The following is a 115,343-nucleotide window of genomic DNA, read 5'->3' on the forward strand; positions in this document are numbered from 1 at the left end:
GGATACTTCCTTATCTTAATGAAGACTATGCACAAATAGGATTACTTATTTTCACTATTTTGTTTTTTGGTATTACTCTTTGGTTTTCTTTATCTCCATCAAAGATTGTAGACAATGTGGGGAAATACTTATCACCTGGTATCTTAATTGGACTTTTAATCCTTTTAGTATTTGTTTTTGTAAAACCGATAGGCGAATTTGCAGAACCACAAGGCAATTATGTGAATAATGCTTTTATGACTGGTTTTACAGAAGGTTATAATACGATGGACGCGCTTGCCTCATTAGTATTTGGGATTATTGTTATTGATGCTATTCGGAAAATGGGAATTACTTCGCTGACGGGTATATTAGGAGCTACAGCTAAATCTGGCGGAATAGCAATTCTATTCTTAGGGGTCATTTACACAGGCATTGGATATCTAGGAGCAACGAGCGTAGATTTGTTTGGTTACTTTGATAATGGCGGTCCAGTACTAAGTAACACGTCTGTACACTACTTTGGTACTTTCGGTAGTGTATTATTATCAATCGTCATTATTTTGGCCTGCTTAACGACAAGTATAGGATTAACTACAGCCTGTGCTGAATATTTTAATACATTGATGCCAAGAATTAGCTATAAAAAGTTTGTTATTATCTTTAGTGTGTTTACATGCATCATAGCGAATTTTGGGTTATCAGATATTATTACCTATTCCGTTCCAGTATTGATGCTACTGTATCCGTTGGCTATTGTACTGATACTATTGACATTCTTATCACCATTGTTCAATCATAGCCGAATGGTGTACGGAACAGTAATGTTCTTCACCTTTTTAATTGGATTAATAGACGGGATTAAAGCACTTTATAATTCTTTAGAAGTTGCTCTTCCAGGATGGCTTGAATCTATTCTTGCATTTTTATCTAATACTCTACCCTTCTATGAAGTTGGTCTAGGTTGGCTGGTTCCATTTATCATTTTAACGATCGTAACAGGACTTATTGCGAGAATAAAGGAATAGAGTAGAGGGATTGAAATCTCTTAAATTAGGAAAAAATAAAGTCGACAGTGAGAGGTGTTAATCACTGTCGACTTCTATTATTTAGAGTAGTTTAGTAATATCAAAATGCTTCTATTGTATACGTCCAATTAGCTCGCATTACTTCCGCTAATTTTTTCGTATCACCTTTTTTAAACAGATTAATAAGTTCGGTATGCTGTTCAATTGATTGCTCTCGTAACTTAATTTTTTCGTAATAATATAAACGCCGTACATGGGCCTGAAGCATTTCTACCATAGAGGTTATGTATGGATTGTTTGCTCTATCCACAATCTCTTGATGGAATTCCTCATCTATTTTAAGTGCTGTATTAAACTCATTCGATTCAAGAGCCCTCGCAAACTCTTTGTTTTTTTCTTCTAAAAATCGAATAGCTTCTTCATCCATGTTAGGGGTAGCTAGTTCTGCTGCTAAAGCCTGTAGGGCGGCCAGAGGTGGTAATAAATTATAAATATCCTGTGGCTCGACAGGGGTAACCTGAGTTGCACGACCTGGCTGCATGGTAACAAACCCTTGGGATTCTAAAAGCTGTAGGGATTCTCGTATAGGAGTACGACTTACACCTAATGCTTGAGCAAGCTCAATGTCATTTAGTTTTTCATGTGGTTGAAGTGTGCCGTCTATGATCCACTGCTGTATCTGATTGAATGCATGCAGCTTTGCTGTCTTGCGAATAGGCTTTGTATGATCAACTGGTATAGGCAAAAAGAATCCCTCCTCAATATTCTTAATAATATAATTATAGTATACACTAAATTATACAATATATCGCTAAAAATATTGAATATTTTTCCTTATTCGACTAAAGCTCGTAGAGTAATGCTTTTAACATCAATCACCGATTCTTCTGCCATCAAATCCTGTAGAATTACTTCCTTAAAATAAGCTACACTATTTGTTAATGGGATGTGTAGTAATTTGCTTAATGCTAATTCATACATTTTAACGAATTCTGGGTCTGTGTTCCCACGTTGCAATTCTGCGAATGCTTCATAGATTTGGTCAAGCTTATCCGCAAGCTCTAATAAACGCCCCTCAATTGTCTCGTCCTTCCCCTCTTTCATACGATCAAAGAAAACTGCCTGAAATTCTGGTGGAATTTCCGATAATATAAATTTCTCCATCATTTTTTCTTCTACATGCGCAAGCATTTGTTTAAGCTCTGGAGAGGCATGCTTTACAGGAGTTTTAATATCACCGATAAAAATTTCTGCAAAGTCATGGTTAATTGTTTTTTCGAACAAGGATTTCCAATTGATAGTTGCTCCATGCTGTTCTTCTATTGTTGCGAAAAACATAGCATATTGTGCAACCTTCCAAGAGTGAGCCGCCACATTATGCTCTTCATATTTAAAACGTCCAGGTGCTCGAATTATTCTTTCTAAATCATTTAAGCTTCTAAAAAATTGATGAATACCCATGAAAATCACTCCTTTTTCTTATGTTATCTTATTATCCAACATTCATGTATGAAAAACACAGATGAAAATAATATACCCTTCCTTCTTTGTTTTATTTTAAAGAATAATGGGTATTCCTATTAATAATTCAAGGAGGAGTTATGATGACTAAATACGATACCATAAAGAGGACATTGAAGAATCGTTTAGATGAAATAGAGAAAAGTAAAGAGGCTGAAGCTATCTTTGAAACAACTGAACTATCCAATTATGATAATCATCCAGCAGATAATGCGAGTGACTTAACTGACCAGCATACTCGCCTAGCACTTATTAGACATTTCGATAATGAAAAGGAAGAGGTACAGCATGCTCTTGAGGCGATAGAAAATGGTACATATGGTACCTGCAGAGTATGCAATAAAACCATCCCTATTGAACGTCTAGAGGCAAAACCAACTGCTCTTACCTGTGTTGAGCATGCTGAGCAGGAGGTTAACGATGCTAGACCAGTGGAGGAGGAAATTTTAAACTCTTCGACGGATCATCCTATTGACCGAGAAAATGATGAAAGAAGAGATTTTGATAACAGTTTTGAGGATGTAGAAGCTTTTGGTTCCTCAGATACTCCTCAAGACAAAGGATAAAAGAGAAAGATGCCATTTATCGGGACGCGATGAGTGAGCATCTTTTTTATTTCTGCTAAACTACAGGTAAGGAGGGGTGAAAATGACAGCGATTGTTATGTTTGACGGAGAATGTAATTTCTGTGATACAAGTGTACAATTTATCATTGCAAGAGATCCCAAGGCTTACTTCCGGTTCGCAGCACTACAGAGTGAGGCTGGAGTTGAATTAAAAAAGAAGTTCCACATACCTGACCAAATTGATAGCTTTATCTTAATAAAGGATGATCAGGTTTATAAGTATTCAGATGGGGCATTAGAGGTATGCAAGCATTTAAAGGGTTTATGGAAAATACTATATATACTTAAAGTAGTTCCAAGACCTATCAGAAATAGTGTATATAGATATATAGCAAAAAATAGATATAAGTGGTTTGGGAAGAAGGAAGAATGTATGATTCCTAGTCCTGAGGTTAGGGAACGATTTCTTTAATGAAAAAGCAAGGGGCTGTTGAATAACATGGAAAAAGAAATAGTGGACGTAACGATAATTGGCGGAGGTCCTGTTGGACTGTTTGCTTCGTTCTATGCTGGTTTAAGAGGCTTGAGTGTAAAAATAATTGATAGCCTTCCTCAGCTAGGAGGTCAACTGATGGAGTTATATCCTGATAAATATATATACGATATTGCCGGTATACCTAAGATCATGGCGAAGGATTTAGTTGCCAATTTGGTGGAGCAGGCAGCATACAGTAAACCTGCTATCCATTTGGAAGAAACAGCAACGTCCATTGATAAACAAGAGGGTTACATTGCTTTAACAACAGATAAAGGAATACATTATACGAAAACCATTTTATTGACATCGGGTGTTGGATCCTTTCAACCTCGTAAGTTAAACGTTCCTGGAGCACAACAATATGAAAATAAGAATTTACATTACAAGGTTAAAAGTTTGCTAGATTTTAAGGATAAGAATGTCCTCGTTCTTGGAGGTGGAGATTCGGCCTTAGACTGGGCGCTCATGTTAGAAAAAATAGCTTCTAAGGTAACGATATGTCATAGAAAAGAGCAATTCACTGCTCATGAGATGACCATCCACCAGCTTCATCATTCAAATGTCCAAATCAAAACCCCTTATGTTGTAAAGGAGCTCGTGGGTGATGGAGAACATATAACAGAAGTGGTTCTAGTGGGGAAAGACAAACAAGAAGAATGTTTACCTGTAGATGAGGTAATCGTGAATTATGGAAATATTGCTTCACTGGGCTCTCTAAAAGAATGGGGATTAGAGATGGACCGTAACTCTATTATAGTGAATGAAAAAATGGAGACCAATATAGAGGGTGTTTATGCAGCAGGGGATGTTTGTACACATGCTGGGAAGGTTAAATTAATAGCAGTGGGCTTCGGAGAGGTTCCAAATGCAATTAGTCATATAAAAGCATTCATAGATCCTAAGGCAAGAGTTCAACCGAAGCATAGTACTAGTATATTTGATGAAAAGAAATAAAAAGCAGGGCAAACCAAATGAGGAGCATGTGTGATTCTAGAATCATACGTGCTTTCTTATTGTGAACCTCTGGTTCTTCGCATCGTCGGACGCTTTCCGGTGAGCCGTAGCCGAACGCTAACGCGCAGTGAAGAACCACACATTTTTAAAGTAAGAAAGCACTTTCGATTCCATCAAAAATATGAAATCGAAAGTGCTGTTCTATTGTTTTGTCTCAGGCTCCTTTTACTAAAGCTTATCGCTTAATAAAAAACCTTGTCGATATTATATTTTGCTCTCAAAGTATTGATTGCATATGTTTCATAAATTTCTCGGTCCATAGGATCTTCTACAATACATACGCTTATTTTGGCTACTTCGTCTCTGTGCTTAAGCATTGGAGAAACATTGTCTTCAAAATGTTTTTTAATACGCTGTCTGATTTTACGGGCTTTTCCTACAAATAACAGTTCATCATTTTTATTGTAAAACATAAAGATTCCGCCCTTATCGCGAGGGATCTGGTGGAAATCAATAAAACCGTAGATGGATGGTATTACAACTTCGCCTTCTTTAGGCTCTTGTTTTCGTTGAGTAATCGTCACATCGGGCTTTGGCAGTTCAATTTTAATCATGTTATTCACGTCCTTTATCTTGTACTCTTTAGTCTAACACATCTACTGTCTAATATCTATTAAGTAAGAGCAGGAGAAACAAACTTATAGCAAGAATAGGAAGGGAAGAGAGAATAAAAGGAGGAGAAGGTATGTACAGAAGAATAGAGGATTTTTTAGTGGATTGGCAAAATGAAAGCGAAGGAACTATTCGAGTACTGAGTAATTTAACAGATGAATCACTTATGCAAAAGTCATACGAGCATGGCATGACACTCGGTAATTTAGCTTGGCACCTAGTCAAGACAATTGGTGAAATGATTGGAAAGGCAGATCTTGCTTTTTCTCCCACTCCTCATGATCAGCCAGAGCCTAAAAGTAAAAAGGAAATATTAGAGGCTTATGAATTTTCAAGTAAAGCCCTTGTAAATGCTGTGAAAGAGCAGTGGAATGATGATACACTTAATGAGAAGAAAGATATGTATGGAGAAAGCTGGAGTGTAGCCACCATATTAAAAGTACTTATCACACATCAAATTCACCACAGAGGACAGATGACAATACTAATGCGTCAAGCTGGACTGAAGGTGCCTGGCCTTTACGGCCCGTCTAGAGAGGAATGGATGGCATTTTCAGAGCTTGGTGAATGAGAATAGGCAAGGAGGATTAAATTGGGCTTTTTACCTGATTGGTTTTTTGGATTGGCCATTGGAATAGTGATATGTTTCGTTATTCTGGCAGAATGGTGGACAAGAAGGGATTAATAGTGTGTTATACTAAAATACTAAAGATAGGAAAGAAAGAGGAATCATATGCTGACATTTGAAGAAAAAGAAGTAATTATACAGGAATTTTCAGAGCTGACTCGTAAAGAAGTTTCCATGAAGCGAGTGAACTACCACTACGAAGACAGCCTATATGAAAAAACAACAGTTGTTTATCACCTACATCCCAATGGTAATGGCTTTGTATATGTTGGAGATCTTCCGCAATATAAGGCGGATGAAAAGGGTTACGTGAATATTCGCGAGGCTTCAGCAGCCGAATTAAAGCAAATTATTAAAGACTCGATAAACTATCTAGCGACTGAAGAAGAAGTAGAAGAAGAAATTGAAGAAGAATGGACAAATAAGGAAAACTCAAAGCTGACTCTTTTGCAAGAAGACACGCTATGGAATATCTATCATGGCTACAATCTGGAGGAAAGCTTTGGTTCCTATGAGGAAGCAAAGACTTATCTGTTGGAAGAGGGCTTTTACCGCTCTAAAAAGAAGTAGGGGGTGGTGTAAATGAAAGGGAAGTCGACCGTTTTTATTTTAATAGCAGTCATACTACTGGCACTTGGGGCTACCTTCTATTTTATCATGAAATTTTTTGATGAAAACCCAACACAGCCGAAACCAACTACTTATACTACAGGTGTGATTGTTGAAATAAAGGATAAGTCTTCTATGCTCGTAATAAGTGATATATCCGTTGAGGAAGCAAAGGCATCCACGGTAGAAGAACTGTTACAACAAGGGAACGAGGCAACCTGGTTTACCTTTTCTTTAGGGCAGGCCAGTGAACTGGAGCTATATGATCAGGTGAAGGTCGGTTACACTACTATCAAGGAGTCATACCCTGCCCAAGGAGCTGCGCAAACTGTAGAGAAAATGGAAGAATAGCTTGAGAGTAGCTTTTTGAATCCCTGGCGAGTAAGTGGACAAATGATTTGTTCTCCTTACTCGCTTTTTAATATCGAAGAATTAAAGCAGGTGACTACAATAATCTTGATATATTTCTCCAATAATCCCCTTCAATTGATGAACTCCTAAATCAGTATTAGTCATAATCACCAAGCCTGCATCTTGATTAGGAAAGGCAACCATCATGCATTGAAATCCAACACCCCAACCAAGAGACGAAATTTCAAAACCATTCTTGGGGTTCTCTAAAAATACACCTAGTCCAACCCATTTATTCGTACCACTAGGGGTAATTATTTCTTTTGCATACTTTGATGAGAGACCTATCGAACTTTGCTCTTTTAGGGAGTTAAATAATTCAATCATCAGGATGGCTAAATCAGAAGGAGTCGTCCACAAGCCAGCTGCTGCACATGGATAAATAGGATATTTTCCAGTCACTACTTTGCTGTTTTTGTGATAACCGCTTGCAATATTTTTATCTATCTGTTCAATCTTAAACTTACTATTGGTCATTTGTAATGGTTTAAAAATTTGTTCCTCAACAACCTCTATAAATGTTTTTTCCATGACATCCTCTATTAGCTGCTGTATTACACAATAGCCTGCATCTGAATACTCGAACCTGCTTTCGGGCTCATATTGTACGGTGACGGGAGTGTTGCAGTAAGGACTCTTACCCTCTAGAAGTTCTCTCATAGTAGGAGCAGAATCTATTGAGCCGAGCTCTGAAAAGCTGCCTTGAGGATCTATCATTCCAGATTGGTGGTTAAGTAAATTTCTTAATGTCACTTCTCTTGTATATTTATTGCTCGGTATTTTCCAAGAGACCAGCCTGTTGTTCACATTGTCATCTAGGTGGAAGTACTGCTGTTCTGCTAATTTAAGTACTAACAGTCCGGTAAGAAATTTACTGATGGAACATGCATGGAAGAGTGTTTGAGTGTTTACTATATCTTTTGTTTCTGCATTCAAATAACCAAAAGTGCCTTTGCTCTCATTTAAACCATCTTCAATTACGACCATACTTAAGCCAACAACATGTAACTCCTTCATACGTTCTTGGATATTAATATTCCTTGTTTTTATAGCCACCAACCTCCGCCATTATTAATCCAATTTTAACGCAATAAAGAATAAGAAACTAAGATTGTCACCTCGTGACAACGTTTACTTGTAATAAACTCCATGCCATTTTGAAGAAATTCCATTCCTATTCCTTTACCAGTTAAGTCTGGTCTTAATCCTAAGGAGATATCAACAGTAAGGTTATTTACTTTATTTGCACTAAAAAAACCGATTAATTCATGATTTTCCATAACGGAATACATAGAGGGCCCTCGTGTCTTCGGGTTAATAAACTCCTCTAAATCATCTTGATCGGCTTCCATATCATAAAAAGAATATTCTCCATCATAGTGCCAGTGAAATGCTATTTCCTCTGCTTGTTCTTGCGTCATCCTATTAAACTTATAAGTCATCATAATCCCCTTATTATATTTTTATTATTACTTTATTATCAGCATGCTACTAATAAGAGAGGCAAGAATTTACTTTTAAAGCTACCAATTTAATTGTTCATAAATTTGTTACACTTTTCTAAAAAATAACATTATTCTGGGGGCCTGTAAAGATATAATAAATGTAAGGAATGGAACGGAAAGGGTGATGAAGATGATTTTACGTAAAACGCGCTTCGCCAAAATAGCTTTATTTTTGCTGCTTCTGGTATTAGTAAGTAACTTTCTTTTATATCGTCCAGAAATATCGAGCATATTCTCCATTCAATTAACGAGCGGCGTAGCACTTGGTTCTTTAATTGACTTAGCAATAATTGCTCCTCTTCTTTTCTTCGGTGCTTTTAAAATTTCCATCAAGCAAACCATTGGATTTATGGTAGCTGGGTTAATCCTTGCAAGGCTTATAGTACCTTATGAACTGTTTGTCCCTTATATAGGCGTGCTATATGCAGGGATTGCAATAGAGATACTATTAATTACAGCAGAAATAGGAATTCTATTTTTAATTCTATGGAAAATCCCTAAAATTAAAGCTGAAATAATGGCGATGAAATCTGGAATACTGTTTGGACTTATCCCAGCTGTGGAAAAGCTCATAACCAAAAATATACTCGTAAATATTATTATGACTGAGATAATAATGTTCTATTATGCTCTTTTTACTTGGAAGAAGAAAGCTCCAAGGGAAGCTGATAGTGTTAGTATGCATAAGAACACTAGTACAATAGCATTTAATATTATGTTGATTCATGCAATTATTATTGAAACTATAGGCCTTCATTGGTGGCTTCATGAAAAGTCTCTTATTCTATCTATCGTGCTATTGATTTTAAATATTTACTCTGTTTTCTTCTTCTTGGCGGAAATCCAAATTACTAGACTTCATCCCATTGAAAAAAGAGATGGGACATTATATATAACACAAGGTTTTACAGCAAGAGCAGCAGTTCCCATTTCGTTAATAAAGGAAGTAGAATGGGGAGGCTCGCTTCCTCAAAAAGATACAATCAAATTTATATACAAGGATTTTGAGGAGTTAGAGCCTCAGGCAATTATTTATCTTAATGAGCCTATTGAAGTTACTCAGTTTATGGGAAGAAAGAAAAATATCACTGAGTTTGCAATAAGAGTAGACGACCCAGCAAAGCTAAAAGAACTGATTAATTGACCAACTTCTCACTTATCGTTATAATTATCTCAAATTCGAGATAATGTAGAAATGAGGTTTTCTCTTGAAGCATGTATATTACAAAGGGGATAACCCTGCCAATAACACCCTTCTATTATTACATGGCACAGGGGGGACCGAGCACGATTTAGTGGGGTTAGGTAGAGAAATAGATTCTAAGGCAAATATTTTAAGTGTTAGAGGAAATGTATTAGAGAATGGGATGCCCCGCTTTTTTAAGCGTCTTGCAGAGGGGATTTTTGATTTTGAGGATTTGGCATATAGAACAGAGGAATTAAAAAAGTTTTTGGATGATTCAGCCAAACAGTATGGATTTAACCGGAATAATGTGATTGCAATTGGCTATTCAAACGGCGCTAATATAGCTGCCAATTTACTGTTCGAGTATGAGCACGCTTTAGCCGGTGCCATTTTACACCACCCAATGGTACCTAGGAGGGGCGTAGAGCTGCCGAATATGAATGGTCTACCGATATTTATAGCAGCAGGAAAAAATGATTTTATGTGTCCGGTAGAAGAATCCGAAGAATTAAAAGGTTTGTTTGAGAGTAAAGGGGCGCAAGTAGAATTGTTCTGGCACTCTTATGGACATCAGCTAACACAGGAAGAAGTAGAAGCTGCGAAAAAATGGTACCAATCAAATTTCTAATCTAAATAAATATGAAAACGCCCATTTTGTTGACTACTCTTACAAAATGGGCGTTTTGAAATTAATTAATGAAGACTCTTTGCTTTATAGGGACCTTTTCTAAAAGGGAGCCACCAATTCCATTTTCCGAAAAGCTTCATAAGACTTGGGACAAGAAGCAGTCGAATGATAGTAGCGTCAATAGCTATTGCTATGGCGATTCCAACACCTATTTGTTTAACAGGCATTACGTCTGTGAAGGCAAAGGCTCCAGTTATAACAATCATGATTAATGCCGCAGATGTAATAATCTTACTAGTAGAGGTTAACCCATCAATAGTTGCTAGAGTATTATCATAATGTTTTACATACTCTTCTTGGATACGAGAAATTAAAAATACCTCGTAATCCATGCTTAGCCCGAAGACCAAGCTGAAGACGATCACTGGGATAATTAAGGCAATGGTTGTTTCTTCTAAACCAAAATGTCCATATTGAAATATATAGACAAGTATCCCAAAGGTAGAGGCTAAGCCAATGACATTCATAAGAATTGCCTTCAACGGAATGAGAATGGATTTAAAAGCAATCATTAAGATGAGTAAGGTCGAACCGATAATTATTCCTAAAAGTAGTCCTACCTTGCTAAAAATCTCATCAAAAATTTCTTGATTAAACTTAGGGTGGCCGCCTAGCTTATAGTCGACGCCGAGATCTTTATCAGCCCATTCTCTTGCCCAATCTTGTGCTTTCTGTGAGGTACCATCTAAACCAAGTGTAATCGGGATGAAGAGCTTGTCATTTTGTATAAAGCTTTCTACTAATGGATCTAATTGATTTTGAACCTCTAGAATTTCCATGCTTTGCTGCCACTGTTCTACCGTTGGAATTTCACTAGCTGTAAATATTGTATCCACTTGCTTTACATCTGGGTCTGCAAGAAGAGCATCCTGTAACTTTTTGATTGCTTGTAGCCCATCTTCTTGCTCCCAGCCATTTGGACGCTCAGCAACCATATACATCGTAGATTCCTCTCCAAAGTTAAATTCCTCTTCCATCAGCTCATAAGCTTCACGGGAATCATAGGAAGGAGGAAGTGAATCCACTTGTGGAATCGTAAGCTCTATATTTATAACAGGAATAATTCCGATTCCAAGTATCACTAATGCTACAAGGACAATCGTGATAGGCCGCTTCATTACGAAAGAGGCAAAGCGATGCCATTTAGTAGAGCCACCTGGCTTTACTTTCAGGATCGTCCATTTGTTGATTCGTTCCTTCAATATCATTAGTAAGGAAGGAAGGAGTGTAATAGATGCTAATACGGCTAAGAAGACAACTAGCATTCCTCCAAGCGCGATATTCTGGAAGATTTGAACGTCCAATACGAACATTGCGCCTAACCCGATAAATACGCATAACGCGGAGAAGATGATAGAGCGACCGGCAGTTTGGATGGCCGTTTTGATAGCATCCTCTATAGGTTGTTTGGTTAACTCTTCTTTATATCGATTAATCAGCAGGAGCGCAAAATCTATACTAAGAGCTAAGCCAAGCATTGGGACAACGTTTAAGATAAAGATTGATAAGTTTACGGACTCTCCGATTATTGTCATGAGTCCAAACGTAGATACAACCGTTACAATACCTACTGCGATAGGGACGAATGCGGACATGACACTTCCGAAAGCGAGTAATAAAACAATCAAGGCGATAGGTAAACCAATAGCCTCTGCGCTTGCAAGGTCTCTTTGGCTAGCTGCATTAATATCCTTGCTTATAGCCGCGCCTCCCGTGAGGGTTACTCCTTTTTCATCCCCTATTGCTTTTCGAATAGGATCTACTACTACCGTTCTATCAGGTATGTCTGTGCTAAAATGTAGCATCGCATATGCAACGTCTTCCTTATAAAGTGTGCGATCCTCCAAAGGGGATTGTATGGACTCTGCAAGGTCTAATTTTTCGATTTTTTTTAATGTATCTTTTATTTCGTTATCTGTTTTCTCTTCAAAAACGACAAATAAAGTTTCAGCGGGCATATCGAAGGTTTTTGATAGTTCATCCATGACCTCCTGATGGTCGCCGTTTGTAAAAAAACCATCACCCTCTAAAACTTCAGGGATTCTAATAGCAAAGAAGGCTAATACCGCAAAAACAACCAACCAAGCTATTAGAGTGAGCTTATAATATTTCGTTACAAAATTGGCAATTAACTTCATGGTGCCCCTCCTTAAGATGAAAAACCTATTTATTATTGTAATAGAAAACGAGTAGAATCAACAACCGGGAGGACCAGTTTCGAAAAAAGAAAAGGAAAACGTAAATCGAAGCCGTAACCATAGAAATGGTTTCTGCCTTATTGAAATATTTCCATGTGGGACTTTAAATTGAATATGCATGATGATTAAGTTTTAAGGGAGCAAGGGTTGAAGAGAAGGAGATTGATATGACGAGGATGTTGGGAATGGAAAAAAGGGAAGTCGAAATCATTGGCATTCTTCATTCATTCTTTTTATATGATACTTAATATGGGCAACACTGACTGTTGTAGAAGGGAGGGAATAAGTAAAAAAGAGGGTAGGACATAACCCTTTCTTTTTAATGGGTTCTATCCCTTCTTGAAATTATGGATTAAATTCATTTGTAGTAAGAAACTCTATCGGTTTGTAGCAGCGTCGGCGACTCCTATGGGAGCAAGGTGGTAGGTAAGCCGGCACAGCCACACGCAAAGCGTTGGGTGCTGGCTTACCACGCCCCCATGGAAAGCGTCCGACGATGCGGAGAACCATAGGTTCAAAAAATAGGAAAGAAAGGGTTAGACAAACATCATTCTTATCTTGATAGATTCTATTCTTTTATTAATTAAAATTTGCTAATAGTAGAAACCACTATTGGTCAGAAGCAGCGGAGAATTGAACCCCAAAATTTAAGAAAGCACTTATGACTCTAATAATATTATAGAATCATAAGTGCTCCTCATTCGATTTGTTCCGTCCCAATTTATTAAATTAAGAAATCTAATTAAAAGAATAAGTTTAATAGTTGGAATATTAACCCTGCTAAAATAGCGGAAATAGGTAATGTAATTACCCAAGTCAAGACAATCTTTTTCGCAACTCCCCACTTTACTCCTTTCACGCGTTGTGCAGCTCCTACTCCCATAATGGCAGAGGAGATAACATGCGTGGTAGAAACGGGAAGGTGGATTGTAGTGGCTCCAAAAATAATCATGGCAGATGATAAGTCAGCTGCAGCCCCATTGATAGGACGTATTTTCATTATTTTTCCGCCAACAGTTTTAATGATCTTATAACCGCCAATAGAAGTACCAAGCCCCATAGCCAAAGCTGCAGAGAAGCGTACCCAGAGCTGGATGTCATCATTTGTTTGCCAGCCAGCTGCGATTAAAGCCATTGTTATAATCCCCATTGCTTTTTGCGCATCATTCGTTCCGTGAGTGAAGGCCTGTAAAGCTGCAGTTCCGATTTGGAAGGTACGGAATCTTCTGTTCGTTCCATACAGACTACCATTTTTAAAGATTACTTTAAATAAAGACATCATTAAAAATCCTACAGCTAATGCGATAAATGGAGAAAGAATTAAAGCTTGTAAAATTTTTATAAAGCCAGTGTAATTTAAAATGGCAAAGCCTGCAGCAGATACTGCTGCTCCAGCAATGGAACCAATTAGGGCATGTGAAGAACTGGATGGTATACCATAATACCAAGTTACTAAGTTCCAAATAATCGCTGATAGAAGAGCGGCAAGAATAATAAGGGTACCCTGCTCTAATGCAAATGGATCTACTATATCCTTTGTTATTGTTTTGGCTACTCCCGTAAACGTTAGAGCTCCAATAAAGTTCATGATAGCAGCCATAAATACAGCTACTCGAGGCTTTAGAGCTCTTGTCGATACTGATGTAGCAATTGCATTGGCGGTATCATGGAACCCATTAATAAAATCGAATGCCAAAGCAAAAAATACGACGGCTAATGTTAATATAATTATAGTATCCATACTTATATCCCCTAAGCGTTACGCATAATAATTGTTTCAAGCGTATTGGCTACGTTTTGACAATAATCAGCTATATCTTCTAATTGTTCGTATATGTCTTTGAATTGGATGATACGAATAGGATCTTTCTCCTTCAAGAATAATTGCTTTATAGAAGAACGTAACACCTCATCACATTTACGCTCGTAGTCCTTAATTAGAATCGAATGGTCTCTCATCTTCAACAATTTTTTTTGGGATAGAAGCTCCATAGCCTTTACGATTTCATCTGTGCTTTTTACGATATAACCTAGAAATGTACGCATCGACTCGTCAATTTCTACTAGAGAGAACATTTCTAAATGAGCTGTAAAGTTATCAATTCCGTCTAAAATATCATCCATACGGACTGCGAGTTCTAAAATATCCTCTCGTTCAATAGGTGTCATGAAGGATTTATTTAGCATAACAATCAACTCGTGAATTAGAGTATCCCCAGCAGTTTCATAATTTTTCATATGTAAGCTGATTTCTTTTAAATCAGAAACCGTATTTATTCGAAAATCATCAGCATAGTGAGCACCTTCGCGCACGTTTTCTGCAATTTTCAAAAGCGACAAGAAAAATGGATCTGGTTTTTTTGAACTAATCATAAAAAGCCTCCTAGACTTCGAAAATTTCTCAATATAATTTACCTCACATAGCATACCAAAAAAAATAGTGAAAAGCCTATTATTTTTACTGGCAACTTATTAAATTTACAAAATTGTAACATTAATCTTTGTTAGTCGGACAAAATACTGTAACAAATGCCAGATGCCATACTATACCCTCAATTTTGAATCTTAAAATATTTTTGAAACTTTTCTTTGTGAATAGCGTAAAATTAATTGAAAGGAAAATAAATGGTAAAGGAGTGAGAAGAATCGAACAAATTTTTTTATATGGTTTATTGGTAATTGGTCTCATAACAGTTTTATATGTGATATTTGCAGATTTTGCTGACGCATTTGAGGGTGTATTTAGCCCGACTACTGTCCTCTCGTTTCTTTTATTTATCTGTGCTTCTGGATTTATTCTGATCAATCTAACCGATTGGTCGGATCAGCTTATTATAGTAGTTTCCTTATTGGTATCCACGGTTTTTACTTTTCTCCTCTATTATTTTGTGCTTATTCCTTTATCATCGGCTGAGGTTTCATTAGCTTACTCAGATGCTGATTTACAAGGTCTAGTTGGTAGAGTAATAGTTCCCATCCCATCAGATGGTTATGGTGAAATTATCATTGAAACAGTGAATGGTATTTTATCCAAGCGTGCAGCTGGCTATGAAAATGAAGAAATCCAGTATGACAAACAGGTTTTAATTATCGAGGTAAAAGAGGGCACATTCTTAGTAAAAGAGTATATGCCTTTATAAAAAAAGGGGGAAAAGAAATGGAATATTTAGTTCCGATAGGTATTGTGGTGTTTGTATTAGCAGTGTTATTGATTGTTTATGTAACGAAGTACAAGACAGTTGGACCAGATGAAGCGTTAATCGTTACAGGAAGCTACTTGGGCTCTAAAAATGTGCATACGGATGATTCTGGCAATCGTATAAAGATTATTCGAGGTGGAGGAACTTTTGTGCTACCTGTTTTCCAACAGTCAGAGCCACTAAGCTTACTTTCTAGTAAATTAGAAGTAACAACTCCTGAAGTGTATACAGAGCAAGGGGTACCGGTTATGGCAGACGGAACTGCAATCATTAAGATTGGTGGTTCTATACCGGAAATTGCCACTGCAGCTGAGCAGTTCTTAGGAAAGTCTAAGGAAGACAGAGAAATTGAGGCAAAAGAAGTATTAGAAGGCCATTTGCGTTCTATTCTTGGATCAATGACGGTTGAAGAGATATATAAAAACAGAGATAAATTTTCTCAAGAGGTACAGCGTGTTGCATCCCAAGACCTTGCAAAAATGGGGCTTATCATCGTGTCCTTTACAATTAAGGATGTTCGAGATAAAAACGGTTATTTAGATTCTCTAGGAAAGCCGCGAATTGCACAAGTAAAAAGAGATGCGGACATAGCAACTGCCGATGCGGAAAAGGAAACACGTATTAAGCGTGCAGAAGCTGATAAAGAAGCACAAAAGGCAGAAATTGAAAGATCAACCGAAATCGCAGAGGCAGAAAAACATAATCAACTAAAAGTAGCTGAATATCGTCGTGAGCAGGACGTAGCAAAAGCCCGTGCTGACCAAGCGTACGAATTAGAAACAGCCAAAGCAAAGCAAGAGGTTACAGAGCAGGAAATGCAAATTCGTATCATTGAAAGACAAAAGCAAATTGAACTAGAAGAAAAGGAAATACTGCGACGCGAGAAGCAATATGATTCTGAGGTAAAGAAAAAAGCGGACGCTGATCGTTATGCGATTGAACAAAGTGCAGCTGCTGCTAAAAATAGAGAAATTGCAGAAGCGGACGCAGAAAAATATCGTATTGAAGCGAAAGCGAAAGCAGATGCTGAAAAAGTGCGTCTTGACGGTATCGCAAAAGCAGATGCTCAACGTGCACAAGGGGAAACAGAGGCAGAGGTAATCCGATTGAAAGGACTTGCTGAAGCGGAAGCAAAACGTAAAATTGCAGAAGCATTTGAGCTATATGGTCAAGCTGCGGTAATGGACATGGTGATTAATATGCTTCCTGAATATGCTAAGCAGATCGCTAGCCCATTATCTAATATTGATAAAATTACAGTTGTCGATACAGGGAGTGGGGAAGGTGGAGGAGCTAACAAAGTAACCTCCTATGCAACGAACCTAATGTCTACCTTACAGGAAACACTTAAGGCTTCCTCGGGCATAGATGTGAAGGATCTACTAGAGAGCTATGCTGGAAAAAATACCATTCGTCCAAGTTTGGAGCAGCTGACGCATGAAGTGAAAAAGTCAAATGAAGAAAAAGAAGAGAAAGAAGTTCAATTAACTTAATGAAACCTCTAAAAGATGGACCAATGCACCTTAGGTTCCATCTTTTTCTTTGTAAAAGATCCCTGTTGGAGGTTTAGAAAGGACAAAACAGCTACTGTCGAATTGAATTTTATTTGAGGGATAACGAGAAATCACGAACAGTTACAGATGGAAGCCGCTTTAATTGTCGAAGAGCATCATGAAAGGTATGATGGAAAGGGATACCCTTATGGACCAGTAGAGGAAGAAATCCCCTTAGAATCGTCTAATGTTCTGCTGTAGATGCCTTATGGCGCCATGATAACTAACAGAGTTTATCGAAGTGGCATGTCCGTTCAAGAGGCTATACAGGAAATAAGAGATGGATTGGGAGCGGAATTCCATCCTGAGGTTCTAGATGAGTTTTTACAAATGCTTCACGAAAAATAATAATTGGTAACAAAGGAGAGAGGAAACATGTCTTATCGTATTGAGCGAGATTCAATGGGAGAAATTAAGGTACCACAAGATCGACTGTGGGGAGCACAAACACAGAGATCAAAGCAGAACTTTAAAATAGGCATAGAGAAAATGCCAATCGGCGTCGTGCACGGACTCGCACTTCTAAAAAAATCTGCAGCAATCGTAAGTCATTCTCTAGGGAACTTATCCGAAGCGAAGCGTAATGCCATCGCACAAGCGGCTGATGAGATATTAGCTGGTAAGCTCGATGACCATTTTCCATTAGTTGTTTGGCAAACAGGAAGCGGTACCCAGACGAATATGAATGTGAATGAAGTTATTGCAAATAGAGGCAATCAGCTATTAGAGGAACAGGGTAGTGAAGAGCGTTTGCACCCAAATGACGATGTAAATAAATCACAAAGCTCTAACGATACTTTCCCTACCGCGCTCCATATTGCAGGAGTACTGGCTGTTCAAAAAGAATTATTGCCTGCAATTGATATATTAAAAGAAACACTAGGAAAGAAATCCGAGCAATTTATGGATATTGTGAAAATTGGTCGAACCCACTTACAGGATGCGACACCACTTTCACTTGGCCAAGAATTTAGTGGCTGGCATAGAATGCTAGAAAAATCCTCTAAAATGATTGCGCAAAGCTTAGAGGATATGAAGGAGCTTGCAGTTGGAGGTACAGCTGTTGGTACCGGGTTGAATGCACCTAAGGGATTTGGAGAGCAAGTGGCAGCAGAAATTTCAAAGGCACTTGGTATTGAATTTACATCTGCAAAAAATAAATTCCATGCGCTTACGAGCTACGATGATGTGGTATACGTTCATGGTGCAATTAAGGGTCTAGCAGCAGACTTAATGAAAATTGCAAATGACGTTCGTTTCTTAGCAAGTGGTCCACGTTCTGGAATCGGGGAATTGATTATCCCAGAGAACGAGCCAGGAAGCTCTATTATGCCCGGGAAAGTAAATCCAACTCAAAGTGAGGCTATGACTATGGTAGTTGCGCAGGTTATGGGAAATGACACTACTATAAGCTTTGCAGCTAGCCAAGGGAATTATCAATTAAATGTATTTAAGCCTGTAATCATTCATAACTTCCTTCAATCTGTACGCCTGTTAAGTGATGCAATTATTAGCTTCAATGATAACTGTGCAGTAGGAATTGAGCCGAATCTTGCTCAAATAGAGCATCATGTGAATAATTCTTTAATGCTTGTAACAGCATTAAATCCATATATCGGCTATGAAAATGCAGCAAAAATAGCGAAGTACGCGCATAAAAATGGCACGACCCTTAAGGAAGCAGCTATTGCTTTAGAGTTATTAACTGCTGAAAAATTTGATGAAATTGTACGCCCAGAAAAAATGATATAAGAGGTAAAAATGAAAAAAATACTATTATTGCTATTCAGTATTTGCCTGGTTTTGGGGGCTTGTGGCCAACAAAAAGAAAAGGTTGAAGAGCAAGGACATGAACATAAACATGAAAACGGAGAAGTGCATGTAGACCATCAGACAAACGGTGACATTCAGGAAATCACTGCTTCAATAGACGCGTTACCAACCTTTCTAGATGCTCAGTCTGATGAGATGAAACTTGTCTATCAAGCTGCAGCCAAGGCGCATGATATATTAAAATGGATGCCTTGCTATTGCGGCTGCGGTGATAGTGTAGGGCATTTAAACAACTTTAATTGTTTTGTCGCTGAGATAAGAGAAAGTGGAGAAGTCGTTTGGGATGATCATGGGACTCGCTGTGCAGCGTGCTTGGAAACTGCTATCACTTCCATAAAGATGGTGCAAGAAGGGAAATCCTTAACTGAAATTAGGCAGGCTATTGATGAAGCGTATAAAGAGGGCTATGCAGAACCAACAAATACACCAATGCCTTCTTAAAAAGAATATTAGATAAAATAAATAAACGAAAGCACTCACTTCATTTAAGGTTGTGAGTGCTTTCGTATTTCTTCTACCATTATTTTATATAGTAATCACTTACAAGTTGGTTTTCTATTATCTCCGTAGGTATTTCAAAGGATACAATACCAGCAGACCCCGGAGCCACCTCGTATTTATCGAAGGATATGGTAAGCTTATGGTTTTCTGTAATAGAAAAATTTTGATCTGGACGAATTTGCTCAAAACCAACTTCTTCCTCACCTGCTATCCAGTAAACTATCTGATTATCCATCTCCATTTGCTTCTGCATTTCTCCTATTAGATAAGCAGAGATCGTTTCTATATAAGAATCATCTTTAAATAAACTTGGTAAAGTTATTAATATTTCATGCTTTTTATCAATGTTATCTGTTCTCATGATAAGCTGAGAAGAACCGTATGCTATAGACTGATAGCGCGTGATAGATAGAATATCTTCCGTATTGGTTAGTACTTTAAAATCTGTAGCGATATTTACATTTCCTTGTGAATCGATACCAGTTTCCTGTATAAATTTATCGTACAATGTTTGATTTTCCGCTATATATTTTTTGTTTAGTGTTTCCTCCAAGTCTTTATTTTCTAAGCCTGAAACGTTTGGAGTGGTTATTTGTATGCTAGAGTTTTCCGTCTCCAGCTTAAGGTCTTGCACGGTGATGACCTCAATTAGTGATTGTAAAGCAGGTACAGCAGCTAAAGATTGAGCAAGAGCTGGACTAATATTCACACTACCTATAAATAAGACGGAGGCTGCCGCTATCCCCATTCCCCAATGCTTGATTCTGTTCTTTCTTATTGGTTTTTGTTTAGCAGTCTGAATGGATTTACGCACCATATCATTAAGCTCCTGAGGAATAGGTGTTTCCTGATATGTTTGTTTTGCTTTATCTAAGCCTTTCATTGTCCTGCCTCCTCTAAAAGTGCTCTAAGTTTTTTGAGTGTAGCGTAGAGCCTAGATTTTACCGTGTTCTTATTTTCTCCTAATAGCTTCGCAATATCGTCAATCTTCATATCTTCAAAGTATCTTAGAATAATTACTGTTTTATCTGGTCCAGACAAGTGGTCAATTGCTTCATAGAGATCGATATCTCGTATCTCATCTTCTTGGACAGGGAGGTGATAATCTAGCACGTTATCCTCTACATAGACTATTTTCTTATCTCTTTGGATTAAATCGAGTGATGTATTGATTAAAATTCGATAAAACCAGGTCTTTAAATATTGAGCCTTGTCAAGTGCGTCAATGGAGCGAAGAGCCTTTATAATACTGTCTTGCAATATATCCATTGCTTGCTCCTTATTTTTCACGTAGCTATAAGCAAATCGATAATGTGCCTGTTGATTTTCGAGAAGGTAGTTCTCAATCAGTAGATACTTCTTTTTTTTATTCATAAAGTTACCCCTTTAACTATTCGCTATTTGCGTATAAAAATTAGACGGATGAGCCCGAGAAAAAGTTTGGAGGAGAAATATACTTCTTTTTCTCTAACTAATGGGACGAGAAGTTTTGGGGAGAGAAGGGGGGCGTAGATAAGAGGGTTTTAATGGGAGCTTTGACGTTAAATTTTGTCTTAGAAGGATAACTAAAAGTGAAGGGACAGAAAGCTGCTAGCTTAACGTCCCTCCGTCATACTTGAGTGGGTGGTCTTACAAATAATCTTGTAATTCATTTTCTAAAAAGGGCTCAGCGTTTAATAGCTGTTTAAATTGCTGGTAGCTTTCTATCTGTTGCTTAGATGGTTTTTTCCCTGTTTTATAGGCCCTAATCAGGATGTTTTTCGGTGTGTTTTCCATATCGATAAATTCAAGCAGCTGAGCTTCATATCCCACCATGCTTAGAATTTCTGCCCGAATGGAATCGGTTGCTAAAGCGGCAAACCTCTCTTTTATCAAACCGTGCTTAAGCATGAGTTCTAGGGAAGGGGCATTAAGCTGTCTATTCAGCTCATGCTGACAGCAAGGAACACTAAGAATGACACTTGCCCCCCATTTTACAGCTCTTCCTAAGGCCATGTCTGTAGCCACGTCACATGCATGAAGCGTAACCACCATATCAACTGCGGTTTCCTCATTGTAGTCGTTGATATCTCCAACTAAAAATTCCAAATGCTCATAGCCAAGCTCATCCGCTATTCTTGAACATTCTTCTATTACTTCCTTTTTCAAATCCAGACCTGTTACTCGTATGTCCAGACCCTTTTCAACCTTTAAATAATGGTATAAAGCAAATGTTAAATAAGATTTACCTGAACCAAAGTCTAAAATTCTTATTTGCTTGTCCTTCGGAAGATACTCAAGGGAGTCGTCAATAAATTCGATGAAACGATTAATTTGTTTAAATTTATCATACTTTTGTTTTTTTACCTTTCCATCGGTACTCTGGACACCAAGGCGAATAAGAAATGGATAAGGAGTATGCTCATCCAATAAGTAATTCTTTTTGCGATTATGAGCTAAATCGACTTTTTTAGTAGTTGCTGTCGCTTCAGACTTCCACATCACCTTATTTTTCTTGGATAGCTGGATATGAACCTTTTCATCAATGAAATCTGCATGTATTTGTCTGAACTGCTCTAATAGTTCTGCGAGCTTTAGAGGGAACTGCTCTAGCGAAATATTCTCATGCTTTAGCACTCGTTCATATTGGTATTCCATTTGCACATAATAGTTGTTTTTTAGTTGAATAGGTTTCCATCTTACTCTTTTTAGCTCATTGGATTTTGTCCTTGGCTGGCTGACGGTTGCGGAAACTAACTGCTGATCCAGTATTTTTTGTTCAAGCATTTCTTTCATTTGTTGAAAATCCAATTAGATCGCCTTCTTTTTCATGTTTTACTATGTGGCTAGTGTATCACAGGAGGAATGAGGATTGGTAGGAAGGATGTCTGGTGTAAATTCCCTAGAAAAAATCCTTCTCATTCTTAATGTATTCAGAATTTTATGATAAAATTATCGGAGAAACAACCAAAAGGGGAGATTGGTATGTTAAACGAAAGAACAATGGCGGTAATAGTAAAGGCAGCTGCGGAAAAGTTTCCAAAACACGAGGCATATGTTTATCCTGATAGTGGAATCAGGGTGACCTATCAAGAGTTTGACCGTGAAACAGATGAGCTTGCAAAAGCTTTTCTTGGGTTAGGAATTAAAAAAGGGGAGCATGTAGCAATTTGGTCGGATAATAAAAGAGAATGGCTACTAAGTCAATTTGCTACCGGTAAAATGGGTGCTATTTTAGTGACAGTCAATACAAACTATCAAGAAAAAGAATTGGAGTACCTCCTGCAACAATCTGATTCAACAACGCTTATATTAACTGAATCATTTAAGGGAACCTCTTACTTGGATATTATTCGGGCAATTTGTCCAGAAATACATGATGCGGAGAAAGGAAATATTCAGTCTGCCAAATTGCCGCATTTTAAAAGAGTGATAGTCATGAGTGAAAACGATTACCCCGGTATATTCAAATGGTCGGAGCTGCTAGATTATGCGGCGGGTGTTTCAGACGAAGCCTTAGAATCAGCGATGAAAGCACTTCGCAACGAGGATGTTATTAATATCCAATATACGTCAGGAACAACCGGTTTTCCTAAGGGTGTAATGCTAACGCATAAAAATATAATAAATAACGGGCAGTTAGTTGGTGACTATATTCATTTAACGGAGAAAGACCGCTTATGTATCCCTGTCCCATTCTTCCACTGCTTCGGATGTGTGATGGGTACAATTGCTTCCGTTACTCACGGAACGACAATGGTGATAGTAGAACAATTTGACCCTGAGAAGGTACTTCAATACGTTCAGGATGAAAAATGTACGGCTTTGCATGGAGTTCCTACCATGTTTATCGCAGAGCTGAACCATCCTGCCTTTAAGCAATATGATCTTTCTTCCCTTCGAACAGGAATCATGGCTGGCTCCATTTGTCCAATGGAGGTAATGAAAAAGGTAATGAACGAGATGGGTGCTTCTGAAATAACCATTGCATACGGGCAGACAGAATCTTCTCCTGTAATTACGCAAACGAAAACGGATGACGATATTGAAAAAAGAGTTTCATCGGTAGGGAAAGCACATCCCGGTGTAGAGGTGAAAATTATTGATCCAGCAACCGGTGAAGATGCACCGGTAGTAGGAGTTCCGGGAGAACTGTGTACTAGAGGTTATTTAGTAATGAAAGGTTATTATAAAAATGATGAAGGGACAAAGGCGGCTATAGACTCAAGTGGGTGGTTACATACAGGGGATATTGCTGTAATGGATGAAGAAGGTTATATCGATATCACTGGGCGCATAAAAGATATGGTAATCCGAGGTGGGGAGAATATTTATCCGAAAGAAGTAGAAGAATTTTTATACGAGCATCCAGCTATACAGGATGTGCAGGTGGTCGGTGTACCGGATGAGAAATATGGGGAAGAACTAATGGCTTGGGTTATTCTGAAAGCAGGAGAAAAGGTTACGGCAGACGAATTAAAGAATTATTGCAAGGGCAAAATATCCTTTCATAAAATCCCGAGATATATAGAATTTATCGATGCTTACCCGATGACAGCATCCGGTAAAATTCAAAAATTCTTACTCAGAGAAATGTCTAAACAAAAAGTAGAAGCATAAAAGGATATATTTCCTGGGAAATCGACAAAAACGAAAAGGCTTTAGAAGAGGCGTCGGCTTTACTCCGATGCTTTTTTATATGCATAATAAGAGATAAACAATAATAGGGGTGAGAGCATGTTATTAGATCATATTGTTCATTTTAGTACAAGAACTCCAAAGAAAGTAGTAGAGGACTGGAAACAAAAAGGTTTCCACGCCGTGGTAGGAGGACAGCACATACAGTGGGGAACACATAATGCTCTATTATATACAAAGAATAGCTATATAGAATGGCTGGCTATAGAAAATAGAGATGTTGCCACAAACTCAAACCATCCCTTAGTAAATTTACTGCTTCACGATTTAGAGGCTGGTCCTGGGTACGGAACTATTTGCATTCGTACGAATAATATGAAAGATGTCGAGAGTAGATTAAAAGGACAAGGTGTAAAAACATCTGGTATTTTACAGGCTGAAAGAAAAACTGCGAATGGTCAAACAAAGAAATGGGAAATGCTGTTTGTTCAGGAAGAAGTAAATGACTCACTTCCCACTCCTTTCTTCATTCAATGGGAGGAAGAAGATGAAAGGAGACTTCAATCACTTCAAGAGGATGGAATGATACAAAGGGAAAACCTTCAACAAAGTATTGTTGAATGTGAGTTTCATGTTCATAATCCAAGGAACATAATGGACAAATGGAAGAGCTATTTTGGTTTAGAAGAGATCGAGGAAGGAATATTATTATTAGGAAAAACAAAGCTGACATTTAAGCAGTCAGGCAACCTACAAAGAGAAAGACTTGTAAGTGTTTATATAGAAGGGCACAATAAAAAAGAAGTGATAAAATATGAGCAAGCTACGTATCGGTTCGTTTAAAAGGAGGATTACACTTGGAACAATTAGTAGAGAAAGCAATATTGGTGGCGGTAAAGCTACAACAAAATGAGCACTTTGAATATGAGCTAGAGGAGTTACATAATCTTGCTGAGGCATTAGACGTGGAAGTTGTAGGAGAAATAACGCAAGCTCTTGATAGGGTCAATTCTTCTCACTACGTAGGTACGGGAAAAGTAGCGGAGATTAAAAGCTTATATGAAGGCTCAGATGCAAACTTAGTAATATTTAATGATGAGTTATCTCCTTCTCAAATAAGAAATTTAGAAAAGGATTTAGAATGTAAGGTAATTGATCGTACCATGCTTATTCTAGATATATTTGGTCGTCGGGCAAAAACAAATGAAGCCCAGATGCAAGTAGAATTGGCTCAGCTTCAATACATGCTGCCGAGGCTTGTGGGACTGCGTGCTTCACTCAGTAGACAAGGCGGAGGTACCGGCGGTGGTTTTAGAAACCGTGGAGCTGGGGAAACAAAGCTCGAGTTAGATAGACGAAAAATAGAGGATCAGATAGCAAAGTTGAAGCGTGAGCTGGAACATGCGAAGGATCAACGAGAAACTCAAAGAAAACTAAGAAGAAAAAATCAGATTCCAGTTGTTTCTCTAGTGGGCTATACGAATGCAGGGAAATCTACCATTATGAATCAATTGCTCCAACATGTAGGACAAGAAGGTAATAAGCAAGTGTTGGAAAAGGATATGTTATTTGCTACGCTAGAGACTTCTGTTCGACAAATTAAACTACCAGACCACAAGGAATTTCTATTAACTGATACCGTTGGGTTTGTTAGCAAGCTTCCTACTCATCTTGTAAAAGCTTTTCGGTCCACGCTAGAAGAAGCAAGGGATGCAAGCTTATTATTGCATGTCGTAGATGTGTCAAATGAGGAGCATCGTTATATGATGGAGGTGACGAATAAGACGCTTCTAGATATTGGAGTAGAGGATGTACCTACCATTTTTGTATACAACAAATCAGATAAGGCTAATTTACGTTATCCATACGTGTCTGGAAAAAATATCTGGCTTTCTGCTAAGGATGGGCAAGGTATTGAGGAACTAATAGAGTTGATTAAAAGCCACATTTTTACAGATTATATCTCTTGTACAATGTTAATTCCATTTGACCGTGGGGATGTTATAAACTATTTGAACGAGCATGCTTCAATAACATCTACCACTTATGAAGAGGAAGGAACTCTACTTCAAGTAGAGTTAAAGCAAGCTGACTATCAACGCTATGAAAAGTACGTATACAAACAATAAAACCAAATGTAAAGAGCTGCCTAAGAAGTTGAGGAAGTCAACGTCTTAGACAGCTCTATTTTATATTACTTAATCTAGCTGCTGATATTGAATATGATGCAAGCGAGCAAATATACCGTTTTGCTCCACTAACTCTGTATAAGTTCCATCTTCTACTATACCGTCCTCTGTTACTACCACAACTCTGTCGGCATCTCGTATAGTTGCAAGACGGTGGGCGATAATGAGGGTAGTACGATTCTCTGCAAGCTCCATTAGAGATTGCTGAATTATTTTCTCCGTTTCGGTATCTAGTGCAGATGTTGCTTCATCTAGAATCAGAATTGGAGGATTCTTTAGGAACATTCGTGCAATAGCCAATCGTTGCTTTTGTCCTCCAGATAACTTTAAACCTCTTTCTCCAATTTGCGTGTCATATCCGTCAGGCAGCGAAGCGATTAGACTTTCTAAATGCGCTTTTCTGGCAGCTTCTCTTATTTCGTCCTCCGTTGCATCCATTTTCCCGTATGCAATATTCTCCCTTATAGTTCCAGTGAATAGGAACACATCTTGCTGTACAATACCTATGTGAGAACGTAGAGATTTTAACTTAATATCCTGAATATTTAGCCCATCAATAGAGATAACTCCTTCATCTATTTCGTAAAAACGAGGAATTAAAGAGCAAATAGTTGTTTTCCCTGCTCCTGAGGGGCCGACGAAAGCAATAGTTTCTCCAGCTTTAATGGATAAGCTTACTTTGTTTAAGACAGGCTTATGGGAGTCATAACGAAAGCTGACATCTTGAATATGTATATTCCCAGCTAAATGCTGTACTTCCAATGCGCCTGGCTTGTCCAAAATTTCTGGTTCTTGTTCTACAAGCTCTAGGAAACGCTTGAATCCAGCCATCCCTTTTGGATAAAGCTCTAGTAATGCGGTAATCTTATCCACCGGTTTAATTAGAACATTCACATATAAAACAAAGCTGACTAATTCCCCGTACGACATGCGTTCTTGGAAGGTGAACCATGCGCCAACTACTAGAACAATTAATGTAACTAAACGAGTCATCATGAAAATACTTGAGTGAGTGCCTGCCATTACCTTGTAGGCTTTCAGCTTAGCTAAGCGAAACTTTCCATTATCTTTTTGAAAGCGATCCATTTCAAATTGTTCGTTCGTAAATGATTGCACAACACGTACGCCGGAGACACTATCTTCCACTCTTGCGTTTACATCTGCAATATTTGCATACATTTGTTTCCATGCTTTATTCATCATAATATTTCCAAAGGAAGCAACAATGGACAGAAATGGAACCATGATAATAGCGATTATTGCAAGTTCTGGGTTTATGTTGAACATTATCATAAAAGCACCAATCAGTGTCATCACTGCTATAAATAGGTCTTCTGGACCATGATGAGCAAGCTCTCCGATATCGAACAAATCATTGGTGATACGGCTCATTATATGCCCAGTTTTCGTATTATCGAAAAAGCGAAAGGATTGTCTTTGGACATGATTAAATAGTTTTTCTCTCATATCTGTTTCAATATTAATCCCTAGCTTATGCCCTAGATAACTGACGATAAATTGGAGAAATGTACTAATGATATATACAAATAAAAGTAGTATACTGACACGTACAATTGTATCCCAATTACCCTCTGGTAATAGTTCATCGATGAACCATTGAACTGCTACTGGAAAAGCCAGTTCTAAAATTGCTACAAACACTGCACTGGAAAAGTCTATGATAAATAGACGCTTATGAGGCTTGTAGAAGGCAAAAAATTTCCTAATCATAGTAAGCACCCTTTTCTGTAGTCATAAAGCATATTATACCGAAAAATTTCACAACTCGAAATATTAAAATGTTTCTATTTCTACAAAAAAGGGGAAATATTATTATATTTTTTGTACAGAAAGAAGGTCTAAACTTGTTATCAAAAGAAGAAATAGTTAAAACTGTACCCCAAAAAGGTTTCTTTGGACATCCAAAAGGGTTATTATCTTTATTTTTTACTGAATTTTGGGAGCGATTCTCCTACTACGGTATGCGAGCGATCCTTATTTACTATATGTACTACGAAGTTACGCAAGGCGGACTGGGACTAGAGCGCTCCACAGCTAACTCCATTATGGCAGTCTATGGTTCTCTAGTTTATATGTCAGGAATTATAGGAGGCTGGATAGCAGACCGACTTTTCGGTACAACGAAAACGGTATTTTATGGTGGAATACTGATTATGATTGGGCATATAGTGTTAGCATTCCCAGGTGGTATAACTACCTTATTTATCTCTATGGGCCTAATTGTAATTGGTACAGGTTTATTGAAACCGAATATTTCCAGTATAGTTGGCGATTTATATTCCAAAGAGGACGTACGTCGAGATGCTGGCTTTAGTATTTTCTATATGGGTATTAATATGGGTGCGTTTATTGCACCGTTAATTGTCGGAACAATTGGATTAGATTATGATTTCCATCTAGGTTTTGGTCTTGCAGCTGTTGGGATGGCTATTGGATTAATTGTTTTCTTAGTAACTAAAAAGAAGTATTTAGGCTTAGCAGGCTCATATGTACCAAATCCACTTACAAAGCAAGAAAGAAAGACTTTGCTGTTACGTTTTGTGATCGGTGTAGTAGTTGTAGGGGCTTTAGGATTCTTCTTAGTTCGAGAAGGAATCATGACAATCGATGTGTTTACTATGACTATTTCTATCCTTGGGATTCTCATTCCTACTATTTACTTTATTGTTATGTATCGAAGTGAGAAATCTACGGAAGATGAAAAATCAAGGCTACTTGCTTATATTCCATTGTTTATTGCTGCCATGATGTTCTGGGCAATTCAAGAGCAAGGATCCAATATTTTAGCTCAATATGCGGATGAACGAGTAAACTTAACTATTGGTTCTATTGAGTTATCACCAGCTTGGTTCCAATCGTTAAATCCACTATTTATCATTACGCTTGCACCTGTATTTGCTTGGGTATGGGTAAAACTAGGGGATAGACAGCCTACTACTTCTCGCAAATTTGCATTCGGTCTATTTTTTGCAGGACTATCCTTCATCGTTATGATGATTCCTGCGTATCTAAATGGAACAGAGTCTTTAGTTAGCCCGTGGTGGTTAGTTCTTAGCTTCTTCCTAGTAGTTTTAGGGGAATTATTACTTTCTCCTGTAGGATTATCCGCTACTACAAAACTAGCACCTGCTGCTTTTGCTGCTCAAACAATGAGTCTTTGGTTTATGACAAATGCATCAGCACAGGCGATTAATGCACAAGTGGTTAAATTTTATAGTCCTGAAAATGAAATTATGTATTTTGGAATTATAGGTGGAATAGCACTGCTAATTGGTTTAGCCCTTTATTTCGCTAGCCCTATTATTCAAAAATATATGCGTGGTATAAATTAACGAAAGTTGAAACCTTTTCCAGTGGGTATCGTAAATACGGTATTACAGGAAAGGGTGGTAAACATATGAAGAAGTGGAAAGTGCTTTTAGCAGCTACAGTGCTCACTCTGGGTTTAGCTGCTTGTAATGAAACAGCAGAACCGAAGGAGTCATCAACAACTGTGAAAAGTGAGATGACATTACAAGAAGTTTATGCAAAATCTATTGAAGTATCAGAACAGCTTACGAGTATGAGCGCTCAAGTGACTTTAAATCAAAAGATGAGCATACCTGGTGAGGGCGATATGACTCTTCTTTCTGATTTAAATATGGATTTTGTAATAGAGCCTATGCAGTTATATCAAAAAGGGACAACCTCTATGAGCATGGGAGAAGGTAACGCAGAATCGATGGATATAGAAGCATATATGACAAACGATGCCTTTTACATGTTTGAGGGTAATTCCAAGCAATGGATGAAAATGCCTTTAGATATGGCAGAGATGATGGGGACAGCAGAACAGACGACTCCTGCTGACCAACTAGAAATGCTAGAGGAATATATCGATGAATTTACTTTTGAGCAGGATGACGAAAGTTATATTCTAACGATGAATGCATCCGGAGAGAAGTTTACTAATTTAATTCGAGAGCAAGTACAGGAAGCAATGCAAGGCATGGCAGAAGATGAAGAGTTAAATATGGATTATAACATTAACTCTCTAAACTATCTGATCCACATTGATAAAGAGTCTTATCAAACTACTAAGGTAGACATGGTTATGGATATGGATTTAACCATGGATGGGGAAAGTGCAAATATGGTTCAAGATATAAAAGCTACTTACTCTAATTTTAATGAAGTAGACAATATTGCAATACCTCAAGAGGTTATCGATAGCGCAATTGAGATATAATAAACTTGAAAAAGCTGCCCAATTTTCCGAAAGGGAAAGGGGGCAGCTTTTTCAAAAGGAAAGAAAGTCTGTATATGCCTATGAGACTGAGAAAAGTTGAATGTGGAGCACGAATGATTCTAGAGGGTTAATAAGAATCATTCGTGCTTTCTTTTTAAAAAATGAAGCTGAGATAAAATCATACCTCTCTTGAAGATGTATATTCCTTTTGTGATTTATCAAGTTTTTGTCTCAAATAAGAAATGTCATACTTTTAAAAGTGACAATTAAACTCCTTTTAGGATCATATTTAAAGAATAGTTTTAATTCGGGATGTTGATTTTACTATATTCGTTGTTTATAATGAAAGACGACTCAATAATGATAATCGTTATCAATAATTTATTGAGAAATATAGATTATGGGGATTTCACATGAGATTATGGATATTAGTATTAGCAACGGTTATCCTGTCCTTTGTCTCGCTATTTATAGGAGCCATTGATATTAGGCCGAGCGATCTACTTGACTGGGAGTCCGATAAGACCCAGATTTTCTTGATTAGTCGTTTGCCGCGCTTACTGGCAATTATCTTAGCTGGTGCTGGTATGGGAATTGCAGGCTTGATTATGCAAAGTTTGAGCCGGAATAAGTTTGTATCACCAACAACGGCTGGAACATTGGATGCAGCAAAGCTTGGTGTTATCGTTTCCATGGTGTTCTTCACGAACATTTCATATATGGGACAAATCATGTTTAGTTTTGCATTTGCACTAATTGGGACCTTTATTTTCATGCATTTACTTGAGCGTATTAAATTTAAAGATGTTATTTTCGTCCCGCTTATTGGTATTATGTACGGTAATATTATTGGTGCCATATCTACTTTTATAGGTTACGAGGCGGATGTTTTACAAAATGTTGATACTTTCTTCTTAGGAAGCTTTACATTAATTGTTTCTGGACGCTATGAATTGCTGTATGTAGCTATTCCAGCAATTATAATCGCCTACATTTATGCAAATAAATTTACCGTAGCAGGTATGGGAGAGGACTTTGCTAAAAATCTTGGTCTGAGCTACCGTACCGTGCTAAATATTGGTTTAATAATTGTAGCTGTTATTTCTACTACAGTTGTTTTAACGGTTGGAATTATCCCATTTTTAGGGTTAATTGTTCCGAACTTAGTTTCCCTATATTTAGGTGACAATTTACGAAAAACTATACCACATACGATCTTTATGGGAGCAGCATTCTTACTGGCGTGTGATATTATCAGTAGAGTTATCGTCCATCCATATGAGATACCGGTTAATACAACAGTCGCAGTAATTGGCAGTGCAATCTTCTTAATAATGTTATTTAGGGGGAAAGCATATGCGAAAAAATAGTACAAAGCTAATTATATTGGCTGTTATTGCATTAATATGTATGGCATTGTTTGCCTTCTATAATATACAAGGTGGCTTCAGCTATGCCTTTCCAAAGCGTTTAGAACGCCTTGCAGCAATGGTTATTACCGGTACCGCGATTGCTTTTGCAACGGTTATATTCCAAACAGTTACACACAATCGCTTGTTAACACCTTCCGTAATGGGTGTAGATTCTATGTATGAGGTAGTACAGACGATTATCTATTTTACAGTAGGCTCAGCTTCTGTTTTTGTTGTAAGTAGGTACTTAAACTTTAGTTTATCTATTATTGCGATGGTAATCTTCGCATTAATTTTATATCGTTTTTTATTCCGAGCTGATAAGTATCCAATTTTTCTTCTGCTATTAGCAGGTATGATTATCGGGACGTTGCTGGGAAGCTTAGTGACATTCATGCAAGTTCTTATAGATCCTGTAGAGTATGAAAGTCTTCAAGCCCGATTGTTTGCTAGCTTTATGAATGTGAAAACAGAGCTGTTGTATATTGCTGCAGCTATTCTAGGATTAGCGTTTGTTTATGGATATCGATTACTGCGAGATTTAGATGTAGTGTCGCTTGGAAGGGATAATGCGATTAACCTAGGTGTTAACTACGATAAGATGGTTCTAAAAGTATTAATATTATCTTCTATATTAATTGCTACCTCCACAGCATTAGTAGGACCTGTTACTTTTTTAGGCTTGATTGTAGCGAATTTAGCATATCAGTATCTATCAACCTATAAGCATTCTGTTCTCATTGTCGGAGCAAGCTTAATAAGCATCATTGCACTCGTCGGTGGGCAATTTCTTGTACAACATGTATTCCATTTAAATACAACTATTAGTGTTATTATTAACTTTGTCGGTGGAATTTACTTTATATACTTATTACTAAGGGAAAGTAGGAAAGCAGGATGATTGAAATTAAAGGGCTTTCTAAAAGCTTTGGGAAAAAACCTGTAGTTGAAAATGTAACCTTAAAAATCCAGCCAAAGACTATTACTTCTTTTATTGGTCCGAATGGGGCGGGTAAGTCTACTTTATTATCGATGGTAAGTCGCCTTTTAGATGCTGATACCGGAGAGGTACTTTTAGACCAAAAAGACGTAAAAAAAATGAAATCTGATTCATTTGCAAAACGTGTAGCCATTTTAAAGCAATCTAATCATTTAAATATCCGTTTGACTGTGCGTGAGCTTGTATCTTTTGGTCGTTACCCGTATTCAAAGGGCAGATTAAATGCGGAAGATGAGAAGCTTGTTGACCAGGCATTAGAATATATGAACTTGATTGATATGCAGGATAAGTTTTTAGATGAACTTTCCGGAGGGCAAAAGCAGCGAGCGTTTATTTCCATGGTTATTGCGCAGGACACGGAATATATTCTATTGGATGAACCATTAAATAATCTCGACATGAAGCACTCTGTACAGATTATGAAAATATTACGTAAGCTGGTGGATGAGCTTGGGAAAACTGTTGTGATTGTTTTGCATGATATTAACTTTGCTTCCGTCTACTCAGATCGAATCGTAGCATTAAAGGATGGACGTCTTGTGAAAGATGGACCAACTCATGAGATTATTAACTCTGAGGCCTTGCGCGAGGTTTATGATATGAATATTCCTGTACAAGTACAAGATGGTTGTCGTATATGTGTGTATTTTAACTCAATCTAATAGTGTAAATTATACGTGCGTGAACGAGAGTCATGCACGTATTTATATGAGATTCAACTGAGAATGAGAATTGTTTTCAAAAAAGTGTTGACAAATTTCGCTCAATTCATTTAAACTGAAAACAGTTGAATGGAAATGATAATCATTTTCAATTAAAGGAATATTGGAGGAATTAAAAGGATGAAAAAGTGGAAATTTTTAACTGCGGTAGCAGCTTTAACTTTAATGTTAGGCGCTTGTAATTCAGACGAAGAGTCGACATCAGGTGATGCTAATAAAGAGCAAGTAGAAACTGGTAATAAAGAGAACAGTGAAGCAACAGAATCTTCTGCTTACCCAATGACTGTACAATCATTATCTGCTAATCGTGAAACAGAAGAAGGAGATACTGTTACATTTGAAGATGTTACATTAGAGAAAATGCCTGAGCGTATTATCACGCTTGACTATGGTTTCTTAGACACACTTGATGCTATGGGTGTAGAAGGAATTGTAGGGATTGCTGCAAATGGTGGTAAAGGGAACATTCCTGCACACCTAAAAGAAAAATACGTAAATGACGATGTTGCTGATGTAGGTACATTAAAGCAAATTGACTACGAAGCAGTAGCAGCTGCTGAGCCAGATGTAATTTTCATTTCTGGTCGTCAATCTCCATTCTATGAAGAATTAAAAGAAATTACACCAAACGTAATCTTTATCGGATCTGATAACTCAAACTATATCGAAGCCGTATATGAAACTGTAGACTTAGCTGCTAAAATCTTTGATAAAGAAGCAGAAGCAGAAGAGTTAAAAGTATCATTACAAGAAAAAGTAGATGCAGTGAAAGAAAAAGCGGCTGGTTATGAAAATGCGTTGGTAGCTATGTACAACGACAAAAAAATCTCTGGTTTCGATAACGGAGAAGATTCTCGTTTCGCATATGTATATAATGATTTCGGGTTTGTTCCAGCAACAACTGATATCGAAGCATCATCTCACGGTTCTGACTTCTCTTATGAGTCCATTCTATCTGTAGACCCAGAGGTTCTTCTAATTGTTGACCGTACAGCATCTGATGTGGAAACTATTAAAGCAGATATCGAAAACGACATTATTAAAAAGACTCGTGCTTACAAAGAAGGAAAGATTGTCTACCTAGACGGAGTTAACTGGTACTTCTCAAGCAATGGTGTAACAACTGAAGCAGAAAAACTTGATGAAATCTTAAATGAACTGAAATAATTTATACTAAACTAGGCTGAAACAAGTCTAATGAGAAGCACTAATGATTTTATCTTTTGATAAGATCGTTAGTGCTTTCTTTTTTGGGGTCATAGATTCTTTGCTGTGTTGGAGGCTTTCCTCGGGCCAACAGGATGTTGGTCAGGAAAACGTTGTCACACGATGTGACGTTCTTAGTTTTCCCTCCCCACAGGTAAGCCATAGCCGAACGCTAACGCGTGCCGTTGCTATGTCTTACCTGTCTCCCTACCCCTGTTGGAGTCGCCGACGCTGCTCCGAACCAATAGTGATCCTACTAATGCTAAGCTTTGATCAATAAATTCCAAAAAGAATAGAACATATCAAGAAAGGACTAGTTTTGTTCAGCTTCTATTTGTGAAATACATCTATAAGACCGAACAAAACAGATGAGAAGCTCTCTTAAAGCCTTAATAAATAATATGATAAGCCAAGAGGATACAAGAAATTGTTGTCCCTTTGGCTTTTTTTACGTTAAAAAGGGAATACTATCCTTAAACATAGGGTGTATAACTTTGGCGCTTATACTCGTAAAGAGAGAGGAGGAATATGGTGAAGAGATTGTTTTATCCGTTAGGACTTGTCACTCTTCTTAGCTTTTTTGTACTTTTAGTTTATTATCCTAGTGATCAAATGAAGATGTTTGATCAGCAAGTTGCTGAATTATTAGGGGGTAATAGCTTTATCGAGAGCTTCCATGTTCTTGCAGATACTGAATTTGTGATTTTTGTAGTAATACTTGTTATTCTTTTTTTATGGTTTAAATTTCACCATTATCGTGCGATGCTTTTTGTTTTATTGACAGTGGCTGCTGGTAACACATTAAATCAGCTATTGAAAAAATGGATTCAGAGGGACCGCCCTGAAATGATAGATCAGCTGAGTACTTATAGTTTCCCGTCAGGACATGCTATGGTAGGTTTATTATATTTGTTTACTTTTGCTTATCTAATGACAGAGAACCTAAAAAAGAAAAATGTGAAGATTTACATTTGGATTACCGCAATTGTTCTATCTGTATTAGTAGGGTTTTCTAGAATAGCAGGAGAACGTCATTATGCATCAGATGTATTAGCTGGGTGGTCTGCTGGTTATACATGGTTTGTAGCAGTGGCATTGTGGTATGAGTATAGAAAGAAAAAGCAGATTTTTCGTGAATAATTTCCCTGCTATGCGAAAATGAAGCCAAAATGTTATAAAAACGAAGCTGCTGAGTAGCGAAAAGTGAGTATGTTGTAAAAATGAGCTCCAATGTTGTAAAAATTATCTATAATGTTGTAAAAATAACGCCTAATGTTGTAAAAACGAAGACGCTGAGTAGTGAAAAGCGAGTATGTTGTAAAAATGAGCTCCAATGTTGTAAAAATTATCGATGGGGTTTTTTTAGAAGGAAAAAGTAGGAAATTTTCCCTGTTCTTCATTTGCTTGACGGGTTAGAACAGGCGCTTATGCTTTTCTTCGTGAAGGAGGAAATTATGTTTGAATTACCTAGTGATTTAGTTGAACTCGGCATAAAAAGAATAGAGGAATTTCCTGTTGAAGGGTTTGTTGTAGGGAGAGGACCGATTGATCCGGTTCTCATGTTAATCGGCGAGGCACCGGGCGAAAATGAAGCTATACAGGGTATACCTTTTATCGGGAGGGCTGGAGAGGAGCTAAAGAAATCCTTGGCTTCTATTTCTTTAACGAGAAGTGATGTTTATATGACGAGTGCCGTGCGCAGCAGACCTTATGTTTGGAAGGAAAAGAGATTAAGAAGTGGAGAGATTGTCCTTAAAAAGTATAATAGGCGTCCATCTAATGGGGAAATACTGGCGCATGCTCCCATTCTGGATTATGAATTAAGGAATATTTCCCCGATGGTAATCGTTACTCTAGGAAATGTTGGGCTACAACGATTGATCGGGCAACGTGCAAAAATCTCTGATTTACATGGAACTCCTCTCTATACGCCGGTGCTTCATTTAAAATCACTCGATTCTCAGGAATATATTTGGTCTGACGAAAAATATACTATAATCCCTACCCTACATCCTGCTTCTGTTTTTTACCGCCCTTCAAATCGTGCAATAGTGGAGGAGGATTGGAATAAAATCGGACAATTCATTCAAAGCATAAAGGTTTAATACTTTCTTTAGCTAAATAAAGTTGTATGTGGGAAACAACTTGCGTATAATTATTTTAACTTAGAGAGAAAGAAGATGGGTCAATGGATGGAAATGTATTATTTGCTTTGTTACTTACTTTGTTTGCAGGCCTAGCAACAGGTATTGGGAGTCTACTGTCTTTATTAACTTCCCGTACGAACACTAAATTTTTGTCAGTGGCCTTAGGGTTTTCAGCTGGAGTCATGATTTACGTTTCATTAGTAGAGATTTTTGTAAAAGCGAAGGACTCTCTTGTGGAGGAATTAGGAAGTAGCCAGGGTTATTGGATGACGTTGGTAGGCTTTTTTGGTGGTATGCTTTTGATTGCTATTATCGACAAACTAATACCTTCACCGGAGAATCCACATGAGGTAAGAAGTGTCGAGGATATGTCAGAAAGGCCGAATATGGAGCAAAATAAACTAATGAAAATGGGTCTATTTACGGCATTAGCTATTGGCATTCATAATTTCCCAGAAGGGATCGCTACATTTGCTTCCGCCTTACAAGACCCTGAGTTGGGGGTTGCAATAGCTATTGCAGTTGCTATTCATAACATTCCAGAGGGGATAGCAGTTGCAGTACCTATTTTTTATGCAACAGGAAGCAGGATGAAAGCATTTAAATTATCTTTTTTATCTGGTCTTGCAGAGCCGATAGGGGCTTTGGTTGCTTTTTTAATTTTAATGCCATTTTTAAATGGAATCATGTTTGGGATAATATTTGCTGCAGTAGCTGGTATCATGGTATTTATCTCCCTAGATGAGCTATTGCCAGCTGCTAAGAAGTATGACGAGACTCATTCTTCGATGTATGGCGTCGTAGCAGGAATGCTAGTGATGGCATTAAGTCTTGTACTAATGTCATAAGGAAAAGCAGTACAGTTTTAAACCGAAACTGTACTGCTTTTTTTTGTCGTTTCTACCATAATACCTGTCTTATTCAGGGAAGCGGGTATAATCTGAAAGCTTGGAAATTTATTTTCTAAATGAGAAATAAAGCTTGTCTCTTCTCCCCGTTTTACTAACGAAATAAGAGTTGGTCCAGCACCACTTATACAAGTTCCATATGCACCAGCCTCTTTTGCGGCTTTTCTAATCTCTAGCCCCATCGGAATTAAGCCTAATCTGTAGGGTTCGTGAAATAGATCCTGCTCCATATAGATACCAGCCTGCTCAAACGATTGAGATAAAAAGGCTGCAGTAAGTAGATTGGCATTAGCGCTTGCTTGCGTAGCGTCACTACGGTTATAGCTATCTGGCAATACCATCCTTGCTTCCTCTGTTTTTAATTCTTCTTGTGGAATAAAAAGGACAAAAGAAGCGTCGATATGATGTGCATGAAATATATGAATCTCTCCATTATTTGCAATGGAGGATATAGTAAATCCTCCATAGATAGATGCAGCCGCATTATCGGGATGTCCCTCAAAGCTCGTTGCAATTTTAAGCTTATCGTGATTGGTTAATTGAAGATTTAGCGCTTGGTTCGCTAATTCAATGCCAGCGACAATTGCAGAAGCACTACTTCCCATTCCTCTCGCTAATGGAATCTCACTAGATAGCTTAAGTGAGTAGGGAGACAGAGGGATGCCATGCTTTTCGGAGACATGATTGGCTACTTTAACAATTAGATGATTCATTGGATTTTTCATAACAGGCAGATTCTCTGTTACATTCTCAATTGACCATACCTCTGCTTTTTCTACTTCTAGGCTTAAGTATTTGTCCAATGCGACACCAATAGAGTCAAACCCCGGCCCCAGGTTGGCAGAGCTGGCAGGTACTAAAATACGCCATGTCATTTTACCAACATCCCTTCGATGAAGGATTGTAGAGCTAATGCGTTACTCTCTATTTTGTGTGGAGGGTTCACCTTCACATCAATTGCAGTCTGGGGATCCTTTAACCCGTTTCCAGTTAGCACTGCAACAACCCTGCCTCCTGGTGAAATCTTTCCTTCACGGACTGCTCTTAGCACACCAGCTATAGAAGCGCATGAGCCAGGCTCGGCAAAGATTCCTTCCTTACTAGCAATAACTTTATAGGCATGGATGATTTCCTCGTCACTTACCGCTTCAATTGCTCCTCTCGATTCATCCCTAGCAGTAACAGCTCCCTGCCAGCTAGCTGGGTTTCCAATACGAATAGCCGTTGCAATTGTTTCAGGGTGCTCAATTGGTTTTCCTTTTACGATAGCTGCAGCTCCCTCTGCCTCGAAACCCAATATTTTAGGTAGTCCTGTTTGCTTCTTCTGATTGTATTCCTTAAAGCCTTTCCAGTATGCCGTAATATTTCCTGCATTCCCTACAGGGATAGCTAAGTAATCAGGAGCAGCTCCCAATACGTCACAAATCTCAAATGCAGCTGTCTTTTGCCCTTCGATTCGATATGGATTAACCGAGTTTACTAGCGTAATAGGGGAAGCCTTACTGATTTCACGAACCATTTCAAGTGCTACATCAAAGTTGCCCTCTATTTGAATGACCTCTGCTCCGTACATATATGCTTGTGCTAATTTGCCTGCTGCAACCTTTCCTTCCGGTATAACAATCACTGCGCGCATTCCAGCTCTTGCAGCATAGGCAGCAGCAGCTGCAGAGGTATTTCCTGTGGAAGCGCATATGATGGCTTTACTGCCCTCTTCCTTGGCTTTGGCAACTGCAAAAACCATCCCCCTATCCTTAAAAGAGCCGGTAGGATTCGCTCCTTCTAATTTTACATATAGCTCAATTCCTAGCTCTCTAGAAAGATTCTCTAATTTTAATAGAGGTGTATTGCCCTCCAATAATGTCAAATTTGGTGTAAGTTCAGTTACGGGTAGAAACTCTTTATATTCTTCTATAAGTCCTTGCCAAGCCATTCTATCTGCCGCCCTTCTGTTCTTCTTGGAAAAACAAGTGTATTTATATAATGGACATTTTACAGGAGGGAGTGAAGAAATACAATATTAAAATTATATTGTAAATTCATAGAAGAATGATTATACTAAACAAGTAAACAAAACATTACAAGTGTAAAGACAGGTGTAAAAAATGACGACAGTAAAAGAGCAAAAACCAATTTCTAAGAAAAAGCTTTTAGGTATTGCAGGCTTTGCCTGGATGTTTGATGCAATGGATGTAGGGATTCTCTCCTTTATCATCGCGGCGCTTGCAGTTGAATGGGAACTCACCTCGGGACAAATGGGGTGGATTGGCAGTGTTAACTCAATAGGTATGGCAGTAGGGGCACTAATTTTTGGCGTATTCGCCGATAAAGTAGGACGCAAAAAAGTATTTATGTTTACACTTGTCCTTTTCTCTGTGGCAAGTGGATTATCTGCATTAACTACTACTCTAGTTGCATTCCTAGTCCTTCGATTTTTTGTAGGGATGGGGTTAGGGGGAGAATTGCCTGTAGCGTCAACCCTTGTATCTGAAAGTGTACCTGCAAAGGATCGAGGACGTACGGTGGTACTTTTGGAAAGCTTTTGGGCTGCTGGTTGGCTTTTATCCGCACTTATCGCATACTTCATCATTCCTGAATATGGCTGGAGATTGGCCTTGATCATTACAGCGCTTCCAGCATTCTATGCAATTTATTTACGTCTAAAGCTACCAGATTCTCCTCAATTCGAAGCGACGAAAAAGGAAGCTAGATCAGTTTTTCAAAACATCAAGGATGTTTGGGCAAAGGATTATGCCAAACGAACTTTGATGCTATGGATAGTATGGTTTATGGTAGTCTTTTCGTATTATGGGATGTTCCTATGGCTTCCTAGTGTGATGGTCATGAAAGGATTTACTTTAATAAAAAGCTTTGAATACGTCCTTATCATGACTTTAGCTCAATTACCAGGTTATTTCTCAGCGGCATGGCTGATTGAGAAGATGGGAAGAAAATTTGTCCTTATCACCTATTTACTTGGAACAGCTGCGAGCGCATTGGTTTTTGGTGCAGCGGAGACGACTACCTTACTAATTGTTTCGGGTATGCTATTGTCCTTCTTTAATTTAGGTGCTTGGGGGGCGCTCTATGCTTATTCTCCAGAGCAATATCCAGCAGTCATTCGTGGAACTGGTTCAGGTATGGCAGCCTCTGTCGGTCGTATAGGAGGAATACTAGGTCCATTGCTAGTAGGTTCGCTTGTTACAGCTAATTATGAGATAGGGTATATATTTGGGATATTTTGTGTTTCTATTGTAATAGGGGTTCTAGCGGTTGTGTTCCTTGGAACGGAGACTAAGCAAACAGAACTGGAATAATAAGTCTTGATGGGTGGGGAGATGCTTCCTCACCCTTTTTATGTTTAAGGCTAACTTACTCGATTGATTGGTTAATAGCTATCTTTCCCATCCCTTTTGTCAAAATGAAAAACATAGTAAAATAGGGTAGGATAAGGGGGATATTATGGAGAAAGAATATAAAAGGGTGATAATAATTGGCAGTCCAGGATCAGGCAAGTCTACCTTAGCTAAAGAGCTGGCTAGTAGTATAAAGTTACCTCTCATACATTTAGATTCTCTTTACTGGAATCCGGGTTGGATTCCGACACCTTCTAAACAATTTCGAGAAGTATTAGAGAAAAAGCTGAATGAGGAAAAATGGATTATGGATGGTAATTTTTCGTCAACTCTATCAATAAGAGCTAAGCGTGCTGACTTAATCATTTTTTTAGATTTTCCTAAACTTCTTTGTACATACCGAATTGTAAAAAGGGTATGGTTATATAAAGGGAAAACTCGTCCAGATATGGGAGAGGACTGTCCTGAAAGAATAGATAAGGAATTCGTTAAATTTGTATGGAATTTTCCTAGAGATGTCCGTCCGGTTATTCAAAATATTTTAAAGGAAGAAGCATCTCATGCTGACATATACGTGCTTCATCAGCCAAAGGAAGTAAAGAGATTCTTAGAGGCAGCTCCATTGTTTCATAAAAGCGGACTGTCATCTCTTTAAAAAAATGAAATTAGGGGCTAGATATATGAATACAAAAAGGTTATCGAGTGACCAAGTTGTTAAATTAATTCCCAAGGATGCAGATATTATTCTTCCACTTACGAACGGTGAGCCGAATAAGTTACTTGATATATTAGAAGAAAATGCGGAACAGCTGACAAATGTAAAAATTCATCAGATGCTCCCGTTAAAAAAGAGAAAGTACATGGAAGGAGCATATCCCGGTAAGTTAAAGCATGTATCCTATTTCTTAAGTGGAGTTAATCGAAAAGCTTTTCAAGAAAACATGGTAGACCTCGTGCCAAACAACTTCCATGAAATGCCGAAGATTCTACGCAATTCAACTAACATGTCCTGTATCATGGCGGTTGCAGCTCCAATGGATGAGTTCGGTTATTTTTCTTTAGGGACTCAAGCGGATATTGTAAGTGAATTTATTGGGTCTGTCCCTTTTATTCTAGAAGTTAATAAACATATGCCACGTACTTTTGGACAAAACCAAATTCATATTAGTCAAATAGTCGGCTTTGTTGAAAATGATCTTCCCTTATTGGAGGATATTGCTGTGCCGATTGGTGAGAAGGATATTAAGATGGCCGAGTATGTAACAGACATGATAAAAAATGGAGATACACTCCAAATTGGCATCGGATCTATTCCTAATGCGGTAGTGAGTTTATTAAAGAATCATAAGCATCTAGGAATTCATACAGAAATGTTTGTAGATGGGATAGTAGATTTGGTAGAAGCAGGAGCAGTGGATGGAACAGAAAAGTTCACCAACAAAGGAAAAATAGTTGCAACCTTCGCACATGGATCAGAAAAGCTCTATCGCTTTCTCCATAACAATCCTTCTGTAGAATTTTTACCTGTAAGTATTGTGAATGATCCTAGAGAAATTGCGAAGGAGGAACGCATGGTTTCTATCAATGCTACGACCGAGGTTGATCTATATGGACAGTGTGCCTCAGAAACAGTTGCGGGAAAATATTATTCTTCATCAGGAGGACAAGCAGACTTCGCAAGAGGTGTTCGCTTTGCAAAAGAGGGGAAGGGCTTCATTTGTATGAGTTCTACAGCTAAAAATGATGAAATCTCTCGTATAAAGCTACAGCTGACAAAAGGTTCTGTAGTCACTACCTCCAAAAATGATGTGGATATGATCGTTACTGAATATGGAGTGGCAAAAATGTTTGGAAAATCGATTTCTCAACGAGCACAGCAGCTAATTTCTATTGCGCATCCTAAATTTCGAGAACAACTCACCTTTGAAGCAAAGAAAATGGGGTTCTTCTAATATGAATCCTATTGATGCAAGCTTTTTTCACCAACCAACGTTGGACTTAGCCAGACAATTACTTGGAAAGCGTATTGTACACGAGCATGAAAGTGGTATTTATATAGGGAAAATTGTGGAGACAGAGGCCTATATGGGAGCAGAGGACCGAGCAGCTCATAGCTTTGGAAATCGAAGAACGAAACGTACGGAAGTAATGTTTGGGGAACCAGGTCTTATCTATACTTATCAAATGCATACCCATACACTTATTAATGTGGTAGGGGCTCCTGCTGGCATCCCCCAAGCGATTCTGATAAGAGCAGTAGAGCCAATTGCAGGCTTGGAACAAATGAAAGAAAATAGAAAGCATTTACCGATGATACAGTGGACAAATGGACCTGGTAAACTTACAAAAGCTATGACGATAGGGATGGAGCATTACGGGTCTCATTGGAGTGAAAAACCTTTATATATAGCAGATGGAGAAGAGGTAGAGACTGTTTCAACAGGTCCGAGGATAGGGATTCATAACAGCGGGGAGGCTGTGCATTATCCTTATCGCTTTTGGGAAACAGACAACCCATTTGTTTCTAAGGTTAGATAGTAGAATGAGGGCTGACATTATAAAGACATCATTTTTCCCGAAGAAAAATGATGTCATCGTTCAGCTTTTTCCTGTCTTATTTAAGAACTTTTCCCATATATAACTCATCAACATACTGACCATGTATATTTAATGAGTTTTTACGAACTCCTTCTTGCTGGAAGCCCATTTTTTTATAAAGTCTCTGAGCTTTTGTGTTAGATGCTAGCACAGTGAGTTCTAGCTTCGTAACACCGACTTGCTTTGCCCATTCTTCTCCATGAGTCATCAGGGAAGTGGCGATACCTTTTTGATAGAACTTCTCTAGGACGCCAATAACTAATGATGCCCGATGTTTGGCTCTAGGGCCTGGACCTCCGATGTATAGAGCAAAGCCAGCAATCTCACCGTTTAATAGTCCTAAAAAGAGAATCGAGTTGGGGGAATTCTTCCAGTCTGTGATTCGCTTTCTCATCCCCTGCACGGTGAAATGAGTGTCATTTCGACCATACAACATAAAATCAGACTCTGAGAAGATACTTTCTTGAAGGGTGATAAAGGCTCGAGCGTCACCTATGTCTGCCTCTCGAACTAATAAAATATCTTGCTTTATTTTATCCTCATCCAGGTTATCTTCAGAAGTTGCAAGTTGAAATACTACTGCTTTCCCTAGTAGGACGTCCTTTACCTGATAGCCACTGTCGGTCCAGGCAAAGTAATGTAGGGCGGGAGCTTTCGTTTTTTTCCACCAGCTGCTACTTAGGTACGCAGCGTTAGGAAGCATATGTCCAATAATATTCTCTATTTGCTCATAGGTTAAGATAATCTCATTTTGATTGCAAGCTTTAAAGTAATTGGCTAAGGGGATATATTTACTTTCAAATGGTTTAGTCATTTGTAATCGATCACTCACTTTTTTAGGTAAAATGCGAATTATAGGATAATTATAACATTTTTTGGGGGCGTGAATACAACTAAAAGTCTACTAATCCGTAAAATAAATCCCAATAAATAGTGGATAATCGAAAAGTAACAGGAACATTTTGTGATTTGTATTCTTCACAAAAGAATATATGATAGAATAAAGGTCTGAAAAAGTTTATAGGAGGACTATCATGGAAAAAGTTTTAGTTTTTGGTCATAAGAATCCTGATACTGACACAATTACTTCCGCTATTGTATATGCTTATTTAAAAAATGCTATTGGCATGGAGGCCGAGGCTGTTCGTTTGGGTGAGGTTAACAATGAAACAAAGTATGCGTTAGAGAAATTTGGATTTGATGAACCACGCTTAATAGAAAATGTTTCAAAAGAAGCAAAAAAAGTGATCCTGGTAGACCATAATGAAAAGCAGCAAAGTGCTGATGGAATTGAGGAAGTTCAGGTTATTGAAGTAATCGATCACCACAGAATCGCTAACTTTGAAACGGCTGAGCCATTATATTATCGTGCAGAGCCTGTCGGATGCACTGCGACAATTTTAAACAAGATTTATAAAGAAAAGGGAATTGAGATTCCAGCAAATATTGCAGGATTAATGCTTTCCGCTATTATTTCAGACTCCTTGCTGTTTAAATCTCCAACATGTACGGAAGAGGATATAGCAGCCGCTCGTGAGCTTGAAAAAATTGCTGGCATAAAGGCAGAGGAATATGGACTAGCTATGTTAAAGGCAGGAGCAGATTTAAGCGATAAAAGCTTAGAGGATCTTCTTTCCTTAGATGCAAAAGAATTTGGTATGGGTGATTATAAAGTAGTAGTGGCACAAGTAAATGCTGTTGACGTGAATGACGTGCTGAATCGTCAGGAAGAGCTAGAAGATTTAATTCATCAGGAAATTCAAGAAAAAGAATTAGATTTGTTTTTCTTTGTTGTAACTGATATTTTAAATAATGATTCTACAGCTTTGGCGCTTGGTAAGGTTGCTTTAAAAGCAGAGACTGCATTTGATGTGAAGTTTGAAAATAACAGGGCTTTGTTAAAGGGCATTGTCTCTCGAAAGAAACAGGTAGTACCAGCTTTAACAGATGCATTAACTACTCTATAGAAATAAGGCTCCCTAAAATTTGCTAGGGAGTTTTTTATTTTCAGACTAAATAAAATAATTTTGCTTTTGTTTCGTTGTTGAAAGACTTTTTTAAAGAGAAACGGGCAAAACTAAAGTTAGGACTCCTATGTTAATTGTTACCCGATTAGGGTATACATGTATAGGATGATAGGAGGAAGGAAAATGGAATGGATTGAAAACTTTGTAAATGTCATAAATGATGCTTTATGGACCTATTTGCTTATTGCTTTACTGGTAGGAGCGGGCTTGTACTTTACGTTCTCTACAAAATTTGTCCAGTTTCGTTTATTTGGTGAAATGTTTCGGTTAATCACGGAGAAAAAAGAAGAAGAGGGGGGAGTATCACCCTTTCAGGCATTCACAATAAGTACTGCATCACGTGTGGGTACTGGAAATATCACAGGTGTAGCCCTTGCCATTGGTGTAGGTGGTCCAGGAGCCGTATTTTGGATGTGGCTTATCGCTCTAATAGGGATGGCTACTGCTTTTATTGAAAGTACACTAGCACAAGTTTATAAAGTAAGAGATGGAGAAGATTTCCGAGGTGGTCCGGCTTACTATATGGAGAAGGCTCTTGGAAACAGAAAATTGGGTATCGTATTTAGTATTTTACTTGTTTTATGCTTTGGATTTATATTCAATGCAGTTCAATCAAATACTATTGCAACCTCAGTAGGCGATGTTTTTGATATTCCAACCTATGTAATAGGTATTGCTCTTGTCATTTTGACTGCCATTATTATTTTTGGTGGAGTACATAGAATTGTCAAAGTAACACAAGTAGTGGTACCAGTTATGGCAGTTTTTTATATTGCGATTGCGATATTTGTAATAATAACAAATATCTCGGAGATTCCTGCAGTGTTTAAGCTGATTGTTACCGAGGCGTTTGGATTACAGGAGGCTGCTGGTGGAGCAATTGGTGTGGCAATCATGCAAGGAGTAAGACGAGGTTTATTCTCCAATGAGGCTGGGATGGGTAGTGTGCCAAATGCTGCGGCTGTGGCAAGTGTCTCACATCCAGCAAAGCAAGGCTTGGTACAAAGCTTAGGAGTGTTCTTTGATACGATAATTATTTGTTCAGCTACAGCGTTTATTATTATACTAGCGGGTCTATATAATACGGGAGAAGCTGATGGGATAATCTTAACTCAAAACTCTCTTGCGGTTCATGTAGGAGATTGGGCAGTTTATTTTGTAGCGATTGCTATTCTTTTCTTTGCATTTAGCTCAGTAATTGGAAATTACTATTACGGGGAAACAAACATAGAATTTATGAATGCAAGCAAAAGCTGGTTGAATGCTTATCGTGTAATTGTGCTTGTCATGGTTATGTTTGGAGCTCTTGCTAAAGTAAGCTTAGTTTGGACTCTTGCAGATTTATTCATGGGTCTAATGGCTATCTTGAATATAATCGTAATAGTACTACTAGGCAAAATAGCCTTTAAGGTATTGGATGATTTCACTGAACAAAGAAAAAGAGGGAAAGACCCTGTTTTCTATGCGAAAAATATTCCAGGCTTGAAAAACACAGAGTGCTGGGAAGAGGAAGATAGATAAGAAAAGAGAAGACTGGTCTAGAAGCAAGTTTTGCTTTCTGGCCAGTCTTTTCTTTTGTTTTATAGAGAAGGAATGTGCTTGTGTACTCTTCATTATTTTCTCTCAAACGAAAGATATCTAGTTCCCTGGGAAGTTAAAATACCTAGGTCATTATCAGCCAGCATCCCATACTCTTGTCCACGTACTCTAAACCCCGAACGATCCCCGCTTTCAAACTCAAATGTAACATAGTAGGTAGTAGAAGCAGAAGAATCCCCTGACCCACCACTAGTCTCAGTGCGTTTAGTGACCACTTGTGAGGGTACAGATAATCTAGGAGAGTTATTGTTTTTCCCCCATTCCTGCATTCCTTTTACAGCGATAAAAATAATAAAACCGAGTATGATAACAAAAAATATTGGAAAAATAATGCTCATAAGATCAAATGCATAGAACATATCCAATTTAATTACCCCCTCTCTTAACAAAATATACGCATCATTTTGAATAAAGTTTCGCTTTCAGATAGACACTACTATTATCTAAGGAGGAAATTATATGACTGAAAAAAATATACTACCAAGTGAATCGAAATCCTACTGGAGAGAAATAAACGAAATACCTTCCTTTTCCTCATTACCTGATGATATAGAAACAGATGTAGTCATTGTAGGGGCAGGTTTAACAGGTGTGACCGCTGCCTATCTTTTAAGAAATAGTGGCTTAAAGGTAGTAGTTATAGAGGGGAGAAATATGTTTACTGGAACGACAGCCTTTACTACAGCAAAGGTGACTGCCCAGCATGGCTCTATTTATCAAAAACTAATTTCTACCTTTGGAGAGGAAAAAGCAAAGCTATATTATGAAGCTAATATGGATGCTAAAAATTTTATCGAGTTGTTAGTTTCCCAGCACAATATTAATTGTGGATATGAAAAAGCGGATGCTTATATATTTGCTGAAACAGAAGACGGCATGGATACATTAGAGAAGGAGATGGAAGCCTATCAAGCTTTAGGGATTAAGTCTTCTAGCCTGACAAAGCAAACAGAGCTTCCTTTTCCGGTAAAGTCAGCGTTAAAGATGGAGAATCAAGGACAGTTTCATCCTTTGGAGTACTTGAAGGTGCTAATTCAAAAATCAGTGGAAAAGGGTGTACAATTTTTCGAGCAATCAAGAGCAAAAACAGTCTCTTCCGGTTCTATAGTGGAGATGATGGACGGGAAAAAAATAAAAGCCAAAAAGATTCTCGTTTGCAGTCATTTCCCTTTTAATGACGGTGATGGCTTATATTTTGCAAGAATGCATCCTGAACGCTCTTATATCGTGGCAGCAAAGGCTCGTGAAAATGATCCAAAGGGAATGTATATAAACGCCGAAAAACCGACTAGATCACTACGGAATGCACTAGGTCCTGATGGTACTCGTTATCTTTTGATAGGCGGGGAAGGGCATATTACTGGAAGGTACGACGGAGACACTATAGAAAATTACGAAAAGCTTGCAATGTATGGCCGAGAGCAATTTAATATAGAAGCATTTGACTATCGCTGGTCTGCTCAAGATTTAGTGACGTTAGATCAATTACCATATGTCGGTCCAATGACATCTGGAAACGAGGATGTGCTAGTTGCTACAGGATATGCTAAATGGGGAATGACAAACAGCACTGTGGCAGCGCGTATTATGGCTGATAACGTTTTAGGCAAAGAAAATCCTTATGCTGAATTATACTCTCCAACTCGTTCTAAGCTTAAAAAAGAGGATATTTCCTCTTTTACAGTTACAAATGCAAGCGTAGCGAAGGAATTTATCAAAGGGAAAACAGAAAAAGTAGATTTAACGCTTGATGATTTAAAGGCAGGTACGGGTGATATTGTAAAAGTAGAGGGTAAGAAGGTAGGCGCGTACAAAGATGAGTCGGGCAAGGTTTATCTGGTGAAACCGGTCTGTACACATATGGGCTGTGATGTTGCATTTAACCATGCAGAAACATCATGGGATTGCCCATGTCATGGTTCAAGATTTTCTTATACAGGAGACGTGTTAGAAGGACCGGCTTTTGAACCGTTAGAAAAATTAAACTAATCGTAAAGGGAGCCTTATAAATAGGAGGCTCTCTTTTTAGGTATGACTTAAGTTTAAAGTCAAAGGAGTTATTTTATAAATGCTTGTCAGTACAGACCAGTCGCTATTGCTTTTCTTTGCTTCTCCTAGCTTCAGATATTGACTAAGTGTATACGGATGTATACACTGGTAAAATGAGAAAGTTAGGAGTGGGAAGTTTTGAAATCGTTTGGTAAATTAATTTCTTATTTAAAGCCATATACGTTATTTGCCTTATTAGGTCCTCTGCTTATGTGTGTCGAGGTGGCAATGGATCTTCTGCAGCCTACCATTATGTCTCATATCATTGACGATGGAATTGCAAATAACGATTCGGCATATGTGATAAAGCTCGGTATTCTTATGCTGATTACAGCCTTTATTGGCTTACTTGGAGGAGCAGGGAGTACTATTTTTAGTGCGAGAGCAGCCATACATTTTTCAGCTGATTTAAGAAAGGATATATTTCAAAAGACACAACATCTTTCGAATAGAAATTTAGACTCTATTGGAATTGGGAAGCTCATTACAATCGTGACGAATGATATTACCTCTGTTCAACAGGCTTTAATGATGACTCTAAGAGTCTTCGTGCGGGGGCCTTTGTTATTTATCGGTGCAGTGGTCATTGTTTGGATTACCGCTCCTGAGCTGTTTCCTGTTTTACTTATCGCTATCCCAATACTGATTGTGCTTGTCTACTATTTTTCAGCGAAATCTGGAAAGTTATTTGGGAAGGTACAAAAGGCGATGGACCGAGTAAACACCAAGCTCCAAGAAACATTCTCGGGTATAAGAGTAATTAAAGCCTTTAATCGTAGCAAATATGAAATAGATACATTTGAAGAAATAAACGATTCCTTAATGAAGCGTAATCTAGTGGCTGAGCAGGTGATCCTAACTCTTTCTCCTATTGTTATGTTTGTAGTAAATATTGGAGTAGTAGCGGGGATGTGGCTTGGGGCAATAAAAGTAGATGATGGGCTTTTGCAAGTAGGAGTTATTCTAGCTTTCATAAACTATCTTAATATTATCATGAATGGACTCATGACAAGCATCCATGTCCTTATGCAAATAACCAAGTCATTTGCCTCTGCAGCAAGAATTAGCCAGGTGCTAGAGACGACGAGTGATATTCAGGGAGGAAGCGATGATTATACAGCTATAAAAGGCTCTATCGAGTTTCAAGATGTTTCATTTAGTTATAGTCAAAATGGAGAATACGTGTTGAAGGATATATCCTTCCAAATTGAAGCAGGCCAGAAGGTTGGAATTATTGGCCCGACTGGTAGTGGAAAGTCGACCTTGGTAAAGCTCCTTCCTCGATTATATGATCCCGACCAGGGGAATGTCTTGATAGATGGTATAAACATTAAAGACTATAATCTTCCAACTCTTAGAGAGGCTATTGGCTTTGTTCCTCAAAAGGCAACCTTATTTTCTGGCTCTATAAAAGAAAATTTACAATATGGAAAAGAAAATGCTACTGACTCCGATATAGAACAAGCAATCTCATCTGCAGCTGCAAAAGAGTTTGTTGACCGCTTAGAAAATGGGTATGATTACACGCTCATGCAGGGGGCTACAAACTTATCGGGTGGTCAAAAACAACGCTTGTCAATGGCAAGAGCGTTCATCCGGAAGCCAAGAATATTGGTATTAGATGATTCTACTTCTGCTATTGATGCCCTTTCAGAAGCAACTGTACAGCAAGTCTTAAACAACCAAGAAGAAGTAACCGTAATCATCATCTCTTCAAAGATTTCTTCCATTAAGGACGCAGACAAAATTCTAGTAATTGATGACGGTAGACTGGTAGCTCAAGGAACACATGAGGAGCTTTTAGAGAAAAGTGCAGTTTACCGAGGAATATATGAAACACAAATTGGAAAGGGGGGTGAAGGTGATGAATAAGCCCTCTACAAACACAGGCAGTGATGCAATTAGTAGAGCAAGGGGACCAAGAGGATTCGGAGGTCCTGTGGTAAAAGCAAAGGATAGAAAGGGTACTGTCCTTAGAATCTGGAGGTATATGGAGAAGCAAAAGGTTGCAATGATCCTTACTATCTTTTTTGTTATTAATTCCACCTTGTTAAACTTATTAGGACCCTTTTTAATTGGTTATATTACGGATGAGTTTATTATCCCGAAAGATTTGGATGGCACTTTGCGATTTTTAATAGTATTAGCGGGAATTTACACAGCAGCTGCTCTATTTACCTGGCTGCAAAATTATCTCATGGTGAAGGTGTCCTTGAACACGATTAAAAACCTTCGAAAAGATATATTTAATAAGTTTCAATCACTTTCTCTTCGATTTTTTGATAAGCGCTCTAATGGGGATTTAATGAGTCGGGTAACAAATGATATAGAAAGCCTAAATAGTGCACTTAGTCAAAGCATCATACAAATCTTCTCGTCTGTTCTAATGGTAGTGGGAGTTGCTATCGCAATGTTTGCCTTGAATTGGATGCTTGCAATCGTGGCACTGCTCATCATTCCATTAGTGATTTTTACAACAAAGAAAATTATAAAATATAGCAGTAGCAATTTTATAAAGAGACAGCGTGATTTGGGAGAGTTAAATGGCTTTATTGAAGAATCGATATCTGGCAATGAGATAGTTACACTTTTTGGGAAAGAAAATGATACTTTTCAACGCTTCTCTTTGGTAAATGAACGTTTAAGACACTCAGCAATGGCGGCTGATACTGTATCTGGCTTTTTGGGACCAATTAATAACTTTATTAACAATTTAGGATTGGCATTCATTATAGGGATTGGTGCACTGCTTGCAGTTAATGATCTTGCGACAGTCGGCATTATTGCAGCCTTTGTTACTTATTCCCGTCAATTTTATCGACCAATCAATCAGCTTTCCAATTTGTTAAATACATTCCAATCAGCTATTGCTGGAGCAGAGCGAGTGTTTGAAATTATGGATGAAGAGCCAGACATGCAGGACAAAAAAGAGGCTCTCCCTGTTCCCGCTATAAAGGGAGACGTGGAGTTCTCAAATGTTAGTTTCTCTTATGAAGAGGGGGTACCAATCCTTACGAATATTAGTTTTCATGCCTATGCAGGAGAGAAGATTGCCCTCGTTGGACCAACTGGTTCAGGTAAAACGACTATTATTAATCTATTGATGAGGTTTTATGACATTCATGCAGGTTCCATTAAAATAGATGGAATAGATATAAAAGATTTTCAGATTAGCAAACTTCGAGAGAGAATCGGTATTGTACTACAGGATACTTTTTTGTTTTCAGGAACGATATTAGAGAATATCCGATATGGAAGATTGGATGCAACAGATGAGGAAGTAATTGCTGCTGCTAAGACAGCTTCTGCTCATGATTTTATTAAGCATCTCCCAGAGAAATATAACACTCTCATCACCTCTGGAGGGGCAAGTCTTTCGCAGGGGCAGAGGCAGCTAATAGCAATCGCTCGAGGAATTCTAGCAGACTCAGACATTTTAATATTGGATGAAGCAACCTCCAGTATAGATACAAGAACGGAGGTTGAGATTCAAAAGGGCTTGAACCGACTGACGGAAGGACGTACAAGTTTCGTGATTGCACATCGTCTAAAGACCGTAGAAAATGCCGATCGCATACTAGTGATCCATCAAGGGAAGCTTATTGAATCGGGAACACACACGGAGTTGTTAAATAAAAGAGGATTTTACTCAGACCTCTATGAAAGTCAATTTAAAAGATAAGAGGGGGTGTCCCATAAGTTTGCTGCTTATGGGACATCCTTTTTATTTTTATCAATAAAATACGTTTTTTGAAAATAGTTCTAATTATTTATGAATAGAGGATTATGATGAGATGAAAGTAACTTTGTTTTTTCTTGATTAAGTGTCTTTTTCTATATAGACTTTCGCAACTTAAAAGGATAGCTTTTCTACCTAATATCATCAATAATTAAAGTAGGAAATAGAAAGAAAGAGGTGAACGTATTGGTGAAGACATTTTCAGTAAAGCTTTTGTTTCAACATATTTCATCACCCGACTCTATGCCTAGTAAAACCTTTGAAGAAACCATTAATATTATTCGTGCTCCAAGGCTGGAAGATGTAGAACGTATGGTAAAGGAACATTTTAAAGATATTGCCTATACGAATGCGTTAGGAGAAAAAACCGTCATTCGTTTGGTTATGATTTTGGATGTCTTTGAATTAGTAGATGATATAGAAGAATCTTTAGAATTTGTAGAAGTGTATAGCCATCACATTATATTGGATGAAGAGGTTTGTCTGGATCAACGTAAGATAGGTTAGAGGAACCGTTTTTATTACAAATTTAGAGTTTGGTAGAAATGGAGAAGCAAAATATTAAATTTAAGCAATAAAAGAATATAAAATTTAGAAACACATACCTGAAAAGTTTTTTTGCGTATGTGTTTTTTATATTGTTAACTCGCGTTGTGAAATTTCAAGGGCCAGAATAAACGAAAACTACAAATTTAAAGTACCCCTGCGGAAAGGACTACGAGTGGGGAAATACCATTAAATTAGTCCCGTATTAAACAGAACCCTCGGCAATTCCTATAGGGAAAGCCGAGGGTCAAAAAGTCTGGTCTGCAATTTCGTTACGAAAATTTCCCGTTACTTATCTTGATTAACTGCCAAGAAGTAACGGGATTATTATTAAAGTTGCCCAGGATATCCGATAGAAGTGATAGCTGGTTTTTCATTAAAAGCTATTTCGTTGTTAAAAGAAGTACTGATAGCAAATAGTCCTAGTACACATAAAACTCCAATAAATAATTTTTTCATAATAATTCCTCCCATGTAGATACTTTTGATTGTTTTAGATAATACATAAAACCTTGTTCATAAAAAATGGTTGCTTGTTTGTACTGCTTTTCTGAAGCTAATTTCTTGCCTAATATATGGCAATAGATAGAACAATACTTATATTCTTGAACACTTTCAAAATATTCTATTATCTTTTTGAAAGTGGGAATAACATTTTTTTCATTAAACAGTATTGATTTATACATTACAAAGTGATGTGAGTAGAAGATTCTCTGCTTTTCAGGTAGTTGATCTAATAAATCTAAGCCTTTCTCTAACCAAACTTTCGCATTATCATAATCTTTGTATTTATGATATTCAAACAAAAGGGAAAAGATAGTTATCATAATATCACTCGCTGACTTTTTAACCGTCAGACTTTTTTGGTAGTGATATAAAGCTTTTTCTTTATCTTTTAACAAAGAGTAAGTTTTGCCTAAATTATGTTCAATCATTCCAAGAAATCGAGAGGACTCGATTTTAGAACTAATTTCTTTAGCCTTTTTATAAGTAGCAATAGCTTCTAATAGAACTCCATTATCCTTCTGTGCAATTCCCAAAATAATAAGACACTCTATTGAACGTTCTATTAGAATTTCTTGATTGAAGTAAGATAAAGCAGATTTGACATAATCAATTGCAAGCATATAACGAGATTCAGACAATAACGACAGACTTGAAATGTAATAAAGTTCTGCCATTTCCCAGTCTTCCATACGATAACTTTTAATCAGCGTAAAGACGTCATTAAAAATTTCTGATGCGTTTCTAAACTGATTATTTATATAAGCTAAGATTCCTCGAATTGTATGGAGATAAAATAACTGCTCGGTATTCATTTCTTTTGTAAATTCTTCAAGAATTGTTATATTTGATTGGACATCTTTTATATGGGATGGAAGCATTAACATTAGTCTAGTTTCCATTAATAGAAGGGTTAGTCTATTAGGCTCCATTGGATGTTCTTTTATATAGGTTGTTATTTCGTTATATAACTGTTCTGCTTTCTCTTTGTCTCTGGAATTTATTACAATTTTAAAGGAAGACTTGAAATGGTTCATATGTTCTTCACTTAGTTCATTATTAAGTTCACCAAGAGGTATATTTAATTTCTTTAGTAGATGTTGTTGAATATCATCGCTAGGGATCACTAACCCGTTTTCTATTCTACTCAAATAGGAGGGAACGCAGATTCCAGAAGCTAAAACCTCTTGTTTCATGCCTTGTCTTTGTCTCTCTAACTTTATAAGCTGCCCTATATTCACCTAGTTTAAACCCCCTCGAGTTAGGATTCAAAAAGGAAAACAAAATCCAACACTATTAATAAGATAGCATAAATAAAGGAAAATACCATATTATTCATGCAATAAAAAAGTAGTGTTTAAAAACCTTCAAAAAAAGCAGAATTTAGCATAGTACTTTCCTCTATAATAACTTTCAATATTAGAAAAAAATGTAATATTAGTGTGCTTTTTTTCATAAAACATTTTCGTGAGAAGCTGGATTGTAAAAATAGAGAAGAAAATGTCGAATGGAGCTACATACAAAAGTTATAGTATCAGAAAATTTTTTGAGTATTTATATCTAAATTTACGCTTAGCTCTATGAAAGTTCCTCTAAATTTTGTCTCCCCATTGAATCTTTTGATAAATTGGACTGTCTAAGCCCCTGGAAAGTTACAGAGTAATTAGGAAAGTCCTTGTCCTTGTGTGAATTCCTTATATAGATCATGTGTATTTATTAATTCATGGTGAGATCCGGCTCCGGTTATTTTTCCTTTCTCTATAAAGAAGATATTATCAGCATGAATAATCGTAGCAAGTCTGTGAGCAATGATTAGGGTGGTACGACCTTCCATTAGTCGATCTAAAGCTTCTTGTACAAGGCTTTCCGAACCGCTGTCTAGATTGGAGGTAGCTTCGTCTAATAATAAAATCTTCGGATTGTGTAAGAGGGCTCTGGCGATGGCAATCCGCTGTCTTTGCCCCCCGGATAGCTTCATTCCTCTTTCGCCAACTAACGTATCATACTTTTCTGGGAGCTCTTCTATAAAATGTTCTGCATTTGCTGCTCGAGCTGCTGCTTTAATTTGCTCCATTGCAGGTTTCTCTTTCATTCCATAAGTAATATTGGAAAGAATCGTACCGCTCATCAAAGGGCTTTCTTGTGATACATAGCCTATCTTAGAACGCCAAGCTTCAAGAGGTACTTCAGAAATAGGTACATCATTAAACAATATCCTTCCTTTATTAGGCTCATAGAAGCGTTCTAAAAGAGAGAAAATGGTCGTTTTTCCACCGCCGCTAGGACCAACAAAAGCGGTCACCGTTCCTGGTCTTGCCTCAAACGAAATACCGCTTAAAATATACTTCTCGTTATCATAAGAAAAATAAACATCCTTAAAACATACCGTACCATCCTCGAGCGATAGGGTATTGTTACTCACCGAATGTTCACTATCCATTTTAAAGATTTCTTGTATTCGATCAGTTGCACCTACGGCTTTCTGGAACGAAGTGAAAAAAGTGGCCATTTGTGCGAAGGGAAAAATAATTTGTACAAGATAAAAGATAATAGCAACTAATTCACCTGCTGAGAGATTACCGTTTGAGACCTGTAATCCACCATAGCCCAATATGAGAACTAAAATTCCCATCATCATTAAGGTCATAAATGGTGAAATGATAGCTTGTATCTTTGCTTCCTTTAAACCGTAATGGTAGAGGTTTGTAATTGCTTTATCTCCACCATCCATTTCGGTAGGCTCTGCTCGGTAAGACTTAACAAGTCTGATTTCGGTTAAAACTCTCCCAAGAAGACCAGAAAACCCTGCCATTTCCTTTTGTGTAGCTTTCGCCACTTTGTGCATAATGGTCCCTAGAGGCATCATAATGGCTATACTAACCGGGACGCTTATTAGCATGATGAGCGTCATTTTCCAGTCAATGAAAAATAAGATAAATACTGATCCGACGATGGTAATGATTCCGGTTACGAAGTTAACTAAATGATCAGTAATAAGTGATTTTAGGGTAGTAGTGTCCTGAGTGATGCGGCTCATGGTTTCTCCACTCTCGTTCTGGTCATAATAGGATACTGGTAAATGTAGAACCTTTCCCCACAGCTTACGACGAAGGTCTGCCACGATGGACTCGCCTATATAGGAAAGTAGATAGTAAGAAACTCCACCAGTTACTGCCTGTAGAAGAAAAACGCTTAGTAAGATCGCCATCATCTTCCAGTGAAAGCCGGATGATGTAAGTTGATCCACTAAATCGCTTGTTATTAGTGGAACTATCAAACTAATGATTGTGCTAATGAGGGACAAGGCAATGGCGAAAATAGTAATCTTTATTGGCCAGCGAAGCCCTTTTAGCAAAATGAAAAAACCTTTAGTAGAACCTTCCATATAAACCTCCTGTCCTTAATCCACACACAAAAAGAATCGTGCAAAGGAAAAACTTAGCACGATTACATAGAGGACGTATTTTTCGCTTCAATAGGTGTACCCTTCCGTAATTCCATTAAAACAGGGTCGTTTGTTGTCTCTAATAAATCTGTCTGTTTATTTTGTAGCTCTAAGCGTAACTTTTCTGTTTCTAGGAGAAAGTTATTATACTTTAGTTTTTCTAACTCCATCTGCTCTTTTAAGTATTCGCTCTTCATTTTTTGGGACTTTCTTAAATGAGTAGTCCAAATAGCTGAAAGAGGTATAGAGAAAACCATAACTACTCCAACTAGCCCGATAAAGAGAGCGAAAATATCGTCAAATTCCAATACAACACCCCATTCCTTATTTCTTTCTATTATATACGAAAAAATCCAATAATAGTTTCAAATTGGAAAATGTAAGGGTGACTTGGTTCCAATTAATGTAATTCCGTGGCTAAAAGGTGGAACAAGACCGAGTGTTCTGTTCATGGATTATGTCCTTTATATAAGCATATATTTGGTGCTTGCTTACCTAGGGGAGGGAAAACTAAGAACGTCACATCGTGTGACAACGTTTTCCTGACCAACATCCTGTTGGCCTCCACACCAAGCGTCCGACACAGCGGAGAACCGAGACTTCAAAAATAAGAAAGCACTTATGATTTTAAAAGTATCATAAGTGCTTCTCATTCAATTTATAGTCTCAGCCTCAACTTCAGCAGCTTATATTAAGCCGGGTTTAATTCAAGCTCTACATTAATTTTGATATCTTCTCCAACAAGCACTCCACCAGTTTCCAATGCTTGGTTCCAAACTAAGCCAAAATCTTTTCGATTTATTTTCGCTTTAGCGGAAAAAGCAACGACTTCTTGACCCCAAGGATTTTTTCCTTTTCCACCATATTCTACTTCAAAGGTAACAGGTTTCGTTACGTCTTTAATAGTTAAATCACCAGTTACAGCATATTCTCCAACATCTGTAGATTCAATAGAGGTAGCTACAAAATGAATACTTGGAAAGTTAGCTGTATCAAAGAAATCTTCAGAGCGTAAATGGTTATCGCGATCTTCATTATTAGTAGTAATCGAGTTCACATCAATGTTGAAACTAATTGCTGCCCCTTTTAAATCATCTGCTGCACCATCTAATTCTGCTGTAAAGCTAGTAAAGCTACCTTTCACTTTTGATACCATCATGTGCTTTACTGAAAAATCAATACTTGAGTGTGCTGCATCTAAATTATACTTTGACATGTTTATTTCCCCCTAATAGCTGTTTTTTAAAAGTATAGTTGAATATCATCTTGGAGCAAGTATGTTTGATTTCAAGATATTAAACAACTTATAAGTTACTTTATGTAAGTAACTATAAAATAATAATGTAATTACGTCAAGTAATTAAATTACTCTATTTTGCAAAAGTTGTTAAAAAGGGCTATAATAGCGCTCATAGAGGTGAATGTATATGAAGGAAATGCCGTTATGTCCCCGTCTTTCAAAAGCGATGGAGTTGATTGGCAAAAGATGGACAGCTTTAATTGTTTATCAATTGTTAGATGGTGCAAAAAGATTTAATGAAATAGAATCATCCCTTCCGATAAGTGGTAGGCTTTTATCAGAACGACTAAAAGAGTTGGAGAAAGAGGGGATAGTCGATCGAAAGGTCTATTCAGAGGTGCCCATACGGGTTGAATATAACTTGACAGATAAAGGCTATGCTCTTAAAGACGTGGTTATGAGTATTGAATTATGGTCTAAAAAATGGCTATAGGAATGACCTTGAAAAAAATGATAGAAGACCGCATACTATGTAAGGTAACACGTTAACGAAGAAAGGATTGTCTTTTTTGAGTAAACAAAAATGGTTTAGTGATTTAACGACACAGTTAGATGAGAAAAACGTAAAAGTAGATGAACTATTAAATATTCACACAATGACAAAGATGGGTGGCATGGCAGATTTATTTGTTACCCCTGAGACTGAAGAAGAAGTTGCTATTGTTGTTCAATATGCTTCCCAAAATGAAATTCCCTTACTGCTTTTAGGGAATGGTTCAAATATGGTAGTGAGAGATGGCGGAGTGAGAGGGATTGTACTTTGCCTAAAGAATTTGAATCGTATAGAAGTGGAAGGGAATCGGGTGTTTGCAGAAAGTGGTGCGGATATCATCCATGTCTCTAGAGCGGCAGCAAAGGCATCGCTTACTGGATTAGAATTTGCCTGTGGTATTCCAGGATCAGTTGGTGGTGCGATGGCCATGAATGCTGGAGCATATGGCGGAGAGGTGAAAGACGTAATCCATACTTGCACGGTGCTGACTCCAGCAGGTGATAAGCTGGTACTTTCCAAGGATGAATTAGAATTGAACTATCGGAAAAGTGTTATTTCAAAAAATGGATATTTTGTATTATCAGCTGAGTTTGAGTTAACGCCTGGAAATCCAGAAGAAATTAAAGCAAAAATGGATGACCTTACTTTCCAAAGAGAGTCTAAGCAACCACTTGAATTTCCCTCTGCAGGTAGTGTATTCAAAAGACCCCCTGGCTATTTTGCTGGGAAGCTAATACAGGATAGTGATTTACAGGGGAAAGGATATGGCGGCGCGGAGGTTTCTACGAAGCATGCCGGATTTATCGTAAATAAAAATAATGCTACTGCTACTGATTATATAAACACTATTAAGATGGTGCAGGAAAAAGTAAAAGAAAACTTCGGAGTAGAACTAGAGCTTGAAGTGAAAATTGTTGGAGAAGACAAGAAATAATAATGTGATGGACCTATGAATACACTTGTATCCATAGGTTTTTTTTTATATGTTGGCCACTGAGGTGGAAGGAAAAGGATATGTTGTGTCGAAGTCTTCTTTGGGAGAAGAAAGGGGAGTTACTGAGGTGAAAAAAAGAAGATGGAAGATAATCGGTTGGACGGTGGGAGGCTTTTTGCTAGTAATTGCTTTAGTGGTTATGGGCTTACATATTTTCTTATCCAATACCAAGCCGATAATAGAGGGAGAAATAGTGTTTACTGGCTTAGAAGAAGATGTAAGCGTCACAAGGGATGATTATGGGGTTCCACATATTAAAGCAAATTCAGATGCAGATTTATATAGAGCACAGGGTTTTGTGCAAGCACAGGATAGACTTTTTCAGATGGATTTAGCCCGACGACAAGCGAGTGGTCAATTATCAGAGGTTGTGGGAGAATCTGCTCTTAGTACAGATAAATTTTTTATTACCTTTGGGTTGAGAGATGCAGCTGAAAAATCATATGAAGGTTATGGAGAAGAAGCAAAAAACGTGTTGAAGTGGTATGCAGAAGGAGTTAACGCTTTTATTGATTTTGCTAAAAAGGAAAAAAAACTTAGTTATGAGTTTAGCCTATTGGAATATGAGCCAACAGAATGGACGCCAATTGATTCACTGACGATTGGGAAGTATATGGCTTATGATTTAGGTGGTAACTGGTCAAGCCTTGCTATTAGACATTGGGCTTTAAATGAGTTTGGTGAAGAAAAGGCGAAAGAGCTATTTATTACTTACCCAGAGAATTCTCCGGCGATAATAGAGGCCAATTTAAATAACCCGGTTCAGGTGAGTGGAGCCTTCGACCCCAGTGTATTGCCAAATGAATTCAATGGAAGTAACAACTGGGTTGTAAGTGGAGAAAAAACAGAAAGTGGGTTGCCTTTACTGGCTGATGATCCTCATTTAGGCTTAAGCACCCCATCTATTTGGTATCAAATGCATTTACAGTCACCGAGTCAGAATGTAAGTGGCGTAATTTTTGCAGGAATACCAGGAATCATTTTAGGGCATAACGAAGAAATTGCTTGGGGAGTGACAAATGTTGGGCCAGATGTTCAAGACCTTTATATAGAGACACCGAACCCTGAAGATAGAACCCAATTTTTATACGAAGGAGAATGGGAACAGGCGGAGGTTCGTCATTACGAAATTAATGTAAAGGATAGTGACCCGGTGCCACTTGAAGTGCTAGATACTCGACATGGTCCAATAATTTCCGACGTAATGTTTAAGAATGAAGAGGCTCCTGCCCTGTTCTCCATGCAATGGACTGCTTTAGAGCCGACATTGGAGCTTCAGGCTATCTTAAAGATGAACAAGTCTACTAACTGGGAAGAGTTTGAAAAAGCTCTAGAGGATTTTCATGCTCCTGCACAAAATTTTGTGTTTGCTTCCAAGGATGGCACTATTGCATACAAGGCTAATGGAAGAATACCAATTCGGAAAACAGGGGAAGGTCAAATTCCTGTTCCTGGAGATAGTGATGAATATGAGTGGATTGGCTATATACCCTATGCAGAGCTTCCTATGACAATTAATCCTGAGGAAGGATTTGTTGCAACAGCAAATAACCAGGTGGTTGATGAGACATACACTTATCATATAACTGATTTCTGGGCACAATCTTATCGATACGAGCGAATTGCGGAAGTACTTGAAGACAATGATTCACTTACAAAAGAGGATATGATGGAGCTTCAAATGGATCAAACGAATTTATACGCTCGGGAATTCTTGGAATCGATGATTAGTTCCTTAGAAAAATCAAATACGGCAGAAGAGTACGATTCCATCATTCAATTGCTTTCTGATTGGAACCAGGTAGACGATAAGGACGCCGCAGCGCCTTTTGTCTTTCATAAATGGATCAGAGCACTTCCTGTTGAGATGTTCTCCGAGCATATGCCAGAGGATGTTTATTCTATGCTTCCTGGAAAAAGCCATCTCACGGATCAGCTGTTGCGAAAAGGCTACGCTGGAGAAAGCAGTGTTTGGCTAGAGGAATACGGAGGTGTCGACTTGTGGGTATCTCAGGCCTTCAAACAGGCTGTAGAAGAAATTAAAAGTGAATATGGTAGCAAAGAAGAAAAATGGAAGTGGGGAGATTATCATCAATTAACTTTCGATCATCCAATCTCTAGTGCATCTCCACTACTAGCATACTTTCTTAATCCGAAGCCAGTGCCGATTGGCGGTTCTGGTATCACGGTACAGGCTGCCGGTTTTGGGGCAGACGGAAGAGTAGATCATGGGGCATCTTGGCGTTTTGTAGCAGACTTATCTGACTTATCGGAGGCTTATCATATCGTAGGTCCTGGTCAAAGTGGTCATATAAAATCTAAATGGTACCATAACCAAGTGACGGACTGGGCAGAAGGAAAGTACCATAATACTAATATCGAAGGTAGCTTGGAGAAAAGCTACGAATTAATGTTAATCGCTGAGTAATTCGTGATTTCTTAAGTGAATATAGTGCAATACAGAAGGAACAGAATTGAATAAGTAAGAAGCAGGGGAGATCCGGTTATACTCCATTTGTTGCGCCAAACAGTGAATTTTCCAACTACTCACTGTTTGGTTTTTTTGTGCTAAAAATTAGAGCAAGCCTTCCTTTGGGTAAAAGAAAAAGAAAAAAACAATCAAATGCCTATTTGAATATATTGTGTTTAGAATAGACTGAATATATAATGAAAGTACAATCAAATGATCATTTGAATGAGGTGGAAAAGTGTATACAAAGGATATGTGTGAGGTTACAACTGTCGATAAAACTGTTTGTGAAGAGGTAAAAAAGCAACTACCTAATCTAACGAGAGTCTCGCAGTTATTTAAGGCGCTTGCAGATGAAACGAGATTGAAGATAGCCTATGCCCTAACAATAGAGGAGGAACTATGTGTATGTGATGTAAGTGAAATAATTGGTTCTTCAACAGCTACTGCTTCTCACCATCTTCGTTTCTTAAGAGATTTATCTTTAGCGAAGTCGAGAAGAAAAGGAAAGCAGATTTTCTATTCCTTAGCAGACCATCATGTAAATGAATTAGTGAAGATTGCATACGAGCATGCAATAGAAGAGGGTGAAGAAAATGGAGACGACAGAGAAGAAAGAGTATAGACTGGAAAATCTTTCGTGCGCAAATTGTGCAATGAAATTTGAAAGAAATATAAAGGCGCTCCCAGAAGTGAAGGATGCATTGGTGAACTTTGGGGCTTCTAAAGTTTCTATTGTAGGTAATGTCACAATAGAAGAAATAGAAGAGGCTGGAGCCTTTGATGGTATTAAGGTAGTGCCTCTAAATCAACGTAAGGTAGAAAGGGCTCCTTTCTTTCAGCAAAAGCATAATGTTTTAACTACAATCTCCTTTCTATTTCTTGTAGTTGGGACGATAACATCTTTTATTTACGCAGAAGACCACCCTGCAGCTATTGTGTTATTCGTTCTTTCTATCATTGTAGGTGGTGCGGAACTATTTAAGGTTGGATTTAGCAATCTGATTAGGTTTGAATTTGATATGAAAACACTTATGACCATCGCTATTATAGGTGCAGCGATAATAGGGGAATGGCGTGAGGGTGCGGTAGTTGTCTTTTTATTCGCGGTAAGTGAAGCGTTAGAGGCGTATTCCCTAAATAAAGCTCGTCAATCTATTAGTGATTTGGTAAATGTTGCTCCTAAGGTGGCAACTGTTCGAAGAAACGGTGAACTGGTGGATTTAGATACCGAATTTATTCAGATAGAGGACATCTTGGTTGTTAAGCCAGGTCAGAAAATCGCTATGGATGGAATTGTCGTGAAGGGATTTTCTACAGTTAATCAGGCTTCTATCACTGGAGAGTCTGTACCGGTGTCTAAAGGGATTGGAGAAGAGGTCTTTGCTGGAACGTTAAATGAAGAAGGATCTTTAGAAGTCAAAGTGACAAAACGAGTAGAAGATACTACGATAGCTAAGATTATTCATCTGGTAGAGGAGGCGCAGGCAGAAAAGGCTCCTTCCCAAAGGTTTGTAGATAAATTTGCAAAATATTATACCCCTCTTATTATTTTCATCGCCTTCCTTGTTGCAATCATTCCTCCATTATTTGGAGCAGAATGGCAGCACTGGATTTACCAAGGGCTTGCGGTGTTGGTGGTAGGCTGCCCTTGTGCATTGGTTGTATCTACCCCTGTGGCGATAGTTACTGCGATAGGGAATGCGGCAAAGCAGGGAGTGCTTATTAAGGGAGGCGCTTATTTAGAGGAAATAGGTAGGCTACAAGCGATTGCTTTTGATAAAACAGGTACTTTAACGAAGGGGTATCCTGAGGTAATGGTTGTAGAGGCAGAGAATTCTCCAGACTTTATTCAAAAGGTGATGTCCATTGAAGCATATTCTCAGCATCCGTTAGCACAGTCTATTGTCCAATATGCTTCCAAAAAAGGGATACATCGACTGGAGGTAGAGGAATTCCACTCGGTTACTGGAAAAGGAGCAGAAGGAACCGTAGAGGGACAGAGATGGTCAATAGGAAGTGTGAGCTGGATTTCTACTCTTTGCGAGCTACCTTCGGAAACAATCCTCACTGTAGAAGAATTACAACGGCAAGGCAACACCGTCATGCTTGCTTCCATGGACGGTCAGTATAAGGGTTATATTGGAGTTGCAGATCCAATAAGGGAATCTAGTCATCACATTTTAGAGAGCCTTGAGCAGGCTGGTATTAAGCATACAGTAATGCTTACTGGAGACGATATACGTACAGCTAATGCAATTGCGAAGAAATTAGGAGTAACAGAAGTAGAGGCAAATCTAATGCCAGAGCAAAAGCTGTCGGCTATTAAACAGCTCAGAGAAAAATTTGGAGCTGTGGCGATGGTAGGGGATGGTGTGAACGATGCTCCAGCACTAGCTGCTGCATCAGTCGGAATCGCGATGGGAGGAGCAGGAACGGATGCTGCTTTGGAGACAGCGGATATTGCTCTCATGGCAGATGATTTAGGAAAACTTCCTTACACAATTCGATTAAGTAGAAAAGCATTGCATATTATTAAAGAAAATATTATGTTTGCATTAGGTTTAAAGATTGTAGCGCTGCTTTTAATTATCCCAGGGTGGTTAACTTTATGGATTGCCATCTTTGCAGATATGGGAGCAACTTTACTAGTAGTACTAAATTCATTAAGATTATTAAAAGTACAAAAGTAAGAGGTTCGGAGGGGTAATAATGAAGCTGACAGAATGGACGATGGAGGAGCAAGAATTGCTAATCCATTTCTTAACAACAAACACTTGGCCTTATCATGGAAATTCCCATCCAGCTAGAGAACTGGTGGAAAAGACTATTGAAGAAGGTGGATACCAATCGGACGAGGTAAAAACCTTTTGGGTGGAGAATGGAGAACAGGAAAAGGTCGGGATTGTTAAGATTTACGATTTGCAGGATGATATTCCCCTTTTCGATCTTCGGATAGCTGATGAAAAAAGAGGGCAAGGCTATGGCCCTCTTGCTTTAAAACTAGTTGCGGAGTATGTATTTCAGTTACCAGAGGAAAAGATAAGATTAGAAGGACATACAAGGCAGGACAATTTTGCCATGAGAAAAACGTTTGAGAGAGCGGGCTTTGTAAAAGAAGCTCAGCTAAGGCAGGCTTGGTTCTCTCCCAAAGAAAACTCTTATTATGATGCAGTAACCTATGGGATGACGAGAGAAGATTTCTTGAAGGGTACATCTACTCCTGTAAATTGGGACGATGATTTCTATGTTCATCCCGTAAAAAGTGGAAGAGAAGATCAATTTCCGGAGATATTTGAAACGGAAAGATTAGTGATAAGAGCTCCTAGAGTAGAAGATGCAGAGGAAGTGTGGAAAGCTATTGTTAATTCCCACGAAGCATTGAAGGAATGGATGCCTTGGGCGCAGACGAAGCAATCTATGGAGCAAACTGTAACAAATCTGCGCCAAGCTGTAGCTGATTTTATTACAAGGACTGATTTGCGCCTTCATTTATACTTGAAGGATACGGGTGAATTTGTAGGTTCCTCTGGTCTTCATAGAATTGACTGGACTGTACGTAAATTTGAAATAGGGTACTGGATTGACAGTAAATTTGAAGGAAAAGGCTATATGACAGAGGCTGTTGAAAGAATTACAGGGTTTGCATTTGAAGAATTGAAGGCTAACCGTGTAGAAATAAGATGCGATAGTGATAATGTAAGAAGCAGGTCAGTTGCTGAAAGGTTATCCTTTCAATTAGAGGGAACACTACGCCATGATTCTCTATCTGCAGATGGGAAAAGTCTACGAGATACTTGCATTTATGCGAAAACAAGATATTAAGTTATATGAAATTTAGAAAGCTTTTATATTATTACCAGGTTCATAAGTGATGATTGTTCCAAACCCTTATACAGAAAAAAACATCATTTTCCTATCGGAAAATGATGTTTTTTCTGACTTACTCTACTGTATCACTAACTTCCAAAAGCTACTTCAGAGTGATCGACGGCCGGTAACTAGTTGAATTACAAAAATAATACCAGCAATTATTAATAATGTGTGAATTATTCCTCCGCCTATGTCTAATAAGAACCCTAATAACCATAGGACGATTAAAATTACAATGACTGTCCATAAAATTTTACCCATTTTACTCTTCCCTTCTTCTTAAAGAATTTTATACGTGCTATTATTATAAAGTTACCCTGACAACTAAGTTACTAAACATGGGAAGATAATTGAAAGAAGAGGCTGAATTGTTAACTAATGTAATGGAGGAAATCGTTCAAGGGATTGTAAGAGTCTTAATGCGAGGACCAGAATATCAAACTTTTTGTAAATGCAGTCAATGTGAAAATGATATTATAGCTCTTAGCCTAAATACGATGCCAGGGCATTACGTGACAACGGAAAAAGGAAGAAGAGCTGTATTCGAACGTATGAATACAAATGAGAATAGAGAATGGATTAATAAACGTATTATCCATTCCATTCATACTGTGGGAAAATACCCGCATCGTCAATGATAGAGGGAGTATCCAGTGGTGATTTAATTGCAAATTACTTAACATAAAACTTCTTAAGTAGTGGGCAATTTGTAGTCTCATATAGAAGAGAACCAATGTTGAAGCTGGGAGAAAGCACTTGCGATTTTTTAGTATTATCTAAAATCGTAAGTGCTTTTCTACTGTTATAGTTGGACCTATTTTTTATTAAGGTACTTTTATAAATTCATCTGAAAAAGTTGAATCATAGGCTATTCATGGACGGGAATAATAGCTCTATTTGAGGTAGTTGTTTTGATGTAGTAAAATGAAGAAAGAAGCAAGAAAGGAAGATTATAATGCCAACACCTAGCATGGAAGATCATATTGAACAAATATACCTCTTAATAGAGCAGAAGGGCTATGCTCGTGTGTCTGACATAGCGGAAGCTTTATCCGTGCTACCATCTTCAGTAACGAAAATGGTTCAAAAATTGGATAAGGACGGCTTTTTGATTTATGAAAAGTATAGAGGATTAACATTAACTGAAAAAGGTTTAAAGCTTGGGAAAAAGCTAGTCAAAAGACATGAGCTATTAGAAGCGTTCCTTCGATTAATCGGTGTCGAGGAAGAAAACATTTATGAAGATGTAGAAGGAATTGAGCATCATTTAAGCTGGAATTCCATCGATCGCATAGCTGATTTAGTAATTATATTAGAAGAAAATCCTTCTCTCCAAGAGAAATTATCAGAGCTTCGTAAGAATCTGTAGCGAAGTTTTGTCATATTTCATGGTAGATGGATAAAATATAAGCTACTATAGATGATCTGAGGAATCTATACATATAAAGCGGAAGACAAGAGGGTCCCCTAAACTTAAGGGGAGTTTTTCTACTTGTTTATAAATCGGATGAATCGGTTATAAGGAAATTAGCATATACTGTGAAAGCGGAAACGGATGTAAGGTAAATTAGATGAAAACAAGAGGTTGGTCAGAAGGAGAGCGGTAATCGTGGCAGAGTTAGCATCAGGAGAGATTATTAAAGCGACAGTACAAAGTCAAGAAGGGTCCAAGTGGGTTCTTTTATATGAAGGTAAGGATATTCCTTTAAACGCATCAGAGGCGCCGGAAGGTCTGCAAGAAGGTGATTTTTTAGAGGTTTTTTTATTTGTAGATAGGAGAGGGAACATAGCTGCTACTACGCAACTGCCCCATATTAGAAAAGGAACCTATGGATGGGCTAGGGTAATTAAAGTGGCAGAACGTGAAGGTGCTTATGTTGATATTGGTACTTCAAGAGAAGTGTTAATAAAAGAGGAGGACCTCCCGAAAATAAAAAAATTATGGCCCCAAACAGGTGACCATCTTTATATGACACTCAGAACGGATAAAAATGGCGAGCTATTTGGACGACTGGTAACAGAGGATCGAGTAGAGGAAATGTATATAGATGCACCAGCTACTCTCCTAAATCAGAATTTAGTGGCTAGACCATACAGATTATTACCAGTAGGCACTTTCTTGTTAAGTGTTCCAGAGCATTATCGGATTTTTGTTCATCAGTCTGAGAGAGAAGAGGAGCCGCGTCTAGGACAAGAAGTAACTGTCCGTATCATCGATACAAAAGAAGATGGAACTTTAAATGGATCCATGCTTCCTAGAAAGCATGAACGCTTAAGCGATGATGCGGAAACAATTTTTAGATACTTAACAGATGTCGGAGGGAAAATGCCTTTTACTGATAAGTCTACCCCTGAGGAGATTCAAGAAATGTTTTCTATGAGTAAGGCTGCTTTTAAAAGAGCCCTTGGTAAGCTTATGAAGGAAGGGAAAATTACCCAAAGTGAAGGCTGGACAACTTTGAAAATGTAATAGTTCACATGGAGTAAAAAGAAGGGATAGTTGTCTCGGAACTTTTTACTCCTTTTTACGTACTAATGGTTGTAACGTATAGAAAGGGGTTACATGGAATGAAAAAAATGACAAGCATATTGTTAATGTTGGCTCTTCTTGTTGGCGTCCTTATTGGGCCAGTAACCACATTAGCCGATTCTGATGGGAAAGCAGCTGCTATTGATGAAAGATTTGGTGCACCAATTGTCGTATATGGTGGTAGTTTAAGTGATTCAGAAAAGAAAAGCGTGAAAGATAGTCTAAAAGTTAATGAAAGTTCTGAGGTTCAGGAAATTATTGTGACAGGACAAGATTTAGCAAAGTATTTACAAGACGGGGATGCTTCTGCTCGTATGTTCTCCTCTGCGAAGATCACTCGTAAAGAAGCAGGTAAAGGGCTAGTGATAGACATCGTTACACCAGACTATATTACTGAGGTTAGCACTGACATGTATGCTAATGCGATGTTGACGGCAGGTATAGAGGACGCAGTTGTTGAGATTGCTGCTCCTAAACCAGTTACAGGCCATTCTGCTTTAGTGGGTATTTATAAGGCATATGAGGTAACTGGAGGAGAATTGGATCCAGAGAGAACGGATGTAGCAAATGATGAGCTATCTGTTGCTACTATCCTTTCAGAGGAGGCTGGAATAGAAGAAGCAAAGGTTAGTGAGCTGTTAACGGAAATTAAAAAACAAATTGCTGAGCAAAACCCAGTTTCCAGAGAAGAAGTAGAAAAAATAGTTAGTGAGCAACTGTCTAACTTAAAAATTGAGCTGTCCGAAAAGGATAGACAGCTATTAGTTGACCTAATGGATCGTATCAGACAGTTAGATATCGATTTTAGTAAATGGTCAGATCAGTTAAATGATTTGAGTAAAACGATTGAAGAGAAGCTGAAGGACCTTAAAGATAATGAAGGCTTTTGGCAAAGTGTAAAAAACTTTTTTACAAATTTAATAGATTCCATCCGTTCCATATTCAATTAGTATTAAAATGAGAGAAAATCAGTTGAAAAGAGCTTAGGACAAAACAATAGAACAGCACTTGCGATTTTATATTTTTGATGAAGTCGTAAGTGCTTTCTTACTTTTAAAATGTGTGGTTCTTCACTGCGTCGGATGCTTTCCGCGGGCGCGGCTCGAAGGCCAACAGGACGTTGGTCAGGAAAACGTTGTCACACGATGTGACGCTTTTAGTTTTCCATCCTTAACCAAAACCTCGCGCTGTTCCCGCAGGAGTCACCGACGATGTTCCGAACCATTAATAGTAACTTCTAATAAATAAATCTTGATAAGAATCTGGTAAAAAGAATGTATAACAAATCTTTAAAAATTGTTTTGTACCATTCTCTTTCACTTAAGAATTCGGTTCTGTCCCAGCCTCTTTCTTCCTTTTCAGCCCCATTACTAGGCTGTTCTGTCATCTCATCATATGTAGAGGATGTATGAAATGCTAGAGACAGACATAAGTTAGAAAGGACCTAAACCTTTAATCTTGTAGATAGATAGTAAATTTGATACAGTAGAGTATATATCTCGAATTCAAGATAAAAGGGGGTTCTTTCTTTGAAGCTTGCAGGAATCCATCATGTTTCAGCCATTACTGCTGATGCTGAGAAAAATCATGATTTCTTTACAAAAATTTTAGGAATGCGGTTGGTGAAAAAAACAGTAAATCAAGATCATACCTCTTCGTATCATCTCTTTTATGCAGATGCAATAGGAACTCCAGGGACGGACATGACTTATTTTGATATCCCGATGGCTGGAAGGACTCGCCCAGGAGTATCTAGTATTAGCGGGACCGGTTTTCGAGTAAAAAGTGAAGAAGCGCTAAGATTCTGGAAAGAACGCTTTAAGCAGTTACAGGTGCCTCATGGAGAAATAGTACAAAAGTTTAATAGAAGTACTCTGACATTTGAGGATTTTGAAGGCTCTAGGTTAATGTTAGTGGTAGACAACGGGAAGGGAATACCTTATGGAACACCTTGGGAAACCATAGATATACCATTAGAATATGCCATAGTTGGTTTGGGCCCAGTTAAACTGACACTGCTTGATGCGGAGCCAACTGAAAACGTTTTAAGACAGGTATTAGGCTTTCGATATGTGGGAAGCTATGCTTCTGAGGTGAAAAATCAACCAGAAATACTGGTATATTCAACTGGTGAGGGTGGTCCTGCTGGAGAAATACATCTGGAAACGAGAAACGATTTACCACGAGAAAGACCTGGAAGAGGAAGTGTTCATCACGTAGCATTTAGAATTCCTTCTATAGATGACTACCCAAAATGGAATGAGCTTTTATTGGAGCAAGGTTTTACTACCTCAGGACTCGTGGACCGATACTATTTTAAGGCGATCTATTTCAGAGAACCCAATGGTATATTATTTGAACTCTCTACGGATCAGCCTGGTTTTGCCACTGATGAGGGATTAGAAAGCTTGGGCACGACCCTTGCCTTGCCCCCATTTTTAGAGCCTCAAAGACCGGAGATAGAGGCTAAGCTACGTCCGTTGTCAATTGACAAATGAGTATGATAAGATGCTAAAAAGGAGAGTGGGATTATGGAATTTCAATATAAAGAGCTTGGGAACGATGTTTATGCTTATCAAGTGATGGAAAATGGAGAAAGACTAGGGGAGATTACTTGGACATTACTGGGTGATGTGATGGTCATGGACCATACCTTTGTGTCGCCTAAGCTAAGAGGTCAAGGGGTAGCAAAAAAACTGTTAGACACAGCTGCAGGGTTTGCTAGAGAGAATAATTATAAAATGGAGCCTGTTTGCTCTTATGTGGTAGACACATTTAACAAATCTGAAGAATATAATGATATAAAAGCATGATAAAAGGCAATCCGCTCTCCTTGAGGGTGGATTGCCCTTTACATTCTTACATAGAAGTAAATAATACCAAAATACCTGTTAATACCGAAGCACCTGCCAATGTATACATAAAATCAGACTGGTTAAAAATTAACTTTTTTTCCATGTCAATCAACCTTTCTTAGTGTTTGATACTTTCTAATTACCCATAGTGTGACAAACTAAAACAAGTTTAATGAAACTTTTGGAGGGAATCTCAAAAATATAGAAACTTTTTCACAATAATGCCGTAGAATTAGAGAATATAAAATATTGGAGGTAGAAATATGTCGAGAACTGGAGAGTTAGCTTTAGGGATTGTAAGTGCAGTTTTTACATTTTTAGGTACTATTTTAACGGTGATTTTTCTTATCGGTGGAAGCAGTGTCTTTACAGACGAGGCTTTCATAGCGGAATTTGAGCAAGAAATATATAATGATCCAACATTGTCTGAAATAGAGGCTCAGGAAACGATAGATATTATGGGTGTCTTTTTCGAAATGTTTACTGTATTGGGTTGGCTGTTGGTCGCTACATTAGTAATTAGTTTAGTGCTTAATATTATCGGAGTTGTTTCTGTATCGAAAAATAAGAAACCGAAGCTTGCAGGAGTAATGTTCATCATAGCAGGAGTGTTTGCAGGAATTTTATCTTTAACTTCTATTCTTTTATATATCGCAGCTATCATGTGCTTTGTTCGCAAACCACCTGTAAGCCCAGAGGAAGAATATTATACGCCAACACAGCCTTTATAATGTAAATAAGACACCAGTCAAAAGACTGGTGTCTTTAATAAATATACATATTTTGAAGTAGAGATTGGATGGTCTTCTAAGTATTCATGAAACTCTTCTAAAAGTTCAAAGCCGAATTCTTCACAGAATAAGCGAGCGTTATGATTGTCACTTTCAATATATACAAATAATTGTTTCCCATTAGTCATTTTAGACAGACCAGCCTCTATAAGCAGCTTTCCAAAACCAAGCTTTTGGTATTCAGGGAGTATGTAAATCGCAGTAAGCTCTGCATCTCCATCTTCGTCTACTCTTGTAAAGCTTGCAAAGCCTATGGGTTTATTATTATATTCAGCCATGAGGAAAATAGATTTTTCCAATTGTTTTGCGAGCATCATGCTAGAATAGGCCTTCTCTAAGATTATATCTTGAACGTAGTCTGGAATAATATGCTTGTAAGTAGCATTCCGACTTACTCTTGCTATTTGTTGGACAATAGAAATATCTTGTAATGTTGTTTGCCTAATCATCTGGAAATCACCTCTTCCAAGCTTTTTGCTATCATAACAAAAAAGATAGAAATCTTCTATAAGTAATTAGGATATTCTAGAAAATAAATACATTTACTCAGGGGGCATATAAATGGGATGGCAAATTAAGCAATTTAATCAGTTAGATCTACACGAATTATATAGCATCTTAAAATTACGGGTGGAAGTTTTTGTTGTAGAGCAGAACTGTCCCTATCCAGAAATAGACGATTATGATCAAGGAGCTATCCATTTAATGTATGTATCGGACAATCAAATAGAAGCTTACTGTAGAATCATTCCCGCTGGAGAAAAATATAGCTTTAGCTCTATTGGTAGAGTAATTGTGAAGGAGGAGGCAAGAGGGAAAGGTCTAGCTCGAGAATTAATGAATAGAGCCATTGAAGAAATAGAAAAACAGTGGGATGTTGAAACTATTCAAATTTGTGCACAAAGTCATTTGCAAAAATTTTACCGTTCTGTTGGCTTTAACACTATTTCAGATGAATTTGATGAGGACGGTATCCCACATGTTTATATGACGCGTGAGAGAGTCAAAAGTGTAGAGTAATATCATATTGGGTATAGATAATAGGAATATAATATAAATAAATGGAGGTTAGTGAAATGGGTAAAAGTAAATCATTATTGTTGGCTGGTCTTGCTGCTGGGGCATATGCATACCTCAGGAAAAAAGAAAACAGGGACAAAGCAATGGAAGCGTTTAATAGCACAAAAGAGAAAGTAAATTCTTATATGGAATCACAAAAACAAGGAAATAAATCAGGCGTAGATAATTCTTGGAATCCTGACTCAACAAATCATCAGGCTAATGAAAAGGTAAACGAAGGGGTCGTTCCAGATGTAAATGCCTATAATGACATTCAAGCGGATGAATATTTAATGAATGAAGAAGTAGTAAATGAATCAGCTTCGGAAAGTGATAAAAAAGTATCTGAGAATTAAGGAAGTTTTATCTCCTTTCTTACGCTTACTTGCTAGGAAGACTCCCAATGATTTCACTGAACGTGAAATCATTGGGAGTTTTTTACGTAAGAAAGATGCGATGTTTTAATGAGCAATATCTTGCCGCCCCAAAAGGACTATGACAGGACAGTCAGAACCATCAAGCACTTCCTGAGGGTGATAAAACGCCAAGTCTTATTTGATTTATTTGCATGAATGGTCGAAGAGGAAATTTCGTTAAAAAGTCATTGTTTGTATATTAGTAATAAATCAATTGTCTATTGTATATCGAAATAATTTAGCAATTTTTTATTAGCTTGAAGTTTGGTAGTAGTATATTTTGGGTATGAGAATTAAACGATTAGAAAAGGGGGTTCCGTAGTGAAGAAAGCAATGGTAATCTATAATCCTTCTTCTGGTAAGGAAGAAGCTCGTAAATACAAGGATAGAACATTAGAGGTTTTACAAAGCATTGGTTATACTACCGTAGAAAAAGAAACCCGTCAAAAGGACGATGCCACAGCATTTGCTGTCTCTGCGTGTAATGAACAGTACGACTTCCTAGTTGCTTTAGGAGGAGATGGCACGATAAGTGAAGTGATAAACGGTCTTGCTCAACAACCATATAGACCATTATTTACGTTCATCCCTCTAGGGACAGTTAATGACTTTGCTCGAGCTGTTGGAATCCCGTTAGAACCATCACTTGCTATTGAAGCTCTAAAAATGGACAATATAGAATATGTAGATATAGGTAAAATTGGAGATAAATACTTCATTAACGTAGTAGCAATCGGAGATATTGCTAGTAATGTCGCTGAAACGACGATTGAACAAAAAACAAAATACGGTTCTTTGGCATATTTAATGTCTGGGGCAAAGGCATTAATTAATCATGAAGAGGTAGAAATGGTCATTCACCATGATCAAGGTGTTTGGAGAGGAAAAACGATACTTGTTTTAGTAGCTTTAACTAATTCTGTAGGAGGATTTAAGAATTTGGTTAATTCTGCTAAAATAAATGATGGTAAGTTACACGTATTTGTTATTAAGCAATCTAGCATAGTATCGCTTGCTCGTCTGGGAGCAAAGTTGGTGCTTGGTAATCTTGGAGAAGATGAGGAAGTGGAGAGTTTTACAACGAAAAGCTTAAGGATAGAAGCGGACAGGGAGCTTTTTTGTAATGTAGATGGAGAACAGGGCTCTTGTACTCCATTTGACATAGAAGTTTATACAAAATATCTTAAAATGCTCATCCCTAAAGTAATAAAACATTAATATTTCTAGTTTTTTTCTAGAAAATGTTATAAAATGATTCTACATTCCTATGATTAAATGAATACGAAAGAACTAATTTAAATAGAATGGAAGATGAGGTTTTTATGAATAGCGCAGATAAAATTTTCTTAGATTACTTTACAAAAGCCTATGCCAAAGAGATGGGAATCACCAATAGAGTCGATGGTTTGGATAGATTTTTTGAACTAGAAAAAAAGTTGTTTCTAGATATGTATTCATTTGAGATAGAAAAAGCAAAAAAGGTTCTAAGAGAAATGATTGATTTAATGATTGCAATCAATCCCAAACAAATGATTCACAACGTAAAGAATTATTATGTTCAATTATCTGCTATCATGGCAAGAAAACTCTACGAGAGTCAGGTGCCAGTAGACAAGGTACTATCTTTTAATAGTGCAAGTGTAGAAATTATCGAAAATAAAATGAGTGATGCACAGTTTCTTCAATGTGCGGATGAGCTAGTAGAGTTTTTTGTTACTGTCATTACAGAAAGGAAAAAGCCTTCCTTTGGGCACCAGACGGTAAACAAAGTCATCATCTTTATTAATGATGAAATTGAAACAAACTTAACGGTAGAAGACATTGCTAAGCAATTTAATATTAGTACTAGTCACCTTTCTCGTATTTTTAGAGAGCATACAGGAGTGACATTAGTAGAATACTTAAATATACGTAAAGTAGAAGAGTGTCAGTATTTCTTGCGACACACTAATAAACCGATATCAGACATTTCCAATTCGTTTCATTTCTGTAATCAGAGTTATTTCACAAGAATCTTCAAAAAGTATACTGGCTTAACGCCGAAACAATTTAGAGATCATCATGAGCATCCAACTTTCAAATATAGTTTCCCGAAAGAGCCGCAAGTACAAGAAGACTGAGTAATATTTGATAAATAGCTTGATAGAGGGTATACTCGTTATAGTTTGAAAAATGAAGGTGAATTGATTGAAAAAGAAAATTAGCTTATTGTCTATTCTAGTCTTCGCTACCCTAGTACTAAGTGGTTGCTCTGGAGTAGAAAACAAAGAAGGAACTTTCTACAATATTTTTGTTCGTCCCTTTGAGTTTCTAATTGAGTTTTTTGGTGATATCTTTAATGGAAGCTATGGATTGGCTATTATAGCAATTACTATTCTAATCCGTTTAATCCTTATGCCTTTAATGCTAAAGAATTATAAAACACAGCAAGGCATGAAAGTGAAAATGGACAAGTTAAAGCCAGAGATGAATGAAATCCAAAAGAAATTAAAAGCTGCTAAGACGAAAGAAGAACAAATGGCCTTACAGCAAGAGATGATGGCGCTCTATCGAAAGCATGATGTCAATCCATTGAATATGGGTTGCTTACCTTTGCTGATTCAAATGCCCGTTATCATGGGATTGTATTTTGCAATTCTCTATTCAGCAGATATTAAAACACATGAGTTCCTTTGGTTTAACTTAGGTTCTCCAGATGTAATCATGACCCTTATTGCAGGTGCAGTTTACTTCGTGCAAGCAAAAGTATCGTTATGGACAGTGCCAGAGGAACAGAAGCAACAAATGAAACTCATGGTCTATATTTCTCCAATTATGATAATGTTCATTTCCTTTAGCTCCATGGCCGCTTTACCGCTATATTGGGCAGTGGGTGGTATATTACTAATATTCCAAACATATTTAGGAAGAAAGTTCTACTCTAATCACCCTGAAAAAGCAGAAGAATCTGTATCATAATAAGAAACGGGGCTCCGGTAGCCTCGTTTTTTATTTGCAGCATAAAAAAGATTTCTTGCTGTAAATCAAAGGACTTTATGAAAAGCCACAAAAAAGGCGGGCCAACTAAAGGGGAATAGGACACTACTTTCCTATTGAAAATAAAATTGATTTTTCCTAATGAGGTGGAAGGAATGAAGAATAAAAATTTACTGTTTGGCATATTGATTGGTATTTCGGGTATTGGGACTCTTTACTTCACTATAAAAGGAAATTTGAATATTGCCATTGTATTTATGACTGCAATTTTTGCTTTGAGCAATACATACCGAGCGATTAGCTTTAAAGAAAAAGGTTTTGAAAGAGAAGCGAAGTGGATGAAGAACATGGCTGTTTTATTCGCTGTTTTATTTCTAATCGTATTAGGAATTAGTATCTTTTAATTCTAAGAAAGAAGACTACCTCGTGGTCAGCTTCGAGCTGCATCCAAAAGAGGTAGTCTTTTTTTAGTAGTTATATATTTTTCTTGTGGTAAAAATAATCAGGATGGCCGGGATTGTACATGCTACCATTCCTAAAAATGCAAGTCTTGGTTCTATGTCATATAAGTAACCACCAACGAAAGTTAGAGCTGCGCTACTTAAACTCATAGATAAAGCTGCATAAATACCTTGAGCGGCTGGAATATAGCGTTTTTCTAGTTTGTGTGAGATGTACTGTATAAATGCATAATGGGCGATTCCGAAGGTGACGGCATGTAAGGTCTGTAATAAGATGAAGACCCATACGGACGGAAACAAATAAATGAATAACCAACGAATAGTAGCACCAATCCCTGCTATGAGAAACATAGAAGAAACTTTTGCTTTGGAGAAAAATCTGTCTGCCATTAAAAAGAAAACAATCTCTAGTACTATCGCCACATTTAAAATCATTCCTATGTATAAGCTATCCACACCAATATCCTGCAGATAAATAAAAGCGTAATTGTTATAAGAAGCGTGTGATCCTTGCAAAAGGACGGTTAAAAGTAAAATCACGATAAACTGCTTAGAAGTAAATAATCCTTTTAGCACGTCCTTGTCTCTCTTGGTAGTTACATTTGGCTTCTCTGTGAGAACGCTGGGTGTCGGCTTAGAAAAGCTGAACATAATGATGGCGAGGGCACAAAGCATGGTCCATAAAATGGCTTCTTCTCCCCATATTTCTGTAGCAAATCCCATAAACAGTACAGCCACCATAAATCCTGCAGAGCCAAAGGAACGACTTTTTCCATAATGGATTTTGTCCCTTTGCATTAAAAGGGAGGCGCTACTTTCCATTGCAGGTAACAGGTTTGGATAAATTAAGCTAAACAATATTGTTATAATCAATAATGCGGTGAAATCACTAAATGGAACGTAGAACATGACGGATAGAAAGGATAGCAATGCAGTTATCCTTAAAACTAGTTGAACGCTAAATCTATTAGTGGCACTTGGGAAAAGCACAAAGGTAGAAAACGCTCTTGCTACCATGCCTGCACTCATTATAATACTAGCTGAGGTAACACTTAAACCTTTGACATTAGTTAAGTATCCAGTCCAATAAGGCATAAAAATACCCCAAGTAAAAAAGAATGCAAAAAAATTAACGGATAACCATTTCTGAGATTTCATGCTGGTTCACTCTTCCTATTGATTCATTCATTCCATTATAATAGATTTTGATATGAATAGGGGATTAGTTAAATAAAAAATGTTAAACTAGTACTATCGTATATTTTAGAAAGAAGGATTTTACCATGCAATCAAGATTCAATTCCTTACATGGGAAAAAGAAAAAGAAATGGCCAAAAATACTATTTGGTTCTCTGGCAGGAATACTAGTTTCTATTGTTGTAGTTTGGATTGCAATCCATGATTGGGATATAAATAGGAGTATAAATGCATTGGAAATTCAGTTGAACCAGGGGGATATATTGGAAGAGGTTATAGAGCATGAAAATCAGGAAGAAACTCCTGAGCTAGAAGAAGAACCAAAGGAACAAGATATAAACAAGGACACGCCCATTGTAGAAAAGCCGGTGGAGGAAGAAATAGATCTGTCAGGCTCAAAGGGCTACGAGGGTAATGAAGAATTACCAAAAGAACCTACTTATGTAGAAGGCATCATTATCGCAAGTAAGAAATATCCGCTTCCAGCTGATTATGCTCCCGGTGAGAGTAAAGAAGCAAGAGAAGCCTTCCAAGCGATGGCTGCCGAAGCGAAGCTAGCTGGCTTTGAGCTTGTAGCCTTTAGTACGTATCGTTCCTTTGATTATCAAACACAGCTTTACGAACGGTATGTGAATAATGATGGTCAGGAGGCAGCTGATCGTTATAGTGCACGACCAGGATACTCTGAACACCAAACAGGCCTAGCTTTTGATATAGGGGAGCAGCATTTTGAACAGCATTTTGCTCGGGAAAGCTTTGGAACTACAGAGGCAGGTAAATGGGTGGCAAGTCATGCTCATAAATATGGCTTTATCATGCGTTATCCCCAGGGGAAAGAGAAAATAACAGGGTATATGTATGAACCTTGGCATTTCCGTTATGTAGGGACAGAGTATGCAACGAAGATTTATGAGTTAAATACAACTTTAGAAGAGTATTTTGACTTGTAAGAAATCTAATCCTAGCAGTTGAACCGAAAGATACTGATCCATGCAATTACATGAAAAAAGGGAAAAGCACCTGCGATTTTACAATCGTAGGTGCTTTTTATCTTTCTCCTAGAAATGGTAGACCTTTATAAAATGGGAGATAGCAACCGAGAAATAGACTCCTTAAATTTGATGTTTAACGTTCTTTGTTCATATAGTTCCAACGTAAACTCGGTAGATTTTTTTATATCCTCTTCAAACGTTAGAGCCAATTGGTGGGAAGTTTCACGATCATAAATAAAGGCATTCACTTCAAAATTTAACTTAAAGCTTCTAATGTCAATATTAGCAGTTCCAACCGTTGAAGCTTCGTCGTCAATAACAATCATTTTTGTGTGAAGGAAGCCATTTTGATAGATATAAACCTTTGCGCCAGCCTTCATTAATTCACCCACATAGGAATAAGTTGCCCAGTAGACAAACATATGGTCTGGTTTGTTTGGTATCATGATTCGCACATCAATCCCGGAAAGACATGCAATTCTAAGGGTATCCATAAAGCTTGCATCCGGAATAAAATAAGGAGTTTGGATATAGATATACTTTTTTGCCATCATAATTAGCTTTAAATAACCATTTTTAATTTGTTCCCATTCGCTGTCAGGACCACTAGAAACAATTTGAAGTCCGACTGATCCCTTCGTGGGAATTGCTGGGAAGTACACATCAGAGTATTCAATATCATGATTAACAGATGCTTGGTTCCAATCTAATATAAATCGTGTTTGCAGTGGATGGACAGAGCTTCCCTCAATTCGAAGATGAGTGTCTCTCCAATATCCGAATTTTTTCTTTAATCCTAAATATTCATCTCCCACATTAAATCCGCCAATATAACCGATACGTCCGTCTATAACGACAATCTTACGGTGATTTCTATAATTCATTCGTGGGTTAATAAGAGGGAAAATAGAAGGGAAGAATGCTTCTACCTCGCCACCGAGTTTAAGTATCTCTTTAAATTGTCTTTTTCGAAGGAATCTAGAGCCAGCATCATCATATAAAATTCTCACCTTTACTCCCTGCTTAGCCTTTGCAACTAAAGCTTGATAAATCTCTTTTCCTAAATTGTCTAAGCGGAGAATATAGTATTGAATATGTATATGGTTTTTTGCATTTTCGATATCCTGTAGTAGTGCATCAAATTTCTTTCGACCATCAACAAAGATATCCACTTTGTTGTCTTGAGTAAATACAGCTTGATTATTATGTAGATGCATAATAATTAGTTCCTTGTAGTTACTTGCATCATCTAAGCGAAAATCGAAGGAACTGTCTTCAATTGCCTCCATTTGAAAATCAATTAACTTGTCGATTCCAATTTGGTTTTTCCCTTCCCATCTAAATAGCGTTTTTCTTCGGAGCTTTCTACCGAATAGTAAGTATATTCCGAAACCAAGGATTGGGATAAAAAATAAGATTAGTATCCAAGCCCAAGTAGACGATGGATCGCGACGTTCTAAAAAAATTAGTGCTATCGCCAAAAATATATTTAAGATTAAAACTCCCGTAACTACCACTGTATAAATACTGTAAGCCATACACTAACCCCCACACCATTCTAACCTTCCTCTAGTATATATGATTTACCCAAAAGAAAGAAGAAAACAATCATATATGTAAGAGGTAAAAGGATATATTTAAAAAAACATGGAATATTTGATATTTTACTAGTTATAATGAATCTAAATAATGTAAGGGGATGTTCGTGTGCTGCAAGCAATAGATATACATAAAAATTATAGGAAAAAAGAAGCGGTGAAAGGGGTTAATTTAGAACTGCATCCTGGAGAATCAGTTGGCCTTGTTGGACCAAATGGAGCTGGTAAATCGACAACTATCTCCATCCTTACTTCTCTTATTCCTCCTACCTCTGGAGTGGTTAAGTGGAATGGTACTTCTATAGAGAAAAATCTACGCAGTTTTCGGAGACAGCTTGGAATAGTTCCACAAGAGATTGCGTTATATCCCGAGCTTTCCGCAAAGGAAAACCTATCATTTTTTGGCAGAGTATATGGTTTAAAAGGGGAAGAGTTGTCCGATAGAATAACGAGTATCTTAGCGAAGATAGGTTTAACGGATAGACAAAACGATCTCGTGAAAACATATTCTGGTGGGATGAAAAGGCGCTTAAATATTGGTATAGCCCTATTACATAAACCTTCCATTCTAATAATGGATGAACCGACCGTAGGAATTGACCCTCAATCTCGAGCGCACATTTTAGATACTGTAAAAGAGCTAGTAGAGGATGGGATGACATTGTTATACACGAGTCATTATATGGAGGAAGTAGAGCTCCTGTGTGACAGAATTTATATTATGAATCAAGGTGAACTAATTGCTGAGGGAACGAAGGAAGAATTGAAAAATCTTATTTCTGAGAATCAAACGATTGAACTTAAGGGAAGTTTTACAGAGAGCTTTATATCTAGATTAAAAGAAGCATTTCCAAATGCAGTATTTAGACACGGTGAAAAAGTCATGCATATTTCTATGGACAAACATATGACACCGCTCAAATCAATTTTTGACATAGCAGCATTAACAGGAGCACAAGTAGTATCCGTCTCTGTACAAATCCCAACCCTTGAGGATGTATTTTTACATTTAACTGGACGGGAATTAAGAGACTAGGAGGAACGGATATGCTAATAGCCTTGATAAAAAAGCAGTTTAAGCTGCTTCTTCGTGATAGAATGCCTCTAATAATCCTATTAGTCATGCCGTTAGTTTTGATTACTATACTATCCTTTGCATTAGCCGGAATCATGGGTGGTGAGGAGGTAAGTAGGCATGCCAAAATAGCTATATTAGACGAAACGAGCTGGGAACAAGAAAAGGACACGATTCAAGAATTTTTAAATGAAGTTGGAGCGGGATTAGCTATTGAACAGTTCGAGCAGGGAGACCCCATTTTTACGTTAAAGAATCAAATTCTAGCTAGTGATGAAATAGAATCTTATGTGTCGATAGAAGATAGACATCCAAAGGAATTAAAAGAGCTGCGTGAAAAGGAGGTATATGATGCAATCGTTTATATACCTAAGGATTTTCGACTAGCTTATATAAAGTCTGCTTTTTATAATGATCAGCATACTCCAGAGGTAAAACTCTATCTTAATCAGTCCAATGAAATTGGTGCCTACATGGCGCAGGTAATTCTAGAGGAATGGGAAAATGGTTATACTAACTCCTTGGCGCTAGCAAGGGCAGGTTTAAATCCAGATCAAATCTTAGCTCGTGCCCAAGTTGTAGAAGAAGTAATTCCGCCAGTAAAAGATGGAGAAAGAAATATTCCGGCTTCTGTTTATTATACGATTGGTATGTTAGTGATGTTTGCGTTGTATGTTCCTTCCTTTTTAGCTGGATTTTCTTATCGTGAAGTTTATTGGCAGGTATACAATCGCTTATTATTAGGGAATGTTTCCCCCGTTATGTATGCGATATCAATCTTTGTTGCGGGTGTTTGTGTAAGTGTCGTCCAACAGCTTTTGCTTTTATTTTTTGGGAAGTTTGTGTTGGGTGTCGAATGGATTGGATGGGGGCAAATGCTTTTAGTAGTCCTTCTATTTAGTTTATTTGTAGGAAGTCTCAGTGCTTTTTTATCCATCGCCCAGTTGCGTACGCAAAAGGAAGGGATTGCAAACGTTTTTACAGGCGTAATTGTCTCTTTGCTTGCTTTCCTAGGTGGGTCTTTTATCGACATAAAATCATTTTCTGAATCCTTGGATTCTATTGGCTCCTATACCCCTAATGGTTCGGCTATGAAAATGATCTTAGCTATTCAAAAATCACAGGATTTAGTGGGTGTTTATCCTTACGCAATCAGCTTAGGGATTTGGCTTCTTGTCATTCTTTTAGCGTCTATTGTCATATTTCCTAAAAGGGGAGTGCCAGTATGAGAGGAATTTGGATAGCTAGGCTCCTAAATTTAAAAAGAAGACCGATGGTATTTCTTGTAACTACAGGAATGACGATTCTATTGGCATTTCTCTTAAGCTCTACAATTGGTGGAAATCCTACTGTTTATGTTACTTCAGACGATTCTCCAATTAGTAGAGAGGTTATTAACAAGCTGAAAGACGATGAGGAAATAAAAGTTCAAACAGTTTCTACGGAAGAGGCAAAAGATAATACGGATGAAGAAACGATCATTATCGCAATTCATGATACGAATTTTTCCATCCTGAGTGGGAGCAGAACACAATATGCTCAGCAGATAGCTATTACTATAAGAGGAATGTATAGCGAGGTTCTTTTTAAACATCGAGTAATAGAAAATAGTGGCGAGGAAAAGTGGAGTCAGGTAGAAGAAAATATCAGAGAGAGGGAAGCGTTTGAAATATCAAAGGAAGCAATGAACGAGAAACAAATCTTTCGATATGATTCCTCCTTACAAACATTATTTGGTTATATGCTGTTTTTTGTTTTTTACACAGTCTCTACAAATGTTCAGTTTATTTTAGAGGATAAATTATCAGGTATATGGAACAGGCTAAAGCTTACTTCTTTAAAAAGATCAAAGCTTTATCTGGCACATCTTTCTTTTAGCTTTATGCTAGGTTTCTGTCAGCTGCTTTTAGTGATACTATTATTCCGCTATGTTGTCGGTACAAATATGTATGGAGGTTTAGGGAAAGTAATTGTTATCGCGGCTTTGTATGTATTATTCGTTATAGCGATTTCAACTCTCATAATCGCTTTGGTAAAAAATTTAAGCCAAGCAGGAGTGGTTACTTCCTTACTGGCTGTTGCTTTTGCTATGCTGGGCGGAGCTTTTTGGCCACTAGAAATAGTGGATTCGAATCTATTGCTTGGCTTGAAGTGGATTTCTCCTGTTTATTATGGAATGGAATCATTAAAAAGAGTTACCATATATGGGGAAACCCTAGAGGGTGTTACAACGTACCTATTAATAATGATTATTTTCACAATTATCCTTTTAATAGTTGGAATTTATCTGCTAGAAAGAAGAGTAAACAGAGGTCATTCTAGCGAATAGGTGGGAGAAGATAAAATGTACTGGTGTAAGATTGCAAGAACAGAAGAAGAATTTGAAGCAATAGCTAAGTTAAACTATGAGACTTTTGTAGAAGAGATCCCCCAGCACGAGCCAAATCCGGATGGTAAAAGAGTAGATTCATACCATCATGAAAATGTATATGTAATTGTGCTAAAGGACAAAGAACTAGCTGGAATGGTTGCTTTTCGAGCAAAGCGACCTTTCTCGTTAGATAAAAAAATTGGCCCTGTGGAGGAGCATTTACCAGAAGACGCCCTCCAAGGTCAATTATGTGAGGTACGATTGTTGGCAGTCGATAAAAAACATCGCAATGGTCGTGTGTTTTATTATTTAGCTCGTGCTTTGGCAGACTATGCATATGAAAATGGGTACGGAGCGGCAGTAGTATCCGGAACCGTACGAGAACAGAAGCTGTATAATCAATTGGGATTTGAACCATTTGCGGAGCCGGTAGGGACGGAGGAAGCTAAATTTGTACCGATGGTTTTAACGAAGCAAAGGTTTGAAAATTCTGTAGCTGCTCGTTTTAAACAAAAACGATACTCATTTTATCCAGGGCCAGTTGAACTTTCGGAAGCCGTACAGAAGACATTAATGGAGAAACCTGTTTCCCATCGCTCACATGATTTTGCTGTACAGCTTGAACGTGTTAAAAAAGAGCTTTGTAACTTAAGTCATACAAAATTTGCTCATCTATTAGTTGGAAGTGGCACGCTTGCAAATGAAGCCATGATAGCACAATTGAAGGTATTAGATGAGGACGGTCTTGTACTGACGAATGGGGCGTTTGGAGAGAGGCTTGAGAAACAGGCAATGAGATGGGATCTTGCTTTTGATACTCTTAGCTGGCAATGGGGACAGACCTTTGACGTGGTAGCCATTGAGGAAAGGCTAAAGACAGGGAACTATAGCTGGCTCTTAATGACTCATGGAGAAACCTCTACTGGAATGCTAAACTCGTTAGAACAGATAGCAGACTTATGCAAAAAGTATAATGTGTTGTTATGTGTGGATTGTATAAGCTCCTTTGGTTCCTATCCTTTTTCTTTAGAGAATGTTTATTTGGCAACAGCTGTTAGTGGGAAGGCGATTGGTTCAATTAGCGGGCTCTCATTTGTGTTTTCTAATAATCCCATTGTAGCTTGCGAGAGGATTCCTGCTTATTTGGATATTGGCTTACAATTAAATGGACAGATTCCCTTTTCCATACCATCTCAATTATTACATAGTCTAGAAAAAGCGCTCTATGCATACGAAAATGGAGAAAGATATAGAGTCTTGGAGAGTAGGCTCAAGTTGATAGAAAAAGAAGTTGAACGGCTTCAACTAAGACTGTTTACTAAATTGAGCTATCCAATGATTTTTACATTCACAGACAATAACCTTCCATATCTAGCAGAGGATGCTAGAATGTCTGGCTTTGATTTACATCACCGCAGTGAATACTTGATGAAAAGAGGGCTAATCCAGATATCTTATATCCAGCCAGAATTTGAGGAGGATTGGAGAAAGTTTGCTGCTTGGTTAGAAAATTATAAGGAATATCATCAAGTCGAGGGATAAAATTATAGAAGAGCTTTGGGGGTACGAACGTACTAACTCCAAAGCTCTTTTGATTTTGAGGTTTGATCCTCTTTATGGGTAAGAAAGGAAAAACCCTTTAATTCTCGATTAAGTTTTGATAAATATCATTGATAAACCTTTTATAAGGCGTTTCAGGCATTTCAGCTATATTTTTTACAGCTTTCTCGGCATACTTAATTGCTTCCTTATGGTTGCCAAGGGCCTGATGGCTTGCTGCAAGATAAGCATCCTTGCAATACAAGATAGATAAATCAATAGGATGGTGTAGAACCTCTGGAATGACTAGGCTTTCTAATGTTTTGATAGCCTCATTAAATTCGCCCAAACCGAATAAAATACTTCCACGCTCTATTAAAAAGAACGGCGCATACATGCTGTTCTCTCCTACCAGTTTACCCTCCACTTCTTGTAACAGATTGAATGCCTTGTCATATTCTTTTTTATAAAAACTTAAGGTATGAATAGTAGAGAAGGAAACAAAGAAATGCGCTTCCTGGGTCTCAGTAAATATGGAATAGGCCTTTAGCTTTTTTAAATAAGAGTTAGTTTGCTCATCGTTCTGAAACATCATAGAGTATGCAGCTGCTAACCGATAAAGGTCATCTAATCGATAAAAGATTTGATTCTCTTTAGAATACAGGATTGCTTCGTCCATTACTTCAATCGCTTTATTATAGTTCCCAAGTGCAAAGTAAAGTGTTGCTTCGACGTATTTATAGTCTAGTCTAGATAGATGGTCTATCCAAATGCCTGTGGCTTCTAATTTTTTGTTCTCTTCCAGCAGCATATCCAACGCTTTGTCATATTGATGGTTTGTAAAATACTGGTCAACTTTAATCAAGCCAAGCTTTGCTCTGGGATTAGTTAAATTTAATTTTTCGTACATTTCGGCAGCTTTGGCCCAGAATTCTTCCCATTTTGTCTTTTTCTCAAAATACAAGCATCTACTGTAAATATCCAATAGGCGTGCCGCTTCGTATCCAGAATGGAGCTTGGTTAGATAGGGGTTGATTAATTCGATCACTTGAATGCACTCATCTTTCAAATCATCATAAGGTGTATTTAAAAGAAGCTCGGCTTTCTCTAAGACTTTACGCAGCGCCTCTGGACTTACTTCCTCTAAAAGCTCTGAAACATTTACGTCTAACTGCTTTGCTATATAGTTTAAGCTTTCCATTGAAGGGTTTGCTTTATTATTTTCAATAAGGCTTAGCATGCCTTTTGTTAGTTCGGTTCCTGCTAACGCATCAAGGGTCATTTTTTTTTGCTTTCGAATTGTTCGAATTCTTTCTCCTAAAGTAGGCATCCTACTCACCTCTTTCTTAATGGTTTAATTATATTAAACTTATGCTTGAAATGGAAGTATTTATATGTTATTCTTTGTTTAATTAAATTAAACTTTTAAAAAGGGGAATAAAATATGGAGGAATCAGTAAAATTAAAAAAAGCCACATATCATTTGTGGACGTTCATGACAAGCAAGCTTATTTCTAGTTTTGGTGCTCAGGTGTATGCATTTGCAATAAGTTTTTATATTTTACAGTTAACAGGGTCAGCAACGAGCTTTGCAGCTAACTTGATCTGTAGTATTCTGCCAAGAACGATCGTAGCTCCATTTGCAGGCTATGCCGCAGACAAGTATTCAAGAAAAGGGATTGTTATTACAGCGCAAATCGTCACATCCTTGGCACTTGCTGGTTTATTAATTGTCAGTTACACATCCGGATTATCGCTAATAGCTATCTATACAACAACTGTTATTCTATCTTTGGCCTCTACGTTCTCTGGGGTAACCTTCAGTTCTTCCATCACTGGTCTAATTGATTCCGAAAGAATTCAAAAGGCCATGGCTCTAAATCAGATTTCGATTTCCTTTGCCGCTATCGGAAGTCCAGCAGTAGGTGGTATCTTATACGGCACGGTATCTATGGAAACATTTCTAGCGATATACCTTACTGCTTCTATCATAGCTGTAACCTTAGAATCAACGATGAATTTTAAGCTTTTTGCTGTAAGGAAGGAAATAGTAGAAGGTGTTGAGAAGGAATCCATGTTCCAAAGCATGAAAGCAGGGTTCCTCTATTTAATGAAGCACCGTGTCCTAAAGGTGGTAATTGTGATTTCCTTACTTATTAACTTTTTGTTTGGAGCTTTTCAGGTTGGGTATTCCTTTGTTTTAATAGAAAAATTAAAAATGAATTCAGTGCACTTTGGTTATACAGAAGGGGCATTCGCTGTGGGAATGCTGTTACTATCCATTTACTTCTCTAGTAGAAAGGAAGTAAAGAATCCTTTGTTACTATCCAAGTGGTGTATCGTGATTCTAGGCTTCATGATTGCGGCAGTAGGATTACCGCTGATGATTGATATGACTTATTATGTAATGGTTGGGTACTATCTTCTTCTCATGTTTTCCTTTGGTGCTTCTATGATAATTACGAACACACCTATTCAAGTTCTGATGCAAAAATCAATAGAAGATGATTTCAAGGGACGCGTATTTTCAATTTTAGAAACTGGAGCAATGGCTTTAATGCCATTAGGTATGGTTCTTTTCGGATATTTATATGATGTAGTAGCACCTCAAATTATCCTGTTAGTTTCTGGTGGATTGCTTGTTTTGACAATCTTGGTACTAGCTAGACCTTCTGTTATTAGAGAGGCAACAGGGGAACAACCTGTACAAACTATTACACCGCAATTAGAAAACCAAAAAATGCCAGGGAGCTTTTAGCGAGGGCACTGAATAACTGTAGTCTTTTTATAATCGATTCATATCTTGAAAAATAAGGACCCTTTTGTTCATTTTGAACAGAAAGGGTCTTATTTCTATATCTTTTTCTTACTCCTTTCACATAGACGCTTCAATATTCGTTTTTAGTTCAACGAGTACAAAGGAAAAGTCGACTAGCTCGTTGATTTGGCAAAGCACATTATCCTTAGGTATGATTCGATCGTATAAAGCCAGATAAGGGCTCAAATTTAGCGTTTCTTGTTTGGAAATCATGGTCGCACCACCTTTTAAGAATACACTTATTATACAAGGGATCCGTGAGGGTATATTGGATGATGGGAAACCTATTATCAAGAGGGAAAAGAGTTGATTGGAATGGAGGCGGCGACTTCTGCGGGAACAGCAAATGCTATTTGCGACGAAAGCGTAGCGACAGGAGCACCGAGCGTAAGCACCCGGACTGAGCGGAGCGAGGGAGAAGGCTGGAGCCGTGCCCGCGAAAAGCGTCCGCCACAATGGAAATCAACGATTTAAAAAGCGAGTATGTGAAAGATTCTCCCCCACATACTCGCTTCAAATATTAATGACTTTTCAGTCCCCTCGCTTTTAGCTCCTTGGCATTTCCTGTAACCGTTTAGAGGATCCTCGAAATAAATAAATGAAACAAATGGATATCAAAGCGATCACTCCGGAGATAGCATATAGATTGTCTGGCTCTTTTGTAAATATCCATGTAAATAATAATGGTCCAATAATTCTTCCTAAGTTGTCCATTGAGTATGTCATCCCAGCTGCGGAACCATAGCGTCCTCCTGATTCCTTGGAGGTTAAAGACACAATAGTGGTTCTAGCTAGTGCATTTCCAGCTGTAAAGACACAAAGTGAAAGGCCAGCCCAAAATAAGTTAGTCGTAAAAAGAGTCAAGAATAACCCGATTGCTGTAACTACTTGTGCAAAAAGAAGCCAGGTGGTTTCTGTGCCGTTCTTAATTTTTCTAACTACTCCTCCTTGGATGGCAGCATCTACAAAACCACTAAACATAAATAGGTAACCTATTTGAAGGGGAGTTATATCCACTTTGTCAATTTGAAATAGTTGAAAGGTCCCTTCCAAGCCAGCAAGAAGAAATGTTGTAACAAAGGAAAACAAGAATAGATATCTCACTCGGTATGACCAGAGAGATAAAGCTCCTTTTGGAAGTATCGCCCTTTTGTTTGCTTCTCCTGTACGTATAGGTTCCTTCAGTATAATGTATGCATAAATGAAGATCACTAATAATAGAATGGCAGAGGCAGTAAACGGAAGTGTCAGGCTATAATGCCCTAACACTCCTCCGATGGCAGGACCAAATATAAACCCAAGCCCAATCGACATCCCCAAAAACCCCATATACTTTGTCCGATTGTCCTCATCTGAAACGTCTGCGACAAACCCTGTTACCGCAGTATATAATGCACCAGAGAATAAGCCGCCTATTACTCTGGAAAGGTAAAGTATCCATAAGGAGTCAAAAAATAACGAAAATAACCAAAAGCTAGTACTAAACCCAATCAACCCAATAAGTATTAATGTTTTTCTTCCAATTCGATCGGATAGCATACCCCATAACGGCGCAGTGAAGAAAGAGGCTAGTGCATATACCGTTAGCAGCCCACCAACGTGGATTTCCTGATATCCCTCTTGTAAGATTACCTCTGGAAGAACTGGAATAATTACACCAAATCCCAAATAGACAAGAAATTGAATGGACATTAACGTGAATAACATTTTTTTCATCAACCAAACCCTGCTTTCTCTGCCTGTACTTCTTAACTAGTATAGCATTAGGAGGACTGGGAGGTTGACAGAAAATAATGCTCATGAGGTTTAAGTGTTGTTAGGTTCGGATATACTTTTCATAGCACTAGAAACTTCCTGGACGTGTGGAAAAGGGAAGGCTAAATCTCCAATGGATAAGAAGCCTACTAACCGACCTTCGTCTGTGACAGGTAATCGCCTAATTTGGTGCTTTGCCATTAAGGCGGCGGCAGCCATAGTAGTGTCGAGAGGAGAGATGGAAATGACATTTTTGGTCATGATATCCTCTACCTTGCATTTGACATCCTTTGGTACAGCGCGAGTCACAATATCTCGATCTGTTACTATTCCTATTATTTTTTGCTTACTCACTATAGGGATACAGCCGATGTCCAATGCCCTCATTTGATCAGCTACTTCACTTACGTAGTCTGAAGGGTTACATGTTACCACTTCTTTGCTCATAACATCTTGCACAATCATGACGATCACTCCTTTAGGGGTTAGAGTGGTTTACAAGCCCGTAAAATATGTAATACAAATGAAAGGTTAAGACATAGAAAATAGTGGTATGATAAAGTGGAGAAAAATTAGATAAATAACAACTTTTTATAAATAAATGATAATGGAAGGGACTGAGGTTGATTGGCAAAAGAAGTGGATTTAAGTAAAATTGTAAGTAATTTATCCAAGCTAGGAGTTACCGTTACAATCACCAAATCAAGACTTGATATGCTAAAAGCTTTAACCTCTCCGGCACAGACTCCTCATGTGCAAGGGTAAAAAGAGGGTGGCTTGAAACCTCGTGTAAAAACGAAATTTCGAGCTACCCTCTTTTTTAATGAGTAAATATTAATCAATCTCATCCTTCGCAAACATATAGGTTTTATGGTGAAATTTCATACTAAACACTAGACCTATTGCTAACATATTCCCCATTAGAGAACTTCCTCCGTAGCTGATAAAAGGTAATGGTATCCCAGTGATTGGTAATAACTGAATAGTCATCCCGATGTTTTCAAAAACGTGGAAAGTAATCATGGCTATAATACCGGCGCAAACATAAGTGCTGTAAGGATCCTTCAGCTGAAGAGTTATTTTGGTCAGATGATAAATTAACAAGAAAAACAAGCTTATGACGATGCTGGCTCCAACAAATCCATATTCTTCTCCTATTACTGCAAAGATGAAGTCAGTGTGATTTTCTGGTACATAAACAACGCGCTCTCCATAGCCCTTCCCAAAAATTTCTCCAGAGCCAATAGCATTTAAAGAAGTAATTAAATGCATCCCTTCATCTGATGCGTATGAATAAGGATCCAGCCAAGAGTAGATTCTGGCAAACTGATAAGGGCTAAAGCCAAGCTTTTCCTGTAAGAAATCTTGCATGTTAAGTGCCATCCAAAGTAGAGAGGCTCCAATTGCAATACCACCTATAAATATCGGAAGAATGATTTTCCAAGTAACCCCTGCTACGATAACCAATGCAACAGTTATCGCTAAGAATACTAATGCAGTTCCTAAATCAGGCTGAAGTAATATAAAAGTTAAAGGCACTAATAGGGTGATTGCGATTTTTCCTAAAAGAATAAAATCACTTTTAACGGTTTTTATTAAATAAAGCTCATTATGCTTTGTGATAAGCCTAGCCATACCTAAAATATAAAAGGTCTTCATAAATTCAGCCGGCTGTATACTTCCGATTGAAGGCAAATGGAACCAGCTTTTAGCGCCATTTTTCGGTTCTACTAGGCTTAGACTGTCTGGAAGAATGAACAAAACAACTAAAAGAAACAAACCAATTCCGTAAAAAATCCATGCCATTTTCTTATATTGCTCAGGCTCAAAGAACATTACGATCCCAACAATCACTGCTCCTACTCCATACCAAAACAACTGCTTGTACACAAAGTTGGTTGCGCCATACTGACCTGAAGTTTGAGCTGAGGATATTGCTAGCAAGCTAATGATAAGAAACAACAATATGATAAAAGCAAGCGTCCAATCAAAGCGATCGGAGAAGCCTTTTTTGTTTTCCATAATAGAGTCACCCAAATTTCTATCAGAATTTCTAAAGGTGCAATAAGCACTTCACCTATTATAGCTTATCTGCACATTTTTTGCTTTAGTGTAATATGGACGACATTTCAAAATCAAATGTTTCCTTTGTTAAAAATTATGTTAATATAAAACAGATGAAGGAGTGAAGATGGTGGCTAAGAAAGAGAGAGAGATAGATGAGTATGTCACTCATTTATACGTGCATATTAACGAACTGGTACATTTTACATTGTTTAGTGGAATGACGGTGCAACATTTTCTAAGGTCCACGAACTTATCATCTTTACTATTACTAAAGCATAGCTACGAAGACGCTTCGTTTAATATTCATACTCAATTTGACTTTATTATTCAAAGTCAGTTCTCTCATTTCCTTAAAGAAATCGCAGAAAATCCAAGTGCTCTATGTTTTGTTGACTTTACAGATGAACGTAGCCTAAATAAACTCTCTCCTGAAGAGCAGGCAGAGTTATTATATATATCGCATAAAAAAGAAGCGTATAAGACACCATTTTACCGTCACTTACAGAATAGATACGTGTATTTGACTGATAACAACCAGGATATTACTAAAATCTATTTCCGAGATATGAAGGATTTTTATGAGTTGATTGGTAGCTTCTTTAATCAGCACATTCAAGAAAGTGCGAAATCTACTTCTTTTTGGCGAAAGAAAACGAATAGGGTACTCCCAGAGCTTTCAACGGAAAGAATATTGGAATTAGCAGATTCCTTTGAGGATGGTGCACTACTGTCACTATATAAAGTAAACAAAACGAAATACGAGCTTGAAATTAGAAGCCTACCGGATAATATTTTCCCAGATGAAGTGTTTGAGGACATACAACATCTATTGAAGAGACCGGCAGATATGTTAATAGAAGTATGAATAGAACGCTTTTGCCCAATTGTTGAGCAAAGGCGTTTTATTCAATTACATAGGAGGAATTAGATGGCTTGGATACAATTAATTGCTGCTGGATTGACCGAAATAATATGGGCTATTGGGCTTAAAGAATCTTATGGGTTTAGTAAGCTCGTTCCTTCTTTGATTACCGTCCTCTTCTTAGTGATCAGCTTTTTGTTATTTGCAAGAGCTGTGAAGTCGATTCCCATTGGCACTGCATATGCTATCTTTACAGGTATAGGAGCAGCAGGGACTGCGATTGTAGGTATTTTCTTTTTCCAAGAGCCAGCAAGTATCGGAAAAATTCTTTTCTTAATTCTCCTCTTAACTGGGATTGTTGGACTTAAGCTGGCAGAAGGAGAGGGGGAAGCTGCATAATGTATTGGGTAGTGTTGGTCTTCGCTGGATTATTTGAAGTGGGCTTTGTTTTATGTATGAAGCTATCTGAAGGATTTAAGAAGAAAGTGTATACTCTATTAATGATTGTTTCTGCTGCTTTAAGCTTCTTTTTGTTGTCGTATGCATTGAAGGGAATTCCAGTTGGAACTGGCTATGCGGTATGGACCGGAATAGGAGCAGCTGGTAGTGTGTTAATGGGCATGTACCTATTTAAAGAACAGAAAAGTCGCAGGAAAATTTTCTTTTTAACATGTATTATTCTGGGCGTAGTGGGCCTAAAATTATTTGATTGATTAATTCAATTGATCAGTGGTTACGTGATAAACTATAACTAACCTGAAGGTGGAGGTATTCAATGATGAAGTTAAAAATAGGTTTACTATACGGCGGGAAATCAGCTGAACATAATGTGTCTTTACTGACAGCACGAGCTGTTTCTCAAGCGATTGATTTTAATAAATTTGAGGTCTTTCCTATCTTCATTACCAAAGATGGAGAGTGGAGAAAGGGAACGGCACTGACTGGGCCAGTAGATACGGTGGAAAAACTGCAGTTTGGTGAAGAGAATGGGAAAGCGAATGACATTTCTAGCTTTCTTCCGTCAGTCAATTTATCCGAACGAGTGTCTGAAGCAGGAGCTTCTAGCTTAGATGTAATTTTTCCTTTATTACATGGACCAAATGGGGAAGATGGAACCGTTCAAGGCTTGTTAGAAGTCTTAAACCTCCCATATGTAGGGAATGGTGTGTTAGCTTCTGCAGCTGGTATGGATAAGGTTGTGATGAAGCAATTATTTACCCAAGCAGGATTAAAGCAAGTGCCATATGTTTATTTCATCCGCAGCGAGTGGGAAAGTAATCGTAAGGAGTTATTGAAAAAGATTGAATCAGAGCTTAAATGGCCACTTTTCGTAAAACCGGCAAATTTAGGATCCAGTGTTGGTATTACAAAAGCGAATAATGTCGAGGATTTGATTTCTGCAATTGATCTTGCTTTTAAATATGACCGCAAGATTCTTATAGAGCAAGGAGTAGTTGCGAGAGAGATTGAGATGAGTGTGTTAGGGAATGATCATCCAAGATGCTCTGTTGCAGGAGAGGTTCTCCCAACGAAAGACTTCTATGATTATTCTGCAAAGTATATTGACGGTACTACAAACTACGCAATCCCGGCAAACGTTTCACCAAAGCTTTTAAGCAAGCTTCAGGATGCTGCTATACGTGCGTTTAAAATTCTAGATTGCTCTGGTCTAGTACGTGCAGATTTCTTTGTTACGGATACAGAGGAAGTACTTATTAACGAAGTAAACACCATGCCTGGGTTTACCCCAATCAGCATGTATCCAAAGCTTTGGATGGCATCAGGATTATCATACAGCGAGCTGATTGAAGAACTAATACGATTGGCTATGGAGAGATATGAAGAAAAACAACGACTTGAGCATACTCAGGATGGAGAGTGAGTAGTTTGAAAAAGACATTGCTAGAAATCGCAAGCTGGTTAGGACTCTCTCAGGAAATCTCATCGAACCCTGTAGTAACTGGAGTTTCCATAAATACTAGAACTTTAGAGCCTGGTGACCTATTTATTCCTTTTCGTGGAGAAAAGGTAAATGGTCATGCTTTTGTGCAGAATGCGTTTGAAAAGGGAGCGGTGGCAGCTCTTTGGATGGTAGATGAACCTAACCCACCAAAAGATGTTCCGTTATTATTTGTAGAATCACCCGAAAAGGCGCTTCAGCAAATGGCCGCTGCTTACAGAGAAGAATTATCTACGGTTTTTATTGGTATTACGGGTTCTAACGGCAAAACCTCTACGAAGGATTTAGTCGCAGGTTTGCTTTCACCATATTATCGTGTAAAGAAAACAATCGGGAATTTTAATAATGAGTTAGGTCTACCCCTAACAATTCTTTCTTTGGACGAAGATATGGAATTTGCGGTATTAGAAATGGGCATGAGTTCCTTTGGGGAAATAGAGTTTCTTTCTAACATGGCAAAGCCAACCTATACGGTGATCACAAATATTGGAGAAGCTCATATGCAGGACCTAGGCTCACGTGAAGGGATTGCAAAGGCAAAGTTTGAGATTATCTCTGGTTTACAAGAGGATGGCATGCTCATGTATGATGGAGATGAGCCACTGTTAAGGCCTTTGGTTGATAGTGTACCAACTCTTTCAACAAAGGCATTTGGTAACATGTCAGATAATGACCTGTGGATAGAATGGGTGGAATTTACAGAGAGTGGTAGTAAGTTCTCTGTAAAAGGAGATATAGAAGAAGAAATGTTCATCCCAATCTTAGGGGAGCACCAGGTGAAAAACACACTTGCAGCCCTTTTAATTGGAAAAGAGATTGGACTTTCTGCGGAACAAATGAAAACCGCTCTACAAGGAGTGGTGCTAACCGATATGCGTATGCAGCTGGTCCATGCGAAAAATGGAACGGTGTTTATTAATGATGCCTATAATGCTGCTCCAACCTCCATGAAGGCTGCGATTAAGTTTATAGAGAAATCGACTCTTAAAAAGGAAAAATGGCTTGTGTTAGGAGATATGTTAGAGCTTGGTGAACAGGAGAAAGAATTTCATGAAGAGATAGGTCTGGAAATCTCCCCCGAAAGTTTCCGAGGGGTCTGTCTTTTCGGACCGAGAATGATTTGGCTCTATGAAAAATTAAAAGATAAGTTTTCAGCCGACCAAATCATTTGGACGGAAGGTAGCTATAATGAAATTGTTTCTTTCCTACAAAATAGAATGGACGCTGAATCCATTGTTTTAGTAAAAGGTTCACGGGGTATGCAATTAGAAAAGATAATGGATCCTTTTTTAAAGTAGTGATTGAAGGGATTGGGGACGGATGAAAACAGGAGTGCTTTGTATACATGGCTTTACGGGTGGACCTTATGAGGTGCAGCCGTTTGTTGAATATATGCAAGCGAACACTGATTGGAAGATCGTAGTCCCCACGCTTCCTGGACATGGAGAGACACTAGAGCTTAAAAAGCTGACAGCGGAAACATGGATGATGGAAGCGGAGATTGCAATTCGACGTTTACAAAAAGAGGTAGATCGAATATTCATAGTTGGCTTCTCGATGGGAGGGATTATTGCTATTTATCTTTCTCTACGTTACCCTGTCGAGAAGCTGCTTTTATTGAGTGCTGCTGCTAAGTATATTAGTCCTGCACAACTTCTACAGGATATTGGGGAAGTAGCAAAGGAAGCTATAACAGGTTCTTTGGAAGATAATCCGCTCTACCAGATTTATGGAAAGAAGCTAAAAGAAACGCCTTTACACGCTGCTTTTGAATTTGTGCGCTTAGTAAAAATGGTGGAACCATATTATCATCAGGTAAAAATCCCGGTATGCCTAGTACAAGGGAAGCGTGATGGCATTGTACCATATAAAACCGCACCCTTTTTATATGAGCATTTATCCACAACGAATAAAAAAATAATCTTCTCTGAGATGGGAAAACATCATATTTGTTATAGCGATGATTGCCAGGATTGGTTCCAGGAGGCACTAGGCTTTCTTAGGGAAATGGCGGTTCCAAAAAATAATGAGATTAATAAGAATAAAGGCTAATTCATTGCCACATCATATACATGCATGATATACTACGTTTTAGCAATGGATACATTTTGTATAAAGACTCTTCAAATATCTATTGAAGAGTACTTTTTTTTGAACATAACGGCTTGTTTCTTATGTGTAAAGTAACACAAGACTGGCCGCTCGGCAAAAGACCGGGCTTTCCTTTTATATTAGACCCCTCTGCTAAGAAAACCACAGAGATTTTTAAGTAACGGAAACGTTCTCGTAATAGGCTCGAATTTGCCGCTTTTCATCTGAAAATGTAACCATTTGTCAAAACAGAAAAAAAGGAGATTGAAATTTTGACAAATTTTTCAGAATTAAATATTAGTGCTTCCACATTAAAATCTATCCAACGTATGGGATTTGAGGAAGCGACACCAATCCAAGAAGGCACAATCACTTATGCTATGGAAGGTAAAGACATTATCGGACAAGCTCAAACAGGTACTGGTAAAACGGCTGCGTTTGGTATTCCGATGATTGAAAAGATTGACCCTAAAAATCCAAATGTACAAGCTTTAATTATTGCTCCAACTCGTGAACTAGCTATTCAAGTTTCAGAAGAGTTGTACAAATTAGGCTATGATAAAAAGGTACGTCTACTATCTGTTTATGGTGGTCAAGAAATTTCTCGTCAAATTCGTGCGCTTAAAAATAAGCCACAAGTAATCGTAGGTACACCTGGTCGTATCTTAGACCATATTAACAGACGTACATTAAAGCTAGACCAAGTAGAAACTTTAATACTGGATGAAGCGGATGAAATGCTGAACATGGGATTCATTGATGATATCAACACAATCCTAGAAAGTGTTCCGGAAAACCGTCAAACTTTACTCTTCTCTGCTACAATGCCAGGTCCAATCCGTAAAATTGCAGATAAGTTTATGACTAATCCAGTTGAAGTGAAGATTAAATCAAAAGAAATGACAGTTGAAAATATCGATCAATACTTCGTAAAAGCTACTGAGCGTGAAAAATTTGATGTTCTTTCTAGAATTTTAAATGTACATCAACCAGAGCTTGCAATAATATTTGGACGTACAAAACGTCGTGTTGATGAGTTAGCTCATGCATTAAGCATCCGTGGTTACTTAGCAGAAGGTATTCATGGAGATTTAAGTCAAGCGAAACGTATGTCTGTTTTAAAACAGTTCAAAGCTAACAAAATCGATATTCTAGTTGCAACTGATGTAGCTGCTCGTGGACTAGATATTTCTGGTGTTACGCATGTATATAACTTCGATATCCCTCAAGACCCTGAAAGCTATGTACACCGTATTGGCCGTACTGGTCGTGCAGGGAAGAGCGGAATTGCTGTTACATTCGTTACACCAAGAGAAATGGGATACTTACGTATTGTAGAAGACACTACGAAAAAACGTATGACACCACTTCGTCCACCAAGCTCTGATGAAGCATTAGTTGGTCAACAGCGTTTAGCAATGGAAGCATTAACTGAAATCATCAATAAAAATGATCTTGGTGACTATCGTACGCTAGCTGCAGAAATGCTTGAAAAGCATGATGCAGTGGATATTATTGCAGCAGCAATTAAATCCATGACTAAAGAGCCGGATGATACTCCGATTACATTATCTGAAGAACGCCCACTTCCAATGCGTAGAGAACGTAGCAGCGGCGGTGGTGGAGGCCGTAGTGGCGGTGGCTATAAAGGCAATCGCAGCGGCGGCGGCGGACGCAGTTCATCGGGTCGTGGAGAGCGCAGTTCTTCCTCACGCACAGGTGGCGGCGGACGCTCTGGAGGCTCCCGTCGTAGCAGTGGACCTCGAGACGGCTCTACTCAACGTAAACGCTCTCCAAGAAGTGAAGGCTAATAATATTAAACGAATGGATGAATCCTCCAAAAGAGGGTTCATCTTTTTTTATATTCGTTAGTCATATTAGCTGCAGTGCCAAGTCCTCTTTGTCAATGGTCATCTGCATATTGGGGTCAACAGGTGCTTGTAAATTTATCTTGTAAGTGTATAGTGGGAAACAAGGAATTTATAAGGATTTGTATGAATATGAAACGTTTTAGTAGAAAGCTCGTATAATTACTATGGAAAGAGGTGCTAGGAAATGAGAAAAGAACCAATGAATAGGATATCTAAAAAAGGCTTAAGAGTATGGCGAATATATGGTATTTTTCAGACGATGATAGTTTTATTGTTTGCTGTTGGTACCGGTTTTGTAAATTATTTCACAGCCAATTACTGGTGGATATATACAGTGGATGCCATTATTCTGATGACGCTCGCATATTTGCTTGTATATTTATTCCCGAAAATAAGATGGTCAAGGTGGAGATACGAGGTTAGAGACCAAGAGATAGAGCTTCAGCATGGTCTTTTTGTTGTAAAACGAACCTTGGTTCCCATGGTGAGAGTCCAACATGTTGATACAGAGCAAGGACCTATTTTAAGGAAATATGATTTGTCTTCTATTACTATTTCTACCGCTGCTACTAGCCATGTCATACCTGCCCTTGTTACTGCTGAGGCAGATGAGCTGCGGAGCAGAATATCTGTGCTAGCAAGGGTGGCTGAAGACGATGTCTAAGGGAAAATATAAATTACACCCAATTTCGGCAGTTATTAATTTTGTGAAGGCATTAAAAGAAATGCTACTCCCTTTAGTTGTCATCATACTTGCTAATGGGCTAGGAGGAGACTCTAGCTTTTTGGCGAACTTATTCACTTTTGGGTTATACGGAACAATTTTACTGTTACTTCTAATAAGTGGCATTGTGAAGTGGAAGAGATTTCGATATTGGTTTGATGAAGAAGAATTGAGAATTGAATATGGCTTGTTTGTAAAAAAGAAAAGATACATTCCTTTTGAAAGAATACAAAGTTTAAATTATACAGAAGGGATCTTTCATCGTCCGTTTGGGCTTGTAAAGGTGAAGGTAGAAACGGCTGGTGGAGGACCGACGAAGGAGGCCGAGGCAGAGCTAACAGCTATAACGAAGGCTGCGGCAGAGCAAATTAAAAAGGAAATGCTGAGAGCAAAGGTCAAAACATCTGTATTAGATGGGGATGAAAAATTAGACGAGCCTGTAGAAATAAAAGAAGCTCCTCCTTTATATACGATGTCTCAAAAGGATTTGATTATTCTTGCAAGCACATCAGGTGGGATTGGTGTTTTCTTCTCAGGTTTGGCAGTTTTAATTTCTCAGTTCTCCGATATAATTCCATATGAGACGATTTACAATGAGATTTTGGTGTTTATTCGCTTTGGTGTGTTAATGGTAGTCCTTGCAGTATTCGCTGTTGTACTGGTTGCTTGGTTAGCATCCGTTCTACTGACCTTTATTAATTATTATCAGTTTACAATCCGCTTAGATGACGAAGAAATTATCGTAACCAGAGGATTGTTGGAAAAGAAGAAAATGACGATTCCTCTAGCGCGAATTCAGGCGGTTCGTTTAATAGAGAGTCCCATCCGTCAGATGTTCGGCTATGCTTCTGTCGTAGTAGATAGTGCAGGCGGCTCTTTAACAGAAAAGGATGAAACAATGAGGCTGCTTCCTCTTATTAAACGAGCAGAGGTGGATGAGCTTTTGCATACAATTTTCCCTCAGCTAGATTTAGAGCCTGATTTTACACTTGTTCCAAAGAGATCTAAAAAGTTCTTCTATCGACTAGATTACTTGTGGATTATACCGGTGGTCGGAGTAACTACTTATTTCTTTTTCCCGTATGGGCTACTTTCCCTACTATTAGTTCCGTTTAGCTGTGCTCTAGGAATCTGGCAACATCGAACGGCCGGATTCTATAAGAATGATTTACAGCTTATCGCTAGGTATCGAGTTTTTAGTAGAGTAACGATTTGGATGGAGAAAAAGCGGATTCAATCAATGACACAAAGAACTACCTACTTCCAAAAGAGAGAGGGAGTTTGTTCAATACAAACAAGTATAAAGTCAGGGGGAGGAAGTACAGTAACAGTTATCCCTCATATCGAGCAAGAGGATGCGGAGATGTTATTGGAATGGTATGAGCCTTATAGAAGAGAAGGGTAGATTTAGCCGAAAAATATGAACCTTTAAACGAAAAGTAATATTAAAAGTAAGGAAGAGGCTAGGACAAAGCAAATAAGAAGAGCCTAGGATAAAACTTCTCAGAATGGATTATATGTTATTTTTGGAATATATTGATTTATTTTAATAGGAAACATTGTTGGTTCGTAGCAGCGTAGGCGACTCCGGCAGGAGGAGGGAGACAGGTGAGACATAGCAACGGCACGCGTTAGCGTTCGGCTATGGCTCATCTTGGGGACGGAAAACTAAGAACGTCACATCGTGTGACAACGTTTTCCTGACCAACATCCTGTTGGCCCGCGGAAAGCGTCCGACGCAGCGGAGAATCAGAGTTTCTAAACTAAGAAGCCCTTATGATTCTATAATATGGTTAGAATCATAAGGGCTTCTTTCGTTTTTTTTTTCTGTACAGTTCTTAAAAAACCTCTTATTTCATTACCTTAAACTTTCTTTTCTTTTTCTTCCATGCAGCGATTCGCTTAGGATGGAAATAGATAAATCCTAGTAAAAACCCGGTAATCAGACCTGCTAAGTGAGCTGCAATATTAATATTGGGTTGAATGAATGTCATAATGACCCCGATCACAATAATAGGAAGGATAATCTGTTTAAGCTGTGGGAAGATGTGTTTTGTATAATACACTAAAGCTCCGAATGCACCTAGAATACCATAAATCGCTCCGCTTGCTCCCAAGCTTTGCAAGCTAAAATCATAGATGAAGTAAGTGGCAACATTTCCGATTAAACCAGATAAGAAGTAAATAGTTAGAAACCTAGCTTTTCCGGCTAGCTGTTCAAGCTCTGGGCCAAAGAGATATAAGGAAAACATATTAAAAAGTAAATGAAAAAAGTTGAGATGTAAGAACATGGGAGTGATTAAACGCCAATATTCTCCTTGAAAGATATAATAATTATTTCCAATCCCATAGGAATAAATGGTGTTTCCTATAAATGGCAATAAGGAAACGATAAAAAGAAAGATATTAATGAACAATAATGTAGAAACAATTGGATACAAGCGTATATACTGTTTAAAGCTTTCTGTTCTACTAAACATTTTCTCACCTCTAATTTCTATTATTAGTATAGCTTTTACAGCTTTTATTGGAAAGGGGAAACCACTATGATCACAGGAATTGGCTTAGATATTACGGATATAAAAAAATTAAAAGGCCTCCATCAAGAAAAATTAGTAAATAGAATATTAACGGAGAAGGAAAAAAACCTCATGCAAGGAATGAGTGAAGCGAGACAGGTCGAGTTTTTGGCAGGTAGATTTGCCGGAAAAGAGGCCTTCTCAAAAGCTCTCGGATCTGGGATTGGAAAAGAATGTAGCTTTCAGGATATAGATATACTCCGAGACTCCATGGAAGCACCAGTGCTTTACTTTAAAGGTAAAAAGGTGGATGGGTTTATCTCCATCACACATACAAAAGATTATGCTGCAGCACAAGTAATTCTTCAATCATAAATGGTCGTCCACCTACATACAATGAATGAACGCAGCGATAATAGAAAGGGTGGACTAATTGAAAAGCCTAGTGGCTAAACTGGTAGTTTTTATTGCAATGATTTTGGTACTTACTGCATGTGGAGCTGAATCAAAAGAGGATGTAGTAAAAAAACTAAGTAACAAGTGGGTGGATGCGAAGGGTTATGAGTTAACGGCAGAAATGAGTATTTTAACTGGTCAAGAGCCAAGGATGTATGATGTGGAGGTTTGGCACTCGAAACCAGATTTCTATCGCGTAAAGGTTTCAGATGCAAATGCGGAAAACACGCAAATGATTGTTCGAAACGCAGAAGGAGTATTTGTAGTAACTCCTGCGCTTAACAAAACATATAAGTTTCATAGTAACTGGCCATCAGAGAATAGCCAGGCTTATCTAATCGGATCCCTGGCAAGTGATATTAAAAAGGATAAAGAGGCAACCTTCAAAGAAGAAGGCGACCATTATGTATTTGAAACAAAAACAACGAATAATCATAAAAACATGCTGCCATCACAAAAAATCTTTATTAACAAAAAGACGCTTCTTCCAACAGATGTGTCTATTATGAATGAAAATAAAGAAGAACAGATTCACATCAAATTCAAAAATGTTTCTATTGGCAAGACTCGTGCAGCTGGTGACTACAAAATTGAACAAACTCCAGCCGCTAAGACGAACGAGGACACTGTCGAAGCGTCCGCTGAGCTAGAGGGTAAGGATTTTGAAACACATTATCCTGTGCTTCAATGGGAAAATGTTCATATAAGCGAGGAAAGAGTAATAGAAGATGATACGAGCAAGAGAGTCATCTTAACCTTTAGTGGCGATAAGGAATTTACAATTATTCAACAGCTGAGTAACCAAGCGATGACTTCTGCATTGCCGGTATTTGCTCCAGGAGATCCAGTAGATTTAGGGGTAGCGATAGGAGCAGTTACGGATCAATCTATTACATGGGAGCAAGATGGAATGTCCTTCTTCCTAGCTTCAACATCTTTATCAAAAGAAGAGATGATAGAGGTTGCCTCTTCAATGATGGTATCTAGTTTGAAATAAGCATTTAGAGATTGACGCCCCTTCTTCCAAGGAGCATAATAGTGTCAACCGCGGAAGAAGAGGGTTGATTATCATGAACATCTACAGACCTACAGTCATAGAAATAAATTTAGAAGCAATAAAATCAAATATACGAAAACTCAGAGAGATACTTCCTGTCCATACAAAGGTAATTGCGGTGGTAAAAGCAAATGCCTATGGACATGGGGACGTAGAGGTGGCGAATGCTGCTCTAGAGGCTGGTGCATCTATCCTGGCTGTTGCTACGCCAGAGGAAGCACTTTCACTTAGGGATGCTGGAATCAAGGAGGACATACTTATCCTTGGTCCGACTCCACCTTCTTTTTTTGAAAAGGCAGGGGAATGCAACCTTACCTTAACAGCATATTCGTTGGACTGGGTTTTTGCTACAAAAGATATAAAAAAACCTATAAAAGTACATGTAAAAATTGATAGTGGAATGGGTAGAATAGGTTTTACAGAGTATGGCGATTTGAGAAAAGCGATAACGTTTATGCAGAAAAACCCTTGGGTAGAGATAACTGGGGCATTCACTCACTTTGCCACAGCTGATGAGGAACAGGCTGACTATTATAATGAGCAAGTAAACAAATTTAATCATATGCTCGAAGCATTTGAGGAAAGACCGGCTCTTGTACATATTAGTAATAGTGCAGCTGCTCTACGCTACCCAGAAAATGCCTTAGATGCAGTGAGGTTTGGTATATCCATGTATGGTATTGCTCCATCTTCATGGCTAAATGATCATTTACCTTTTTCATTGGAGCCTGCGCTCTCTCTATATACGGAGATAGCACACATAAAGAAGGTTCATAAAGGAATCTCCATTGGATATGGAGCGACCTATACGGCGAAAGAAGATGAATGGATTGCCACGTTGCCAATTGGCTATGCTGATGGCTTATTAAGAAATCTCCAATCACAAGAGGTTTTAGTGAGAGGAAAAAGAGTACCGATTATAGGAAGGATTTGCATGGATCAATGCATGATTCGACTCTCCGAACAAGTAGAGGTTGGAGAGAAAGTGGTATTACTAGGGAAGCAAATGAAAGAAGAAATTAAAATAGATGAATGGGCTACCAAACTTCAAACAATACCTTACGAGATATGTTGTACCCTATCAGCAAGAATCCCAAGATTATACAGCAGACAAAAAATCGACAAGCCCTAGTCCATATTGCATAATTTGTCTAACCAATTCTTTATTTGTCTTTTATTTCATCTTTAGTAATGGTAAGATGAAATATAATGTCATATAGGGAAATGTTTTGTCGGAGGTGTTTGCTGTGGTAAGTGATAAAAAGAAACAAGAAGCGGTTCTTAAGCTTCCGAAGCAATTGGCTAATGAAGGAGCTAAGGCTATTAGTGGGGAAAGCGTTGCACGTGTCCATGCAAAAGAATATCTAAATAAGGGCCAGGCAAATCTTATAAGAGAAGCGATGATAAAAGGCTATGTTGAAATGTCTCATATCAACCTATCCATTTGTATGGAGTGTTTACACGCTGAGTATGAGGCACAGCATACGACAGAGCGACTCGTAAGTGGAGGATGACAACTTGATCGTAAAACGTGGGGACGTTTTTTTTGCGGACTTATCGCCAGTAATCGGGTCTGAGCAAGGTGGTACCAGACCCGTATTGGTGATACAAAATGATATCGGTAATCGGTTTAGTCCAACAGTGATTGTTGCGGCTATTACTGCACAGATTCAAAAAGCAAAGTTACCGACACATGTAGAAATCAATGCTAAGGAGTATGATTTTGAACGTGATTCTGTAATTTTGTTAGAGCAATTACGAACAATAGACAAATCAAGACTTACGGATAAAATTACACACCTCGATGAAGATGTGATGGAAGAAGTAGACCATGCATTAGGCATTAGCCTAGGTTTAGTGAAATTTTAATACATACTGAGTACACAATGTGAGAGCGTCCAAATCACATTGTGTTTTTTTGTGCATTTGGATGGGAGGTATTAGAACCTCCATTATTTTCTTTAGACTAGGAATGGCATTTTAGCATTCAAGAAATTTTTTAATAGATTGTAATATTAAATTGAAAATAAAAAAAGCTAATCATAAATATGACATAAAAGTAAAATATTTAATAATGTTTGGTTTTCTAGTTAGATAAAGGCGTGAACATTTTCCTTATCATCTCCATTTATTATCGATAAAAGTCTCTAATTGAATCTCCTATTGGGATGATAGAAAACTAATAAGCTTTTAAAAGATGTAAAAATCCGCAAAATTCGTTACAATAAAGGTAACATGAAAAGTAATAAGGAGATGGCTAATTACTAATGAATAAACAGATTGCTACATATATTCATCAGCACATTGATGACATACTGGAAAAATGGAAGATAAAAATGGAGGAAGAAGAGGATGATCGATTCTTTCAGATTATGTCGGATGATGTCATCAATCATACAGCGAGAGAATTTGGCGATTTGATGATTTTTAGTTTAACTGAAGAAAGAGAAATATACATGGTGAAGCTTCAAGAGTTTTCTGTTCAAATAGTTAGATATGGATGGTCTATTTCTTTCGTCTTAAAGGCATTATCTAATTTTACAGATGTTATTTACGAGCAGATGGAAAGTGAAGGATATTTAAATGAAAGTAATTACAAGTCTTATCGTACCATTTTAAACAACTGGCTAACACCTGTTACTCATTCTGTAGTAGATGCTTATTCAAAAGTTTGGGAAAAGACAGTTAGTCTTCAGAAGATAGCCCTACAAGAGCTTTCGGCTTCCTTGATTCCTGTATTCGAAAAAATTTCCGTAATGCCTCTAGTGGGCACGATTGATACCGAAAGAGCGAAGCTAATCATGGAAAATTTATTGCATGGTGTGGTGAAGCATCGTGCAGAAGTAGTGTTATTGGATATTACTGGTGTCCCGGTAGTAGATACAATGGTGGCTCACCATATTATACAAGCTGCAGATGCTGTTAGGTTAGTAGGGGCTAAGTGTATGCTAGTTGGAATCAGACCAGAGATAGCTCAGACAATCGTCACATTAGGAATTAATTTAAACGATTTTACCACTACCAGCACGTTACAAAGAGGTATGGAGCAGGCATTGGCATTGACAAATAGAGCGATAGTAGAGGTGGATCCGAAATGATGACAAGAATTCCTATTTTAAAATTAAGAGATTGTTTAATAGTTTCTATCCAGTGGGAGTTAGATGACCAAACTGCTTTAAACTTTCAAGAAGATTTATTAGAAAAGCTACATACAACAGCAGCACGCGGAGTAGTACTAGATTTAACTCCAATCGATTTTATAGATTCATTTATAGCAAAGGTTTTAGGGGATGTTATTAATATGTCTGGCCTGATGGGAGCTAAAGTTGTTCTAACAGGTATTCAGCCAGCAGTCGCTATTACATTAATTGAGCTAGGCATTAGACTAGAGAATGTAGCAACCGCTCTAGACTTAGAAAATGGATTGGAAAAACTTGAACGAGAATTGGAGGACTAATCCATTATGAATATGAGGTCTTCTGTTGATATTATAAGTGAGTGGGATATAGTTGCTGCTAGACAACTAGGCAGAAACGAAGCTAAGGAAGCTGGGTTTGGGACAGTGGATCAGGCTAGGATTACTACAGCCATTAGCGAACTTGCTCGTAATATATATTTATATGCGGGAAAAGGGACTATTGAAATAAAACAAATTACAGAAGGTAATCTTAAAGGTCTACTAGTCATTGCGTCCGATAAAGGACCAGGTATTCCTGATGTTCGTCGAGTGATGGAGGATGGGTACACCACTTCAGGAGGACTAGGGGCAGGACTGCCTGGGGTAAAACGTCTAATGGATGAATTTAAGATTGAGACAAACGTGGGGGAAGGAACAACCATAAGTACCATTAAGTGGCTCAGATAGGAGGTGACACTAGTAAATGCCTCAAGAATTTAAAAGACAATATAAAGAAATATTAAAACGATATATTCTAAGTCAAACAGAGCTGAATTTATATGAAGGACAAAATATTAGTCGTCAACTTATACAAAAGGATATTTCGCCTGAAGAAGTAATTAGTATACATAAAGCTTCATTAGAAGAAATTATGCCTAATTTACCGGACGAACTTTTCCATTCATTTGATTTTCTAATAGAGGTTATGATTCGCTATGGTCTAGCGATAAAAGAGAACCAATCATTAGTGCAAAAACAACAGAATCTAAAAATGGAGATTGAGCTTGCAACAAATATTCAAGAAACCATGCTCAAAACGAAAATCCCTAAAATCCCTGGCTTGGATATTGGGATAATCTCTGTTCCGGCAAAAGAAATGAATGGGGATTATACACACTTTTTAAGTAATGAAAACACGGTTGGGATTGCAGTTGCCGATGTAATAGGAAAAGGTATTCCTGCGGCATTTTGCATGTCTATGATTAAATATGGTATGGACAGCTTGGACGGAGCTGAAACGGACCCTATTATTGTACTGGATGTAATTAACCGGATAGTAGAAAAAAGTGTGAGCGATTCTATGTTCATCTCTATGTTTTACGGTACGTATTCCAAAGATGAAAGCAAATTTACTTACGCCTCTGCTGGTCATGAGCCTCCCTTGCTGTACAGTGCAAAATCGAACAGTTTTATGGAGTTGAAAGCGAAAGGGCTATTGCTAGGAATTATCCCGAACGTAAAATACGAGCAGCACTCCGTATTTTTAGAAGAAGGAGATTTTGTGGTCATGATGACAGATGGTGTTACAGAATGTCGTTCGCAAGAGGGCTTTATTGAGCAAAGAACCGTTATGGATATTATAGGTAGTGTAAGGGATTTACCTGCTCAAGAAATGGTAGAATATGTTTTTCAAAAGTTAGAACAGTTACAGGAATTTGAGCAGAGAGATGATTTTACACTTGTTATCTTTAAGAAAATATGAAAAGCAGGTTTACTTCTAGCAACATGGTGGTATAGATAAGCTATAGTATGCGAATAATGGGGGATAAATAAATGAATATAATAGTAGAATTATACCAAGAAGATTCTTGTGTGAAAGGTATCATTAAAGGAGAGATAGACGCCTTTACTGCTCCTTTATTAAGAGAAAAATTAAGTGAAATTGATTTAGAGGAAGGTCTCCGTGTGAAGTTAGATCTCACAGATGTTACTTATATGGATAGTACTGGTCTTGGAGTCTTTGTAGGCTTTTATAAAAATGCCAATGAAGCGAAGGTGCAAATGGAATTAACCGGACTTTCATCTCGTTTGAAACGTTTGTTTGATATAACTGGATTAGGAGAGATTATGGACATTCAAACGACCGACGAAGAGGTGAAAATAGATGAAACCGTTTGATTATGTAGAAATTCGTTTGCCTGCCAAGCCTCAATACGTTAGCGTAGCTCGTTTAACTATTTCTGGTTTAGCAAATCGAATGGGTTTTTCCTATGACGATATTGAAGACTTGAAAATTGCTTCGAGTGAGGCGATAACTAACGCAGTACAGCACGCATATGCTGAGGATGAAGATGGTGAAGTAGTAATTGGGTGTGCTTTGTATGATGATAAAATGGAAATTATGATTGCAGACCATGGAAAAAGCTTTGACTTTGAAGAAACAAAAGCGAAAGTTGGTCCCTATCATGATATAGATGAGGTCTCTTTCCTTCGAGAAGGAGGATTGGGTTTATACTTAATAGAAACGCTCATGGATGAAGTGAAAGTCCATCACCAAGAAGGTGTAACTGTATTTATGACGAAGCATGTCGGAGTAAAGCAGGTGGATGAAAATGTCGAACACATCCCTTCCTAACAAGGAGTCCAAAGAGCAAATTTTAAAGTGGATTAAAGAATACCAACAGAGCGAAAGTGAAGAGGCACAAACAAACCTAGTATTAAATTACACGAGATTAGTGGAATCGATTGCAAGGAAATATTCAAATGGTAAATCTCATCATGAAGATATTGTTCAAGTTGGCATGCTAGGCCTCTTGGGTGCTATCCGACGATATGATCCATCCTTTGGGAAAAATTTTGAGGCCTTTGCTATACCAACGATTATTGGAGAAATCAAACGATTTCTAAGAGATAAAACTTGGGCGGTCCACGTGCCTAGAAGAATAAAAGAACTTGGACCGAGAATCAGGGCTGCCGTAGAAGAATTGACTATTCAGTATCAACGATCACCACTTGTTCCGGAAATTGCCGATTACCTTGATGTAGAGGTAGAGGATGTTTTAGAAGCGATGGAGATGGGAAAAAGCTATCAAGCCCTTTCTATGGATCATTCGCTAGAATCAGATGCTGATGGAAGTACCATAACATTGTTTGACGTAATTGGCCAAACAGACGCTGAGTACGAAAAAACCGATCAGCGCTTGCTTGTAGCTAATGCGTTTGATGTATTGACGGATCGAGAAAAAGAGATCATTCAACTTACATATATGGAGCAACTTAGTCAGAAAGAAACCGGTGATCGTCTCGGCATATCACAAATGCATGTTTCTAGGATTCAAAGAAAAGCAATTAAAAAGTTACAAGAAGCAATATTATCGTCAGGTGGCTTAGTAAAGTGATAAATTATTCTGATGAAAAGATGGAATTAGTTGTTTACCAAGAAGCAAAAACCGGCAATCGGGAATCTGGAGACACTTACTATGTTTCCAAACAAAAAGATTTTTTGCTTTGTGCAATTGCGGACGGACTTGGAAACGGCCCTGTTGCTAAAGAGTCAGCTGATGTCATACCTATGATCTTAGAAGAGCATCCAGAAGAATCTTTGGATGATCTACTATTAAAATGTAATGAGTTAATGGTCCAAAAAAGAGGAGCAGCAGTTGCCATTGTAAAGGTAGACTATATTCATCAAACTATCTCTTATAGTTGTGTAGGGAATATAAGGTTTTATATGTATCAGAAGAGTACAGATAAAATGGTTTATCCTTTACCGGTGATGGGTTATCTGTCTGGTCGCAAGCAAAAATTCAATACACAAACCTTTTCGTGTAAAAAGGGAGATTTGTTTCTCTTACACTCTGATGGGATTGAAATGAAAAGTCCCAAAATGACGATGAAGGAAGCAGGTTGTGCTAAACGTTTATATGAAACGATATTGAGAGAAATAAAGCATGGCGATGATGCCACCTTTATTGTAGGAAATCTACTGTAACAAGTAGGTTTCTTTTTTTATGAAGTGAAAAGCGGATCTATTCATAGTAGTAAGTAAGCTGCAACTAGATTTTGAAAGGTACATAGGCGAGCGGTGGTTAGAGAGGGTGACATTACTGCAGCTATTTGAAACGTAGTTAAATATGTTAAAATTGTAAATGATATAGAAAGGGTGTGTTTTTTTGGAGCGCAAGACGATGCTACAGTTAGTTTCAAAAGAGACGGGTGTGAAGCCGACACAGGCGGAGCAGGTAATCAAGCTATTAGAAGAGGGAAATACAGTACCCTTTATCGCTCGTTACCGAAAGGAGCAAACTGGCTCACTCGATGAAGTTCAAATAAAAGCGGTAGAAGATAGATACAATTATATGCAACAGCTTGAACAGCGAAAAGTTGAGGTTATCAGGCTCATAGATGAACAAGATAAGCTAACGGAAGAATTAAAAGCTTCCATAGAAAAAGCAACTGTATTACAAAGAGTGGAAGATTTATATCGTCCATTTAAACAAAAAAGAAGAACAAAGGCCACAGTTGCGAAAGAAAAGGGCCTAGAGCCATTAGCGGAATTATTGCTTTCCTATTCAAAAGAACCCCTGACATCAATTGCGGAGTCCTATGTGAGCGAAGAAAAGGGAGTTGCTTCTATAGAAGAGGCTTTACAAGGTGCCAGAGATATATTAGCAGAACAATTTGCAGATGATGCAAAAATTCGTGAGCAAATTCGAGTTATGACAAGAAATAATGGAACAATGGTTTCTGCTCTCAAAAATGCTGATTTAGATGAGAAGAATGTATATGAAATGTACTATGATTATGAAGAACCTCTTAAAAAGATTGTTCCACACCGCGTGTTAGCCTTAAATAGAGGTGAAAAAGAAGACGTATTAAAGGTTGGAGTAAAGACCCCTGTTGACAAGATAATTCAAGTGATGGTGGAAAATTGGGTTGGCAAAAATACAGGAGAAGTGGCAGAGCAAGTTAGACAAGCCATTGAAGATTCTTATAAGCGTCTGATCCAGCCTTCCGTGGAGAGAGAGATAAGAGGCGAACTAACGGAGAAGGCTGAAGCGCAAGCCATTCATATATTCAGCGAAAACCTTCGCAATCTCCTTTTACAGCCTCCTCTAAAAGGGAAGGTTGTACTAGGTGTCGACCCGGCATACCGTACTGGTTGTAAGCTAGCGGTAGTAGATGATACAGGAAAGCTATTAGAGGTTTCTGCCATTTACCCTCATGCTCCTAAGATGGATATAGAGGGGGCAAAAGCAAAAGTTTTATCCCTATTAAAAAAATATCCAATCACATTAGTGGCAATTGGTAATGGAACAGCATCTAGAGAAACAGAACAATTTATAGTGGACTGCTTAAAAGAAGCGGAAGGGGAAGTTGCCTATGTCATTGTAAATGAAGCAGGAGCAAGTGTGTATTCTGCCTCTGAAACAGCTCGGAATGAGTTTCCTGACTTACAAGTAGAGCAGCGAAGTGCAGTATCTATTGCAAGGAGGCTGCAGGATCCTCTAGCAGAGTTAGTCAAAATTGATCCGAAAGCTGTAGGTGTTGGGCAGTACCAGCATGACGTTTCGCAGAAAAAACTGTCGGAATCCCTATCTTTTATAGTAGAAACTGCTGTTAACCAAGTGGGAGTAAATGTGAACACTGCCTCAGCTTCTTTATTACAATACGTTTCTGGTCTATCAAAAACTGTAGCAGAAAATATTGTGAATATGCGTAACGAACAAGGAAGGTTTACTTCGAGAGCGCAGCTGAAGAAAATTCCTCGCCTCGGGGCGAAAACTTACGAGCAAGCTATTGGCTTTTTAAGAGTGCCAGATGCAAAAAATCCTTTTGATGGTACGGGCATACATCCAGAAAGCTATAAAGCAGCTGAAGAAATATTGGCTATAGCTGGTCTTGATAAAAAACAAATAGGTACCAAAGAGGCAGAAGAGGTCTTGAAGAGTATACCTATTGACAAGGTAAGTGAAGAAATTGGTGTTGGAGAAATAACACTAAAGGATATTATAGAAGCATTGATGAAGCCTTCAAGAGATCCTCGTGAAGCATTTCCACAACCAATTCTTAAAAAGGATGTTCTAAAGTTAGAGGATTTAAAGCCTGGTATGGAGCTACAAGGCACAGTGCGTAATGTAGTGGATTTTGGAGCGTTTGTTGATATCGGTGTTAAACAGGATGGACTAGTTCATATATCCAAGTTAAAAAAAGGTTTTGTTAAACATCCATTAGATGTTGTTGCTTTGGGAGATATCGTGACTGTTTGGGTAGAGCAGTTTGATGCTAATAAAGGAAGAATATCATTAACTATGTTACCTCCAGCACAACAAGTTTAATGAATATTAGTCCAATGATATATAGTCATTGGACTAATTCCTTTCTATTTATGTAAATGGAAAGGAATAAAGTTTGCGTTAGTAGGAGAGGATAGAATGACCGATGAACAACTGACGACAATGGTTTCTTCTATATCGAAGGATATATTTGGGAAGAAGTTTGTGCATAAGGCTTACTTTAATAAGCGTTTAAGAACAACTGGTGGAAGATATATGCTTAGGTCGCATCATATAGAAATAAACCCTCGGGTAATAGAGATGCATGGAGAAGAAGAATTAATCGGGGTTATTAAGCATGAACTATGTCATTACCACCTTCATCTAGAAGGAAAGGGATATAAGCATCGAGATAGAGATTTTCGAGAGCTCTTAAAGGCTACCAATTCGCCTAGATTTTGTTCCAGCCTTGTAGAGAGAAAAGCCGCAAATAGACCCTTTAAATATCAATATAAATGCTCTAAATGCGGGTTGTTATATAATCGGAAAATTCGAATGAATACCAAGAAATTCAGGTGTGGCAAGTGTTTTGGAGAGTTAGTTTTACATTCCTAAAAAAAAATGAAATAAATTTTAATAAAAGTGTTGACGTTTTATAACTACCTCTCTATAATAGAAAAAGTCGAGTGAAGCAAACGACGAAAAACATTCCGAAGTAGCTCAGTGGTAGAGCAACCGGCTGTTAACCGGTTGGTCGTAGGTTCGAGTCCTACCTTCGGAGCCATAACGGCCCCTTGGTCAAGCGGTTAAGACACCGCCCTTTCACGGCGGTAACACGGGTTCGAATCCCGTAGGGGTCACCATTTATATTCTATAAATTTTATACATAGGTCCCGT

General features: G+C 37.9%; 117 protein-coding genes and 3 tRNA genes (2 of these 120 cut by a window edge). 89 read left to right on the forward strand and 31 right to left on the reverse strand.

All coding sequences use genetic code 11. The features are described from left to right. Nucleotides 1-1,007 carry the 3' portion of a branched-chain amino acid transport system II carrier protein gene (gene brnQ / locus AC1ECF_RS10330; RefSeq protein WP_480389335.1) on the forward strand. 331 nt of this gene lie to the left of the window's left edge, so only the last 1,007 of its 1,338 coding nucleotides appear in the window; its start codon lies off the left edge, out of view; its stop codon occupies nucleotides 1,005-1,007. Nucleotides 1,008-1,107: 100 nt separating this feature from the next. On the opposite strand, the gene AC1ECF_RS10335 is transcribed toward brnQ, so the two are convergent. Both AC1ECF_RS10335 and AC1ECF_RS10340 read right to left on the reverse strand, forming a co-directional pair. Next, nucleotides 1,108-1,752: a GntR family transcriptional regulator gene (locus AC1ECF_RS10335; RefSeq protein WP_480389336.1), complete on the reverse strand. Its 645-nt coding sequence runs from the start codon at nucleotides 1,750-1,752 to the stop codon at nucleotides 1,108-1,110. A gap of 89 nt (nucleotides 1,753-1,841) precedes the next feature. Continuing rightward, the gene (locus AC1ECF_RS10340) at nucleotides 1,842-2,468 is read right to left on the reverse strand and encodes a YfbR-like 5'-deoxynucleotidase (RefSeq protein ID WP_480389337.1); all 627 of its coding nucleotides are present in this window, start codon (nucleotides 2,466-2,468) and stop codon (nucleotides 1,842-1,844) included. A gap of 143 nt (nucleotides 2,469-2,611) precedes the next feature. Here AC1ECF_RS10340 and AC1ECF_RS10345 point away from each other — a divergent pair, with 143 nt between their 5' ends. The 3 genes from AC1ECF_RS10345 to AC1ECF_RS10355 all read left to right on the forward strand — a co-directional run bounded on the left by AC1ECF_RS10345 (nucleotide 2,612) and on the right by AC1ECF_RS10355 (nucleotide 4,586). Further along, nucleotides 2,612-3,094, forward strand: coding sequence for a TraR/DksA C4-type zinc finger protein (locus tag AC1ECF_RS10345; RefSeq protein WP_480389338.1), 483 nt, complete (start codon nucleotides 2,612-2,614; stop codon nucleotides 3,092-3,094). 82 nt (nucleotides 3,095-3,176) lie between these two features. Then, complete coding sequence (locus tag AC1ECF_RS10350; protein WP_480389339.1) at nucleotides 3,177-3,566, forward strand: thiol-disulfide oxidoreductase DCC family protein; 390 nt, start codon at nucleotides 3,177-3,179, stop codon at nucleotides 3,564-3,566. A gap of 27 nt (nucleotides 3,567-3,593) precedes the next feature. Next, nucleotides 3,594-4,586, forward strand: coding sequence for an NAD(P)/FAD-dependent oxidoreductase (locus tag AC1ECF_RS10355; RefSeq protein ID WP_480389340.1), 993 nt, complete (start codon nucleotides 3,594-3,596; stop codon nucleotides 4,584-4,586). Nucleotides 4,587-4,828: 242 nt separating this feature from the next. Here AC1ECF_RS10355 and AC1ECF_RS10360 read toward each other — a convergent pair whose 3' ends face one another. Beyond that, nucleotides 4,829-5,200 carry a nucleotide excision repair endonuclease gene (locus tag AC1ECF_RS10360; RefSeq protein WP_480389341.1) on the reverse strand — a complete coding sequence of 124 codons (372 nt, stop codon included), beginning with the start codon at nucleotides 5,198-5,200 and terminating at the stop codon, nucleotides 4,829-4,831. A 131-nt stretch (nucleotides 5,201-5,331) separates the two neighbouring features. Here AC1ECF_RS10360 and AC1ECF_RS10365 point away from each other — a divergent pair, with 131 nt between their 5' ends. The 3 genes from AC1ECF_RS10365 to AC1ECF_RS10375 all read left to right on the forward strand — a co-directional run bounded on the left by AC1ECF_RS10365 (nucleotide 5,332) and on the right by AC1ECF_RS10375 (nucleotide 6,846). Next, nucleotides 5,332-5,829, forward strand: coding sequence for a DinB family protein (locus AC1ECF_RS10365; RefSeq protein ID WP_480389342.1), 498 nt, complete (start codon nucleotides 5,332-5,334; stop codon nucleotides 5,827-5,829). Nucleotides 5,830-5,991: 162 nt separating this feature from the next. Then, nucleotides 5,992-6,456 carry a hypothetical protein gene (locus tag AC1ECF_RS10370; RefSeq protein ID WP_480389343.1) on the forward strand — a complete coding sequence of 155 codons (465 nt, stop codon included), beginning with the start codon at nucleotides 5,992-5,994 and terminating at the stop codon, nucleotides 6,454-6,456. Between the two features lie 12 nt (nucleotides 6,457-6,468). Further along, nucleotides 6,469-6,846: a DUF3221 domain-containing protein gene (locus tag AC1ECF_RS10375; RefSeq protein ID WP_480389344.1), complete on the forward strand. Its 378-nt coding sequence runs from the start codon at nucleotides 6,469-6,471 to the stop codon at nucleotides 6,844-6,846. Between the two features lie 81 nt (nucleotides 6,847-6,927). On the opposite strand, the gene AC1ECF_RS10380 is transcribed toward AC1ECF_RS10375, so the two are convergent. Further along, nucleotides 6,928-7,962 carry a serine hydrolase domain-containing protein gene (locus AC1ECF_RS10380; protein ID WP_480389345.1) on the reverse strand — a complete coding sequence of 345 codons (1,035 nt, stop codon included), beginning with the start codon at nucleotides 7,960-7,962 and terminating at the stop codon, nucleotides 6,928-6,930. 26 nt (nucleotides 7,963-7,988) lie between these two features. Beyond that, entirely contained in the window at nucleotides 7,989-8,348 is a 360-nt protein-coding gene (locus tag AC1ECF_RS10385) for a GNAT family N-acetyltransferase (protein WP_480389346.1), read from the reverse strand. 193 nt (nucleotides 8,349-8,541) lie between these two features. Here AC1ECF_RS10385 and AC1ECF_RS10390 point away from each other — a divergent pair, with 193 nt between their 5' ends. Both AC1ECF_RS10390 and AC1ECF_RS10395 read left to right on the forward strand, forming a co-directional pair. After that, nucleotides 8,542-9,555, forward strand: coding sequence for a beta-carotene 15,15'-monooxygenase (locus tag AC1ECF_RS10390; RefSeq protein ID WP_480389347.1), 1,014 nt, complete (start codon nucleotides 8,542-8,544; stop codon nucleotides 9,553-9,555). A 64-nt stretch (nucleotides 9,556-9,619) separates the two neighbouring features. Then, complete coding sequence (locus tag AC1ECF_RS10395; protein ID WP_480389348.1) at nucleotides 9,620-10,225, forward strand: alpha/beta hydrolase; 606 nt, start codon at nucleotides 9,620-9,622, stop codon at nucleotides 10,223-10,225. Nucleotides 10,226-10,290: 65 nt separating this feature from the next. On the opposite strand, the gene AC1ECF_RS10400 is transcribed toward AC1ECF_RS10395, so the two are convergent. From AC1ECF_RS10400 to AC1ECF_RS10410, 3 genes are all read right to left on the reverse strand, one after another. Continuing rightward, a complete protein-coding gene (locus tag AC1ECF_RS10400; protein ID WP_480389349.1) occupies nucleotides 10,291-12,423 on the reverse strand; it encodes an MMPL family transporter in 2,133 nt (710 codons plus the stop codon). A gap of 802 nt (nucleotides 12,424-13,225) precedes the next feature. Next, the gene (locus tag AC1ECF_RS10405) at nucleotides 13,226-14,224 is read right to left on the reverse strand and encodes an inorganic phosphate transporter (RefSeq protein WP_480389350.1); all 999 of its coding nucleotides are present in this window, start codon (nucleotides 14,222-14,224) and stop codon (nucleotides 13,226-13,228) included. A gap of 11 nt (nucleotides 14,225-14,235) precedes the next feature. Beyond that, entirely contained in the window at nucleotides 14,236-14,856 is a 621-nt protein-coding gene (locus AC1ECF_RS10410) for a DUF47 domain-containing protein (protein ID WP_480389351.1), read from the reverse strand. A gap of 263 nt (nucleotides 14,857-15,119) precedes the next feature. Between AC1ECF_RS10410 and AC1ECF_RS10415 the strand changes: the two genes are divergently transcribed. The 5 genes from AC1ECF_RS10415 (at nucleotide 15,120) to AC1ECF_RS10435 (ending at nucleotide 19,510) form a co-directional block, all read left to right on the forward strand. Further along, on the forward strand, nucleotides 15,120-15,623 hold the full coding sequence (locus AC1ECF_RS10415; protein ID WP_480389352.1) for an NfeD family membrane protein: 504 nt from the start codon (nucleotides 15,120-15,122) through the stop codon (nucleotides 15,621-15,623). 17 nt (nucleotides 15,624-15,640) lie between these two features. Then, entirely contained in the window at nucleotides 15,641-17,176 is a 1,536-nt protein-coding gene (locus tag AC1ECF_RS10420; protein WP_480389353.1) for a flotillin family protein, read from the forward strand. A gap of 147 nt (nucleotides 17,177-17,323) precedes the next feature. Further along, nucleotides 17,324-17,437, forward strand: a complete 114-nt coding sequence (locus AC1ECF_RS10425; protein WP_480389354.1) for an HD domain-containing phosphohydrolase — start codon at nucleotides 17,324-17,326, stop codon at nucleotides 17,435-17,437. Between the two features lie 174 nt (nucleotides 17,438-17,611). Further along, nucleotides 17,612-18,988: a class II fumarate hydratase gene (gene fumC, locus AC1ECF_RS10430; protein WP_480389355.1), complete on the forward strand. Its 1,377-nt coding sequence runs from the start codon at nucleotides 17,612-17,614 to the stop codon at nucleotides 18,986-18,988. A gap of 9 nt (nucleotides 18,989-18,997) precedes the next feature. Beyond that, nucleotides 18,998-19,510 (forward strand): PCYCGC motif-containing (lipo)protein, encoded by a 513-nt coding sequence (locus AC1ECF_RS10435; RefSeq protein ID WP_480389356.1) that lies wholly within the window; start codon nucleotides 18,998-19,000, stop codon nucleotides 19,508-19,510. A gap of 79 nt (nucleotides 19,511-19,589) precedes the next feature. On the opposite strand, the gene rsiV is transcribed toward AC1ECF_RS10435, so the two are convergent. From rsiV to AC1ECF_RS10450, 3 genes are all read right to left on the reverse strand, one after another. After that, nucleotides 19,590-20,453 (reverse strand): anti-sigma-V factor RsiV, encoded by an 864-nt coding sequence (gene rsiV / locus AC1ECF_RS10440; RefSeq protein ID WP_480389357.1) that lies wholly within the window; start codon nucleotides 20,451-20,453, stop codon nucleotides 19,590-19,592. Next, a complete protein-coding gene (locus tag AC1ECF_RS10445; protein WP_480389358.1) occupies nucleotides 20,450-20,944 on the reverse strand; it encodes a sigma-70 family RNA polymerase sigma factor in 495 nt (164 codons plus the stop codon). Before AC1ECF_RS10445 ends, rsiV begins: the two co-directional genes overlap by 4 nt. 255 nt (nucleotides 20,945-21,199) lie before the next feature. Next, on the reverse strand, nucleotides 21,200-22,360 hold the full coding sequence (locus tag AC1ECF_RS10450) for a class I SAM-dependent methyltransferase (RefSeq protein WP_480389359.1): 1,161 nt from the start codon (nucleotides 22,358-22,360) through the stop codon (nucleotides 21,200-21,202). A gap of 174 nt (nucleotides 22,361-22,534) precedes the next feature. Between AC1ECF_RS10450 and AC1ECF_RS10455 the strand changes: the two genes are divergently transcribed. From AC1ECF_RS10455 to hflX, 3 genes are all read left to right on the forward strand, one after another. Continuing rightward, the gene (locus AC1ECF_RS10455) at nucleotides 22,535-24,169 is read left to right on the forward strand and encodes an AMP-binding protein (RefSeq protein WP_480389360.1); all 1,635 of its coding nucleotides are present in this window, start codon (nucleotides 22,535-22,537) and stop codon (nucleotides 24,167-24,169) included. Between the two features lie 117 nt (nucleotides 24,170-24,286). Beyond that, nucleotides 24,287-25,030, forward strand: coding sequence for a VOC family protein (locus AC1ECF_RS10460; RefSeq protein ID WP_480389361.1), 744 nt, complete (start codon nucleotides 24,287-24,289; stop codon nucleotides 25,028-25,030). A 14-nt stretch (nucleotides 25,031-25,044) separates the two neighbouring features. After that, nucleotides 25,045-26,316, forward strand: coding sequence for a GTPase HflX (gene hflX, locus AC1ECF_RS10465; protein ID WP_480389362.1), 1,272 nt, complete (start codon nucleotides 25,045-25,047; stop codon nucleotides 26,314-26,316). Nucleotides 26,317-26,385: 69 nt separating this feature from the next. On the opposite strand, the gene AC1ECF_RS10470 is transcribed toward hflX, so the two are convergent. Further along, nucleotides 26,386-28,107 (reverse strand): ABC transporter ATP-binding protein, encoded by a 1,722-nt coding sequence (locus AC1ECF_RS10470; protein WP_480389363.1) that lies wholly within the window; start codon nucleotides 28,105-28,107, stop codon nucleotides 26,386-26,388. Nucleotides 28,108-28,241: 134 nt separating this feature from the next. Here AC1ECF_RS10470 and AC1ECF_RS10475 point away from each other — a divergent pair, with 134 nt between their 5' ends. From AC1ECF_RS10475 to zupT, 9 genes are all read left to right on the forward strand, one after another. Beyond that, nucleotides 28,242-29,729 (forward strand): peptide MFS transporter, encoded by a 1,488-nt coding sequence (locus AC1ECF_RS10475; RefSeq protein ID WP_480389364.1) that lies wholly within the window; start codon nucleotides 28,242-28,244, stop codon nucleotides 29,727-29,729. Between the two features lie 65 nt (nucleotides 29,730-29,794). Continuing rightward, nucleotides 29,795-30,625 (forward strand): DUF6612 family protein, encoded by an 831-nt coding sequence (locus tag AC1ECF_RS10480; RefSeq protein ID WP_480389365.1) that lies wholly within the window; start codon nucleotides 29,795-29,797, stop codon nucleotides 30,623-30,625. Nucleotides 30,626-31,038: 413 nt separating this feature from the next. Beyond that, on the forward strand, nucleotides 31,039-31,995 hold the full coding sequence (locus AC1ECF_RS10485; protein WP_480389366.1) for an ABC transporter permease: 957 nt from the start codon (nucleotides 31,039-31,041) through the stop codon (nucleotides 31,993-31,995). Continuing rightward, complete coding sequence (locus tag AC1ECF_RS10490) at nucleotides 31,982-32,938, forward strand: iron chelate uptake ABC transporter family permease subunit (RefSeq protein WP_480389367.1); 957 nt, start codon at nucleotides 31,982-31,984, stop codon at nucleotides 32,936-32,938. Before AC1ECF_RS10485 ends, AC1ECF_RS10490 begins: the two co-directional genes overlap by 14 nt. Continuing rightward, complete coding sequence (locus AC1ECF_RS10495; RefSeq protein ID WP_480389368.1) at nucleotides 32,935-33,699, forward strand: iron ABC transporter ATP-binding protein; 765 nt, start codon at nucleotides 32,935-32,937, stop codon at nucleotides 33,697-33,699. Before AC1ECF_RS10490 ends, AC1ECF_RS10495 begins: the two co-directional genes overlap by 4 nt. Nucleotides 33,700-33,879: 180 nt before the next feature. Beyond that, nucleotides 33,880-34,926, forward strand: a complete 1,047-nt coding sequence (locus tag AC1ECF_RS10500) for a siderophore ABC transporter substrate-binding protein (RefSeq protein ID WP_480389369.1) — start codon at nucleotides 33,880-33,882, stop codon at nucleotides 34,924-34,926. A gap of 570 nt (nucleotides 34,927-35,496) precedes the next feature. Then, nucleotides 35,497-36,105 (forward strand): phosphatase PAP2 family protein, encoded by a 609-nt coding sequence (locus AC1ECF_RS10505; RefSeq protein WP_480389370.1) that lies wholly within the window; start codon nucleotides 35,497-35,499, stop codon nucleotides 36,103-36,105. Nucleotides 36,106-36,419: 314 nt separating this feature from the next. After that, nucleotides 36,420-37,070, forward strand: coding sequence for a uracil-DNA glycosylase (locus tag AC1ECF_RS10510; RefSeq protein ID WP_480389371.1), 651 nt, complete (start codon nucleotides 36,420-36,422; stop codon nucleotides 37,068-37,070). Nucleotides 37,071-37,153: 83 nt separating this feature from the next. Then, nucleotides 37,154-37,960, forward strand: coding sequence for a zinc transporter ZupT (zupT, locus tag AC1ECF_RS10515; RefSeq protein WP_480389372.1), 807 nt, complete (start codon nucleotides 37,154-37,156; stop codon nucleotides 37,958-37,960). Nucleotides 37,961-37,977: 17 nt separating this feature from the next. On the opposite strand, the gene thrB is transcribed toward zupT, so the two are convergent. Next, complete coding sequence (gene thrB, locus AC1ECF_RS10520; RefSeq protein WP_480389373.1) at nucleotides 37,978-38,895, reverse strand: homoserine kinase; 918 nt, start codon at nucleotides 38,893-38,895, stop codon at nucleotides 37,978-37,980. Next, nucleotides 38,892-39,953: a threonine synthase gene (gene thrC / locus AC1ECF_RS10525; protein WP_480389374.1), complete on the reverse strand. Its 1,062-nt coding sequence runs from the start codon at nucleotides 39,951-39,953 to the stop codon at nucleotides 38,892-38,894. The genes thrB and thrC overlap by 4 nt, the downstream gene beginning before the upstream one ends. Before the next feature lie 172 nt (nucleotides 39,954-40,125). On the opposite strand from thrC, the gene AC1ECF_RS10530 reads away from it, so the two are divergent. From AC1ECF_RS10530 to AC1ECF_RS10545, 4 genes are all read left to right on the forward strand, one after another. Then, nucleotides 40,126-41,337, forward strand: a complete 1,212-nt coding sequence (locus AC1ECF_RS10530) for an MFS transporter (protein ID WP_480389375.1) — start codon at nucleotides 40,126-40,128, stop codon at nucleotides 41,335-41,337. Between the two features lie 145 nt (nucleotides 41,338-41,482). After that, the gene (locus AC1ECF_RS10535) at nucleotides 41,483-42,031 is read left to right on the forward strand and encodes a DNA topology modulation protein (RefSeq protein WP_480389376.1); all 549 of its coding nucleotides are present in this window, start codon (nucleotides 41,483-41,485) and stop codon (nucleotides 42,029-42,031) included. Nucleotides 42,032-42,056: 25 nt separating this feature from the next. Next, on the forward strand, nucleotides 42,057-43,328 hold the full coding sequence (locus AC1ECF_RS10540; RefSeq protein WP_480389377.1) for an acetyl-CoA hydrolase/transferase family protein: 1,272 nt from the start codon (nucleotides 42,057-42,059) through the stop codon (nucleotides 43,326-43,328). Between the two features lies 1 nt (nucleotide 43,329). Then, nucleotides 43,330-43,914: a DNA-3-methyladenine glycosylase gene (locus AC1ECF_RS10545; protein ID WP_480389378.1), complete on the forward strand. Its 585-nt coding sequence runs from the start codon at nucleotides 43,330-43,332 to the stop codon at nucleotides 43,912-43,914. 76 nt (nucleotides 43,915-43,990) lie between these two features. Here AC1ECF_RS10545 and AC1ECF_RS10550 read toward each other — a convergent pair whose 3' ends face one another. Then, nucleotides 43,991-44,788, reverse strand: a complete 798-nt coding sequence (locus AC1ECF_RS10550) for an N-acetyltransferase family protein (protein ID WP_480389379.1) — start codon at nucleotides 44,786-44,788, stop codon at nucleotides 43,991-43,993. 220 nt (nucleotides 44,789-45,008) lie between these two features. Between AC1ECF_RS10550 and AC1ECF_RS10555 the strand changes: the two genes are divergently transcribed. Further along, nucleotides 45,009-45,941, forward strand: a complete 933-nt coding sequence (locus AC1ECF_RS10555; RefSeq protein WP_480389380.1) for a manganese-dependent inorganic pyrophosphatase — start codon at nucleotides 45,009-45,011, stop codon at nucleotides 45,939-45,941. 183 nt (nucleotides 45,942-46,124) lie between these two features. Next, entirely contained in the window at nucleotides 46,125-47,522 is a 1,398-nt protein-coding gene (locus AC1ECF_RS10560) for an alanine/glycine:cation symporter family protein (protein WP_480389381.1), read from the forward strand. A 92-nt stretch (nucleotides 47,523-47,614) separates the two neighbouring features. On the opposite strand, the gene AC1ECF_RS10565 is transcribed toward AC1ECF_RS10560, so the two are convergent. Next, a complete protein-coding gene (locus AC1ECF_RS10565) occupies nucleotides 47,615-47,959 on the reverse strand; it encodes a DUF2500 domain-containing protein (protein ID WP_480389449.1) in 345 nt (114 codons plus the stop codon). Nucleotides 47,960-48,059: 100 nt separating this feature from the next. Here AC1ECF_RS10565 and AC1ECF_RS10570 point away from each other — a divergent pair, with 100 nt between their 5' ends. The 4 genes from AC1ECF_RS10570 (at nucleotide 48,060) to AC1ECF_RS10585 (ending at nucleotide 53,895) form a co-directional block, all read left to right on the forward strand. Next, entirely contained in the window at nucleotides 48,060-49,589 is a 1,530-nt protein-coding gene (locus tag AC1ECF_RS10570) for an FAD-dependent oxidoreductase (RefSeq protein WP_480389382.1), read from the forward strand. 198 nt (nucleotides 49,590-49,787) lie between these two features. Continuing rightward, on the forward strand, nucleotides 49,788-51,521 hold the full coding sequence (locus tag AC1ECF_RS10575) for an ABC transporter ATP-binding protein (protein ID WP_480389383.1): 1,734 nt from the start codon (nucleotides 49,788-49,790) through the stop codon (nucleotides 51,519-51,521). Further along, nucleotides 51,514-53,331 (forward strand): ABC transporter ATP-binding protein, encoded by a 1,818-nt coding sequence (locus AC1ECF_RS10580; RefSeq protein ID WP_480389384.1) that lies wholly within the window; start codon nucleotides 51,514-51,516, stop codon nucleotides 53,329-53,331. Before AC1ECF_RS10575 ends, AC1ECF_RS10580 begins: the two co-directional genes overlap by 8 nt. Before the next feature lie 246 nt (nucleotides 53,332-53,577). Continuing rightward, complete coding sequence (locus AC1ECF_RS10585; protein WP_480389450.1) at nucleotides 53,578-53,895, forward strand: DUF4288 domain-containing protein; 318 nt, start codon at nucleotides 53,578-53,580, stop codon at nucleotides 53,893-53,895. A gap of 369 nt (nucleotides 53,896-54,264) precedes the next feature. Here the strand turns inward: AC1ECF_RS10585 and AC1ECF_RS10590 are convergent, their stop codons facing one another. From AC1ECF_RS10590 to AC1ECF_RS10610, 5 genes are all read right to left on the reverse strand, one after another. After that, on the reverse strand, nucleotides 54,265-54,393 hold the full coding sequence (locus AC1ECF_RS10590) for a hypothetical protein (RefSeq protein ID WP_480389385.1): 129 nt from the start codon (nucleotides 54,391-54,393) through the stop codon (nucleotides 54,265-54,267). After that, the gene (locus tag AC1ECF_RS10595; RefSeq protein WP_480389386.1) at nucleotides 54,390-55,679 is read right to left on the reverse strand and encodes a helix-turn-helix domain-containing protein; all 1,290 of its coding nucleotides are present in this window, start codon (nucleotides 55,677-55,679) and stop codon (nucleotides 54,390-54,392) included. Before AC1ECF_RS10595 ends, AC1ECF_RS10590 begins: the two co-directional genes overlap by 4 nt. A 422-nt stretch (nucleotides 55,680-56,101) precedes the next feature. Next, a complete protein-coding gene (locus AC1ECF_RS10600) occupies nucleotides 56,102-57,823 on the reverse strand; it encodes an ABC transporter ATP-binding protein (RefSeq protein ID WP_480389387.1) in 1,722 nt (573 codons plus the stop codon). Between the two features lie 62 nt (nucleotides 57,824-57,885). Then, the gene (locus AC1ECF_RS10605) at nucleotides 57,886-58,191 is read right to left on the reverse strand and encodes a hypothetical protein (RefSeq protein ID WP_480389388.1); all 306 of its coding nucleotides are present in this window, start codon (nucleotides 58,189-58,191) and stop codon (nucleotides 57,886-57,888) included. 383 nt (nucleotides 58,192-58,574) lie between these two features. Next, entirely contained in the window at nucleotides 58,575-59,099 is a 525-nt protein-coding gene (locus AC1ECF_RS10610; protein ID WP_480389389.1) for a YceI family protein, read from the reverse strand. A 211-nt stretch (nucleotides 59,100-59,310) separates the two neighbouring features. On the opposite strand from AC1ECF_RS10610, the gene AC1ECF_RS10615 reads away from it, so the two are divergent. The 6 genes from AC1ECF_RS10615 (at nucleotide 59,311) to AC1ECF_RS10640 (ending at nucleotide 66,965) form a co-directional block, all read left to right on the forward strand. Then, nucleotides 59,311-59,616: a winged helix-turn-helix transcriptional regulator gene (locus AC1ECF_RS10615; RefSeq protein ID WP_480389390.1), complete on the forward strand. Its 306-nt coding sequence runs from the start codon at nucleotides 59,311-59,313 to the stop codon at nucleotides 59,614-59,616. A gap of 76 nt (nucleotides 59,617-59,692) precedes the next feature. Further along, nucleotides 59,693-60,610, forward strand: a complete 918-nt coding sequence (gene murB / locus AC1ECF_RS10620; protein ID WP_480389391.1) for a UDP-N-acetylmuramate dehydrogenase — start codon at nucleotides 59,693-59,695, stop codon at nucleotides 60,608-60,610. Between the two features lie 127 nt (nucleotides 60,611-60,737). Beyond that, nucleotides 60,738-63,098: a penicillin acylase family protein gene (locus AC1ECF_RS10625; RefSeq protein ID WP_480389392.1), complete on the forward strand. Its 2,361-nt coding sequence runs from the start codon at nucleotides 60,738-60,740 to the stop codon at nucleotides 63,096-63,098. Between the two features lie 295 nt (nucleotides 63,099-63,393). Further along, the gene (locus AC1ECF_RS10630) at nucleotides 63,394-63,765 is read left to right on the forward strand and encodes an ArsR/SmtB family transcription factor (protein ID WP_480389451.1); all 372 of its coding nucleotides are present in this window, start codon (nucleotides 63,394-63,396) and stop codon (nucleotides 63,763-63,765) included. After that, a complete protein-coding gene (locus AC1ECF_RS10635; RefSeq protein WP_480389393.1) occupies nucleotides 63,737-65,833 on the forward strand; it encodes a heavy metal translocating P-type ATPase in 2,097 nt (698 codons plus the stop codon). Before AC1ECF_RS10630 ends, AC1ECF_RS10635 begins: the two co-directional genes overlap by 29 nt. 19 nt (nucleotides 65,834-65,852) lie before the next feature. Beyond that, nucleotides 65,853-66,965: a GNAT family N-acetyltransferase gene (locus tag AC1ECF_RS10640; protein WP_480389394.1), complete on the forward strand. Its 1,113-nt coding sequence runs from the start codon at nucleotides 65,853-65,855 to the stop codon at nucleotides 66,963-66,965. 153 nt (nucleotides 66,966-67,118) lie between these two features. On the opposite strand, the gene AC1ECF_RS10645 is transcribed toward AC1ECF_RS10640, so the two are convergent. Beyond that, the gene (locus AC1ECF_RS10645; protein ID WP_480389395.1) at nucleotides 67,119-67,274 is read right to left on the reverse strand and encodes a lmo0937 family membrane protein; all 156 of its coding nucleotides are present in this window, start codon (nucleotides 67,272-67,274) and stop codon (nucleotides 67,119-67,121) included. Nucleotides 67,275-67,381: 107 nt separating this feature from the next. Between AC1ECF_RS10645 and AC1ECF_RS10650 the strand changes: the two genes are divergently transcribed. From AC1ECF_RS10650 to AC1ECF_RS10680, 7 genes are all read left to right on the forward strand, one after another. Continuing rightward, nucleotides 67,382-67,651 (forward strand): late competence development ComFB family protein, encoded by a 270-nt coding sequence (locus tag AC1ECF_RS10650; RefSeq protein ID WP_480389396.1) that lies wholly within the window; start codon nucleotides 67,382-67,384, stop codon nucleotides 67,649-67,651. A gap of 317 nt (nucleotides 67,652-67,968) precedes the next feature. Next, on the forward strand, nucleotides 67,969-68,382 hold the full coding sequence (mntR, locus tag AC1ECF_RS10655; protein ID WP_480389397.1) for a transcriptional regulator MntR: 414 nt from the start codon (nucleotides 67,969-67,971) through the stop codon (nucleotides 68,380-68,382). A 240-nt stretch (nucleotides 68,383-68,622) separates the two neighbouring features. Then, nucleotides 68,623-69,483 carry a CvfB family protein gene (locus tag AC1ECF_RS10660; RefSeq protein ID WP_480389398.1) on the forward strand — a complete coding sequence of 287 codons (861 nt, stop codon included), beginning with the start codon at nucleotides 68,623-68,625 and terminating at the stop codon, nucleotides 69,481-69,483. A 98-nt stretch (nucleotides 69,484-69,581) separates the two neighbouring features. Continuing rightward, nucleotides 69,582-70,493: a DUF1002 domain-containing protein gene (locus AC1ECF_RS10665; protein WP_480389399.1), complete on the forward strand. Its 912-nt coding sequence runs from the start codon at nucleotides 69,582-69,584 to the stop codon at nucleotides 70,491-70,493. A 579-nt stretch (nucleotides 70,494-71,072) separates the two neighbouring features. Further along, nucleotides 71,073-72,041 (forward strand): ring-cleaving dioxygenase, encoded by a 969-nt coding sequence (locus AC1ECF_RS10670; protein WP_480389400.1) that lies wholly within the window; start codon nucleotides 71,073-71,075, stop codon nucleotides 72,039-72,041. 33 nt (nucleotides 72,042-72,074) lie between these two features. Beyond that, nucleotides 72,075-72,356: a GNAT family N-acetyltransferase gene (locus tag AC1ECF_RS10675; RefSeq protein ID WP_480389401.1), complete on the forward strand. Its 282-nt coding sequence runs from the start codon at nucleotides 72,075-72,077 to the stop codon at nucleotides 72,354-72,356. Between the two features lie 305 nt (nucleotides 72,357-72,661). After that, on the forward strand, nucleotides 72,662-73,129 hold the full coding sequence (locus AC1ECF_RS10680; protein ID WP_480389402.1) for a DUF4064 domain-containing protein: 468 nt from the start codon (nucleotides 72,662-72,664) through the stop codon (nucleotides 73,127-73,129). Nucleotides 73,130-73,146: 17 nt separating this feature from the next. Here AC1ECF_RS10680 and AC1ECF_RS10685 read toward each other — a convergent pair whose 3' ends face one another. Next, on the reverse strand, nucleotides 73,147-73,638 hold the full coding sequence (locus AC1ECF_RS10685) for a GNAT family N-acetyltransferase (RefSeq protein WP_480389403.1): 492 nt from the start codon (nucleotides 73,636-73,638) through the stop codon (nucleotides 73,147-73,149). A gap of 112 nt (nucleotides 73,639-73,750) precedes the next feature. Here AC1ECF_RS10685 and AC1ECF_RS10690 point away from each other — a divergent pair, with 112 nt between their 5' ends. The 6 genes from AC1ECF_RS10690 to AC1ECF_RS10715 all read left to right on the forward strand — a co-directional run bounded on the left by AC1ECF_RS10690 (nucleotide 73,751) and on the right by AC1ECF_RS10715 (nucleotide 78,044). After that, the gene (locus AC1ECF_RS10690) at nucleotides 73,751-74,209 is read left to right on the forward strand and encodes a GNAT family N-acetyltransferase (protein ID WP_480389404.1); all 459 of its coding nucleotides are present in this window, start codon (nucleotides 73,751-73,753) and stop codon (nucleotides 74,207-74,209) included. Nucleotides 74,210-74,265: 56 nt separating this feature from the next. Further along, nucleotides 74,266-74,604 (forward strand): hypothetical protein, encoded by a 339-nt coding sequence (locus AC1ECF_RS10695; protein ID WP_480389405.1) that lies wholly within the window; start codon nucleotides 74,266-74,268, stop codon nucleotides 74,602-74,604. Between the two features lie 381 nt (nucleotides 74,605-74,985). Beyond that, entirely contained in the window at nucleotides 74,986-75,882 is an 897-nt protein-coding gene (locus tag AC1ECF_RS10700) for a diacylglycerol/lipid kinase family protein (protein ID WP_480389406.1), read from the forward strand. Nucleotides 75,883-75,986: 104 nt separating this feature from the next. Further along, on the forward strand, nucleotides 75,987-76,784 hold the full coding sequence (locus tag AC1ECF_RS10705; protein ID WP_480389407.1) for an AraC family transcriptional regulator: 798 nt from the start codon (nucleotides 75,987-75,989) through the stop codon (nucleotides 76,782-76,784). A 67-nt stretch (nucleotides 76,785-76,851) separates the two neighbouring features. Further along, nucleotides 76,852-77,622 carry a membrane protein insertase YidC gene (gene yidC / locus AC1ECF_RS10710; protein WP_480389408.1) on the forward strand — a complete coding sequence of 257 codons (771 nt, stop codon included), beginning with the start codon at nucleotides 76,852-76,854 and terminating at the stop codon, nucleotides 77,620-77,622. Between the two features lie 173 nt (nucleotides 77,623-77,795). After that, nucleotides 77,796-78,044, forward strand: coding sequence for a hypothetical protein (locus AC1ECF_RS10715; RefSeq protein ID WP_480389409.1), 249 nt, complete (start codon nucleotides 77,796-77,798; stop codon nucleotides 78,042-78,044). A gap of 63 nt (nucleotides 78,045-78,107) precedes the next feature. Here the strand turns inward: AC1ECF_RS10715 and AC1ECF_RS10720 are convergent, their stop codons facing one another. After that, nucleotides 78,108-79,259: an MFS transporter gene (locus AC1ECF_RS10720; RefSeq protein WP_480389410.1), complete on the reverse strand. Its 1,152-nt coding sequence runs from the start codon at nucleotides 79,257-79,259 to the stop codon at nucleotides 78,108-78,110. A 125-nt stretch (nucleotides 79,260-79,384) separates the two neighbouring features. Between AC1ECF_RS10720 and AC1ECF_RS10725 the strand changes: the two genes are divergently transcribed. After that, nucleotides 79,385-80,248, forward strand: coding sequence for a M15 family metallopeptidase (locus AC1ECF_RS10725; protein ID WP_480389411.1), 864 nt, complete (start codon nucleotides 79,385-79,387; stop codon nucleotides 80,246-80,248). Nucleotides 80,249-80,373: 125 nt separating this feature from the next. Here the strand turns inward: AC1ECF_RS10725 and cls are convergent, their stop codons facing one another. Continuing rightward, on the reverse strand, nucleotides 80,374-81,828 hold the full coding sequence (cls, locus tag AC1ECF_RS10730; RefSeq protein WP_480389412.1) for a cardiolipin synthase: 1,455 nt from the start codon (nucleotides 81,826-81,828) through the stop codon (nucleotides 80,374-80,376). A 169-nt stretch (nucleotides 81,829-81,997) separates the two neighbouring features. Between cls and AC1ECF_RS10735 the strand changes: the two genes are divergently transcribed. Genes AC1ECF_RS10735 through AC1ECF_RS10750 form a run of 4 tightly spaced genes read left to right on the forward strand, consistent with a single transcriptional unit; the run spans nucleotide 81,998 to nucleotide 86,876 of the window. Then, nucleotides 81,998-82,924 (forward strand): ABC transporter ATP-binding protein, encoded by a 927-nt coding sequence (locus tag AC1ECF_RS10735; RefSeq protein WP_480389413.1) that lies wholly within the window; start codon nucleotides 81,998-82,000, stop codon nucleotides 82,922-82,924. Between the two features lie 11 nt (nucleotides 82,925-82,935). Continuing rightward, on the forward strand, nucleotides 82,936-84,192 hold the full coding sequence (locus tag AC1ECF_RS10740; RefSeq protein WP_480389414.1) for an ABC transporter permease: 1,257 nt from the start codon (nucleotides 82,936-82,938) through the stop codon (nucleotides 84,190-84,192). Beyond that, on the forward strand, nucleotides 84,189-85,292 hold the full coding sequence (locus AC1ECF_RS10745) for an ABC transporter permease (RefSeq protein ID WP_480389415.1): 1,104 nt from the start codon (nucleotides 84,189-84,191) through the stop codon (nucleotides 85,290-85,292). Before AC1ECF_RS10740 ends, AC1ECF_RS10745 begins: the two co-directional genes overlap by 4 nt. 15 nt (nucleotides 85,293-85,307) lie before the next feature. Beyond that, a complete protein-coding gene (locus tag AC1ECF_RS10750; RefSeq protein WP_480389416.1) occupies nucleotides 85,308-86,876 on the forward strand; it encodes an aminotransferase class V-fold PLP-dependent enzyme in 1,569 nt (522 codons plus the stop codon). Between the two features lie 97 nt (nucleotides 86,877-86,973). On the opposite strand, the gene AC1ECF_RS10755 is transcribed toward AC1ECF_RS10750, so the two are convergent. Then, entirely contained in the window at nucleotides 86,974-88,203 is a 1,230-nt protein-coding gene (locus tag AC1ECF_RS10755) for a helix-turn-helix domain-containing protein (protein WP_480389417.1), read from the reverse strand. A gap of 114 nt (nucleotides 88,204-88,317) precedes the next feature. Here AC1ECF_RS10755 and AC1ECF_RS10760 point away from each other — a divergent pair, with 114 nt between their 5' ends. Continuing rightward, nucleotides 88,318-89,631, forward strand: a complete 1,314-nt coding sequence (locus AC1ECF_RS10760) for an MFS transporter (RefSeq protein ID WP_480389418.1) — start codon at nucleotides 88,318-88,320, stop codon at nucleotides 89,629-89,631. Nucleotides 89,632-89,748: 117 nt separating this feature from the next. On the opposite strand, the gene AC1ECF_RS10765 is transcribed toward AC1ECF_RS10760, so the two are convergent. From AC1ECF_RS10765 to AC1ECF_RS10775, 3 genes are all read right to left on the reverse strand, one after another. Continuing rightward, complete coding sequence (locus AC1ECF_RS10765) at nucleotides 89,749-89,904, reverse strand: hypothetical protein (RefSeq protein WP_480389453.1); 156 nt, start codon at nucleotides 89,902-89,904, stop codon at nucleotides 89,749-89,751. A 333-nt stretch (nucleotides 89,905-90,237) separates the two neighbouring features. Beyond that, entirely contained in the window at nucleotides 90,238-91,407 is a 1,170-nt protein-coding gene (locus tag AC1ECF_RS10770) for an MFS transporter (RefSeq protein WP_480389419.1), read from the reverse strand. Nucleotides 91,408-91,497: 90 nt separating this feature from the next. Further along, the gene (locus AC1ECF_RS10775) at nucleotides 91,498-91,911 is read right to left on the reverse strand and encodes a CBS domain-containing protein (protein WP_480389420.1); all 414 of its coding nucleotides are present in this window, start codon (nucleotides 91,909-91,911) and stop codon (nucleotides 91,498-91,500) included. A 162-nt stretch (nucleotides 91,912-92,073) separates the two neighbouring features. Here AC1ECF_RS10775 and AC1ECF_RS10780 point away from each other — a divergent pair, with 162 nt between their 5' ends. Beyond that, a complete protein-coding gene (locus tag AC1ECF_RS10780; protein ID WP_480389421.1) occupies nucleotides 92,074-92,211 on the forward strand; it encodes an Lmo0850 family protein in 138 nt (45 codons plus the stop codon). 69 nt (nucleotides 92,212-92,280) lie between these two features. Here AC1ECF_RS10780 and AC1ECF_RS10785 read toward each other — a convergent pair whose 3' ends face one another. Then, on the reverse strand, nucleotides 92,281-93,468 hold the full coding sequence (locus AC1ECF_RS10785) for an FtsW/RodA/SpoVE family cell cycle protein (RefSeq protein ID WP_480389422.1): 1,188 nt from the start codon (nucleotides 93,466-93,468) through the stop codon (nucleotides 92,281-92,283). Nucleotides 93,469-93,640: 172 nt separating this feature from the next. Between AC1ECF_RS10785 and AC1ECF_RS10790 the strand changes: the two genes are divergently transcribed. The 9 genes from AC1ECF_RS10790 (at nucleotide 93,641) to AC1ECF_RS10830 (ending at nucleotide 102,426) form a co-directional block, all read left to right on the forward strand. Continuing rightward, nucleotides 93,641-94,378, forward strand: a complete 738-nt coding sequence (locus tag AC1ECF_RS10790) for a hypothetical protein (RefSeq protein ID WP_480389423.1) — start codon at nucleotides 93,641-93,643, stop codon at nucleotides 94,376-94,378. 63 nt (nucleotides 94,379-94,441) lie between these two features. Beyond that, nucleotides 94,442-94,774, forward strand: a complete 333-nt coding sequence (locus AC1ECF_RS10795; protein WP_480389424.1) for a DMT family transporter — start codon at nucleotides 94,442-94,444, stop codon at nucleotides 94,772-94,774. Beyond that, nucleotides 94,774-95,088: a DMT family transporter gene (locus AC1ECF_RS10800; RefSeq protein ID WP_480389425.1), complete on the forward strand. Its 315-nt coding sequence runs from the start codon at nucleotides 94,774-94,776 to the stop codon at nucleotides 95,086-95,088. The genes AC1ECF_RS10795 and AC1ECF_RS10800 overlap by 1 nt, the downstream gene beginning before the upstream one ends. A 65-nt stretch (nucleotides 95,089-95,153) precedes the next feature. Further along, on the forward strand, nucleotides 95,154-96,257 hold the full coding sequence (locus AC1ECF_RS10805) for a D-alanine--D-alanine ligase (RefSeq protein ID WP_480389452.1): 1,104 nt from the start codon (nucleotides 95,154-95,156) through the stop codon (nucleotides 96,255-96,257). 5 nt (nucleotides 96,258-96,262) lie between these two features. After that, complete coding sequence (locus tag AC1ECF_RS10810; protein ID WP_480389426.1) at nucleotides 96,263-97,633, forward strand: UDP-N-acetylmuramoyl-tripeptide--D-alanyl-D-alanine ligase; 1,371 nt, start codon at nucleotides 96,263-96,265, stop codon at nucleotides 97,631-97,633. Between the two features lie 22 nt (nucleotides 97,634-97,655). After that, nucleotides 97,656-98,387, forward strand: a complete 732-nt coding sequence (locus AC1ECF_RS10815) for an alpha/beta hydrolase (RefSeq protein ID WP_480389427.1) — start codon at nucleotides 97,656-97,658, stop codon at nucleotides 98,385-98,387. A 311-nt stretch (nucleotides 98,388-98,698) separates the two neighbouring features. Then, on the forward strand, nucleotides 98,699-100,237 hold the full coding sequence (gene cshA / locus AC1ECF_RS10820; protein WP_480389428.1) for a degradosome RNA helicase CshA: 1,539 nt from the start codon (nucleotides 98,699-98,701) through the stop codon (nucleotides 100,235-100,237). 244 nt (nucleotides 100,238-100,481) lie between these two features. Then, a complete protein-coding gene (locus AC1ECF_RS10825; RefSeq protein WP_480389429.1) occupies nucleotides 100,482-100,961 on the forward strand; it encodes a PH domain-containing protein in 480 nt (159 codons plus the stop codon). Further along, on the forward strand, nucleotides 100,954-102,426 hold the full coding sequence (locus AC1ECF_RS10830; RefSeq protein ID WP_480389430.1) for a PH domain-containing protein: 1,473 nt from the start codon (nucleotides 100,954-100,956) through the stop codon (nucleotides 102,424-102,426). The genes AC1ECF_RS10825 and AC1ECF_RS10830 overlap by 8 nt, the downstream gene beginning before the upstream one ends. Nucleotides 102,427-102,871: 445 nt before the next feature. On the opposite strand, the gene AC1ECF_RS10835 is transcribed toward AC1ECF_RS10830, so the two are convergent. Next, nucleotides 102,872-103,501: a rhomboid family intramembrane serine protease gene (locus AC1ECF_RS10835; RefSeq protein ID WP_480389431.1), complete on the reverse strand. Its 630-nt coding sequence runs from the start codon at nucleotides 103,499-103,501 to the stop codon at nucleotides 102,872-102,874. Between the two features lie 66 nt (nucleotides 103,502-103,567). Here AC1ECF_RS10835 and acpS point away from each other — a divergent pair, with 66 nt between their 5' ends. The 18 genes from acpS to AC1ECF_RS10925 all read left to right on the forward strand — a co-directional run. Then, nucleotides 103,568-103,915: a holo-ACP synthase gene (gene acpS, locus AC1ECF_RS10840; RefSeq protein ID WP_480389432.1), complete on the forward strand. Its 348-nt coding sequence runs from the start codon at nucleotides 103,568-103,570 to the stop codon at nucleotides 103,913-103,915. 58 nt (nucleotides 103,916-103,973) lie between these two features. Further along, entirely contained in the window at nucleotides 103,974-104,993 is a 1,020-nt protein-coding gene (locus tag AC1ECF_RS10845) for a LolA family protein (RefSeq protein WP_480389433.1), read from the forward strand. Between the two features lie 73 nt (nucleotides 104,994-105,066). Then, nucleotides 105,067-106,185, forward strand: a complete 1,119-nt coding sequence (gene alr, locus AC1ECF_RS10850; protein WP_480389434.1) for an alanine racemase — start codon at nucleotides 105,067-105,069, stop codon at nucleotides 106,183-106,185. A gap of 115 nt (nucleotides 106,186-106,300) precedes the next feature. Further along, nucleotides 106,301-106,567: a hypothetical protein gene (locus AC1ECF_RS10855; protein ID WP_480389435.1), complete on the forward strand. Its 267-nt coding sequence runs from the start codon at nucleotides 106,301-106,303 to the stop codon at nucleotides 106,565-106,567. A 4-nt stretch (nucleotides 106,568-106,571) separates the two neighbouring features. Next, complete coding sequence (locus AC1ECF_RS10860) at nucleotides 106,572-106,922, forward strand: type II toxin-antitoxin system PemK/MazF family toxin (protein WP_480389436.1); 351 nt, start codon at nucleotides 106,572-106,574, stop codon at nucleotides 106,920-106,922. Nucleotides 106,923-107,320: 398 nt separating this feature from the next. Next, nucleotides 107,321-108,151, forward strand: a complete 831-nt coding sequence (locus AC1ECF_RS10865) for an STAS domain-containing protein (RefSeq protein WP_480389437.1) — start codon at nucleotides 107,321-107,323, stop codon at nucleotides 108,149-108,151. Beyond that, nucleotides 108,148-108,510, forward strand: a complete 363-nt coding sequence (locus tag AC1ECF_RS10870; protein ID WP_480389438.1) for an STAS domain-containing protein — start codon at nucleotides 108,148-108,150, stop codon at nucleotides 108,508-108,510. The genes AC1ECF_RS10865 and AC1ECF_RS10870 overlap by 4 nt, the downstream gene beginning before the upstream one ends. A gap of 6 nt (nucleotides 108,511-108,516) precedes the next feature. Further along, nucleotides 108,517-108,918: an anti-sigma regulatory factor gene (locus tag AC1ECF_RS10875; RefSeq protein ID WP_480389439.1), complete on the forward strand. Its 402-nt coding sequence runs from the start codon at nucleotides 108,517-108,519 to the stop codon at nucleotides 108,916-108,918. 16 nt (nucleotides 108,919-108,934) lie between these two features. Further along, complete coding sequence (locus AC1ECF_RS10880) at nucleotides 108,935-109,933, forward strand: SpoIIE family protein phosphatase (RefSeq protein WP_480389440.1); 999 nt, start codon at nucleotides 108,935-108,937, stop codon at nucleotides 109,931-109,933. Nucleotides 109,934-110,004: 71 nt separating this feature from the next. Then, nucleotides 110,005-110,349 (forward strand): STAS domain-containing protein, encoded by a 345-nt coding sequence (locus AC1ECF_RS10885; RefSeq protein WP_480389441.1) that lies wholly within the window; start codon nucleotides 110,005-110,007, stop codon nucleotides 110,347-110,349. Beyond that, nucleotides 110,336-110,806, forward strand: coding sequence for an anti-sigma B factor RsbW (rsbW, locus tag AC1ECF_RS10890; RefSeq protein WP_480389442.1), 471 nt, complete (start codon nucleotides 110,336-110,338; stop codon nucleotides 110,804-110,806). Before AC1ECF_RS10885 ends, rsbW begins: the two co-directional genes overlap by 14 nt. Beyond that, nucleotides 110,784-111,569, forward strand: coding sequence for an RNA polymerase sigma factor SigB (gene sigB, locus AC1ECF_RS10895; RefSeq protein WP_480389443.1), 786 nt, complete (start codon nucleotides 110,784-110,786; stop codon nucleotides 111,567-111,569). Before rsbW ends, sigB begins: the two co-directional genes overlap by 23 nt. Further along, complete coding sequence (locus AC1ECF_RS10900; protein ID WP_480389444.1) at nucleotides 111,566-112,162, forward strand: PP2C family serine/threonine-protein phosphatase; 597 nt, start codon at nucleotides 111,566-111,568, stop codon at nucleotides 112,160-112,162. The genes sigB and AC1ECF_RS10900 overlap by 4 nt, the downstream gene beginning before the upstream one ends. 196 nt (nucleotides 112,163-112,358) lie before the next feature. Then, on the forward strand, nucleotides 112,359-114,509 hold the full coding sequence (locus AC1ECF_RS10905) for a Tex family protein (RefSeq protein WP_480389445.1): 2,151 nt from the start codon (nucleotides 112,359-112,361) through the stop codon (nucleotides 114,507-114,509). A gap of 96 nt (nucleotides 114,510-114,605) precedes the next feature. Then, nucleotides 114,606-115,061, forward strand: a complete 456-nt coding sequence (locus tag AC1ECF_RS10910; RefSeq protein WP_480389446.1) for a SprT family protein — start codon at nucleotides 114,606-114,608, stop codon at nucleotides 115,059-115,061. Nucleotides 115,062-115,155: 94 nt separating this feature from the next. After that, a tRNA-Asn gene (locus AC1ECF_RS10915) sits at nucleotides 115,156-115,230 on the forward strand. A 4-nt stretch (nucleotides 115,231-115,234) separates the two neighbouring features. Further along, nucleotides 115,235-115,309 (forward strand) — tRNA-Glu (locus AC1ECF_RS10920). Nucleotides 115,310-115,335: 26 nt separating this feature from the next. Further along, nucleotides 115,336-115,343: transfer RNA gene (locus AC1ECF_RS10925), tRNA-Asp, on the forward strand (it continues 68 nt past the right edge of the window).

The organism is Psychrobacillus sp. Z3-81 (assembly GCF_056620325.1).

Coding starts and splice junctions, on each gene's coding strand:
- AC1ECF_RS10825 (WP_480389429.1), top strand. CDS start 100,482: ATGAGAAAAGAACCAATGAATAGGATATCTAAAAAAGGCTTAAGAGTA.
- AC1ECF_RS10545 (WP_480389378.1), top strand. CDS start 43,330: ATGAATCCTATTGATGCAAGCTTTTTTCACCAACCAACGTTGGACTTA.
- AC1ECF_RS10385 (WP_480389346.1), bottom strand. CDS start 8,348: ATGACTTATAAGTTTAATAGGATGACGCAAGAACAAGCAGAGGAAATA.
- sigB (WP_480389443.1), top strand. CDS start 110,784: ATGTCGAACACATCCCTTCCTAACAAGGAGTCCAAAGAGCAAATTTTA.
- AC1ECF_RS10375 (WP_480389344.1), top strand. CDS start 6,469: ATGAAAGGGAAGTCGACCGTTTTTATTTTAATAGCAGTCATACTACTG.
- AC1ECF_RS10905 (WP_480389445.1), top strand. CDS start 112,359: ATGCTACAGTTAGTTTCAAAAGAGACGGGTGTGAAGCCGACACAGGCG.
- thrC (WP_480389374.1), bottom strand. CDS start 39,953: ATGGCTTGGCAAGGACTTATAGAAGAATATAAAGAGTTTCTACCCGTA.
- AC1ECF_RS10675 (WP_480389401.1), top strand. CDS start 72,075: ATGGAATTTCAATATAAAGAGCTTGGGAACGATGTTTATGCTTATCAA.
- AC1ECF_RS10865 (WP_480389437.1), top strand. CDS start 107,321: ATGAATAAACAGATTGCTACATATATTCATCAGCACATTGATGACATA.
- AC1ECF_RS10835 (WP_480389431.1), bottom strand. CDS start 103,501: ATGTTTAGTAGAACAGAAAGCTTTAAACAGTATATACGCTTGTATCCA.
- AC1ECF_RS10510 (WP_480389371.1), top strand. CDS start 36,420: ATGTTTGAATTACCTAGTGATTTAGTTGAACTCGGCATAAAAAGAATA.
- AC1ECF_RS10785 (WP_480389422.1), bottom strand. CDS start 93,468: ATGGAAAACAAAAAAGGCTTCTCCGATCGCTTTGATTGGACGCTTGCT.
- AC1ECF_RS10405 (WP_480389350.1), bottom strand. CDS start 14,224: ATGGATACTATAATTATATTAACATTAGCCGTCGTATTTTTTGCTTTG.
- cls (WP_480389412.1), bottom strand. CDS start 81,828: ATGGCTTACAGTATTTATACAGTGGTAGTTACGGGAGTTTTAATCTTA.
- AC1ECF_RS10460 (WP_480389361.1), top strand. CDS start 24,287: ATGTTATTAGATCATATTGTTCATTTTAGTACAAGAACTCCAAAGAAA.
- thrB (WP_480389373.1), bottom strand. CDS start 38,895: ATGACATGGCGTATTTTAGTACCTGCCAGCTCTGCCAACCTGGGGCCG.
- AC1ECF_RS10355 (WP_480389340.1), top strand. CDS start 3,594: ATGGAAAAAGAAATAGTGGACGTAACGATAATTGGCGGAGGTCCTGTT.
- AC1ECF_RS10800 (WP_480389425.1), top strand. CDS start 94,774: ATGTATTGGGTAGTGTTGGTCTTCGCTGGATTATTTGAAGTGGGCTTT.
- AC1ECF_RS10420 (WP_480389353.1), top strand. CDS start 15,641: ATGGAATATTTAGTTCCGATAGGTATTGTGGTGTTTGTATTAGCAGTG.
- AC1ECF_RS10560 (WP_480389381.1), top strand. CDS start 46,125: ATGGAATGGATTGAAAACTTTGTAAATGTCATAAATGATGCTTTATGG.
- AC1ECF_RS10600 (WP_480389387.1), bottom strand. CDS start 57,823: ATGGAAGGTTCTACTAAAGGTTTTTTCATTTTGCTAAAAGGGCTTCGC.
- AC1ECF_RS10345 (WP_480389338.1), top strand. CDS start 2,612: ATGACTAAATACGATACCATAAAGAGGACATTGAAGAATCGTTTAGAT.
- AC1ECF_RS10570 (WP_480389382.1), top strand. CDS start 48,060: ATGACTGAAAAAAATATACTACCAAGTGAATCGAAATCCTACTGGAGA.
- AC1ECF_RS10775 (WP_480389420.1), bottom strand. CDS start 91,911: ATGATTGTGCAAGATGTTATGAGCAAAGAAGTGGTAACATGTAACCCT.
- AC1ECF_RS10885 (WP_480389441.1), top strand. CDS start 110,005: ATGAATATAATAGTAGAATTATACCAAGAAGATTCTTGTGTGAAAGGT.
- AC1ECF_RS10680 (WP_480389402.1), top strand. CDS start 72,662: ATGTCGAGAACTGGAGAGTTAGCTTTAGGGATTGTAAGTGCAGTTTTT.
- AC1ECF_RS10815 (WP_480389427.1), top strand. CDS start 97,656: ATGAAAACAGGAGTGCTTTGTATACATGGCTTTACGGGTGGACCTTAT.
- AC1ECF_RS10535 (WP_480389376.1), top strand. CDS start 41,483: ATGGAGAAAGAATATAAAAGGGTGATAATAATTGGCAGTCCAGGATCA.
- AC1ECF_RS10880 (WP_480389440.1), top strand. CDS start 108,935: ATGCCTCAAGAATTTAAAAGACAATATAAAGAAATATTAAAACGATAT.
- AC1ECF_RS10580 (WP_480389384.1), top strand. CDS start 51,514: ATGAATAAGCCCTCTACAAACACAGGCAGTGATGCAATTAGTAGAGCA.
- AC1ECF_RS10665 (WP_480389399.1), top strand. CDS start 69,582: ATGAAAAAAATGACAAGCATATTGTTAATGTTGGCTCTTCTTGTTGGC.
- AC1ECF_RS10530 (WP_480389375.1), top strand. CDS start 40,126: ATGACGACAGTAAAAGAGCAAAAACCAATTTCTAAGAAAAAGCTTTTA.
- AC1ECF_RS10480 (WP_480389365.1), top strand. CDS start 29,795: ATGAAGAAGTGGAAAGTGCTTTTAGCAGCTACAGTGCTCACTCTGGGT.
- AC1ECF_RS10685 (WP_480389403.1), bottom strand. CDS start 73,638: ATGATTAGGCAAACAACATTACAAGATATTTCTATTGTCCAACAAATA.
- fumC (WP_480389355.1), top strand. CDS start 17,612: ATGTCTTATCGTATTGAGCGAGATTCAATGGGAGAAATTAAGGTACCA.
- AC1ECF_RS10365 (WP_480389342.1), top strand. CDS start 5,332: ATGTACAGAAGAATAGAGGATTTTTTAGTGGATTGGCAAAATGAAAGC.
- AC1ECF_RS10870 (WP_480389438.1), top strand. CDS start 108,148: ATGATGACAAGAATTCCTATTTTAAAATTAAGAGATTGTTTAATAGTT.
- AC1ECF_RS10540 (WP_480389377.1), top strand. CDS start 42,057: ATGAATACAAAAAGGTTATCGAGTGACCAAGTTGTTAAATTAATTCCC.
- AC1ECF_RS10690 (WP_480389404.1), top strand. CDS start 73,751: ATGGGATGGCAAATTAAGCAATTTAATCAGTTAGATCTACACGAATTA.
- AC1ECF_RS10910 (WP_480389446.1), top strand. CDS start 114,606: ATGACCGATGAACAACTGACGACAATGGTTTCTTCTATATCGAAGGAT.
- AC1ECF_RS10425 (WP_480389354.1), top strand. CDS start 17,324: ATGGAAGCCGCTTTAATTGTCGAAGAGCATCATGAAAGGTATGATGGA.
- AC1ECF_RS10635 (WP_480389393.1), top strand. CDS start 63,737: ATGGAGACGACAGAGAAGAAAGAGTATAGACTGGAAAATCTTTCGTGC.
- AC1ECF_RS10705 (WP_480389407.1), top strand. CDS start 75,987: ATGAATAGCGCAGATAAAATTTTCTTAGATTACTTTACAAAAGCCTAT.
- AC1ECF_RS10760 (WP_480389418.1), top strand. CDS start 88,318: ATGGAGGAATCAGTAAAATTAAAAAAAGCCACATATCATTTGTGGACG.
- AC1ECF_RS10400 (WP_480389349.1), bottom strand. CDS start 12,423: ATGAAGTTAATTGCCAATTTTGTAACGAAATATTATAAGCTCACTCTA.
- AC1ECF_RS10565 (WP_480389449.1), bottom strand. CDS start 47,959: ATGTTCTATGCATTTGATCTTATGAGCATTATTTTTCCAATATTTTTT.
- AC1ECF_RS10745 (WP_480389415.1), top strand. CDS start 84,189: ATGAGAGGAATTTGGATAGCTAGGCTCCTAAATTTAAAAAGAAGACCG.
- AC1ECF_RS10875 (WP_480389439.1), top strand. CDS start 108,517: ATGAATATGAGGTCTTCTGTTGATATTATAAGTGAGTGGGATATAGTT.
- AC1ECF_RS10765 (WP_480389453.1), bottom strand. CDS start 89,904: ATGATTTCCAAACAAGAAACGCTAAATTTGAGCCCTTATCTGGCTTTA.
- AC1ECF_RS10630 (WP_480389451.1), top strand. CDS start 63,394: ATGTGTGAGGTTACAACTGTCGATAAAACTGTTTGTGAAGAGGTAAAA.
- AC1ECF_RS10805 (WP_480389452.1), top strand. CDS start 95,154: ATGAAGTTAAAAATAGGTTTACTATACGGCGGGAAATCAGCTGAACAT.
- AC1ECF_RS10615 (WP_480389390.1), top strand. CDS start 59,311: ATGAAGGAAATGCCGTTATGTCCCCGTCTTTCAAAAGCGATGGAGTTG.
- AC1ECF_RS10610 (WP_480389389.1), bottom strand. CDS start 59,099: ATGTCAAAGTATAATTTAGATGCAGCACACTCAAGTATTGATTTTTCA.
- AC1ECF_RS10500 (WP_480389369.1), top strand. CDS start 33,880: ATGAAAAAGTGGAAATTTTTAACTGCGGTAGCAGCTTTAACTTTAATG.
- rsbW (WP_480389442.1), top strand. CDS start 110,336: ATGAAACCGTTTGATTATGTAGAAATTCGTTTGCCTGCCAAGCCTCAA.
- AC1ECF_RS10495 (WP_480389368.1), top strand. CDS start 32,935: ATGATTGAAATTAAAGGGCTTTCTAAAAGCTTTGGGAAAAAACCTGTA.
- AC1ECF_RS10645 (WP_480389395.1), bottom strand. CDS start 67,274: ATGGGTAAAATTTTATGGACAGTCATTGTAATTTTAATCGTCCTATGG.
- alr (WP_480389434.1), top strand. CDS start 105,067: ATGAACATCTACAGACCTACAGTCATAGAAATAAATTTAGAAGCAATA.
- AC1ECF_RS10830 (WP_480389430.1), top strand. CDS start 100,954: ATGTCTAAGGGAAAATATAAATTACACCCAATTTCGGCAGTTATTAAT.
- AC1ECF_RS10795 (WP_480389424.1), top strand. CDS start 94,442: ATGGCTTGGATACAATTAATTGCTGCTGGATTGACCGAAATAATATGG.
- AC1ECF_RS10340 (WP_480389337.1), bottom strand. CDS start 2,468: ATGGGTATTCATCAATTTTTTAGAAGCTTAAATGATTTAGAAAGAATA.
- rsiV (WP_480389357.1), bottom strand. CDS start 20,453: ATGAAAGGCTTAGATAAAGCAAAACAAACATATCAGGAAACACCTATT.
- AC1ECF_RS10740 (WP_480389414.1), top strand. CDS start 82,936: ATGCTAATAGCCTTGATAAAAAAGCAGTTTAAGCTGCTTCTTCGTGAT.
- zupT (WP_480389372.1), top strand. CDS start 37,154: ATGGATGGAAATGTATTATTTGCTTTGTTACTTACTTTGTTTGCAGGC.
- AC1ECF_RS10720 (WP_480389410.1), bottom strand. CDS start 79,259: ATGAAATCTCAGAAATGGTTATCCGTTAATTTTTTTGCATTCTTTTTT.
- AC1ECF_RS10435 (WP_480389356.1), top strand. CDS start 18,998: ATGAAAAAAATACTATTATTGCTATTCAGTATTTGCCTGGTTTTGGGG.
- AC1ECF_RS10755 (WP_480389417.1), bottom strand. CDS start 88,203: ATGCCTACTTTAGGAGAAAGAATTCGAACAATTCGAAAGCAAAAAAAA.
- AC1ECF_RS10485 (WP_480389366.1), top strand. CDS start 31,039: ATGAGATTATGGATATTAGTATTAGCAACGGTTATCCTGTCCTTTGTC.
- AC1ECF_RS10715 (WP_480389409.1), top strand. CDS start 77,796: ATGAAGAATAAAAATTTACTGTTTGGCATATTGATTGGTATTTCGGGT.
- AC1ECF_RS10550 (WP_480389379.1), bottom strand. CDS start 44,788: ATGACTAAACCATTTGAAAGTAAATATATCCCCTTAGCCAATTACTTT.
- AC1ECF_RS10640 (WP_480389394.1), top strand. CDS start 65,853: ATGAAGCTGACAGAATGGACGATGGAGGAGCAAGAATTGCTAATCCAT.
- AC1ECF_RS10445 (WP_480389358.1), bottom strand. CDS start 20,944: ATGAATAAAAAAAAGAAGTATCTACTGATTGAGAACTACCTTCTCGAA.
- AC1ECF_RS10350 (WP_480389339.1), top strand. CDS start 3,177: ATGACAGCGATTGTTATGTTTGACGGAGAATGTAATTTCTGTGATACA.
- AC1ECF_RS10750 (WP_480389416.1), top strand. CDS start 85,308: ATGTACTGGTGTAAGATTGCAAGAACAGAAGAAGAATTTGAAGCAATA.
- AC1ECF_RS10490 (WP_480389367.1), top strand. CDS start 31,982: ATGCGAAAAAATAGTACAAAGCTAATTATATTGGCTGTTATTGCATTA.
- AC1ECF_RS10555 (WP_480389380.1), top strand. CDS start 45,009: ATGGAAAAAGTTTTAGTTTTTGGTCATAAGAATCCTGATACTGACACA.
- AC1ECF_RS10360 (WP_480389341.1), bottom strand. CDS start 5,200: ATGATTAAAATTGAACTGCCAAAGCCCGATGTGACGATTACTCAACGA.
- AC1ECF_RS10455 (WP_480389360.1), top strand. CDS start 22,535: ATGTTAAACGAAAGAACAATGGCGGTAATAGTAAAGGCAGCTGCGGAA.
- acpS (WP_480389432.1), top strand. CDS start 103,568: ATGATCACAGGAATTGGCTTAGATATTACGGATATAAAAAAATTAAAA.
- AC1ECF_RS10470 (WP_480389363.1), bottom strand. CDS start 28,107: ATGATTAGGAAATTTTTTGCCTTCTACAAGCCTCATAAGCGTCTATTT.
- AC1ECF_RS10410 (WP_480389351.1), bottom strand. CDS start 14,856: ATGATTAGTTCAAAAAAACCAGATCCATTTTTCTTGTCGCTTTTGAAA.
- AC1ECF_RS10695 (WP_480389405.1), top strand. CDS start 74,266: ATGGGTAAAAGTAAATCATTATTGTTGGCTGGTCTTGCTGCTGGGGCA.
- AC1ECF_RS10770 (WP_480389419.1), bottom strand. CDS start 91,407: ATGAAAAAAATGTTATTCACGTTAATGTCCATTCAATTTCTTGTCTAT.
- AC1ECF_RS10590 (WP_480389385.1), bottom strand. CDS start 54,393: ATGAAAAAATTATTTATTGGAGTTTTATGTGTACTAGGACTATTTGCT.
- AC1ECF_RS10370 (WP_480389343.1), top strand. CDS start 5,992: ATGCTGACATTTGAAGAAAAAGAAGTAATTATACAGGAATTTTCAGAG.
- mntR (WP_480389397.1), top strand. CDS start 67,969: ATGCCAACACCTAGCATGGAAGATCATATTGAACAAATATACCTCTTA.
- AC1ECF_RS10390 (WP_480389347.1), top strand. CDS start 8,542: ATGATTTTACGTAAAACGCGCTTCGCCAAAATAGCTTTATTTTTGCTG.
- AC1ECF_RS10725 (WP_480389411.1), top strand. CDS start 79,385: ATGCAATCAAGATTCAATTCCTTACATGGGAAAAAGAAAAAGAAATGG.